This window comes from Streptococcus sp. HMSC034B03, from assembly GCF_001838575.1.
GTDB classification, from domain to species: Bacteria; Bacillota; Bacilli; order Lactobacillales; family Streptococcaceae; genus Streptococcus; species Streptococcus anginosus.
On sequence record NZ_KV837619.1, the window covers coordinates 57672 to 173014 of the forward strand.

Sequence of the window (115343 nt, forward strand, 5' to 3'; positions counted from 1 at the left end):
TCTGTTCCTGATGCAACAATTGCAGCAACTAATGCTCGCTTATTATTTTTGTCTAAAGACATGCACATTCTCCTTAATCGTAGCTCACAGACTACATTTATTAATTGAATACAGCCTTAAAAATCAAAAAGCTCAGGAAATCCTGAGCCAAAAGTTTACAGCAAAATAGTAGATTAGCGCACTAATCCATTTTAACGATTACTTTTATGCCTCACAGGACATGATTAAAGTTGTATTTAATTGTATTAAGTATAAGATAGATAAATAGATTTGTCAAGAGCTTTTAAAAAAAGAACTTAATATCATGACAAAAAGAATACCGCTCTAAATTGCTTCTGTCATAAAGCTACGACTTTCTAAAACCTTTAGCATGGCATCAGCTGTATCAAGTGCTGTAAATAGCGGCACTCCATGCTCAATGGCTGATTGACGGATAGCCTGACCGTGTTCATCTGCTGTTCGTTTCGTTCCGACTGTATTGATAATCGCCTGAACCTTACCTTTGCGAACAAAGGCAGGAATGTCATTACGATCATCTGTACCGATTTTTTCAACCAATTGCGCTTGAATATCATTTTCTTTAAAGAATTTAGCAGTACCTTCCGTGGCTAAAATACTGTAACCAATATTTGAGAAGCGACGTGCTAACGCCAATGCTTCTTCTTTAGTATCATCAGCAATGGTAAAAATGACATTACCAAAAGCAGGAAGGTGGAAATAAGATGCTTCAAAAGCTTTATAAAGCGCTTTTTCAAGAGTTGAATCAGTCCCCATGACTTCGCCTGTAGATTTCATCTCAGGTCCTAAAAGACTGTCAACCTTAGCTAACTTGGTGAAGGAAAAGACTGGAGCTTTAACATGAACATTTTGACTTTCTGGATAAAGACCGTCTTCATACCCTAGCTCCGCCAAAGTTTGACCTAAAATCAGTTGAGTTGCCACCTGTGCCATAGGAATATTTGTCACTTTCGACAAGAATGGCACCGTCCGGCTAGCACGAGGATTGACCTCAATGACATAAACCTTCTCATCTTTGATGACAAACTGAATGTTCATCATACCGATACAGTGAAGTCCGATAGCCAATTTCTTAGTATAATCGGCGATAGTCTGCTGCACTTGAACAGATAAGGTTTGCGGAGGATAAACAGCCATAGAATCACCTGAGTGAACTCCAGCCCGTTCAATATGCTCCATAATCCCTGGAATCAAGACCTGACGACCGTCTGAAATAGCATCTACCTCACATTCCTTACCGACAATGTAAGAGTCCACCAACACCGGATGATCAGGGCTAGCCTTGACAGCAGTTCGCATATAAGAACGAAGATCTACTTCATTCTCGACAATTTCCATAGCCCGACCGCCCAGAACGTAGGACGGACGAACCAAAACAGGAAAACCAATCTTACGAGCAGCTGCTACCGCTTCTTCTTCATTCGTCGCTGTCTGACCTGGTGGCTGCGGAATATTCAAATCCTTAAGAGCCTGTTCAAACAAATCACGATCTTCTGCACGGTCAAGGTCAGCTACTTGAGTACCTAAAATTTTCACACCAGCTTTTGACAATGGCTCAGCTAGATTAATAGCGGTTTGTCCACCGAACTGAACGATAACTCCCTTAGGTTTTTCCAGTTCAATGACATTCATGACATCTTCAAAAGTCAAGGGTTCAAAGTAAAGCTTATCAGAAACCGAAAAATCTGTTGAGACCGTTTCAGGATTACTATTCATAATAATAGCTTCATAGCCAGTTGCTTGAATAGCCTTGACCGAGTGCACGGTCGCATAGTCAAATTCTACTCCTTGACCAATCCGAATAGGTCCAGATCCCAACACTAGAACAGACTCTTTTTCTGACTTGATTGATTCATTTTCAAAAGCATAAGTAGAATAAAAATATGGTGTGCTTGATTCAAACTCAGCTGCACAGGTATCAACCATTTTATAAACTGGAAGAACCTGCTCTTCTTTACGAAATTGACATACTTCTTCTGCTGTCGTTTTCCAAAGCTGAGCTAACTTAGTATCTGCAAAGCCGTTTTGCTTAGCCTGCCTAAGCAGATTTGCATCTCCAATATGAGTCATTAACTCCTGCTCTAATTCATGGATGTGAAGTAACTTATCCAGAAAGAACAAATCAATCTTGGTTAGTTTTGCAATTTCTTCGATATCATAGCCACGGCGGATTGCTTCAGATATATAGAAAAGACGATCATCCTGAGCTTTGACGACCTTTTCCAGTAAATCATCATCTGCCACTAGATTTAGTTCTGGCATTTCATTATGATCAACACCAATTTCCAGAGAACGACAGGCTTTGAGCAAACTTTCTTCGATATTACGTCCAATAGCCATGACTTCTCCTGTTGCTTTCATTTGCGTTCCCAGATGACGTTCTCCATGTTCAAATTTATCAAAAGGAAAACGTGGAATTTTAGCCACCACATAATCCAGAGCCGGTTCAAACATGGCATAAGTTGTGCCTGTGACCGGATTGATAACTTCATCTAGCGTCAAGCCAATGGCGATTTTTGCAGCCAATTTAGCAATAGGGTAGCCTGTAGCTTTAGAAGCTAAGGCAGACGAACGAGACACGCGCGGATTGACTTCAATGACATAGTAATTAAAGCTATGTGGATCCAATGCCAATTGAACATTACAGCCGCCTTCGATTTTTAGAGCGCGAATAATTTTCAAGCTAGCATCCCGCAACATTTGATTTTCATAATCCGAAATAGTTTGCGTTGGTGCAAAGACAATGGAATCGCCTGTGTGTACACCTACTGGATCAAAATTTTCCATATTGCAGACCACCAAAGCATTGTCAGCTGCATCGCGCATAACTTCGTACTCAATTTCTTTGAAACCAGCAATAGAGCGCTCAATCAAACACTGAGTCACCGGAGATAATTTCAGCCCATTCTCTGCAATCTCTCGCAATTCCTCCTCATTGGCACACATTCCGCCTCCAGTTCCCCCTAAGGTAAAGGCTGGGCGAACAATGACTGGGTAGCCTATTTTCGCTGCAAAGTCCACTGCTTCTTCAACTGTATTTACAATTTCAGATTCCGGAATAGGCTGTTTCAGCTCTTCCATAAGCTGCTTGAACAAATCACGATCCTCAGCTTGGTCAATAGCCGACAGCTTGGTTCCCAAAAGTTCGACACCCAGTTCATCCAAGATACCTTCTTTAGATAATTCCATTGCCATATTGAGACCTGTTTGCCCACCCAAAGTCGGTAGAAGTGCATCTGGTCGCTCTTTCCGTAAAATTCTTGTGACAAATTCCAGCGTGATTGGCTCAATATAAACCTTATCAGCAATTTCCTTATCTGTCATAATGGTTGCAGGATTGGAATTAACTAAAACGACCGTGTAGCCCTCTTCTTTCAAAGACAAGCAAGCCTGTGTTCCTGCATAATCAAACTCAGCAGCCTGTCCAATGACAATGGGACCAGAGCCAATCACCATAATTTTCTGAATATCTGTACGTTTTGGCATGTCTTTCTCCTATTTCTAATCCATTGCTCAAAATGAACTATGCTGTTGTTTAAAAGCATCAATCATTTCCATAAACTCATCAAAGAGATAACTGGCATCATGCGGTCCTGGTGCAGCATCAGGATGAAATTGCACTGAAAAAGCAGGGAAAAACCGATGCCGCACACCTTCAATAGATTTGTCGTTGATTTCCTCATATGTAATCAGCAACTCGCTCGGAAAATTTTCCCGACTAACAGCATAACCATGATTTTGGCTGGTAAAATCAATTCGCCCTGTCGCAATCTCTCTGACAGCATGATTAAAACCACGGTGACCAAATTTCATTTTATAAGTCTGCGCTCCATTAGCCTTACAAAAAAGTTGATGTCCCATGCAGATACCAAAAAGAGGAATTTTACCTTGAATCCCTCGAATCATGTCTAGCACTTGCGGTACATCATCTGGATTACCTGGACCGTTGGATAACATGACACCGTCAGGATGAAGATTGAGAATGTCTGCTGCACTTGTGTCATAGGGAACAACTGTCACATTACAATTGCGTGCCGCTAATTCGCGAAGAATTGAATGTTTCAATCCAAAATCAACTAACACAATGCTAGGACCTGAACCCGGTGCTGGATACGATGTTTTCGTTGAAACTTGTTTGATATTATCAGTCGGCAAAACAGTTGCTTTCAACTGATCTTGTAGATGCACCATTTGGTCGCCCACATTGGCTAGTGTTGCTTTCATCGTTCCATGCTGCCGAATGATTTTCGTCAATGCCCGCGTATCAATACCAGCAATTCCTGGAATTTTTTTGACTTTTAAAAACTCGTCTAGGGTCATCTGATTGCGCCAATTGCTCGCTCGGCGTGCCCACTCATAAACGACCACTCCCTTGCAAGTGGGAGTGATCGATTCATAGTCGTCGCGGTTGATTCCATAATTTCCGATTAACGGATAAGTGAAAGTCAAGATTTGCCCATTGTAAGACTGATCCGTAATAGATTCTTGGTAGCCAGTCATACCTGTATTAAAGACGATTTCTCCAGTCACATCTATATCAGCCCCGAATGCCTCTCCTTCAAATACTGTATCATCTTCCAGAATTAACAAGCGTTTTTCCATTTTCCCCTCCGTTTGTTCTTACAGCAATACCTTAGTGTCTATTGCTCTTTTCGTCCATTTAAAACAGACTCAATAATTGCCATACGGACAAATACACCATTTGTCATTTGCTCTACAATCCGCGATTTTGGAGCTTCTACCAGATGATCTGCAATTTCAACATCGCGATTGACTGGAGCTGGATGCATGATGATGGCTGTATCCTTCAATCTGTCATATCGTTCCTGTGTTAGACCATGCATTTTATGGTAATTTTCTTTTGAAAAGAGTGAATCATCATCATGGCGCTCGTGCTGCACGCGCAGAAGCATTAAGACGTCTACTTGGTCAACGACTTCATCAAGTGTGACAAATTGCCCATAATCTGCAAATTCTTCACTTCTCCATACTTCTGGACCTGCAAAATAAAGTTCTGCACCCAGACGCTTCAAGATTTGCATATTTGACTTCGCCACACGCGAATGATCTAAGTCGCCTGCAATCGCAATCTTCAAGCCATCAAAATGTCCAAACTCTTGATAAATGGTCATCAAATCTAGCAAACTTTGACTCGGATGTTGTCCAGAGCCATCACCACCATTCACAATTGAAGTTGTAATCGTTGGACTTTCAACTAATTCCTTGTAATAGTCCACTTCTGGATGACGAATGACACAGACATCCACTCCGAGCGCTGACATGGTTAAAATCGTATCATATAAGGTCTCTCCTTTGTTGATAGAGCTGGTCTTTGAATCAAAATCCAACAGGTCACAACCTAGCTTTAATTCCGCTACTTCAAAGGCTTTATGTGTTCGCGTAGAGGGCTCAAAGAAGAGATTAGCGATAATATGTTGTTCATCATAATGAGCTTTCGCTCCATTTTTAAATTCAATGCCACGTTTGATTAAACTTAAGACTTCCTCATTGGTAAGAGTTTCCATAGAGACAACATTTTTAAGAGCGATTTGATTAGATAACATGGTGTATTTCTCCTTTTATTAGATACGGCGTTTCTTTCAATAAAGTTAAGAATTCAAACTAATTTTTAGGTTCTGGCAAGATAAGATAGAGCACAATTCCAAGAACCGTTGACAAGGCGACCCCTGAAATTTGCAGACCTGAAAGTTGAAGCGTTAATCCTCCAATCCCAGCGACTAAGATCACACTAGCAATCAACAGATTTTTCTTATTGTCAAAGTCCGTTTGCTTTTCAATTAAAATTTTCAAACCACTAGAAGCGATGACTCCAAAGAGCGCAATAGAAATACCGCCTAGAACTGGAGTTGGAATGGATTGTAAGAGTGCCGATACTTTTCCGACAAAACTCATCACAATCGCAAGTACTGCTGCACCTGCAATAACATAAACGCTATAGATTTTATTGAGAGCCATCACACCGATATTTTCACCGTAACTCGTTACTGGTGGCGCACCGAAAATCCCAGCGATAACTTGTGCAAGACCATCTCCGGCAAGAGTTTTATCCAATCCTGGGTCTTTAAAGAAATCTTTTCCGGTCAAGCTATTCAATACCATAACATGACCAAAGTGCTCTGTCATAGTTACAAAGGCAATTGGAGCCATTGTTAAAATCGCACTTGGATAAAATTTTACATTATAGTCTAAGAAAGGAAGGTGCATAGGTGGGACATGGAACCATGAAGCTTGAGAGACTTTTGCAAAGGAAATAATTTCTTCTCCTGTTACCGCTCCAAGAATGAGCGCGAAGACATATCCGACAATCAAGCCTAACAGCACTGGAATAATTCCAACAATCTTTTTACCATAGATATTAAAGAGGATGACTGCAAAGAGAGTGACAATTCCAATGATGAAATAAGTTAAATTGTATTTACCATCTTTTAACATGACATCATTTACAGCTGTGCTTGCTAGGCTTAGTCCGATAACCATAATGATTGGTCCTACCACAACTGGCGGCAAAATCTTATCAATCCAAGCATTCCCAGCGAACTTCACAATAAGAGCTACAATGAAGTAAACCAAACCACCTGTAATGGCACCTTGAGCGACTGCTGCGATACCGTCTGTTTTCATCAACATTTGCATAGCTGCGATATAAGCGAAACTAGACCCCATATAAGCTGGCACTTTGTACTTGGTAACTGTTAAATGCGCTAAGGTTCCTAGACCGCTTGAAAACAAGGCAACTGCTGGGTCAATTCCAACCAGAATTGGAACAAGAACCGTTGCCCCAAACATGGCAAACAAATGCTGAAAGGATAATCCTACAAGCAAACCAGGTTTTGGCATATCGTGTACATCATATTTCACATCTTGACTCATTTTCTTATAACTCCTCCGCAATCAAGACACGGTCTTGACCATCCTGTTCTACCATTTCCACAATAATCTCTTCTGTTCGGCTTGTCGGAATATTTTTTCCAACATAATCTGCTCGAATCGGCAACTCACGATGCCCACGATCTACTAAAACAGCCAAGCTCACGCGTGATGGACGTCCCAAGCTAACTAGGTTATCAATAGCAGCACGAATGGTGCGTCCTGTATAGAGCACATCATCCACCAAGATAACTTCACGGTCTGTAATATCAACTGGAACATGTGTCGTATCTTCTTCCACTTTAAAGTCATCGCGGAATGGCTTGGTATCCAACTCACCGATAGGCACATCAATCTTTTCGATCTGTGCCAATCGTTCTTGAATCCGCTGTGCAATGTATACACCCCGTGTTTTGATACCAATTAAGACAATCTTGTCTAGTTCTTTGTTGCGCTCAATGATTTCATAAGTGATCCGTGTAATGGCACGTTTCATTGTCAAACCATCGACAACTTCTTTTGTTTTCATGGAAAACCTCCCGCATAAAAAAGATAAAAGAAAAAGTCTCCTTCACAAGGAGACTTCAGAAAATCTAGGTAAGCACAGAGAAACTACTAACAGCCTCACTGTGCTACACCATCTTATACTTTGACTCCTTGTCTGCCTCACAGGACAGATTTAAAGGATTATTTAATTTTTATAACTATATCACATTTTTTGAAAATATTCAAGAGAAAACTGTAAAGTTTTCACGGAAATTCTCAAATTGATTCCACCTATAATATATAAGTCACATTTCTTTGCATTTTCTACAACTCATTTGCGATTTTATTGATTTTCCTCAAGCGATGATTGACACCACTTTTCGTCAAAGGCTTACTAAGACTTTCTGCCAACTGCTGGATAGAATAATCCGGATGATTGACACGCAGATAAGCTACCTCTTGCAAATCAACTGGCAAACTTTCTAAACCAACTGTATCAATAATCTTGCCAATATTGTGAATGGTCCTCATACTAGCCGTCACCGTTCGAGCAATATTCGCCGTTTCCGCATTATTCGTCCGATTCAGATCATTTCTAGCCTCTCGCAAGACCTTGACCGACTCAAACTCAGTCATCGCTTCCATAGCCCCAATCACAATCAAAAAGTCCATAATGTCCTCAGCTCGCTGCAGATAGGTCACTGAGCCTTTTTTGCGCTCAATTGTCTTGGCATCCAATAAAAATTTTCGCATCAAGGCTGCTAAATCCTCCGCATGGTCAGAATAGACCGACAAGATTTCCAGCTGATATTTCCCAGAATCTGGATCACGCATACTGCCAGTTGACAAAAAAGCTCCCCGCAAATAAGCTCGGCTCGCTTCATCATCTGATAAAATAGCTTGGTCAATGCCTGCTTCAATCCCAAAAAAGGAGTCTGCCAAATGTAAATCGGCTAAAATTTGTTCCACACCTTCGTCTAAAAAAACAGTATAAACACGGTTTTTACGAAGATTCGCTTTTTGATGATGACGAATATCCGATTTGACTTGATAAAAAGCTGCCAACAATTCATAAATGTGACGAGCGATTTTTGCATTTCCTGTCGTAATAGACAATGTTAAGCCTTGACTAGAAATTCCTAAACTGCCTGACATCTTAATGATAGCAGATAATTCTGTTTTATCTTTTTTGCCTAGACCAAGCAGTTCTTCTTTCACTTTAATGGTAAAACTCATTTGCGCACCCGTATAATCTGCATGAGTTCATCTACGACTGATTCACCATCATGAAAGGCTCCGCCATTTTCCAAGCGAAGAAAATTAGACGAAATGACACGAGGAACTTGTTTTTTCAAACCTTTAAAATCATGCTCAACCTGCACCAAATACTCATCAAATTTATTAGAATTCATATACTTTTGAGGAACTTCCTCAATATTCACCAAAACAGTATCAATAAATCGTTTTCCTAAATGTCGATGCAAAACAGCCACGTGGTCACTATCTGTGAAATGCTCAGTTTCACCACGCTGGGTCATAATATTGCAGACATAGGCAATCTCCGCCTTGGTTTCTAAAAGAGCTTGTCCAATTTCTTCAATCATCATATTGGGTAAGATAGAGGTAAACAATGACCCTGGTCCCAAAACAACCATATCACTTTCTAAAATCGTCTCTACCACTTTGCGACTAGCAGTTGGTTTTTGGTCATTATAGGTATTGGTCACATAAACCCGCTCAATCATACCTTGGTGTTCTGCAAGATGACTTTCTCCAGCGACCTCACTTCCGTCTGCAAAAACAGCATGAAGCGTTAAAGGTGTATCACAAGACGGATAAATTTTGCCAGTCGTGTGGAAAAACTTAGTCAGTAGCTGCATAGCATTGTAAGTCGACCCCTGCATTTCTGAAATACCTGCAATAATCAAGTTCCCAAGTGGATGTCCAGCTAAAGCACCATCTTCTTCCGCAAAGCGATATTGAAAAACTTTTTCATAAAAGCGCGGCATGTCCGATAAAGCTACCAAAACATTTCGCAAATCACCAGGTGGTGTTAATTGTTGAATGTTTTTTCGCAATTCCCCCGAACTTCCTCCGTCATCAGCGACCGTCACAATAGCAGCAATGTCTACATCTTTCTTACGTAAACTGTCCAAAATGACCGAAATTCCGGTTCCACCACCAATAACAGCAATCTTCGGTCTCCTCATGAACGATTCACCGTTTCCTTTCTGCGGTCTTTGTCTCGATGTGATGAATGAACGGTCCATTCGCTTGCCAAATCATCTGCTAGACGTTGTGCAAAAGCCACACTTCTGTGTTGACCGCCTGTACAACCAACCGCAATTGTTAAAACAGATTTCCCCTCTTTTTTATAGCCGGGTAAAATCGGTTTGATAAGAGCCACTAAGTGCTGATAAAATTCTTCTGACTCCGTATGATTCATCACATAATCATAAACTGGTTTATCAAGTCCTGTTTGATTGCGAAGTTCTGGTTGGTAATATGGATTTGGTAAAAAACGTACATCAAAAACAAGGTCGGCATCTAGCGGAATACCATATTTAAAGCCAAAACTCACCACTTCAATGCGAAACGATTGAAGCTTTGTCTGATCTGAAAAATGTTCAGAAATGGTTTTACGCAGTGCACGCGGTGTTAATTCGGTCGTATCTACTACATTTTGACTCATGTTTTTCAACGGTGCCAGTAACTCACGTTCTAGCTTAATCCCGTCTAAAATACGACCGTCTGCTGCTAAGGGGTGGCTGCGACGCGTTTCTTTATAACGAGCAACCAATTCCGTATCTGCCGCATCTAAAAACAAAATCTTAAAATCAAGTCCAGCGTTACTTTCAATCTCATCTAGAACTTTCTGAATCTCAGAAAAGAAGGAACGACTGCGCATATCTACAACCATAGCAATCTTGTCATTGTCTTGCGTTGTTTCGATCAACTGCAAAAATTTAGGAACAAGTGTAGGAGGCATATTGTCAATCGTAAAATAGCCTAAATCTTCAAAAGACTGGATGGCCACGGTCTTTCCCGCTCCACTCATTCCCGTCACGATAACCAAATGAATTTGTTTGTCTGACATATTTCCTCCTTGATAAAACAATCAATTTCCAGTATATTAAAACATTTCCAATTCCTTTTTATTATAACACACCCAGTACAATTCGGATAGTAAAAAAGAGAGAACAAAAGCAATCACTATCTGTACTCTCTCGAATTTATACTACTATGTTTTAATGATTACCAAACCAAAGCGCAATTTCCCGTTTGGCAGACTCTTTAGAATCTGAACCGTGAACAACATTTCGAATCGTTTCACCAGCTTCAGCTGCTTGTGCAAAATCTCCGCGAATAGTTCCCGGTAGAGCTTCTTCCGGACGAGTAGCGCCCATCATGTGACGCCAACCTGAAATCACTTGGCTTCCCGATAAAACACCGATAATCACAGATCCGCTTGTCATATAATCACGGATTGAAGGATAAAAATCTTTCGCTAACAGGGCTTCATAATGCTGATCAATTAACTCATTTGAAACATTGGTTCTCATTTCCAAACGTTCGATTTTGTAACCACGTTGTTCTACGCGCTTCAGTACTTCTCCAACCAAGCCACGTTTTACGCCGTCTGGTTTTATAATAAAAAATGTTTGTTCCATGATTGACACGCTCCTCTTTTGTTACCCTTATTTTATCATAAATGAAAGAAAGTTGAAAGTCCTTTCAAAAATCTTCTTTCACAAATGACTTATCAAGGTCAAAGATGTTAAAAACATGAAGATTGTAAAAATCCAGAACCAAACAGAACGAAAAGCTTGCCTATAGGCCCCTGGAAATGAACGATTTTCTTGTACATACATTTTTATGTCTGCTTTGTTTTTAATCAGGAAAATTACTGCGACACTTGCACCGACTAGCAGGATAAATAAGTGTAAGAGACCACCTATATCGTCCGGCAAAAACGAATACAAATAAGTTAAACCATCTCCAATGACCAAATTATTAAAAACGTGGAAAACCATTGCCCAGAGAATTGAATACTCCAAGGTCACATAAGAGAAGATAATTCCAACAAAAGCCGCAAAAAAGAACTGCGGGATATTTCCATGAAATAAACCAAATATGAGGGAAGACATCAAAATCGCAAAGACTTTTCCATATTTTTCAAATGTTCGTAAGCCTGCCCCGCGAAAAATCAATTCTTCTGAAACAGGACCGAAAAAACCTGCATACAAAAACATCGTTACACTATCTGAGCCTGCGGAAGCTGATTCAATGGCTTTAAATAAGCTAAATCCAAAGATATTCAACACTGCTTCGAATATTTGATTAAAGAGTACAAAACCTAATTGACCCAGAAGTAAGAATGATAAAACTATCCCAAACGTTTTTGGCATCATGACCCTTTTCTGCGTTCGTAAATCAGACTTAAATAATTTTCCATCCCGATACAACCAAAAGATAAATACTCCTGCACAAACAGCAATTAGATAATAGCTGCCATCGCGTGACATAAAACTTTCCGTTGCTTTTTGGATTCTCTCAAGATTTCCGGGATAACGAATCGCTTGAAACAAAGTTACAATCGTTTGGTAGATTAAGCTAATCATTGTCATGACGAAAACATAAATCAGACACAAAGCAGAAAATAAACTAACATCTTTTCGCACTTGCTGATTGGCTGACATCATTTTTCCTCCTTCTTCAAATAGATTTTTCGACTCCACAAGTATAACCCCACAGCAAAGCCTTCATAAAGAACAAAAAACAAAAGAAAGGCGTGGAGGAAAAATTCTTCTGGTAATATCCAAATGACAGGATCTTTAGCAGGGTCAAATAACCAAGTATTATCCCCAACAAATAAAATATGATGAAAGAGAGTAAAAAACGCATCAAAGCCAATCCCCAGCGCCACACCAGCAATTACAATAGGCAACCAAATAATAGCTAAAATCGCTTTGGAAAAGACAGATAGGTATCTTTTTTTTATAATGTTTTTTGCAAACAAACAAACCGCTGGTAAGGTTGCTAGAAAAGCGACTTGCGCCAGATGAAAAAGATATTTCACGACTTGAAAATGGTGCAGACCTGCTGCTGATGAGCGAAAATCAGGCATGGAGAGCTTTTGCTGAAATGGATTGGTTAGGTAATTCATCAAAATATTGAAATTGTGCTGAATGGTTGCAGATTTGAGGTAAACTTGATTTTCTAAATGCAACCAAGAAATTTCCAAAGGATAAAACAGCCAAGTCAGATAAATGGTCAACAAAATAGCTACTGCTAAAAAGCAGAGCATACTCAGCCAAAAGGTCAGTTTAATGCGCATCGAAATCCCACTCCGCTAGGCTAGAAAGTACATAATCTGGTTGGATTGGCAAGCCTGGCACTTCTTCTGGTTTCGTAAAGCCAGTTGTCACCAGAAGCGTAGGGATACCATTGTCAATCCCAGCCCGAATGTCCGTCAGGTAATTATCCCCAACCATTATCACTTCTTGCCGCGGTAGTCCTAGATGCTCAACCGCCTTTTCCATGATAATTGCATTTGGCTTCCCGATATAAACAGGTTTCACACGAGTTGCTACTTCAATGAGAGTAATAATCGATCCTGCTCCAGGCATGAGACCGCGCTCCGTTGGAATATTAAGATCTGGATTGGTTCCTACGAAATGAGCTCCCTTTTGAATAGCTAACGTAGCAATTGACAATTTTTCATAGTCCACTTCCCAATCCAATCCCACGACTACATAATCTGGATTATCCGTATCTTCAACATAACCAGCTTCTGCAATGGCTTGCTTAAGTCCTACATCACCGATAACGTAGACTTTCTTGCCTAAATTTTTATCATTTAAGTAGTCAACGGTTGCTAAAGTCGCTGTATAAATCGTTTCAATCGGCGTTTCAACATTGAATTGTTCCGCTAGCATCGTTTGAACAGTCTCAGGAGTACGTGTTGTATTGTTCGTCACAAATAAATATGGAATGTTGCGCCGTTGTAGTTCGTGAACAAAATCTTCACCCGCAGGAATACGGTCTTTTCCTCTATAAATCGTTCCGTCTAAATCAATTAAATATCCTTTGTAGGTCATACTTCTCTTTCTATTGTTTCTCTTATGAAATTTCTTGCCAAGTTACCATAGCTTGTGCATTGGTATCACCATCGCTGGAAATCTGATGATTGCTCTCTAATCCATTCAAATCATAACTAGAGGTAATCTGCCCGCCAGGTCGTACTTCCTTGACATACTTGAGGTGAACTTTTTTGGGAACGTGTTTCATGAGAAAATCAGCTCCCATAACTTCAAAAATCCAGTCCAAATACTTGCTGTTGTTGACATGACCATTCATGTCTAAATCATAAAACCGAACATGATAATCTTTACTGGTCGAATCTTTCAGTTCTGGATATTTTGGACCACGAATCAACTTTTTAGAAAATTCTGCTTCATAAGGTGCGACAATCTTTGGCTCTACAGCATGCACTTTTCGACTGTCTCTGTCCATAAGGACAAAGGTAGCCATCATTTCAATCACGGCAACATCATTTTCATCAAAAACGGTAAAACGACGATAACAAAAGAGACGATTATAGGAAAGCGCTTCTGTTTCAATCGTCATTTCTTCACCAAATTTAGGTAGCCGTACCACATCGATATCATAGTCAGTAATAATCCAGACCAGATTGTATTTCTCCAGCATATCCTGGTCGCTAATCCCCAAGTCAATAGACTGCAAACCTGATACCTGTAAGGACAGCAAAATGACATCAGGCAACTTGATATGACCATTCATATCCGCCATGTCAAACGGAATTTTCATTTTCGTTTGATAAGTTAAACCCATAATTTACTCCAATATAAATTTCTCTGCGACCGTATCACCCAAAAATAGACCCTTTTTAGTCATACGAACGATTTCTTTGTCAGGTACTAAGAGTCCTTGCTCAATAAGTTCTGTTACTACATGACCGTACTGCCGATCAAAAGAAACACCAAATTTTTCTTCAAAACGCTTTTTAGAAACACCTGACTTTTTGCGCAAGCCCAGAAACATTTCTTCTTCCATCATCTCTTGCTTACTCAGATGTTCCTCATTCACACGCGCATTGCCTTTTTCAACCGCCTCTAAATAATGACGAATCGGACCATGATTCTTGTAGCGAACCCCATTGACATAACCAGAAGCCCCTGCCCCAATACCAAAATATTCCGCATTATCCCAGTACATGAGATTGTGTTGGCTCTCAAAACCTGGCTTAGAAAAGTTAGAAATCTCATAGTGTTCAAACCCAGCTTTTTCCAACTCCTCAATGATATACTCAAACATCTCTGCTTCCAAGTCCTCTTTCGGTAAAGGAAGCTTTCCACGCCGCATCCGGTTCATAAAAACCGTGTGATTTTCTAGAATTAAGCTATAAAGACTCATGTGAGGGATGTCTAGTGCAATGGCCTTGGCCACATTTTCCCGCACGTTGTCCATGGTCTGCTTGGGCAGTGCATAGATCAAATCAATCGAGATATTGTCAAATCCAGCCAGCTTCAGATTGGCGATGTTCTCATAGATATCTTTTTCTAAATGACTTCGGCCAATTTGCTTGAGCATGCGATCGTCAAAAGTCTGAACACCCAAAGACACTCGGTTAACAGCCGAATCTTTTAAAACAGCAATCTTGTCCGGATCCAAATCTCCTGGATTAGCCTCAATCGTTAGCTCTTCTAAAGATGATAAATCCAAACTTTTCGTCAGCTCTGCTAGCAAAAATTCTAATTGAGTGGGGGACAGAGACGTTGGCGTCCCACCACCAATATAGAGCGTTCGCAACTTTTTTATATCATAAGCTCTATACTCCTGAATCAAATGCTCTAAGTAAGCATCAACAGGCTGATTTTTGATAAAAACTTTGGAAAAGTCACAATAATAACAAATTTGAGTACAAAATGGAATGTGTACATAAGCAGAAGTTGGTTTGGTGTACATAGTATTTATTATAGCATAAATTTAGTATATAGATGTTTCAAAGCGCACATAAAAATTTATAGGCTCTTATCAATATATTCTTGCTAAGCAATAAAAACATAGTAAGTATTCAAAAACTTTCAGCTTAATTTTCTACTTCAGCTTGAACTTTTTTCAAATAATGATTTGTCAGTAAAAATGCCATCATTGCAAGAGCAATCAGAAAAGTACTTGCTAACAAATAGCCCACTAAATCTGGTGATACCAAAATGAAATAAGCGCTCACTGCAATAATGATTATGTAAATAATCATAGCAACAATGCCCAAAATCATCTTTAGTGAATTATTCTCACGATTAAATAATTCCGTCACATTCGACCAATTGGTCACTAGCAAACGTTTATCACGATGATATCCCCAAGCACTCCATGCTAAACAAGTCAATGTCCAAGCGATTAGCATCAATAGAATAGCAATAAGTTGTACACCAACCACAAATGAAAAGATTGCTAACAAAATGAATGGTAAAATGGATTGAATGACAAATAAATTCCAAAACTTAAATTTAAGATAACGTGCCATATCAAAGGGTAATACTTTCAAATAATCATAATTTTCACGTTCAAGTGAAATGCCAATTCCTGTTAAATTTGCTCCACCTGTATTTAAACTTGCTACAAATGTTGCTATCAACATCAGTGGAAAAGCAAATCTTGTTGTCAAATAAGGAGAAATCATTTCACTATTCTGCATAAAACTAGCCATCAACGGAATTAGAATAAAATAAGGTAACACACTAGGCATCAAAAGAGTTTGTAATAAGACGGAGCCATCACTGATTAGGTTTAATTGATAGCGCAACACAAACTGCGGAAAGTTCCTAAGTCCATTCATCTTGAAAATTTTCGTTCGTTTTTGTCTATTGACCGTTGCTGTTGTAGTCATTGCAGCTTCATAAAATTCTGGTAAAACCTTTCGCTTAACAATTATAAATAATATAACAGCTACGACTACCCAAGCTCCCATTCCCAGCAAGGAATTCAAAGCAAAAGGTTGCATACTGAAAGCATGAAAAATCGTCATTGGCGGAAAATAAGCAAGTTGATCTTGCAATATTGCGTTTTTAACGTTAGAGTTATTTTGCAAATTCACCAATAAAATCGCACCAAAAGCCATTATTGTAGCAAGAGCCAGTAAAATATTAGAGGCAAGCTTTTTATATTTCCTAAAAATAGTTGTTTTCGTAATAAAATGAACACCAACCAAAAGAAGGAAAATAAGTGTCGAAAACAGTACTCCTAACGAAATAAGCAGAATAGGGATTGCAAGCCAGATTGGTTGACCTGATTGCATTTGCAAACCAATAAAGTAAATAACAATGGGAAACACTCCCATTAAAGTAGTTAAAAGAACAGAAAATCCTTTCCCAACCATAATTTCGCTCTCACTAAAGGCATAAGGTCGGTAAGCTTGCAAGTCTTTACTTTCATAAAAAACATTGTAAAAGGAAAGAAATCCCTGTGCAAAGATGAATAGATAAAAGACGCTGACAAAATTCGAAAATAGCCCTGGATTCTGAGCAAGTGGTAAAAAAGCACCCTGTACACCAAATATACAAGCATACAAAATTCCAGCATAGAGATAGTTCATCACTAGATTTCTAGCAACATTTCCTTTTTTCTTTGGATTTTTTTGCTGTTTTTTACGATAACTAGAAAGCCTAGTTGATTGCGTCGTATAAATGATATTTGCATGAATGAGGGAGCGAATCGCTTTAAGACGCATCAGGACTCACCTCTTCTCTACGACCTGCCAAACTGAGGTAAATACTTTCTAATGATTTTTCAGGATGTTGACCTTTCAATTCCTCAATCGTACCGTAAAACAACAATTCTCCCTTTTTGAGAATGGCAATACGGTCACACAATTGCTCTGCCACTTCTAAAACATGGGTTGAGAACAAAACAGTATTCCCTTTATCTGCATGCTCTCGCATCATTTGCTTAAGGTCAAAAGCCGCCTGCGGATCCAAACCAGTTAAAGGCTCATCCAACACCCAGATATCTGGATCAGATAAAAGAGCACCAATGACAAATACTTTTTGTCGCATTCCATGTGAAAACGATTCAATAACTTCATAGCGATGAGCTGTAAAATCAAATAATTCCAGTAGATCCGTTAAACGTTTCTCATAATCTGAAGGACTCATATCATAAGAAGTTCCAACCAATTCCCAGAATTCATTTGCTGTCAGACGTAAAAACAAATCTGGCGAATCAGCTACATAACCAATTTTCTTCTTGATTTCCAACCGATTAGCTGCTAATTCCTTGCCATCCACAAAAATCTGACCATGCGTTGGATTAATCACACTAACCAATGATTTAATCGTTGTTGATTTTCCAGCACCATTGTGTCCAATTAATCCTACAATTTCTCCACTCTGAAGCATTAAATTCAGATGATTCAACGCTATCTTGTCATCGTACACTTTTGTAACATCCTTAAATTCAATCATAAATTCTCCTATCTATTGAATGTTTTCAGCATGATGAAAATAAAAGTAAAAACTCTTTTTCTTTATTCAAACATATATATTCATTAACAATTTATTATTAGTTTTCCAAAAAAACAAAATAATGCCTCTTTAACTAGTATCTGCCAACTCCAAAATCTTCTGAAAGGTTTTCGCATTTCGAATAGTCAAAGACTTGTAAAAGCTGGATATGAGTAGTTTCTTGTGGTAGTTGGATTTGAGGTAGTCAGCCTGGTCGCTATTTCTGTAAAAGAAGGCTGTCTGACCAAAATGCAGTAGCTCCTTATCACTTGCCCAGCTCCTCGCCTCTGCCTCTATCAACTCGCGATTAGCTCCCGGCAGGTAAAAGAGGACATCGCGCCGATAGGCTGCCTCACCCTGCCACCAAATAGGCAGTTTTGCCATTTCTTCTTGGAGAATAGCAGAGCTAATCAGGACAAAAGGGATGGGAAAGTCATAGGACCGGCTGAAATAAGCCGTCAAAATCTCCCGAATCCTCTCCTCCTGCTCCTCACTGTCAAAAAAGAGAGCGCCACTGTTGATGTAGGAAACCGGATTATCAAAGCTCAGCTCCGCCAAATCGACCTTCAGGTCAGACACAATGACCTTGTTTTTTCCACCGACATTGATGCCACGGAGTAAGAGAATGTAACGCATTCTTCTTCCCTTTTTGCTTTGTTTATCTTTCTAATCCACCGCCTTAATCTCCAAAATCATATCGCGAATTTGAGCGGCAAGTTCGAAATCCAAAAGACCAGCCGCTTCTTGCATTTGTCCCTCTAGTTTCTTAATCATATCTTTACGTTCCTGCTTGTTAAGACTTTCAATATCTACCACTTCTTCCTTGTCTGGTAGAGCAGATTTTGTCACACTGATTAGGTCACGGATTTCTTTCTGGATTGTTTGCGGTACAATACCATGTTCTTCATTATAAGCCATTTGAATCTGACGACGACGGGCGGTTTCATCCATAGCTTTTTGCATGGAATCTGTGATCGTGTCAGCATACATGATGACGTGGCCTTCACTATTACGGGCAGCTCGACCAATGGTTTGGATTAAACCACGCTCATTGCGTAAGAAGCCTTCCTTATCTGCATCAAGAATGGCAACCAGACTAACCTCTGGCACATCAATCCCCTCACGCAACAGGTTAATCCCGACTAAAACATCAAAGACACCTAACCGCAGGTCGCGGATAATTTCTGTCCGCTCTAGAGTCTTGATATCTGAGTGCATATACTTGACCTTGACACCCATTTCCTTGAAGTAGTCGGTCAAATCCTCCGCCATTTTCTTGGTTAAAGTCGTAATAAAAGTCCGCTCATTCTTTTCAGCACGTGCGTTAATTTCGCCTAAAAGATCATCTATTTGTCCCATAGTCGGACGCACTTCGACTTCTGGATCCAGCAGACCAGTTGGTCGAATAATTTGCTCAATCACCGTATCCGTTTGCTCCCGCTCATAGTCGCCCGGTGTCGCAGATACATAGACAATCTGATGAACATGACTTTCAAACTCTTCCCGACGTAGCGGGCGATTGTCCAAAGCTGATGGCAGACGGAAGCCGTAATTAACCAACATTTCCTTTCGTGAACGGTCACCATTATACATCCCCTTAATCTGGCCCATAGTCATGTGACTTTCGTCAATCATAATCAAAAAATCATCTGGAAAGAAATCCAAGAGTGTATAAGGTGGCTCACCTTCACTCCGTCCGTCCATGTGACGAGAATAATTCTCTACACCATTCGTGTAGCCCATTTCGCGTAGCATTTCAATATCATAATCCGTTCTTTGCTTCAACCGCTGAGCTTCTAAAAGTTTCCCTTCTCTTTCAAAAAAGGCTAGTTGTTCTTCTAATTCCGCTTGAATCTTGCCAATAGCAATCTCCATATTTTCGTCATTGGTCATAAAGTGAGTGGCAGGAAAAATAGCTAAATGGTCTACTTCGCCCAACACTTGACCTGTCAATGCTTCCACTTCTCGAATGCGGTCAATTTCATCACCGAAAAATTCCACCCGAAAGGCATGTTCATCGCGAGAAGCTGGGAAGATTTCCACAACATCGCCACGCACACGAAATTTTCCCCGCTGAAAGTCAATATCATTGCGCTCAAATTGAATATCAACCAAATCATTGAGAAGTTGATCCCGTGAAATCTCTAAACCAGGTCGCAGACTGACCACGCTATCGGAGTATTCCTTAGGCGAGCCCAAACCATAAATGCAGCTGACTGATGCCACAACAATCACATCGTTGCGCTCCAAGAGAGCCGAGGTTGCTGAGTGACGAAGTTTGTCAATCTCATCATTGACCGAGCTGTCCTTCTCAATATAGGTATCACTGGAAGGCACATAGGCTTCTGGTTGGTAATAGTCATAGTAAGACACAAAATACTCTACCGCATTGTCAGGAAAAAACTCCTTAAATTCACCATAGAGCTGACCAGCCAGAGTTTTATTATGAGCGATAACTAGGGTCGGTTTATTGACCTTTTGGATGACCTGACTCATAGTGTAGGTCTTCCCAGTTCCTGTCGCTCCCATGAGAATCTGAGCTTTCTCACCACCCTCTATATTATCCACTAATTGCTCAATCGCCTGTGGTTGATCTCCTGAAGGCTCATACTTGGAAACTAATTTAAATTTATTGTCCGTAATTCTATTTATCATTATTCTTTTCCTCTATACAATCTTCTCTTATTTTATCACAATTCTTAAAATATCACTGATTTAGGATAATAAGAAGCCCACCTAGTCAAACTAGGTGAGATGTGACTTTCTAAATTGCAATGCTGCTGGTAATTTATCTTCTTTTTTAAGAGACCAATACAGATAGAAAATGCTGAGAATTAACACCAGACTGGTGAAAATAGAACCTTCTGCACCAAAAGCCCCACCCGAAAGCCAGTCTACGTTGGATTTCGTATTGTAAGCAAAGACAGAAGCTTCTGCTCCCTGACCACTGACCTGAATACCATAAATGTTACCTTGAACAAAATTCCAAGCCCCGTGGATACCAGCCAGACCCCACATATTGTCTGTTTTTAGCATATAAAAACAAGTAAAAACACCATCAAGAATAATGTTGACAATTGAAAGAGGCGTCACACCAGGATTTAATAAATGGAGAGCACCAAATAGACTAGCAGAAATTAAAATACCGACCAAAATATTTGACTTAGCAGTAACCGTAGGAAATAGCCAACCACGCGTCACCAATTCTTCTGTTCCGCCTTGTAAAATCCAAAACGGAATCAGGGCGATAATAAAGAGAAAGGGCTCCAAACTAAGATGGTTGAGTTCTAACCTACCTAGACCTGTCAGCAAAAGCAAGACAACTATGAGGGAAAACTGTGCCGCTCCAATCAAAAAACCCTTTCCTAATTCTTTAAACCAATTTTCCTTAAAAAAACCAAGACTTGAAAAAGGTCTTTTTTCAACGCATTTCACCCAAAGAAAGAGAGCTAAAGAAATAAAGGAAAAGAGGAAGAGTTGGATGAAAATCATATAATGTGATATCAGTTCTTGTATCATTACAAAGCCCGCCCCAGAATGAACAAGGCCAAGCACAAGACCCAGCAGTATCGAAATTGGAACCAATACAAGCCCACCGACAATTTCACCTCCATAAACAAAAACAATCGAGAGGATAACGGCCAACCAAATAGGCGGAATGTAACGGGACTGTTTCACATTATCAAGCATACGAGATTTAAACATAAAATTTCCTTTCTATTTTTTATTATTATATCATATTTATTTTACGCAAATCAAAAAAGAAATTTTCGTCCATGTTATAAAATATAACATAAAAATGTGAAATATTTGCCTTTCGAAGATATTTCTGGTATAATTTAAAAATATTCTTTAAAGGAGAGACTCATGAAGAAAAAAATTATAACTTTTTTGTTAGCTTTACTACCACTCTTTGCAGTAACAGCCATTCATGCCGATACAATCAAAGTGGTATCTGATACAGCTTACGCACCTTTTGAATTTAAAGATTCCGATCAAACTTATAAAGGTATTGATGTAGATATCATCAATAAAGTTGCTGAACTAAAAGGTTGGGACATCAATATGACTTTCCCTGGCTTCGATGCAGCCGTTAACGCCGTTCAGTCTGGTCAAGCAGATGCTATTATGGCTGGCATGACAAAGACCAAAGACCGTGAAAAAGTCTTCACCATGTCTGATACTTATTATGATACAAAAGTTGTCATCGCAACGACTAAAGCCAATACAATCAGTAGTTATTCACAATTAAAAGGAAAAACTGTTGGGGTTAAAAACGGAACTGCCTCTCAACGCTTTCTAGAAAAAATCAAAAACAAATACAAATTTACTATTAAAACATTTGACACAACTGATTTGACTTACAACAGCTTGAATTCTGGTTCAATTGACGCCATGATGGACGACCAACCAGTCATTGAGTATGCTATTAAACAAGGTCAAAATTTAAAAATCTCTATAAAAGGAGAAGCTGTTGGTAGTTTTGCTTTTGGTGTCAAAAAGGGAAGCAAGTATGAATATCTGGTAACAGAATTTAACGAAGCGCTTGCTCAAATGAAAAAAGATGCTTCTCTTGAGAAAATTATCACAAAATGGACAAGTTCTACAGCCACGAAAACAACTAGTTCTACTCCAGAAACCACTACTCCTGCTGGTCAAAAAGCTACTCCCGTAAAATCAACATATACCATTGCGAGTGACTCTTCCTTTGCACCATTCGTTTTTCAGGATAGTAATAACAAATATACTGGGATTGACATGGATTTGATAAAAGCTATCGCCAAAGACCAAGGTTTCACGATTGAAATTACAAATCCCGGATTTGATGCCGCTTTAAATGCTGTACAATCTGGACAAGCCGATGGAATGATTGCAGGGATGTCTGTGACAGACGCTCGTAAAGAAACCTTTGATTTCTCAGAGCCTTATTACACAGCAAACGCAATCCTTGCTGTCAAAGAATCCAGCACAATTACTTCTTATAAGGACTTGAAAGGCAAAACAGTCGGCGTTAAAAATGGTACTGCTTCGCAAACCTTCTTAACAGAAAATCAAAACAAGTATGGTTATAAAATCAAGACATTCGCTGATGCTTCTTCTATGTATGATAGTTTAAACTCTGGCTCTGTGAATGCTGTTATGGACGACGAACCTGTTGTAAAATACTCCATTAGCCAAGGTCAAAAACTAAAAACTCCAATCAAGGGAACTCCTATCGGAGACACTGCTTTTGCAGTAAAAAAAGGCAGCAATCCTGAATTAATCCAAATGTTTAACAATGGTTTGGCAAATATTAAGAAAAACGGTCAATATCAAAAAATTCTTGATAAATATTTGAAAAAGACCAGCTCTGCTTCTAGCTCTTCAGATAGTACAGTTGATGAAACAACCATTTGGGGGCTTCTCCAAAACAACTATAAACAATTGTTAAGCGGACTTGGTATCACCATTGCTCTTGCGCTTCTGTCATTTGCTATTGCTATGGTAATTGGAATTATCTTTGGTATGTTTAGCGTGAGTCCCGTCAAAACACTCCGCGTCATCTCAGAAATCTTCGTGGATGTCATTCGTGGAATCCCGCTTATGATTCTCGCAGCCTTTATCTTCTGGGGTATTCCAAATCTCATTGAATCAATGACAGGGCATCAAAGTCCGATTAACGATTTTGTGGCTGGTACAATTGCTCTTTCTCTCAATGCTGGCGCTTATATTGCAGAAATCGTCCGTGGTGGGATTCAAGCTGTTCCAGTTGGACAAATGGAAGCCAGCCGAAGTCTTGGTATTTCTTACTCAAAAACCATGAGAAAGATTATTTTGCCACAAGCGACAAAAATCATGTTACCAAACTTCGTCAATCAGTTTGTTATCGCTTTGAAAGATACTACAATCGTCTCTGCTATCGGTCTCGTCGAACTTTTCCAAACGGGTAAAATCATCATTGCTCGTAACTATCAAAGCTTCAAAATGTATGCTATCCTAGCAGTCTTTTACTTGATTATCATCACTCTTTTAACGAGACTTGCAAAACGCTTAGAAAAGAGGATTAAATAATGGCTAAATTAAAAATTGATGTCAATGATTTACATAAATACTACGGAGAAAATGAAGTTCTAAAAGGAATCACAACCAAATTCTATGAAGGGGATGTCGTTTGTATCATCGGACCTTCAGGTTCGGGAAAATCAACCTTTCTTCGCAGTCTCAACCTGCTGGAAGAAGTTACAAGTGGATCTATTACCGTGGACGGTTTCGACTTAACCGATAAAAAAACAGATGTCGACTTAGTTCGTGAAAATATTGGTATGGTTTTCCAACACTTCAATCTCTTCCCTCACATGACAGTTTTGGAAAATATCACCTTTGCTCCTGTCGAGCACAAGCGAATGACACAAGCTGAAGCAGATAAACTTGGTATGGAATTATTAGAAAAAGTCGGTCTCTCTGATAAAGCTGATGCCATGCCAGATAGCCTCTCAGGTGGACAAAAACAACGTGTTGCAATTGCACGGGGACTTGCTATGAATCCTGATATTATGCTCTTTGACGAACCTACTTCTGCTCTTGATCCCGAAATGGTTGGAGATGTTCTCAATGTTATGAAAGAATTGGCCAAGCAAGGCATGACTATGATTATTGTAACTCATGAAATGGGATTTGCTCGCCAAGTGGCAAACCGTGTTATCTTTACGGCTGACGGAGAGTTTTTAGAAGACGGTAAACCCGACCAAATCTTTGATAATCCGCAGCACCCACGCCTCAAAGACTTCCTAGATAAAGTCTTGAACGTATAATATGACTTCGAGTCTGGAACAAAAATGTTCCAGACTCGTTTACTTTCTAGAAGAAAACTCAATAACACAACAGTTGCACTTTCATTCTATTTATTCTTAGTGACAAACTTTTTTCTCGGTACTCTTTTGACATTTTATATCTTTTTTGCTACACTAAAATCAGTAAAATTCGGAGGTAAGGAGTTTATGTACAAGAAATCTATTGCTTAAAGGAAACTTTATCTAGTAGATTTTTTGTCATGCTCTTGCCTATTTTTCATAAAAGAAATTTTTTTCAAACTTCTCAATGATAATCTATTCGTTGCAAACTACTCCGTTTTGCAATGTTTGTTGGCAATCCAAAAACAAGAACAGCTCTACTAGATAAATAGGGCTGTTTTTCTTAGCTCTAAAATGACAATGAACATCATAAGGAGACATATATGCTACAAATTCGACATTTAACCATTACCCATTTAAAAGACTTCAAAAACATGGTCAATGATTTATCACTTACAGTCAATGCAGGCGATAAAGTCGGTATTATCGGAGAAGAAGGGAATGGAAAATCTACTCTTCTCAAACTACTCATGAATGACGCACTTGTTTCAGACTATATTAGTTATAGTGGAGGGATTCAGAAAAGCTATAGTCATTATGCTTATTTGCCGCAAACTTTGCCTGAAAATGAAAGAAAACTCTCCCTCAACGACTACTTCTTTGGCGATTTGGACATAGACTTAGATTACAGCAAACTTTACCGCTTTGCCCAAGAATTACATTTTGATAGCGAACGTTTTACTAGTCAGCAGACAATAGCCACTTTATCCGGTGGCGAACTATTAAAAATTCAACTTTTAAAAATCCTCTCTACTGATTGGGACCTTCTCTTTTTAGATGAGCCTTCTAATGATTTAGATCTAGATACTCTGATATGGCTAGAAAATTTTCTCCAAAATACACCTCGAACAGTTATCTTCGTTTCCCATGATGAAAGTCTTTTGAGCCATGTAGCGACAAAAATCATTCATTTGGAATTGATTAAGAAAAAACAGGAAGCTCGGACAACTGTTAGGAATCTTGATTATGAAAATTACAGCCAGCAAAGACAGACCTCATTTGAAAAGCAAACTAAAGACGCAAAAAAAGAACGAGAAGAATATCAAAAAGCAATGGCAAAACACCAGCGAGTCAAACAAAGTGTGGAGCATGTCTTGCGTCATACTTATGACAGCACAGCTGGTAGATTACTAGCCAAAAAAATGAAAAATATTCTCTCACAAGAAAGACGTTTTAATCGAGAAGCCACTAAAATGACAGAGTTACCAACACAGGCAGATGCTATCAATCTACAATTTTCTACTATTACTCCTCTGCCATCTACAAAAAGAGTAGTCACTCTCAAACAGATGTATTTGAAGGTAGGGGAACGCACCTTAGCCAAAAATATAAATTTTGAACTCTTAGGGCAGGAAAAGATTGGGATTATTGGTGAAAATGGTGTCGGTAAATCTACTTTTCTCAAAGAACTACGAAATCTATTGCAAAATAAAAGAGGCATTACACTAGGGTATATGCCTCAAAATTATCAGGATATGTTGAACGAAACCGATTCTCCAATAGATTTTCTAACATCCACAGGAGAAGCTATTGAGCGAGAAAAAATCCTCACCCACCTGGCCAGTCTGCAATTCACGCGTAACGAAGTACATCATCCCATTTCTCAACTGTCTGGTGGACAAAAGGCCAAATTGCTGCTGCTAAAAATGGTATTAGATCAGGCAAATGTCTTGTTATTAGATGAACCAACACGTAACTTTTCTCCTACTTCGCAGCCACAAATTCGAAAACTTTTTACAGACTATAGCGGCGCTATCATTACCGTTTCACACGACCGCACCTTTCTCAAAGAAGTTTGTCAGAAAGTCTACCGCTTGAATGAGACAGGAATAGAGCTAGTCCGCAAAGAACAGCTATAAGTTTGTTCTCCTAGTCAATCTTAAACCGCCAAACTTCCTTGAGCCGTCTGCATTTGGTAATAAACGCCTTTTGCTTGCATCAGCTCTTGATGACTGCCATATTCCACAATATCTCCGTCAACCAGCACTAAAATGATATCTGCATTCTGAATGGTAGACAAGCGATGAGCAATGATAAAACTGGTTCGCCCTACCATGAGCTTATTAAAAGCCTCTTGAATGAGTACTTCAGTCCGCGTATCAATAGAGGAGGTTGCTTCATCCAAAATCAGGATTTTAGGAACCGCTAGAAAAACACGCGCAATGGTCAATAGCTGGCGTTGTCCTTGTGACAAAGAATCTCCTGCATCTGCTAGATAAGTATCATAGCCATGCGGCAATTGCTGGATAAAGAAATGAGCATTAGCAGCTTTAGCTGCTGCAATTACTTCTTCTCGGCTAGCCTCTGGTCGCCCAAAAGCAATATTTTCATGAATCGTCGCTGTCTTCAGCCATGTTTCTTGTAAAACCATACCAAACTGCTGGCGAAATGAGACTCTGGTATAATCTGTAATATCTCTGTCGTCTAACTTAATCTTACCCGCATCTACATTATAAAAACGCATGAGGAGATTGATTAAAGTGGATTTTCCAGCACCAGTTGGTCCAACAATAGCAACTTTGCTTCCTGCTGGAACGGTCATGTTTAAATCGTGAATCAAAGGTTTATCTTTTTCATAACCAAAACGGACGTGCTCAAAACAAATCGCACCCCGTACTGCTTCACTCGTGAGTTCTTCTTTTCCAATTTCTACAAGTTCCTTTTCATCTAAAATCATGTACAAGCGCTCTGCACAAGCAAGGGCGCTTTGTAATTCGGCCATGACAGACGAAATGTCGTTGAATGGCTTGGTGTATTGGTTGACATAATTTAAGAATGTCACTAATTGTCCAACTGTGAAACTAGAGCCGTTAATGATACGAACCGCACCAAATCCAACAACAATAGCATAAATAAGAGCATTCACGAAGCGAGTCGCTGGATTGACAGTAGAGGAATAAAAGATAGCATCCTGAGAATAGTCTGCATAGCTCTCATTGCCTTTTGTAAAATCCGTAATGAATTGCTCTTGAGCATTAAAACTTTGAATCAAACTTTCTTGAGAGAGACTTTCTTCAATGAGCTGTGTCTGAAGCCCTCGTGCCGTCGTTTGTTTTTGAAACAGCTTGTAGCTTTTACGGGCTATAAAACGTGCAATCAGCATAGATAAGGGAGTTAAAAGCAAGACTAACATCATCATGAAAAAGTCAATCCTTGCCATTGTCACAATCGTTACAAGAATAGTCAACACGCCTACAAAAAACTGATTGAAGACCATAAGCAAACCATTATTTAGCTGCTCCACATCCGTCGTCAAGCGACTCACTAAATCACCGCTCCCTTGACGATCAAGATAAGCCAAGGGAAGTCGATGAATTTTTTGAATAACTGCGTCCCGAAGTTTCTGACTATAACTATAAATCAACTGATTATAGACTAAAGGATTGAGCCATTGAATCGCTGTATTGGCAACAATCACCATACCCATTTTCGAGAGAATTGGCAGCAAATGCTGACTTGCATCGGGAAGTAGAACACTATCAACTGCATTCCCAATCAAAATCGGCAAATAAATGGTCAAAGCAACCTGAACAATCGTTCCAATTGTAGCTAGTAGGAAAAGCCAGCGCTGCTGCAATAAATCACTTGCAAGGCGTTTCAGACCACTTTTAGAATACCTTATTTTCATGCTTTTCCTCCTTGCTATGTTGTGAGAGATGAATTTCTCGATAAATAGCGCTCGTTTGAAGCAAATCTTCATGTGCGCCAAGAGCTACCTGATGGCCTTTATCCAAGACAAGTATCTGATCAGCTGCACGCAAGCTATTGGTTCGCTGTGAAATTAAAATCAAACTCGTGTTCTTTAACTGCTCTTTGATAGCTTGCAATAGTTTAGCCTCTGTTAAATAATCAAGTGCCGAAGTGGAATCATCCAGCACCAGAAAAGGTGCTTTTTGTAAAATAGCGCGCGCAATCGTCAACCGTTGGCGTTGACCACCGGAAAAATTCCGACCAAAAGCTTCTACTACTGCATCTAGCTGACCTTCTTTTTCCTGTACAAAGTCACTAGCCTGCGCAATATCAAGAGCCCACCAAAGTTGTTCATCCGTCACCTCGTCTTCCAGTCCCAGCGACAAATTTGAGCGAATCGTTCCACAGAACAATTCTGCTTTTTGTGGCACCAAACTCATCCAAGTGCGCCACTCTTCAAGGTTTCTAGGACTTCGACCATTTTTGAAAATAACCAACTGACCAGCATCAATCGTATACAAATGCGCCAAGAGTTGCACCAAAGTTGATTTTCCTGAGCCTGTTCCGCCAATCACTCCCAAAGTCTGACCAGATAGTACGTCAAACGAAATATTTTCCAAGGCTGGACTAGCAGCTTGTGGATAGGTAAAGGTAACATTTTCAGCAGAAATAGATTGAGCGCAAACAGAATGCCGTATTGGCAGTTCTGCTAACACATCTTCCTCTTCCTGTTCAAAGACTTCTTGGATTCGTCCAGCGCTGATGTAACTTTGATTCAAAGAAGTGACGAGCATAGCTAATTTCAATAATTCTATCAAAATTTGCAAAAGGTAGTTGACTAAAGCAACTAATTTCCCTTGCGTCAGCAGATCCTGTCCAATAGCTAGATTCCCATGCCAAATAACCATGACCAAAGTGCTATTTACCACTAAAAAAGTCAACGGGCTAATCAAGCTAGACCAAACTCCTGTTTTTATCTGCCAGGTCTTATAGATTTCGTTGGTATCTCTAAACTCATGGATTTCTTTATTTGTTTGCCCAAAGGCACGGATAACACGCATACCTTGCAGTTGTTGGCGTGTCATATTGACAATTTTATCTGTAATCTGGCGAATTTTAGCGTACAGCGGATTTACCAAGCGTGACATGATATAGATAATACCCGTTAGGATGACAACCATGAGTAAGAACCACAGTGTAATACTTGGACTAATCAAAAATGCCATGATAATCGAGCCAAAAACAATAATCGGCGCGCGCAAAAAAAGACGAAGAAATTGATTGATACCGGTCTGAATTTGATAAGTATCACTTGTCAAACGAGTGACCAGACTAGATGTTGTCAAGCTATCTTGACTAGCTTTTGGCAAACGCATGATTTTTTGATATAAATCTTTAGTTAATTGACGTGTAAATCCTACTGCTGCTTTTGAGGAATAATATTGAGCAATAATCGCCACAACAACACCAAACGATGCTAGGACAACCAGTAAAAAGACCATGGTATAAAGATGCGCACTATCTTTTTTAGGGATTGTTTGGTCTACAATTGTTGCAACCAAAATTGGCACCAATAGTTCAAAACTAGCTTCTAATAATTTAAAAAGTGGCCCCAACAAGGATTCTTTGATATAACCCTTAAAATATTTCAATAAATCTTTCATGAAATCTCTTTTCTTATACAAAACTAGTTCTAGTTTATCATAATCTAGCCTTCTCTGTGATTTGTTAGCGGATACAATTATTTTTATAGGAGAATTTTTGTTAAATGAATTCCAGATAAAAAGGAGAAGAACGATTTCGTTCTCTCCTACTAAATTTCTTTCAAATAAAATATTATTGATGACGATTTGCCCAAGCAACATCCAAATCTAACACTTCTTGCGTTGTGTATTGTTGGCGATAAGGATTGTAGACTTTGTTAGTTGTTGCAACATTGGTTGCTTGCACATTTGGTACATCGTATTGTGTCAAATTATATTGTTGAATCAAATTATTCAACTTAACATTATAGCTTGTATCCGTTGCATAGACACCTGTTAAAGCAGCAGTCGCATTCATATAGCTGGTCGTATTACTCTTCCAAGCATAAGTGTAGCGACTATGTTTTAAAATCGCCACATAGTCTTGTAAAGATTCAACATAACTTGGATAGGATCTAAATTCTGCATTGACATTATAAGTATTTCCTTGCCCATCATCTTCTAGTGTAGCCATTGTTGCTGATTGCCCAGCATACTGTCCTTTGATGCCAAATAAATTATGATGAGGAGCGGCTGATAAAGCAGAACGTCCAGAATGGCTTTCCAGAATGGCTTGTGCAATCATAACTGAAGCATACAAATCATTCTCTTGTCCTAATTGACGAGCCGTTTCACCAATTTGTGAAATGAACACCTCTGTTTGAGTTAACGGACGTTGATAAGCCTCATCATTGGCACTAGCTGGGTGAACTTGCTTGGACAAAACTGCACTAACCAATAAAGCGGCGACTGCCAAAGCTAGAACTGTTAAAATTCTTTTTTTCAATTTTTTCTTTCTCATAGCTTATTCTCCAGTATAATATATTTTGATTATAACATAAAATTCCCAGCCCTTAGTTACAATTTGGTGACAGATTCATTATAAAAAACCGAGAAAATGATTCTCAGTTTTTCTTCAACTCTAAATTTTTTCCAAAATCGCATCCCAAGCTGCATCTAAACCATCTTTATTGACAGATGAAAAAACAATAAAATCATCATTTTTATCAAAATCCAACTTTTTCTTAATGACTGATTCGTTCTTGTTCCATTTGCCGCGTGGAATTTTATCAGCTTTCGTGGCTACGACAATGACTGGTATTTCATAATATTTGAGAAATTCGTACATTTGTACATCGTCTGCACTTGGCTCATGCCGAAAATCCACTAGACTGACAACTGCTCTGAGATTTTCCCTGCTCGTAAGATATTCCTCGATCATCTTGCCCCACTTCGCTCGTTCTGTCTTAGAAACTTTAGCATAGCCATATCCTGGGACATCCACAAAACGAAGTTTGTCATCAATATTGAAGAAATTCAGCAATTGCGTTTTTCCTGGCTTGCCAGAAGTTCGAGCTAGATTTTTTCGATTTAACAATGTATTGATAAAGGAAGATTTACCAACATTTGATCGTCCAGCAAGGGCAATTTCAGGAATCTCATCTTGCGGATAATGGGATTTATTTGCTGCACTTAGCAAAATTTCTGCATTGTGTGTGTTAATTTCCATTGCACACCTCTTTATGCTGTTTCTAAAATCGGCTTATCCGTTCCGTCAACTGCTTCCTTGGTGATCCGTACCAGCTTCACATTTTCTTGACTTGGAACTTCAAACATGACATCCATCATAGTTTCCTCGATGATTGAACGTAATCCACGCGCACCTGTCTTGCGTTCAATGGCCTTGTTAGCAATTTCCTGAAGAGCATCATCATCAAACTCTAGTTTAACATCGTCATAAGAAAGGAGAGTCTGATATTGCTTCACTAAAGCATTCTTTGGTTCGCGCAGGATTCGCACCAAATCATCAACTGTCAAAGGCTCAAGCGCTGCAAACACAGGCAAACGACCAATCAATTCCGGAATCAAGCCAAATTTTTGAATATCTTCAGAGATGATTTCTTGCATATAAGAACCAGTTTCATCAATGGCTTTATTATTTTGACCAAAACCGATAATTTTTTCGCCTAGACGTTGTTTAACAATTTCTTCGATACCGTCGAAAGCTCCTCCAACGATAAAGAGGATATTTTTCGTATCTACTTGAATCATTTCTTGTTGAGGGTGCTTGCGGCCGCCTTGCGGAGGTACGCTGGCAACAGTTCCTTCAATGATTTTTAGAAGCGCTTGCTGAACGCCTTCACCAGACACATCGCGAGTAATAGAGACATTTTCGCTTTTCTTCGCAATTTTGTCAATCTCATCTACATAGATGATACCACGTTCAGCACGCTCAATATTGAAATCTGCTGCTTGCAAGAGTTTCAAGAGAATATTTTCAACATCTTCTCCGACATACCCAGCTTCTGTCAAAGCTGTCGCGTCTGCAATTGCAAAAGGAACATTCAGACTTTTCGCCAAGGTTTGAGCGAGAAAGGTCTTGCCAGAACCAGTTGGCCCAATCATGAGAATATTGGATTTCTGCAATTCGACATCTTCCTCATCTTCATGATTATCATGAAAATTGATGCGTTTATAGTGATTGTAAACAGCCACAGCCAAAGCACGCTTAGCACGGTCTTGCCCAATCACATAATGATTCAAAATATTGAGTAGTTCTTGTGGTTTTGGAACTTCTGACAAGTCCGCTAGTACTTCTTCTGCTAGTTCCTCTCTGATGATTTCTTGCGCTAATTCCACGCATTCATTACAAATAAAGGCATTATTTCCTGCGATAATTTTTTGGACTTCTTCTTGGCTTTTACCACAAAAAGAGCAATAAACCATCATTTCATTCGTACGATTTGTAGGCATTTTTCACTCCAATTCTATTCGTTGTTTATTCTATTTTCTCATTTAAATAAGGTCATATAAAAAGCATGAATACTATTCACTAAATTTGTAAAAGCATTCAGCCAAAAGAGCACTGACAATCCATACCGTTTTTTACGAAAAGCTTGCGTTGCCGCCATAACACAAACGACACATAAAAGAGCCGTAAAAAATCCGAAAATACTACGTTCCATTACGACTCCTTTCTCTGAAAGGTTGTGACAGTAAAGTCATACTCATTCTTTTCATCTTTGGCATGAAACTGATGAGACAGCTCCTGAAATTTCGTCATATTAAAATCTTTCGGGAAATAGGTATCTCCTTGTAAACGAGCATGAATACGGGTAATAACTAATTCATCTATTAAGGGTTCGAATGCAGAAAAGATCTGACCGCCACCGATAATATAAAGAGTTCTTTCTTGATTCTTATACCATTTCATGACAGAATCAACATCATAAAACACCAGAACTTGCTCATTCTCTACTTGATATGATTTGTCTCTCGTCAAAATAATTGTCGTGCGATTGGGCAATACTCTGCGGTTCATCCCATCAAATGTCACTCGCCCCATTAAAATAGCCTGCCCAGTTGTCATTTCTTTAAAATGCTTGAGGTCAGCTGGTAAATGCCAAGGCAATGTGTTGTCTCGCCCAATCAAGCCATTCTCATCTTGCGCCCAAATAGCTACAATTTTCTTTGTCATTTCCTCATCCTTTGAATTGATATTTCTATTTTATCAAATTTCACAAAAAAAGGCTGATTTTAACTATCAAATCAGCACTAATTTATATTGCACAAGAAATCCGTTCTTTTATGATGTCTTGTGAAAATAGTTAGATACAGCCCTTTATTTTTTAGATTTTGAAAATCTGAAAATCACTTCATTCTCAAATGGCTAAATCAAATTTCAACTGTGGCTTAACAGGGATATAATCAACTAATTCAAAATCTTCTGCTTTAATGTCAAAAAAGTTGGTTCCGTCTGGGACATTCAATACTAATCGTGGCAGGCAATCCGTCGGTTCACGTCGAAGTAATTCTTCAGCTTGTTCAAATTGATTATCATAAATATGCAAGTTGTTGACAAAATAAAAGAATTTACCAACTTTCCAGCCAAAATGCTTGGCAATCATCATTTGCAATGCTACATACTGCATGGCATTGATGTGATGAGCTACCAACATATCATTTGAGCGTTGTGTCAGAGTTGCATCCAGATAAATGTCACCGTCTACACGGCGTACATCAAACATGGTCTGAAAAGCACACGGTAGTAGACCTTCTGTTTCTTCAAATGCTTCATAATCCCAAAGTGAGATAATATTTCGTCGATTCCAAGGATTGATTTCTAGCTGTTTCAAGATTTTATTGATAATATCATGTTTCTTAACAACAGCGCCATAGCGCAAGCCAATCGTGCGAGTATCTCCTACTTCCCAATCATTCCAATAATGAACATTGTACTTTTCTTCTAAAATATCTAAGCTATTGGATTGGTCTTGGTAAATCCAGAGCACCTCTTTGATAGCTGACTTGATAGCAATCGGCCGAAGCGTTGTAATAGGAAATTCTCCCTTGCTCAAGTCGTATTCAGCAAAAGAACCTGTAATATACTTAGAGTTAGCCACTTTCCCGTTTTTATAACGAGGGCGTGCATTTTCAGAAAAAACACCTTCAGTCAAGATTTTTCGAATATTTTCTTTAAAAATAGTATCTGCTTTTGTCATGATTTCCCTTTTCTAATATTGCTTTTTCTAGTATAACACAAAATAAAAATCTCCTACAAGTCAAAACCTCGCAGGAGAACATGCTTTAATATCGAATTTTTTGAGCTCCATAAATCGAATGCTGACGATGTAGAGAAAACGCCACCGCACACACTATGAAAAAATAGGGGAAATTAGTAAAGCCAAATACTTCACAGCCAATTAAAATCGGACCTAAGAAAGTAGAGGTCGCACTTCCAAAAACAGCAGCATAACCTAGTGCAGCAACCAAACCAACTGGAAGTCCAAATAAACTTGCTAGCAACACACCTAAGCTTGTACCAATTGCAAAAAGCGGTGTCACTTCTCCACCTTGAAAACCTGCTGATAAAGTTAAAACTGTTAGAAGTAACTTGAAGAGCCAATCATATACATAGACGGGCTGACCAGCAAAACTAGCTGCAATCAAATTTGTTCCAAGCCCTGAGTAGCGACCTTTATCTAACAGCAGAAAGACGATACTTAAAAATATTCCCATAACGACAATCCGTTTGTAGGGATTTGGAAAAATAATTGCTGCTTTCTTTTTGCTCCATGAGAGAGCATAAGCAAATAAATTGCCGCAAAGTCCAAATAAAACTCCAAGGAGCACTAATTTAATAACAAGTATTGGAGATAATCCCAAATGAGCAGAAATTGGTTGCATAAATTTTTCAAGACCTAACGCATGTGATGTCCAAGCAGCAACGAGAGAGGCTATCATGGCAGGATACAAAGCAGTCAGCTGCAAGTTTCCTACAACCAAGACTTCCATCGCAAACAAAACTGCAGCCAGTGGCGTTTGAAATAGTCCAGCAAAACCAGCAGCCATTCCTGTAACTAAAAATACTTTTGAAGTATTAGGAATAGAAAACTTCTTGCAAAACCAGTGAGAGACTGTGGCACCTAATTGTACTGCTACTCCTTCTCGACCGGCCGATCCACCAAAAAGATGCGTCAACCAAGTCGTCACTATAACAAGAGGGATTAAGCGCTTGGGAATGTGATTTTCTACACCATGCCCAACTTCAAAAATCAAGGTCATTCCTTTGCTACTTTTCCCACCATATTTCTGATAGAGAAATACAATCACTAATCCTGCAAAAGCTAAAAAAGGAATCAAATAAAGGGAATGCAAAGTGCGGACTTCACTTAAAAATATAAGCGTTCGCCCAAATATCGTATCAATAGTTCCAATTACTAGCCCCATAAGAATGGACAATACCGTAATAGCTATCACTTGATTTCCGATATTGACCCACTTTAACCTATGAATTTTTTTCATTTTATCATTCCTATATTAGATATGCCGCTCTTGATAAGCACGTGAATGTTTTAAAAGATCTGAAAAAGTCTGCACAAGGGTGTCTTCATACTGTTTTTCCTGCACACTATTTGCAACTTTCTCTAAAATAATTTGCTCACGCTGAGTATCCAATACTGCTTTCCCGGTCTGACGCTTGTAAAGAGCTACTTGGCTCACTAACGCCATTCTTTTCTCTAACAAGGTAATCAAGTCTACATCTATTTGATCAATTTCTTTTCTAATTTCTGCTAAATCCATAGCTGCCTCCTAATTACTTTCTATCTTATCAAAATCTTTTACAATATGCTAGTGGTCGTCCTATCTCTACCATCTAGCTCAAGCACTTTTTCATATACCTTATCATTCCATTTTACCAGTCCATCGTTTTGATAATCTAAATAATGAATCCTGTTTTTTAAATAATTTGGAATAATACCTTCAAATTCCTTTTTATTTTGACTTGCAATAATGCAGACACAAAGACTGAGATCTAACAATACCTCATCTTTCACTTTTGCTGCATGATAACCATCAAATACATAGCCCTTTTGATTCACAATAGTTTCATACCAGAAATGAAAACTAACACCAGGTATGAAAGCTTCTTCCAGATCGACTTCCGTGGGATTTCTTTCTAGCAATCGTTCCATTGCTAACCTATAACCAGATGTCGTATTAGACCACCCAAACATGACATAGTCAAAATAATCCGCTGGATCACCTGCTGCATTTCGTTTATCTTGTACTAATTGCTCACCAGTCAATCCAAAAACTTTTGTAGCAGACAGTAATTTCCCAGTTTTTAATATCTTTTTAGCAGTTTCTACAGTACAAGTATGGCTGAGATGGTTGGAAGTTACACATTTACCGTCTACATTAAAAGTGCCTGCTTCTCGTTTATCCTTCGGAATAAATGGAAACTTTTCCTTGCTATTCGCTATATAAGAGTACACTTGGTGTTGCAAAGCAATATTTTCACACTCGATTTTGGTCGTTCTACCATACATTTTTTCATATGCCACGAACTTGGCAATTTTTTCCAATTCCCATTTGTTAATTTCAGGATAATCTACTAAGGCTAAATGGTAAATCCCCTGCCATTGAAGGCTAAAATCATTTTTACAAATTTTTACTTTCATACATATAATACCTTTTTCATCATTTTTCACATTTATGCTTATTCTATTAATTATACACCTATCAGTCATAAATGGTTCTATAATTATAGATAATGATAGAAGTTTTGACTAGCTTCAAACAATTTTATTTTTCAACAAAAAAACCTGAAGAAAATAACTAAAAAGTGTTTCTTCAGACACAATCTGCTTTTTGTGTATTAGGATAATGATTTTCTACGTGAGAAAACAGACATGAATCCAAAAAGCAAAAAGCTCGCCAATAGATAGCCGATAAAGATTTTAAGTGACCACTGTAAAACATAAGGCCAGCCATATTTTGGGATATTTAAAAAAAAGTAAGCAAAAGGACTGTCCTTAGCACCTGGAATAGGCCACTTGATAACCAAGCCATTAAACAGAGCAAAAACCATGTAAAGCAAGGGAACACTCGTCCAAGCAACAGGGTCATACCATCGATATTGTAAACGTTTATCAAAAAGCAAGGTATCTGCTAAAAACCACAATGGGACAATGTAATGGCATAGAAAATTTTCCAAGCGATAAAAATCAGTTGCTAAAGGAGCAAGCATAAAATGATAAATAACACAAGTAATCATGATACACATGGTCACACCACCCTTTATCCGAAAGAGTGATTTCGTTTGCCAATGATTTTCAGAACGCGCCATTAAGTATAATAAATATGCTGTGAAAGCTGTTACGATAATGTTAGACAAAACAGTATAATACATGAGCATGCCAAAACCACCATGCTTTGTAATTTCAAGATAAACTCCCACAAACCCTAAGAGAAAGAGCACCATACGGCTATAAAAAATTACATTTCGCTTCATTTTGACCTCAGATTTTCTTAACAAATTCTGACTTAAGTTTCATCGCACCAAAACCATCAATCTTGCAATCAATATTATGGTCGCCTTCTACAATCCGAATATTTTTCACACGCGTCCCTTGTTTCAAATCCTTTGGAGCACCCTTGACTTTTAAATCCTTGATGAGAGTAACAGTATCTCCGTCCACAAGTTGATTGCCATTTGCATCAATCGCTTTGATGTCAGCATCTTCTTCATCGACTTCAGCCGGATTCCACTCATAAGCACACTCAGGGCAAACGAATAGTAACCCATCTTCGTAAACATATTCTGACTGGCATTTTGGACAATTTGGTAATTGATTCATCTTCTCTCCTTGCTAATACTTAGAATTTATGATGCCTTCCCATTTTACTATAAAATAAAAAATTTGACAAATGAGAGAAATTGACTAATTTTTAAAAGAAATGTGATGGTTTAAATAATCTATCATTACTTTTTCTTTTGTAAATTTTACCTTTTGATACTTCATTAAGGCACTATTCTTTTGATTTTCTACCAAGTAAAATAAATGAATCTCTAAAAAACGTTGCAAAGCAAAACGATAACAAAGCTCTGGATTAATATCCCTAGTATAATTTGAAAAAAATAAGTTAGCCAATTCAGGAAATGACGAAACATCAGTTTTCAAAGATAATCCCCATAAAAATGTTCCAATATCTTCCTCTGGAAGGGAATAACGTGCATCACCAAAGTCTAGAATAGTTAATTTACCCTTGTGAAAAAGAATATTGTCAGCGTGCAAATCGTTATGAATAAAAAGGGCAGGCTGTGCTTGTTTCGCTTTCTCCAAAATACTTGTGTTTATTTGAAACAATTCCCAATAATTTTTATAATTTGAAATATCCTTTTCTAATTCCTTTTCGTAAGAGAATAACCTGATATGCAAACTAGAAACCAAATCATCATAGACTGGAATTCTCTGATATTCTATACAACTTTCCTTTGAGAAATCATGAAAATGGACGATCTTTTGGGCTATCTGAGGAATTATATTCTTCTCAAAGGAAATGGTTTTTCCTTTTAAATAGACAGATTGCATCACATATAGAATACCTTTATTAACATTTAATGAGAAGATCCACTCTCCGTCCTGAAAAGGAAGGTAAGCAAAATCATTTAGTTCTTCCTCATACAACGCATTTACAAATTGAATTTCTCTTTTCAAATAAGATTTTGCCTCATAAAAAAGTGGGGAAGTCTGGGGAAGATAAAGAATACGCACGACAACTCGTTCATTCATTACATAATTTAAATTTTCAGTCCCGCCTGATAATGGACGCAATGATATATCTTCACCATATAACTCTCGAAGTAAGTTTTTGATTAATATTTCATTTTGAAATGGTTGAAAAAACATTTCCCACTCCTCCAAACTTTCACACTAAAGTATACCACAAAGTTCTATGGTTCAGTTTCCTCGAGTTCCTGAGTACGCTTATAAAACACAGCAACGGCTTTGATAATTTTTCCTCTGAAAACATCTGCTTCAAGGCTAGCCGCCTCTACCATCTCAAGCGAATCTGATATAACCTTTTCTATTAAATTCATGCCCTTTGCATCTGGATAATGAATAGGATTTGCCGTATAAAACTATCAACATCAATCAATAGAACCAACAACTCTACCTGCACCATGAATGCAATCTGTGTGCTCAATGTATCATCATTATTACTAACTTTTAACTCAACAACAAAAACCATATCATTTTTATTGATGAGGGGAACATCTCTCCGATTAAACAAGATAAAGATTAATTACTTGGGTATGCATTTTTATAGCGTCACTTACCCATAAAATCATTTTTATTCTCTACCAAGCCTGATATACTGCGTTATTACACCAAAATTTTAAGCAAAATAAAAAGAAATGAAATACGATTCCTTTATGTTTCACTTCTTTCCTTTTCGCAATTGTTCTAGCGTTTCTTGGAAAACGATTGGCACTTCTGCTGTAAATTCCATGATTTTTCCTGTCTTAGGATGAGTAAATCCAAGCGTTCTGGCATGCAAAAATTGCCCATTCCCCTTCAAGGTTTTTCGTGGTCCATACACGCCATCCCCTGCTACCGGATGACCAATATAAGCCATGTGCACACGGATTTGGTGGGTACGACCTGTTTCTAATTGCAATTCTACTAAAGTATAATTCCCAAAGCGCTCTAAAACGTGAAAACGAGTGATTGCTGGTTTACCTTTAGCTGTAACAGCTTGCTTCTTGCGATCTTTTTCACTTCGCCCAATTGGTGCTTCAATAACACCTCTATCATTTGGCAAATTGCCATGCACAATAGCCCAATACTTCCGTAGAGATTTTTTAGCTTTTAATTCATCAGCCAGCTTGATATGCGCATCATCGTTCTTGGCAATCATCAACAATCCGGATGTATCCTTATCAATCCGATGAACAATTCCAGGGCGCAAAACACCATTGATACCGGACAAATCCTTGATGTGGTACATCAGCGCATTGACCAGCGTTCCGCTCGTATGCCCTGCACTGGAATGCACCACCATACCTTGAGCCTTGTTCACCACTGCAACATCTTCATCCTGATAAACAATATCTAGTGGCAGATTTTCTGCAACATATTCTAGTGCTTCTGGTTCGGGCAATTCATAAGTAATCACGTCGCCTGCCTTGACAGCATGCTTGGCTTTCTTCACTTGTCCGTTGACTAAGATTTGTCCATTTTTGATTTGTTCATTGGCAAGGCTGCGGGATAATGGTGTCAAATCAGCAACCGCCTTGTCCAACCGTACACCGCCAATCTCTACTTTAACTTGCATTGTCCTCTTCCTTTAACATCATCACTATCAGCACAAGCACGCCAATCGTCAGATAACTATCCGCAACATTAAAAATTGCAAAATTGATAAAATCGAGCTGAAACATATCCACGACAAAACCTTGGCGCATGCGGTCAATAAAATTTCCAATTCCCCCTGCAATAATCAAGCACAAAGCAGACAGCAGCCAGACAGAACCTTTGATGTGCTTGCTCAAATACCAAATAGCAGCTCCAATCACCACTAAAGTAATTACCGCAAACAACCATTGCTGGTTCTCCAGAATTGAAAATGCCGCTCCTGTATTTCGCAAATAAGTCAAACTCACAATCTTTGGAATGAAGGGCTTTACTTCACCTAATTGAATGTTTTTAACAATTTCAAACTTGACCCATTGATCCAGCGCAATCAAAGCCACAATCACAATCGGCACGGTCACTTTTCGTTTCATTTTTTACCTCTTTTTGCAAAATATTCTTCCATCACAGCAACAAAAGCAGCGCCGACTGGAGACAATTCTACATCTTCGCGTTTGACATATACCATGCGGTTTTCCAAATTGTCTTTTAACCGAATCACCGTAATGCCGTTTACACTATTGCTATCCAAAAATCCAGAGCCTGTCGCATAAGCATCTGTCCGCTCCAAAATACCATTTAAAGTAGCACGGTCCGTCACATTAAACATCTGCGAACTGGCGCTGGTGTCCACGAAATTCTCTGAATAATAGAGATATTCGTCCTTTTCCTGTGTAAAACGAACCGTCGGCAAATCTGCCAAATCGTCCATAACCAGCTCCTCTTTCCCAGCTAAGGGGTGATCCGCCCGCAGATAAATGTGTGTCTGAAAAGGAATCAAATCTACCACTTCCAGCCCCAATTTATCCATCCGCTGCATCATTCCCTTGGTATTTTGGTTATTCAGATAGATAATGCCAATCTCGCTGTGTCCTTGTGCGACTTCATTTAAAATCTGCACCGTTGTAGATTCAAAAATTCGGAAATTCTTATCTTTTGGATAGCGTTTGGCAAATTCTGTTATCAGAGGCGGCAAGAAATCATAGTGCTGGCTGGCAATGGAAAATTCTGCTTTTTCTTCCTCTGGATTGGCATACTGATTTTGAAAGATATCAAATCCTTTAACCAATTCTTGAGCTTTTTCGTAAAATTCCATCCCTCGACGTGTCAGAAATGTACCGCTACTCGTTCTGCGAAATACTTTAAAACCCAGTTCTTTTTCTAATTCTCGAACCGCAATGGATAAGCTCGGCTGGCTGACATACATTTTCTCAGCGGCTTCACGAAAGGTGCCACTATTGGCAATGGCTACAACATAGCGCAGTTGTTGAATATTCATCCTTTTATCCTCTTTCAAGTGTTTTATCATTATACCATAAATCAAGGCATAACTAAACCGTCATACACCCATGAAATCCAGTCGTCGCTTCTTTCATATCTTCCTAATAAAGCAGATAAAACAAGTTGTTTTTGGCTGCTGCAAGTGACATTCAACTTCTTTCACTCATGTAGCGGCTTATCTCATCAGCTGTCAATTTTCGCACTTCTGTATTTGGATACTCTTTGTATTCATGAACGGTAAAAACAGGTGCCAGCAATGGGCATGTTTTATCCTTATTCTTTTTTAAAAATACTTGTAAATCTTCTTTTGCCGCAAAAATTTTATAAGACAGCCTTCCCTTGCTATTTTCTATTTCATAAATACCGCATGGCTTTTTCATCGTATAATCAGCGGTTCGCAAGTATAGCTTTGCGATTTCTAATGATTTAAACGGAAAATGCCACCTTTGCAATCCTCTCTTTGGGTCTTTTTCAATGCAGATACACCGCCCACATGTTCCGCAAATATACTGCCTATGGTGTTGCAAACAATCCAAAGGATTCAGTAAAGGCGTTCTTCTACTTTTCCTAGAATAACATTCTTGACACATGTTTACCTCCTGTTACTGACCGACATAGATGGATTCTATCATGGTGAACATCCAAGTTTGACACAAACCGTTCACATCATCCCCCCTCATTATATCATAAAGAAAGAGCGAGAACTTTGACAAAGAGGTCTATTCAAGATATAATGTAAAAAAATAAACTGAGGACAAGGACATGGCAAATTCAAAGCTTATTACGCGGCTGAAACGCTCCGAAGGACAACTGCGCGGCATTCAAAAAATGATAGAGGAAGAGCGCGACTGTGCGGACATTATCACCCAATTAACCGCTGTTCGCTCTAGTGTCGAGCGGGTCATTGAGTTGATGATTACTGAAAATCTCACTGAATGTCTCAATCACCCTTTGGACGACCCCGAAGCACAAAAAGAGCGACTAGAGAAAGCCGTCCAATACCTTATCAAGCGAAAATAACCTCAGCAGGCGACGAAAACTGCTGAGGTTTGTTTATTTACGGTACACAATATAAGGGATGATTCCAACTATCACTTTTTTAGAAAAATAGAACTGCACAATGGGCAAAAGTAGTTCTTAAAGGAGTGTGTCTGCCCGGCGGACGAAGTGAACCTGTTTCTAGGCAAGTCGTCAGCCCGGCGGACAGAGCAAACTTGTTTCGAGGCAAGCTGTCAGCCCGGCGGACGGAGTGAACTTATTTCTAGGCAAGTCGTCAGCCCAGCGGACAGAGCAAACTTGTTTCTAGGCAAGCTGTCCGCTCGGCGGATGAAGTGAACTTGTTTCTGGGCAAGCCGTCAGTCCGGCGGACGAAGTGAACTTGTTTCTAGGCAAGCCGTCAGTCCAGCGGACAGAGCAAACCTGTTTCTAGGCTAGCTGTCAGCCCGACGGATGAAGTGAACTACTTTTAGGGCAGGCTTATCTACCCGATCGACGGAATGGACTGCTTTTGGGGGCAGGTTGCCAACCATTGAAAGAAAAGTCCTCCTCAATATGGTATAATAAGAGTAATAAAACAAATCAAAGGAGGCAAGTAAAATGGACTTATACGCAAAAGTAGAAGAAACCTTGAACAAGTTAAACATTCCATTTGAAATCGTGGAACACGAACCGGCACTTACGACCGAGCAGGCAGACAGCTTTATCGAAGGCATTGAAGGCGTCCGCACCAAAACGATGTTTCTCACTAACAAGAAGAAAACCGCCTACTACTTGCTCATCATGGATGACAAAAAGCGCTTGGACATGGACTTATTTAAAGAACTGGTAAAAGCTAATAGAATCCGCATGGCATCCGCTGACAGTCTATTTGAAAAAATGATGTTGCCAGCAGGTGTTGTTTCTCCATTTGGATTGTTAAACAATGCCGATAAAGACATTCAAGTTTATTTTGACAAAGAAATCATGTCGGAAAAACGAATGAGTTTTCACCCCAATACCAATGAAAAAACACTCTTTTTAGACACAACGGACTTACTCAAATTCCTAGAAGCTATTGGTTATGAGCCACATATTATTGAGTTATAGGTTGGACAAAAACTCAATTTCTAGTCAAAATGAAGCAATGAACAAGAAAAAGCTTAAAATCAACGTTTTTGATAACTTGATTTTAAGCTTTTTACTATTTTTGAAAGGTTTTTATTCAGTTTCTTTTCTCTTTCCTTATTCCACCTCGCCATGCCAGAAATTCATGCCCCCAGCTACATTGGTTACATCAAATCCTTGCGCACTTAAAAACTGACACGCAGCCGCAGAACGTGCGCCAGATTGACAGATGACATAGTATTTCTCCTGCTGGTTCAGTTGTTTGTAGCCCGTCTCAAAAGTGCTTAATGGCAGATTTTTTGCCGTCGGCACGTGTCCCATTTGAAACTCATAATCTTCTCGCACATCAAGAATGGATAAGATTTCTGTCTGATATTTTTTATAAAATTCAGGCATGCTGATGCTAGTTTCCATATTCTACTCCCTCTGGTTTTACCATTTTGTACAAGGCAAAGGCGCCGTCTAGATTTTGAACAGAAAATCCTGCTTGTTTGAGAATGCGCTCGGCAATATAGCTACGAAGTCCACTATGACAGCTCACGATATAATCCTGCGACTTGTCTAACTCTCCTAAACGCTCACGCAATTCATTTAAAGGAATGTGAACCGTATCCACTTTCAAACGACCTTGTTGAAGCTCACTAGCCGTCCGCACATCTAGGAACTTCTTACCAGCAGCTAGTTCATCTTCCAATTCATACCACTGGATATTGTCGCTCAAACCTTCTACCAAGTTTAAGGCTGCATATCCCAGCATATTGACCGGATCTTTAGCAGAGCCAAACGGTGGCGCATAGGTAAATTCCAACTCTGGCAAATCAAAAATGGTTAGATTGCCTTTGATAGCCGTTGCCAAAATATCAATCCGTTTATCAACGCCTTTTTTCCCAACACCTTGTGCACCGTAAATTTTGCCACTTGTTGGCTCAAAGAGGAGTTTCAAGGTCACATCAGTCGCACCCGGATAGTAGCCAGCATGATCCTTACCACTGACATGAATAACTTGATAAGGCAGGCCATTCATACGAAGAATGCGCTCGCTCAGCCCTGTTGAAGCTGCCGTCATGTCAAATGCCCGAACAATAGCTGTACCAATGCTGCCTTTATTCTTGCGAGCTACCCCAGCAATCACGTCCGCCACTTGGCGACCTTGACGATTGGCAGGCGAAGCCAATGAAATCAGCGCATCTTCTCCTGTAATCTCTTGCTTAACCACAATCGCATCGCCGACTGCATAAATATCAGGTTGACTGGTTTCGTAACGCTCATTGACTAAGATACCGCCACGCAGTCCCAGTTCAATACCTGCCGCCTGTGCCAAAGCATTCTCCGGTTGCACCCCGACAGACAGAATGGTCACATCAGAAGCAATCTTTTGCCCATTTTCCAGCACAATGACCTTTCCCTTGTCCTCAAACCGCGTAGCAGACTGAGAAGTAATTACTTGAATACCGTTTTTCAACAATTCAGCCTGAACAAAAGCAGCCATTTCTTCATCAAGCGGTGGCAAAACATGCGGTGCTTTCTCAACAATTGTCACATTCAAACCACGCTTACGAAGATTTTCTGCCATTTCAAGCCCAATGAATCCAGCACCAATCACCACAGCTTCTTTTGGTTCTTTCTCCAAAGCCAACATAATCTCATCTAGGTCAGGAACATTACGTAAAGTATAGGTATTTTCAGCTGTTTCCAAACCTTCAATTGGAGGCACAAAAGGCTTTGCCCCCGGAGATAAAATCAACTTATCATAACTCTCTGTAAATTCCTTTCCGTCATGCCGAACCGTCACTATATGTTGATCTGGTGAGATAGCCGTCACTTCATGGAAAGGTCGCACATCTAAACGAAAGCGTGCCTTTAAACTCTCAGGCGTTTGCACTAACAAGTCTTCCCGCTCAGCAATTTCTCCAGAAACATAGTAAGGCAGACCACAGTTCGCAAAGGAAACGAATGGTCCCTTTTCAAAAATAATAATCTCAGCGTCTTCTTTTAGCCGTCTTAAACGCGTCGCTGCAGACATTCCACCTGCAACTCCACCAACAATGATAATTTTCATTCAACTTCCTCCTTTATCACTTTTAAACAACTTTTCCGGTCCAAGCACTCATACCGCCTTGAACATTGACAACATCATAGCCTTTTTTCTTTAGCTTTTTGGCTGCCATTTTGCTCCGCACACCGGAATGGCAAATGACATACAGTGTTTCATTTGTTGCTGGCGTGTATCTTGCGATTTCATTGAGTGGGACATTCTTTGCGCCTTTGATATGACCACGCCGATATTCAGACGGTGTTCGTACATCTAGCAGTTGAATCTTCTCTTTTAATTTTTGTTCCAATTCACTTGTAGAAATACTATCTATTTTCGTAAATAAGTGAAACATAAGCACCTCCATTTATACCCTTATGGGGTATATTAAACCATGAAGACTTTCTTTTGTCAAGCATATTGTTTCAATCTTTTAACAAAAAAAGGAAGCTTCACAAATCAACTATGCCAAGTTGCTTGTAAAGCTTATCCTTTCTATCGAATGATTCAACCTTTAGTTTACTTTTATATGTTTACAAAAGGTTCATCAATCTTCTTTTTTTCGATGACCAACTAAACCTAAAGCTGATAAAAGTAAACCGATACCTGTCAGCATTGTAAGAGTTGAACCATCTTGTACATCACCTGTGCTTGGTAAGATTTCTGTTTTCGTTGGAGTTGCTTTTGTAGGAGTCGTTGGTACAACTGTCGGAGTAGTTGGCTTGTCCGGCGTTGACGGAACTACTGGAGGAGTTGGTTTATCTGGAGTTACTGGGATCGCAGTATAATAAACATCCTTAACCATATCCTCTTGAGTGACTGTTTCTGCCGAAACAGTTGCCACATCTACTGTGTAGCCTGGAATGACTGGAGATGGAACAGCGTCATAGGTTGCCTTGTCAGCTACCCAATCCGTAGTCTTCACAACATCTCCCGTTACCTTATCTTTCGTCACCGTCCGTGTCCAAGTTGCTGTTTGCACATTATCGGCTGGTGTCTGGCTACCTGCTCCATGATAACGAACCGTCAAGCTCACTTTCTTGCTTTCTTGACTTTCTGCTGTGCCATGTTTCAAGTGAACCGTCACGTTTTGATCATGACTGCTATCAAGGTCGAACTTAGCTGGTAATTCGTCTTTAGAAACCAATTCATAGCCTTTATCTGTGTACCCTTTGACAACTTGATCATACTTCGTTTTAGCAGCTGCTGGAAGAGCTGAATCTGACTCTCCCGTCGTCAACTCTACTTGGTTTTCCAGAGTGGTGCCTGTCGTATCATCAATAACTGTATAAGTTACTTTTTGATTTCCCAACACTTCCTTATAAACGTACGTCACTTGGGTCGTCCCTTCAATGACCTTCCCTTTTTCGTTGCTTGGAAGTTGGGAATCCACTAATCGATAGGTCTTCCCGTCAGAAGTGACTATCGTCGTTTTGCGATGTTCTTCCGTATCATAAGGCGTATTGGTGGAGGCTCCGGAAAGGGCTGTGACATCGTCTTGCAGCTGGTGACCGGACTCATCTTGGTAATGAACCGTCACATTTCCCAACACTTCCTTATAAACGTACGTCACTTGGGTCGTCCCTTCAATGACCTTCCCTTTTTCGTTGCTTGGAAGTTGGGAATCCACTAATCGATAGGTCTTCCCGTCAGAAGTGACTATCGTCGTTTTGCGATGTTCTTCCGTATTGTAATCGGTATTAATAGAAGCATTAGAAGTATCTTCAACACTCTCTTTAATCGTTTCGCCAGCTTGATTTCTATAATTTACGATAACATTTCCAGTCACTTCAACGTAAGAATTATATACATTGGTTATTCCTAATTTAACTGTACCTGTTATATTATCAGATGACGATACATATTTATAAACTTTACCATTGAATGTTATTCGGTCTTCATGCGTTCCTGTATAACTTTCACCTATAAGTGTGCCTTTAGGTTTGACAGTTTGTGTTTCTGTCAACTTAGTAGTTGTACCTTGAATATAATTGTCAAGTAATACAGTTCCTGCTTTATTATAGCTAAAGAATTTATAACTTAAATTAGGCTTAGTTAAAACGAAAGGTGAAGGCAATTTACTTGTAATTGCTAACCAGTACCCGCTATCAAACTCTGAATCCCTACGCATGGTAAACGAGATAACATCGCCATTATCTATTACACCAGCGATACTAGTCTTATAAAAATCCGGATGGTTATATCTATCTGGGATATTTTGTGTCGGACTACTTGCAGCTAAACGATTATCAGATTGTTTTTCAACATACGAACCAGTTATTTTTACTGGTTTGAAGTTATAGTCTGCTATCCCCTCTTCATGCTTCTTTCCATCAGCACGTATCGTTTTTGACAAACTTGTCAGTGCCAATATAGCTGGAGTTGCTTGCTTAAATTGGATGATATTATCATTCTCGTCATAAAAACGAATTTTTACACCATATTTAGAAGGAGCAGTTAAGTTATAAAAAGTATAAATCCCCTTAGTTGGATCTTTCTCAGCAAAACCGATTATTCCTATCCCATTATTTAAATTTGTTACTTCATAAACAACTTTAGCAATTTTTGTACCATTATAGCTAGAATTTTGTAGATTTGTGTAAGTAGCTGTTATAGTTTGACCTTTGTTAATTTTGGGAATCACAAAATTCCCTGATGCAGAAGTTTTGTATGCAGCTATTGGATTATTAGCAAATGTCCTACCACTACCTATATATTCTTCATATGAGTACGCTCTAGGCGCATCTTGCTGACCAAATTCAGTTGTACCTGTAATTGATAGGTGAGCATTTGGTTCGTTTTCAAATTTCAGTCCTTGAGTTACAACTTCACTAAGATAACCTGGTTTTTGAGTATTACTCTGTGCAGTTGCATAGTCGTTTTTATATTTATCAACTGCCTCCTTTATTTTTTGGGCCTGCTCTTTCTCACGAGTGACAGCCTCAGCTTCTAAAGTTGCAACCTCTTCTTTAATATTCGCAGTTCCAATATTTTCTGTCGTCTCTTGCTTTGCTTCAATCCCATTATTCTTGGCTTCTGTTACAGCGTCTTTTAATTCTTGATTTTCAACTGTTACATTTGGATTTTGATTTTCTGTCTGTGCAGTAGATAGCATTGCTTGAGAAGCGGCTGCAGTAGGTGCTGTTGCAGCTGCTCTACTAGTTGAATTCATAGTAGTAGCTGAATCAGCCTTTGTAGTTGTCAGAGTAGTATTATCTTCTTGTCTAGCCATTTGTGATTGTACAACAAGACTTGTATCTGACGCTTCAGCTATAGGTATAGGTGCTGTTGTTTTAGGACTTTCAATATCATCAGCCGCCACACTCTTGTGTAAACTAAACATTGCGATTATTCCAAATATAATAACACCAACAGTCCCGTAAATTTTATTTTTACGAATTGAGCCATGACCTTGAAGTTCATTATTTTTTCTAAACATGCTAGTATCCTTTTTATAAATTATTTATCTTATCTATTCCTGAAGGTATAACTATATATGGAAATAGAAGAATTTCATTACTAATTACAACTATATTATTACTTGTAATCACGTTAAAGATGTCATTATACATTATACTTTGATAATTGGAATAATTCAACTAATATGATACTAAAATACATGAAAAACACATGTAAAATGTACTTAAAATAAAGATAGCTGCAAAATTGTTCACAGCTATCTTATAATGAGATGAAGATTGTTCGTTTTATCTACATTTCTTTTGTTGTTTTCAAATTATCATTTCCAAAAGAAAGACCCGTACCATGAGGTAGGGACTTTCAATTCTTATTTCGCAATTGGGTAAACAGAAACTTGTTTTTTATCGCGACCTTTGCGTTCAAAGCGTACAACGCCTTCAACTTTTGCAAACAAAGTGTCATCTCCACCACGTCCAACGTTGATACCTGGATAAATGTGAGTACCGCGTTGACGATAAAGAATTGATCCACCAGTTACAGTTTGTCCGTCAGCCGCTTTAGCTCCAAGACGTTTTGCTTGTGAATCGCGTCCGTTAGATGTAGAACCTCCACCTTTTTTATGGGCGAAAAGTTGCAGATTAGCAAGATTCATTTTCAACATAATGTTTTTCCTCCGTGTTAGTTTTCTGTGATAACTCTTGTTTGGACGAACTCAGATGAGTCCTCCGATAAGTTTGCCATACCTAAGAAGAATGATTCAAAGAAAAGTTGAGTCATTTCTCTTTGGTGAGGTGGAATATCCGTAGGAATCTCTACTCGTAAAAATCCACCTTCTTCTTCGTTTAATTCTAAGATTGGTTCATAGCCTGCGAATTTTTCAATCGAATTGATGAAATTTATGGCAAGCGTAGAAACCGACGCACACACGACATCAAAGCCGTATTCGCCACTTTCGGCGTGTCCAGTAATTTCTGCACTCCTCAGCTCACCATCCTCGGCTCGTTCAAAGACTGCTTGTATCATGTGCTCTCCTTAAAAATTAAGCGTTGATTGCATTGATGACAACCTTAGTATATGGTTGACGGTGACCTTGTTTACGATGGCTACCTTTTTTAGGTTTGTACTTGTAAGTAACGACTTTCTTTTGTTTTCCCTGTTTTTCAACAGTTCCAACAACAGTAGCTCCAGAAACAAGTGGGGTTCCGACAACAGTGTTCTCACCACCAACAAGAACAACTTCGTCAAATGTTACATCTTGACCAGCTTCAACGTCCAATTTTTCAACGTAAACTGCTTGACCAACTTCAACTTTAACTTGTTTGCCGCCAGTTTTAATGATTGCGTATGTGCTCATTATGCACCTCCTATGAATTTTACGGGTTTCCCCTAATTTTGTGAAGACTCGCCTAGCATCGTGGGACGAACCACTTATGACGATGTTCGAGCGGTTGCACAGGCTGTGCATAGTCAACTCTATAAGTATAGCATTTCTGATAGCCTTTGGCAAGTATTTTTTATCAAAAGACTAACTCAGTAGCTTTTAGTAATTTTTAATAATTTCCCAGAATAACTTTCAATCTCAAAATCCGTTCTTATTACAACAATCCCTCAATCATTTCATCCACCTCGTCTGTTTCTGCTTCTGGTGTAATTTCAGTAATGATGATACCAGCAACAGCACGTTCCACTAAAGCATCCACATCCATACGTGCTTCGTATTGCTCTGCATTTTTTATCTTTGGATTGGTTTTCGGACGATCTGGGGCAAAAATGGTACAGCAATCTTCAAAGGGCTGAATTGAGATATTAAAGGTATCAATCTTTTCAGCAATGTCAATGATTTCCAGCTTATCCATGGTCACAACTGGGCGAATAATTGGAGTGTTAGTGACAGCATTGATTGCTTGCATGCTTTCTAGCGTTTGGCTGGCAACTTGACCAAGGCTTTCTCCGTTGATGATAACGAGCCCACTACGTTCTTCACGAATGCGATCTGTAATGCGCATCATAAAGCGTCGAGTTAGGGTCATCAGATAAGCTTCTGGTGCTTTCGCTTTAATTTCTTCTTGAATTTCTGTAAATGGCACTTCAATAAATTGAATATTGCCACCAAATTTGGTTAATTTGCGCGTCAAATCTTGCGCCTTTTTGAGAGCACCGGGACTTGTATAAGGGGGGCTAGCAAAATGCACCGCTTCAATATCCACCCCGCGTTTTAGAGCTAGATAGCCTGCAACGGGTGAATCAATCCCACCTGACAACATCAGCATGCTTTTTCCAGATGTTCCGACAGGAAGACCGCCTGCTCCACGAATCGTTTCATAGGACAGATAGGCTGCTTCTTCGCGGATTTCTACTTGCAGTGTAATATCTGGCGTTTTCATCTTGACTTGAATATGTGGAATCGCATCAAAGACTGCATTTCCCAAGGTCTGGTTCAATTCACGACTATCCAATTCAAAATTGTGGTCACTGCGTTTGCTGGCAATCTTGAAAGTCATCCCCTCTTTATAAATTTCTTTCATAATTGTCTGCACCGCTTCAACCAAAGCAGGAACTGATTTTTCAATCTTATAAGACGGAGAGAAATTTTGAATCCCAAAAATTTGTTTAAGCGATTCTGCAACAGGTTGATAGTCCGTTCCGTGAAGATAGACATGTGCACGATCTCGGTCTGCTTTCACATGCACATCTGGGTAAACAGAGAGGACTGCTTGCATATTGCGTTTCAATTTGTTAATAAAACGCATGCGATTTTTTCCTTTGGTTGAAAGCTCGCCGTAACGAACCATAATTTCTGAATATTGCATTGTTTACCTTACTTTTCTAGTTTTTTCATAAATGAGTTTAAACGTTGTCAGGAATTGCTCAATCTGACTCATGTCATTATCGGCATCCAGACTAATTCGCACAGCCGTTTGAGCTAGGGATTTTTCAACACCCATAGCTATTAATGTTCCAGCTGGTTTGCCAGCTTTAGAGGAACAAGCACTCGTAGTAGATATATAAATGTCATACTCTTCAAAAGCATGAACCACTACTTCACCTCGTACGCCTTTAATTCCAAAAGTCAGGATATGGGGCGCAAACTCATCTATTCCTGAAAAAATCGTCACATTAGGGTATTTCGCTAGCTCTTCTAGGATAATCTCTTTCATTTTTGCGGTTCGTGTGGTGAAAGTTTCCAAATTTTCCATAGATATGCGCAAGGCTTTTGCGGTTGCTGCAATACCCGCCAAATTTTCAGTCGTAGAACGCTTGTCTGATTCTTGACCGCCACCATTCAACAGCGGACTGATTTTCTTACCAGACTTGATATAGACAAAACCAACACCCCGTAAGCCATGAAATTTATGACTGGAAAATGTTGCAAAGTCTACGCGATCAGTTAAATAATTTTCCGTTGGAATCTTGGCCATGGCTTGAACCGCATCCACATGAAAAGAAATAGTTGGCTTGTCCGCTAAAAGTTCTGAAATAGCTGCAATTGGTTGAACAGAGCCGATTTCATTGTTGACCGCCATAACTGAAATTAAAGTCGTATCCGATCGGATAAGGGTAGCTAATTTTTCAACATCTACAAAACCTTTTTTATCAACAGACGCAAAATCCACTTCAAAACCTTGCTGCGTCAGCCAGAGAGCGGATTCTTTCACTGCTGGATGCTCAATAGCAGACACAATGATATGCTTGCCATAACGCGCTTTTTCAAAAGCCACACCCTTGATAACCCAATTATCGCCTTCCGTCCCTCCAGACGTAAAGAAAATCTCTTGAGAGGATTTACCGAGAAGCTCCGCAATTTGCCTGCGAGATGCATCTAACAAGCGGGTCGCCTGATTGCCCAAACTGTGGAGACTAGAAGGATTTCCCCAAATTTTAGAAGCAACTTCTGTATAGGTAGCCAAAGCCTCTGGGTAAGGCTTGGTTGTTGCTGAATTGTCTAAATAAATCATCTTAAACCTCTCCATTTCAATACTCCTATTGTAACACGAAAAAGAAATGGGGACAACAGCAAAACTTGAAATGAAAAGGCCCTCCAAGTTTTGGCTTGGAGAGCCGTAAAGGTTAATCATAAAATTCATGCAAGAGAGCAGATAGTTCCTGTTGTTGTTCGATGAGACTTTGCCCGATTGTCGTTGATTTTATCAAAGTTCGCTCACGGACATGCTCAATCACTTTCTTCAAGGATGAGAGATCCACAGCCTTCTCAATCATTTTTTGCACATTTTGAAAAGGTTGGTGTGTGACAATTTGAAAACCATATGAATTATTGAGCAAGGAATAACCAGCAATACCCGTTTTCTTTTGGTAGGCTTCACACAACCCACCGTCAATGACAAATAGCATGCCTTCTCCTCGGATTGGAGATTCGCCTTTCAATGTTTTTACAGGTGTATGCCCATTTACAATCCTAGAATCTTCAAAAAAGAGCCCGAATTCTTCCAAAATCAACTTGCAAATCTTAGCAGAATTCCGATAGGAGAAATAGGGATTTTCCTTTTCAACGTGCGTTTCCTTATCCTCAATAAAATAACGTTCTAGGGTGGTCATCTTGTCCTTGCCAAACAAGGGAGATAGTTTTCCATTCCAACAGTACCAGATAAGATCCGTTGAGAAATCGTTCTGAATCTCTGGATTTTTAGAACTTTCTCGAATGTGGTATTCAAAAAAGTCGAGCAATTCTTTACCAGCATAGCGAATTTCATTGATCTGCAAAGGTTGAAAATCTCCAGACTCTTCCAAAGGAATGCAACCATGAAAAAGGAGATGACTGTTATAAATTTTATACATGGAGCCCTTGTTCATCAAAAAAGAAATGTGGTTCTTGAGCTGAATAGAATGCTGGAATGAATCCAGCAAAGTAGCAACCACTTCTTCTTCCTCATCTGTCAGCTGATCTGGCTGTTGAGGATTGATTGTTTGAAAGCAAGTATTAGCTAAAAAATGCTTCTTTTCTTCAACTAGAATACTCTCTTCCCAGTAATCAATCTTATCAAGAGTAAGATGTTGAGCCATATCAAACTCCGGTCGCCTTTTAATCAGTTGATTTTCCAATTTAAACTGAATGATTGCTAGTGCTTGGTGAACCTTTTCCAGCTGGAGGATTTCTTTAGGAGAATAGCTATCGCTTCTTTTTCCTAATTTTGGTTTGAACTTTGCATTTTCAGAATAAGTCTTTTCGGCAAAAAGAACGAGCGGTCTTAGATTGAGACCATAAGCTCTCTCAATATCGTAAAGATAGCCATATCTAGCAGCTATTCGCAAGAGAATAAGCAAGCATTCTTTTGATCCGAAGAAAGCCCCCATCCAGATAATATCGTGATTGCCCCACTGAATATCAACAGAATGATAAGCCATGATTTCATTCATTACTTTATCTGCGGCTGCCCCTCGGTCAAAAATATCGCCGACTATATGAAGATGATCAATGATTAACTGCCGAATTACTTTTGCTAATGCCGAAATAAACTGACTTGCCTCACCTAGATCAATCAAATAGTTCTGAATCGTTTCAAAATAAATATTACTATCCGGCAGATTGCGATCTGTATAGAGCAATTCTTCAATCACATAAGCATATTGTGGCGGCAAGGCTTTCCTTACTTTAGAGCGTGTGTATTTGGCTGCTACAAAAGCTAGCAAAGTCAACAAGTTTTGAATAATTTCTCCATACCATCTTTTATCTTTCAAAGGATAAAGAAAACCATCGCTCAAAACTTCCTGAGGGTAAGCAATCAGCAAGGTCAGCTTGTCTTTTTCCTCTTTTGATAATTTCTCTCCAAAGCAGTCATTGATTTTTTCGTTCAGGTTTCCTGCACAGGTTCTCAAGATATAGTCAAAAGCCTCAAACTCACCATGAATATCGCTAAGATACAATTCTGTTCCTTTTGGCAAATTTAAAATAGCTTCCAGATTGATTAACTCTGTGATGACCTTTTGCTTAGAATCAAACTCTTTTAATAGAATTCGTTTGTATTGCTCCATTCGTTCACCTCATTTCAATACAATACTATATTTAATACTTATTTGAAGACAGAGATTTCAAATGTTCTTCAATAATGCAAGCCGTTTCTTCAATAGATTTATCTGTCATATTGATAACATGTGCTTGATATTTTTGAAATACTTTTTTAGAATAGTCCAATTCTTCATAAATTTTTTCAATATCTGTATAGCTTGTAGTTTGTGTCAAACCAAGCGCATCCAAGCGATTACTTCTCACTTTTGCTAATTTATCTGGGTCACACACCAAGCCAATCATTCTTCTTCTATCTACTTTATCCAAGATTTGCGGTAGCGGAACTTCAGGAATCAGGGGAAGATTGGATACTTTGTAGCCTTTATTGGCTAAATAGATGCTAAGCGGAGTCTTGGAAGTCCGAGAAACCCCTAAGATCACAAGGTCTGACTCCAAAAATCCTTGCGGATTCTTGCCGTCGTCATATTTAACAGCAAATTCAATAGCAGAGATTTTATTGAAATATTCCGTGTCTAAACGGTGCAAGACTCCCGGAACTTCAATCGGTTGAGTACCTGTTTTTTCCTTGATAATCTCAAAAAACGGATTCATCAAATCCAAATAAGATAAATGATTGACCCTGCTAAATTCTCTAGCTGTTGCAGCTAAATGGCTATCTACCAACGTGCTGATAACAACTGCGTCATCTTTGATAGCATCCTGCAAAATATCCAACAATTCAGATTCTTTATTGATAAAAGGAAACCGATAGCTATTATTAAAAATCAAATCTGGGTATTGAGCCATAACGGCTGACAGTAATTTTTGGGATGTTCCTCCCAAAGAATCAGAAATAGCGTAAATGGTAATCTCTTGTTTCATGAAAACTCCTTTTTTATCTATTCACTTCTGCATTTCTAGCTTCTTGGATAATAAAGTCCAACAAAGCTGACTTCGTAATTGTTCCGATAATATGACCTTCATTTTGCTCCTCCACAACAGGCAATGAATCAATGGCGAAGTCCTGCAAAAGTGCAGCTGCTTCAAGAATATTCAAATCCTTATGGCAAGTCTTAATATGTGGCATTCTGGTCATGCAAACGGCTACCGGGGTCACATCAATATTGGCATTGAGGGCAGCCCTTAACAAATCCTTTCGTGATAAAATGCCTAGCAGCTGCTTCTTTTCATCTATCACATAGAGAACATCTGAATCATACATAAATAAAGTAATAATGGCATCTTGAATAAACGAATCGTGCGTCACCAATACTGGTGAGGTCATGACATCTTCAACTTTCTTCTGAAAAGTATCAAAGAAAAAGAGCGTTTCCAAATCCGAACCAGCATAAGTGTAGCCAACTTTCGGACTTGCTTTTAAAATCCCCACTAAGGTTAGAAAGGATAAATCTGAGCGCAAAGTTGCCCTAGACACATCTAGCAGTTCTGAGATTTTTTCACCGCTAACCGGTTGATCTTTCTTTACAATTTCAACGATCTCTTTTTGTCGTTTTGTTAATTTCAACTTTTACTCCTTTTCCAATATCAATTTCAAATCATTATTATGTGTCATATTATAACAAATAAAACTCGTTTGTCAACGATTTATGATTGGTTTTTTCAGTTGACAAACATATATGACGTATATTACAATGTATTTGTCTTTTATTATGACACACATTTAATAAATTGGAGGCAAAAATGGATAAATGGATTTATTCTTTTGAAGAAGGACGCGCTGAAGACAAGGCGCTACTAGGTGGTAAGGGTGCCAATTTGGCAGAAATGACCCATTTGGGACTACCTGTACCTGAGGGATTTACGATTACAACTCAAAGTTGTCTGCGTTATTTAGAAACTCCTTCCTTTTTTGAATCTATTTTAAAAGAGGAAATTTTGAAAGCGATTACTAAACTAGAAACCAAAACGAATAAATTTTTCATGGGGAACGAACCCTCACTACTACTGGTTTCTGTCCGTAGCGGAGCTAAAATTTCCATGCCTGGTATGATGGACACGATTCTCAATCTTGGGCTAAATGACTTGCGTGTTCAGACTTTAGCAGATGCGACAAATGCCAATTTCGCTTACAATTGTTATCGGCGTTTATTGCAGATGTTTGCAGATGTCGTCTACGGCATTCCCAAAGAAGAATTTGACCAATGCTTAGAAAAGACCGAAAAACAATTGAATAAAACAATCAATGACTTTTCAAGAGAAGAGCACCAATCACTTATTCAACAATATAAAGAAGTCTATCAGGAACACTATCAAAATTTCCCACAAAGCCCTAAAGAGCAACTTTACGCTGCTATCAAAGCGGTATTCAAATCATGGAACAACCCACGCGCTAAAGTTTACCGCGAATTGAACCACATTCCACATGATTTAGGTACGGCCGTCAATGTTCAGAGTATGGTGTTTGGCAATAGCGATCAAAAAAGTGGCACAGGCGTTGTTTTCACCAGAAATCCTGCTACTGGTGAACCTCATCTGTTTGGGGAATTTCTCCTCAATGCCCAAGGAGAAGATGTCGTAGCTGGTATTCGGACTCCAGAACCGATTGACTCTCTTAAACGAATCTTACCACAGGCCTATGAAGATTTTTGCAACTACGCCAAGATTCTTGAAAAACACTACAAAGATATGCAGGATATTGAATTTACCATTGAAAAAGAAAAGCTTTATATTCTGCAAACGCGAAACGGAAAACGGACGGCTAAGGCAAGCTTAAAAATTGCTTTGGATTTAGTAGATGAAAAAATGATTTCAAAGCAAGAAGCTCTCCTACGAGTCAGTCCTTCTACCATTGACCAACTGATTCACCCTGTTTTTGAAGAAAAAGCTTTAACATCAGCTCATCACTTAACTCAGGGACTTCCTGCTAGTCCAGGTGCCGCAACAGGAGAAATTGTCTTTACTGCCGAGCGCGCCAAAGAATTTCATGCACTTGGAAAGAAAGTGATTTTGGTTCGCCAAGAAACTTCTCCCGAAGACATTGAAGGAATGGTAGTTAGTCAAGCAATCGTGACCAGTCACGGTGGCATGACTTCTCATGCAGCTGTTGTAGCTCGTGGCATGGGCACTTGTTGTGTCGCAGGATGCGGAGAATTATCTATCAATGAAGACGGAAAAACACTTGTATGCGGTAAGGTAACCTTAAAAGAGGGAGACATCCTTTCTGTAGACGGCACTTCCGGCAAACTCTACATTGGAAGCATTCCAACCACTATGATTGATAATAATGACGAATTACAGATGTTCCTTTCTTGGGCAGATGAAATTGCACAGCTAACCGTTCGAGCGAATGCTGAAACCATTCAAGATTTGAAAACAGCTATTCAATTTGGTGCCAAGGGAATTGGTCTGGCTCGTACAGAGCACATGTTCTTTGGTGAGGAACGGATTTTAGAAATGCGCAGATTGATTTTATCAACGAATGAAATCGAAACTAAGTCTGCTTTAATGACACTTTTGGCTTTCCAAGAAGAAGATTTCTATCAGATGTATCAAACCATTCAAGATAAACCGATGATTGTCCGTTTACTAGATCCGCCTATGCACGAATTTTTGCCAAAAACACAACAGGAAATTGAGCAATTAGCCGGGAAATTGCAAGTACCTCTTGATACACTAACGCGGAAAATCACTTCTCTACAAGAAACGAACCCAATGCTAGGACATCGTGGTTGCCGCTTGGGAATTACACAGCCTGAAATTTATAAAATGCAGGTAGAAGCCATTTTTAATAGCGCTATAAGACTAGCAAAAGAAGGTATGGTCATTAAACCAGAAATCATGATTCCTTTAATCGCAGAAAAGGCGGAGTTGGTTTCAATCAAAACATCTCTTTGTCAGCATATTGATAACATTTTCAAAAAACATCACATGCAGCCATTCCCTTATGAAATCGGTACAATGATTGAACTGCCACGCGCTTGTTTTATCGCAGATCAATTAGCCGAGGAAGCAGACTTCTTTAGTTTTGGTACCAATGATTTGACGCAAATGACCTATGGTTTTTCTCGTGATGATATTGGAAAATTTATCCAGCATTACAAAGAGGGAGAAATCATGTCATTTGATCCATTCCAAACCATTGACCGAGCTGGAGTGGGCGAGCTCATGAAAATAGCTATTTCTAAAGCTCGTCAAGTGAAGCCAGAACTTCCAATTGGCATTTGCGGTGAAGTCGGAGGAGATCCAGCTTCTATTCCTTTCTTCCAAGAGATTGGCATTACTTATGTTTCTTGCTCACCTTATCGCGTTCCTGCTGCACGATTAGCTGTTGCGCAAGCACATCTTTCCTAGTTCCTTCCTTATAAGTGAATCAGCTCTTTCTATCTGCTAACAGGACAGACAAGGATGGAGCTGATTTTTTGTAAAAGGTAATTTTTCAATCAATTTTCAATCGCTTTATATGAAATTTTCAACATTTTGAATTTTTTTAAGACAATTTTAAATAAAGAGGGTATAATGAAGATAAGAAAGGAGATTAGCAACTCACAATGGAAAATTATTCTCGGAAAAACAAAACGGCAAATGCAAAAGAAGAAAAAACGCCTACTCGTCATCATATCAAAAAAGGACTTTCTGCTTTTCAGAAGACCCTTGCTACGATTGGGAGTATTCTTGGGATTATCACTGCAACAATTACAATCTTGACTTTCATGAACAATAATAAATCTGATACCAAGACAAAAAGTAGCCAGACGACACAAACAACTATTATCAAAGAAATTCAGAAAGAAACAACAACAGACGGGGCTAAATCTAGCGACACAACAGCTGCAAGTCAAGGCGAGACAGAAACGAGTAGCGCTAGTTCTGACACCACGCAGTCTAGTAATACATCAAGCGATACTAGCTCTAGTCAGACAAGCAGCACAACGACTGACAACGACACAAATACAACTACTTCAAGCTCTAGCAATTAAAAAAGCGGAAGCGAGACAACCAATCAGACCAAGGTCTAGGAGTTGCTCAACTTCCGTTTTTTTATATTTAATTGCATACTCAATGAAAATCAACAAAGCTGAATGAGCTTCAATGCGTGAATGAACCTAGCCCCCGACTTCAACTAGCTTCCAAAATGTTTTCGATAGAGACCTCAGTTTCTTTATCCGCAGACTTTAACAGTCCGGTGGCTAACAAGGCTCGAAACAATTTTCACGGAGCATTATTTCCGATACATTTTCACTTGAAGATACAAGTCATTATAAATTCCTAGCCACTTAGCACCGAGTTGTTGATAAACTTCTAAGTGCTTCAGAGTTTCCTCATCTGGGTAAAAGGCTTTGTCCTCTTGGATTTCTTTTGGCAGCATCGCCTTAGCAGGCATGTTAGGCGTTGAGTAGCCAACATACAAAGCATTTTTATAGGCATTTTCAGGTCTTAACATAAAGTTAATAAATTGATAAGCAGCTTTTTTATTTTTGACGGTTTTTGGAATAACGATATTGTCAAACCAAAGATTGCTGGCTTCTGTTGGGACAACATAGCGAAGCTTGTCATTCTTTTCCAACATTTGCCGTGCTTCACCTGAAAAACTAACGCCAATCGCCGCATTGTTTTGAATCATATAGCCTTTCATTTCGTCTGCTACAATTGCTTTGATATTCGGTGTCAACGTATAAAGCTTATCAACTGCTTCTTGTAATTGCTTAGTATTTTTAGAATTGAGGCTATAACCTAAAGCATTTAACCCAACACCCATTACCTCGCGCGCTCCATCAATCATCATGATAGAGTTTTTATATTCAGGTCGCCACAAATCACTCCAATGCTTAGGAGCTGTTTTGACTAATTCTGTGTTGTAGACAATCCCAAGCGTTCCCCAAAAGTAAGGAATAGAGTATTGATTTTTAGGATCAAATGATTGATTTAAAAAACGTTTTCCGATATTTTCCAACCCTTTAATTTTTGAATGGTCCAATTTTTCAAGCAAGCGTTCCGACATCATTTTAGAAATCATGTATTCACTAGGAATAGCAATATCGTAAGTTGTCCCGCCTTGCTTAATCTTGGTGTACATGGATTCATTAGAATCAAAGGTTTCATATTGGACTTGGATACCGGTTTCTTTGGTGAACTTCGTCAGTAACTCTGGATCAATATAGTCTCCCCAATTGTAGATGACCAGTTTGTCACCAGAGCCACTTTTTGTCCGACTTTCAATGTGATAACTCACTCCCCAGAGGACAAGGATAATGGCAACAATGCCCATTAAAAATGAATAGAGCTTTTTCATACCACATCCTCCTTCTCACGAGAAATAAAGTAATAGCCAATTACCAAAAGAATACTGAACAGAAATACCAAAGCAGAGAGAGCATTGATTTCTAGCGAAATTCCTTGCCGAGCCCGCGAGTAAATTTCAACAGACAAGGTTGAGAAGCCATTTCCTGTCACAAAGAAAGTCACTGCAAAATCGTCCAAGGAATAGGTAAAAGCCATAAAATACCCTGCAATAATGGCTGGTGTCAAATAGGGCAACATGATTTCTTTTAGCATCTGAATTTGGCTTGCTCCTAAATCATAGGCTGCCTTAACCATGTCATCATTCATCTCTTTTAGCCGTGGTAATATCATCAAGACAACAATAGGGATTGAAAAGGCAATATGACTCGCCAGAACAGATAGAAAACCTAATTGAAATTTGATAGTTGTAAAAAGAATTAAGAAACTAGCCCCAATCATGACATCTGGCGCTACCATAAGGATATTATTAACCGATAAAAAGGCTTCTTGATATTTTTTTCTTGCCTGATAAATATAAATGGCACCAAATGTTCCGATTACTGTTGCAATCAAAGAAGATAGAAATGCTAAGAAAAAGGTCTGCGCTAAAATGAGCATCAAGCGAGTATCACTGAACATATTTTGAAAATGCATCAGACTAAAGCCTGTAAACTTGTTCATATCATCGCCAGCATTAAAGGCATAGCCAATCAAATAAAAAATCGGCAAATAAAGAATTAAGAAGATGACTGTTAAATAAATACTAGCAGTTTTTTTCATCGCTCTCCCCCTTCTTTCGTTGCCCACATGATAACGAGCATGGCTACAATCAAGACAACACCAATGGTTGAGCCCATTCCCCAATTTTGTGTAGTCAGAAAATGCTGCTCAATGGCTGTACCTAGCGTAATAACGCGATTGCCACCGATCAAACGCGTCAGCATAAAAAGACTGAGGCTGGGAATAAAGACAGACTGCACACCGCTTCTCACGCCATTCATAGATAAAGGAAAAACGACACGACGGAAGGTTTCCCAACGATTGGCACCAAGGTCATAGCTGGCATTGATCAGATTTTGATCCATATCCTCTAAAACATTAAAAATCGGCAATATCATAAAGGGCAGCTCAATATAGCTGGCTACAAAAATAAAAGAGAAATCTGTAAACAGGATTTGTTGAGCACCTATCCCAATAAAACTTAAAAATTGATTGACAGATCCATTTTGTCCGAAAATCCCAATAAAAGCATAAGCTTTGAGAAGCAGATTGACCCAGGTCGGCAAGATGATGAGCATCAACCAAAGCTGTCTGTGCTTTAGTTGCGTCAATAAAAATGCAGTTGGGTAACTGATTACTAAAGTGACAACTGTGATAATCCCCGCATATAAAACAGAGTTCAAACTCATTTTGAGATAAGTCAGATTTTGCGAAGCGAAGTAAGTCTTGTAGTTTTCAAGGGTGAAATGACCTTCGATATTGAAAAACGACTGCCAAACAATCATGGCAACAGGCGCCAATACAAATAATAAAATCCAAAGAATATAAGGAGCAACAAAAAGATTAGAGGTTGTTTTCTTCATCGCGCTCCTCCTCAATGGCATTGATTAAGCCAGCTTCTTGCTCTTCCATTTCCACATATTCTTCAATTCGAGCATCGAACTCTTCCTCTGTTTCATTAAGCCGCATGATATGAATGTCTTCTGGTTCAAAGTCCAGCCCAATCTCTTCTCCGACAATGGCCTTGCGAGTCGAATGAATCATCCACTCATTGCCCAATTCATCATAAGCGATAATCTCATAATGCACGCCACGGAAAAGCTGCGTATCAACCTTAACTTGCAGTTTTCCTTCTTCCGGAAGTGTAATCCGCAAATCTTCTGGACGAATGACGACTTCCACCTGCTCATTAGGACGCATTCCTCCGTCAACGGCTTCAAATCGTTTGCCATTAAATTCAACCAGATAGTCTTCAATCATCTTTCCTGGAAGAATATTGGATTCGCCGATAAAGGTCGCTACAAAGTGATTGATAGGTTCATCATATATATCAACAGGTGTCCCTGACTGCACAATCTCCCCGTCATTCATCACAAAAATCCAGTCGCTCATGGCCAGTGCTTCTTCTTGGTCATGGGTGACAAAGACAAAAGTAATCCCTAGGCGCTGCTGCAATTCACGTAATTCATACTGCATGTCTGTTCGCAACTTCAAATCCAGTGCAGATAAAGGCTCATCCAGCAAAACAACCCGCGGTTCATTGACAATAGCACGCGCAATAGCCACTCGTTGGCGTTGTCCACCGGACAATTTACGAATAGAGCGTTTCTCAAAACCATCCAAACGCACCATTTTCAGGACTTCTGCAACCCGTCGCTCTATTTCTTGTTTTTCAACTTTACGCAAACGCAACGGAAATGCCACATTTTCAAAAACAGTCATGTGCGGAAAAAGGGCATAGGACTGAAACACCGTATGCACATCACGTTTGTTGGTCGGAATATCGTTGATTCGGACGCCGTCAAGAAAAACATCACCGCTGGACGCATCCAACAAGCCAGCGATGATATTTAGAATGGTTGATTTTCCTGATCCAGAAGCACCTAAAAGAGTGTAAAACTTCCCTTCTTCTAATTCAAAATTGATGTCTTTTAAGACGACTGTATTATTATCCTCAAAAACTTTTGATACGTTTTTAAATTCAATGATTGGTTTGTTCAATTGCCATAAATTCCTTCTTTTTCATAGATTGACAAATTAAAGTCTTGTCCTGACTGATTTTCTTGGAGAATGTTATCAAATTGTACTAAACTATACTTTTATTTCTCACCGATTATTCGGACTTCTCTTTCCAAAGTCACACCTGAATGAGCTTTGACAGTCTCAATCACATGTGCAATCAAATTTTCATAATCAGCTGCTGTTCCATTATCAACATTGACCATAAAACCTGCATGCTTTGTAGAAACTTCTACCCCACCAATGCGATGCCCTTTTAAATTCGCTTCACTAATCAATTGCCCTGCGAAATGCCCTACCGGACGTTTAAAAACAGAGCCACAAGAAGGATACTCTAAAGGCTGCTTCAATTGACGAAGGTGTGTCAAACGTTCCATTTCTTGACGAATCACACGGTGCATTCCTGGTGCTAAGGCAAACTTGGCAGAGATCACCACATCACCTGTCTGTTGAACATAGGAACGACGATAGCCAAATTTCATGTCTTGAGCACTAATATTTTTTATTTCTCCATCCCGTGTCAACACTTTACAAGAAAGTAAAATATGCGAAATTTCACCACCATAAGCACCAGCATTCATAAAGACAGCTCCGCCAATACTCCCTGGAATCCCGCAAGCAAATTCAAAACCTGTCAGGCTATGATGAAGTGCAATATGAGTCGTTTCAATGAGATTAGCACCTGCCTCTGCTTCAATGGTGTAGCCATCTACTGCCACTCCGTTTAATTTGTCAAACATAATCACAAAACCGCGAATACCACCGTCGCGAACGATGATATTGCTAGCATTTCCTAGTACCATCCAAGGAATCTGCTCCCGATTAGCAAATTTTACCACTCGTGCCAATTCATAACGATTTCGCGGAAAAACCAAATAATCTGCAGCTCCACCTACTTTGGTATAAGTGTATTGTTTCAAAGGTTCATCAAAACGGATATCAATTCCGTTTAATTCTGATTTTAACATTTCTAAAGTTGACATTTTCTCTCTCTCTTAAACAAAACTCAATCTATTATACCAAATTTAGCAAATATTTACGATAAATTGAAGAAAAATATTCTTTCAAAAAAGCCCCAAATAATGACAGAACACTTTCTTATAGCTTTCCAGACTATTTAAAAAGTGGATTGAAATCGCGATGCTTGTAAAATCACAATTTGAACTCCACTTTCCTTTTAAATTTTTGTTTTTTCTTTACTCAAACTCCATGTCTTTTCAATATAAGGAGGAAGCTTTATTAGGGTTTCTCGATTGCCTTCAAGTGCAATAAGATAAACTTTCTCGTCCTTTTTGAAAATCCAACTAATCAAGTATTGACCTGATTTCATTATAACATTGACTTGATAGGCTTCGTTACCTGCAACCGCTCCTTTTGAGCCCCAAACTCTATTTACATTTTTATTGTTTTGCCAATTATAATAAATACGATTGGCAATTGTCTGAGCTGTAAACTCTTCTCTTTCTTGAATCTTAGCTTTTTCTTTCGTGTAAGCATTCATAGTTACAATATTGTAGCCAGAACCATCCGTATATTGAATACTGTCGCCACCATCAACATCCCTAAATTTCAACCAATTTTTTGGAATGTCAATATAGCCATAATCATCTGAGCCTACACGTTGCATTTCTTCCGTCTTCACATCTTTTTTCGTAACATTTGATGAACTTGAGCTACTGCTTTCTTTTGCAGATACTTTACTTGACGAAGATGACTGTTGTGATGATTTTGGTTTATTCCCTCCGCTTGAACTACATGCCTCTAGTGTAAAGATAAGGAGTACTGCTAAAAATAAAATCAGCCAGCTCTTTTTCTTCTTCATAACCAATTCCTCCTATCTTTTTATTTTAGCATATTTATTTAGAGTTCACAATTATTTCACGACACAAGAAAAGAGAGCATTCCACTCTCTTTATAACTTTTGTACATATCACTCATCATCCATGCTGAGGACGCTGAGGAACGCTTCTTGTGGCACTTCAACAGATCCGATGGCTTTCATCCGCTTCTTACCAGCCTTTTGTTTTTCCAAGAGCTTACGTTTACGGGAAACATCTCCACCATAACATTTTGCCAAGACATTCTTGCGCAAAGCTTTGATATCTGTCCGTGCCACAATTTTCTGACCAATTGCTGCCTGAATTGGCACTTCAAATTGCTGACGCGGAATAATTTTCTTTAATTTTTCAACAATCAATTTTCCGCGTTCATAGGCAAATTCCTTGTGAACAATGAAGCTAAGAGCATCTACTTTGTCACCATTAAGGAGAATATCCATTTTAACGAGACTCGACTTTCGGTATTCTGAGATTTCATAGTCAAAGCTAGCATAACCACGAGTTGAGGATTTTAGTTTGTCAAAGAAATCAAAGACAATTTCTGCCAACGGGATTTGGTAGATGACATTGACTCGATTTTCATCGATATAGTCCATAGTCACAAAGTCACCGCGTTTACGCTGAGCCAATTCCATGACTGCTCCGACAAATTCCTGCGGCACCATAATCTGTGCTTTGACATAAGGCTCTTCAATGGAATCAATCTTGGTCGGTTCTGGAAATTCGCTCGGATTGGAAACATCAAGGGATTCGCCGTCTGTCATATTAACCTTGTAGATAACCGACGGTGCCGTCATAATCAAGTCAATATTAAACTCTCTCTCCAAACGTTCCTGAATCACATCCATGTGGAGCAAACCGAGGAAACCACAACGGAAGCCAAAACCTAAAGCTTGAGAAGTTTCGGGCTCAAATTGAAGACTAGCATCATTAAGCTGAAGTTTTTCCAAAGCTTCCCGCAAATCATTATATTTATTGGACTCAATCGGATAAAGTCCAGCAAAAACCATCGGGTTCATCTGCTTGTAGCCATGAAGTGGTTCATCTGCTGGATTGTCCGCTAAGGTCACCGTATCTCCAACCCGAGTATCCTGCACCGTCTTGATAGAGGCTGCGATATAGCCAACATCCCCTGTTGCAAGAAAATCTCGTCCAACAGCTTTTGGAGTAAAAATACCCACTTCAGTTACATCAAAAGTCTTGCCATTACTCATGAGCTGAATGGTATCACCTGGCTTCACAACTCCGTCCATCACGCGCACTTGCAAGATAACCCCACGATAAGCATCATAAACTGAGTCAAAAATAAGAGCCTTGAGTGGTGCAGTCACATCTCCTGTCGGCGCAGGAACTTTCTCCACGATTTGCTCTAGGATCTCTTCAATCCCGATACCAGCTTTAGCCGAAGCCAACACAGCTTCACTTGCGTCCAAACCAATGACATCTTCAATCTCAGTCCGAACTCGCTCTGGGTCAGCAGCAGGCAGATCAATTTTATTGATAACAGGTAGGATTTCTAGATCATTATCCAAAGCCAGATAGACATTGGCTAAAGTTTGTGCCTCAATACCTTGAGCAGCATCAACCACCAAAACAGCCCCTTCACAGGCTGCCAATGATCGCGATACTTCATAAGTAAAGTCCACATGCCCTGGTGTATCAATCAAATGAAAAATATAAGTTTCACCGTTCTTAGCTCTATAATTGAGTTCAATCGCATTGAGCTTAATAGTAATACCCCGCTCCCTTTCCAAATCCATACTATCTAAAAGTTGAGCTTGCATTTCTCGGCTGGATACAGTATCCGTTGCTTCCAAAATTCTATCTGCCAAAGTTGATTTACCGTGATCAATATGCGCGATAATGGAGAAATTTCGAATCTTCTCCTGCCGCTTTTTTAATTCATCTAAGTTCATTTTTCTCATCCTTTTCGGGTATTCTATTTATTATAACATAAGGCAGGTGACTTTTACCAGTCTTGAAAAAGCATTCCATATCTCGTTTCATTTGTGCTATAATAAAAGTAAATACATTTACAGAAATGAGGGGGCTATGATTAAATTAATCGCATTAGATATGGATGGTACGCTTTTAAATAGTCAAAAAGAAATTCCCCAAACACATATTCAGGCTATTCATCAAGCTATCGAAAACGGAGTGAAGCTCGTTCTTTGTACAGGTCGTCCCTTGGTCGGAGTGAAACCTTACTATGAACAATTAGGACTGAGCGGAGAAAACGAATATGTCATCATTAACAACGGTTGCTCTACTCATCAAACAAAGGATTGGAAGCTTGTTGATTGGAAAGAGCTAAGTGCGGAGGATATGCTTTATCTGGATAGAATCGCCAAGCAGACTCCTGCCCAACTAACTCTTTTTGACGAAGAACGCTATTTAGTAGTTGACGAAAAACCAAGCGACCTAGTCACCTATGACGCTAGCCTTGTCTTTACAACCCCAACAGAAATCAGTCTCGAAGAAGCTATCAGCGGCAAGAATATCATGTTCCAAGCTATGTTTCTAGCACAGCCTGATGAATTAGACACCTTTGAAAAGCAATTTGCAAGCCAGATTTGCCAGCATTTCAGCGGTGTTCGTTCCCAACCAGTCATTTACGAAGCTATGCCCAAAGGCACTACTAAAGCGACTGCTCTTAAGGAATTAGCTCAACGATTAGATATCAACCCCCAAGAAATTATGGCAATCGGTGATGCCAATAATGACATCGAAATGCTAGAGTTTGCAGGTCTCGGTGTGGCTATGGGGAATTCTAGTGACTATGTTAAAAAACTCGCTGATTACGTTACAGATAGCAATGATGAGAACGGTGTCGCTACAGCTATTGAAAAACTCATTTTAAATAACTAATAGGATGAATCATGAGCTTCTTTTCAAGTTCATGATTTTTATTGAGAATATTGTCATTCTTTCACTATTTGTAAATAGCCTTCCCTCTCAAAATATGATACACTAATTACATCTATGCAAAAAGGAGAACTTATGAACTACCCTACTCTTTTAGAACGTTTTTTGACTTATGTAAAAGTAAATACGCGTTCAGATGAACATTCTACGACAACACCAAGCACACAAAGCCAAGTAGATTTCGCCAATAACATCCTCATTCCTGAGATGAAACGCGTTGGTTTGGAAAATGTATATTATTTACCAAATGGCTACGCTATCGGTACTCTTCCTGCAAATGACCCAAGTTTCACACACAAGATTGGTCTCATTTCCCACATGGACACCGCAGACTTCAATGCAGAAAGTGTCAATCCGCAAATCATTGAAAATTATGACGGTGGCGTGATTCCACTGGGGCAATCTGGTTTTAATCTTGACCCTGTTGATTTTGCTAGTTTAAAAAAATACAAGGGACAAACCTTGATTACAACTGATGGAACAACCCTTCTCGGCTCTGATGATAAATCAGGTATTGCTGAAATCATGACAGCGATTGAGTATCTAACAGCTCATCCTGACATCAAGCACTGCGAAATTCGAGTTGGCTTTGGTCCAGATGAAGAAATAGGTGTCGGAGCTGACAAGTTTGATGCGATAGATTTCGATGTAGATTTTGCTTATACGGTTGACGGTGGGCCTCTCGGAGAACTTCAATTTGAAACTTTCTCTGCAGCTAGTGCAGAAATCACTTTCCAAGGACGCAATGTCCATCCAGGGACAGCAAAAGGACAAATGATCAATGCTCTGCAATTAGCTATTGACTTTCATAATCAATTACCAAATGGTGACCGCCCTGAGCTGACAGACGGCTACGAGGGCTTCTACCACCTTATAAATGTAGAAGGAACTGTCGAAGAAGCAAAAGCAAGTTATATCATTCGTGACTTCGACACAGCAACTTTTGAGCAACGCAAAGAACTGATGCGCTCTATTGCCGATAAGATGAATGCAACGCTTGGAGGTGAACGTGTTCAGTTAGAGCTTAAAGATCAATACTACAATATGCGTCAAGTCATTGAAAAAGACATGACACCTATCAATATTGCAAAGGCTGTTATGGAAAAATTGGACATCAAACCGATTATCGAACCTATTCGTGGCGGAACAGACGGCTCAAAGATTTCCTTTATGGGCATTCCGACACCAAATATCTTTGCCGGCGGTGAAAATATGCATGGACGCTTTGAATATGTCAGTCTGCAAACGATGGAACGCGCCGTTGATACTATTATTGGTATCGTTTCTTACAAAGACTAACATTCCATAACTCTATCAAAAAACTGCAACTCTCATCAAAGCTGAGTTGCAGTTTTAATTTATCTTCTGCGAATGTATTGCACCATTCTAAAAGTTAAAAATACTAGTAAAATAATAGCTACGAGCCAGATTGTTTTCAACAAATAAAATTGTATCAAATAAGTGGAAACAATCGCTCCTGTCACAAAACTTCCTAATAAAGCAACGAAGAAAATGCCTTCTGCTAAGCAAGTTTTTTCTTTTGTCCGCACATAAGTACCAAAAGCGACCATTGTTTTTTTGATATTGCCTGTCATAAAAGAATTATTGTAGACAATGCCGTTCACTTCACCAAAAGCTGTTGCCACCAACCCCATACAAAAACCAATCGGTGGAACAATGAAAAGATTGGACACGGTTGCTGGTAGAAATCCTGTAAACCCACAAACCAAAATCAGTGGAAGAATGCTGGATAAGCGCCATAAAGAATTTTCAAAGTTATTTTTGAAAATGGTTAACACAAAAATGCCCAGCATAAAAGCCAGCATCGTTGCCAACTTCACTTCTATTTCTCCTGTCTCATGGTGAATCAATTCAACCGACAAGAAAACAACGTTTCCTGTTTGCCCCGCAACCAATGTCCCGCCTCTTTCAATAAATGTATAAGCATCAATGAATCCCGCACAAAAAGTTAGCAAACAGGCAAAAAATTTCGAACGTGAATGAAATTCTCTTTTTCTTTTTATATTATTTATCATCACCTAAAAAGTCTAGCACTCCCTCACTAGACTTCCTTTCTATTGCTCTCTTGCTTCCTGCAAGATTTTTTCAATTTTTGTTGTAATTAAATCAATCGCTACTGTATTAGAAGCTCCTTCTGGAATAATCACATCCGCATAGCGCTTGGTAGGCTCGATAAATTGATGATACATAGGCTTTACCACACCTAAATATTGCTCAATGACACTATCTAAACTACGACCGCGTTCATCCATATCTCGCTTAATCCTGCGAATGATCCGAACATCATCATCTGTATCAACAAAAATCTTAATGTCCATTAAATCACGTAAGCGTTTGTCCTCTAAAACCAGAATTCCTTCTACAATAAAGACATCCTGTGGGTCTTGACGATAGGTTTTATCACTGCGTGTATGAGCTGTATAGTCATACGTCGGAATATCTACCGAACGTCCTGCCAATAATTCCTTGATTTGCGCAATCATCAAATCTGTATCAAAAGCAAAAGGATGGTCATAATTGGTCTTGATTCGCTCTTCAAACGTCAAATGTGACTGATCCTTATAATAAGAATCATGCTCAATCATAGAAATCTTTTCATTTGGAAAATTTGACAGAATGGCTCTTGAAACACTCGTCTTACCACCACCAGAACCACCTGTTACGCCAATAATAATCGGTCTATTTTGCATTATTCACTCCATTTTTTATCATCTTATCTATTTTACACCAAATCATGATATAATGAAAGAGGTAAATTAAAATAAATGACAAGACAAAAAATAAGGAGAAAACGATGTTAAAACTCGGAACGATTGGAACAGGAGACATTGTTCACCAATTTGTCAAGGCTGCTCATTCGACAAAGGACTATCAACTGACTGCGGTATATTCACGGACGATACATGCTGCTCAAACATTTGCCAGTCATTATGAAAATGTAGATTGCTACACAGATATGGCTGATTTTTTAACTAGTGATATAGACATTATTTATATTGCAAGCCCCAACTCTCTGCATTTCCCACAAGCAAAAGCTGCTATTTTAGCAAGCAAACATGTAATTGTAGAAAAACCTGCTGTCTCACGCCCAGAAGAATGGGCTGAATTGGTAACATTAGCTCAAGAACAGCATGTATACATTTTTGAAGCAGCTCGTAACTACCATGAGCAATCATTTGATGTCATTTCAGATTTTCTCAAAAACAAAACGATTCTTGGGGCACATTTCACCTATGCGAAGTATTCTTCCAAAATGCCAGCTCTGTTAGCTGGACAAAAGCCAAACGTCTTTTCGGCGAAATTTTCAGGCGGTGCTCTAATGGACTTAGGCATTTATCCTGTCTATGCAGCCATACGACTTTTTGGAGCACCAGAAAATGCCTATTATACCGCTCAGCAGTTACCAAATACTGTTGATCTAAATGGAGTAGGAAGTTTAATCTATCCAGAATTTCAAGTGACTATCCAAACCGGAAAAAATATCAATAGCTTTTTCCCTGCTGAAATTTACACAACAGACGGTACACTAACCTTGAATTCAATCGAATTCATCACTTCTGCTGTTTTCCAAAATCTAAACAAGGAGAAAACAACTCTTGAAATTGCGTGCTCTTCTCACACCATGGCTGAAGAAGCCAAACAATTCGCTAAAGCATTAAGTGGTGAAATAAAACAAGAAACCTACCAAAACTGGCTAGACGCTGCTGCTGCCGTGCATAAAACTCTGTTTAGCATGCGACAAGATGCTGGTATTAGATTTGAGGCTGATGATGATAACAACTAAATTTCCCAAAAGTTGGCAAGACCAACTCACTAAACTTGGCTTTGAGCATTTAACTCCCATTCAAGAACAACTCTTTTCTCCCATTACGGAAGGAGAGAATCTCCTTGGGATAAGCCCTACCGGAACTGGAAAAACACTTGCCTATCTTTTCCCAACTCTTCTAAAACTAAAACCTAAGAAATCCCAGCAATTACTTATCTTGGCTCCCAATACTGAGCTAGCTGGACAGATTTTTGACGTCACCAAAACATGGGCTGAACTACTTGGCTTAACAGCTCAGCTCTTTCTATCTGGCTCCAGCCAAAAACGACAAATTGAACGGTTAAAAAAAGGCCCTGAAATTCTCATCGGGACGCCAGGACGCATTTTTGAATTGATTAAACTAAAAAAAATCAAAATGATGACTGTCGATACGATCATTCTGGATGAATTTGATCAACTGCTTAGCGATTCGCAATATCATTTTGTGCAGCAGATCCTTCACTATGTACCACGTGAACATCAATTGATTTACATGAGTGCGACTGCTAAGTTTGACCAAGACAAGCTTGCTGAAAATACTCTCCAAATCAAACTGGAAGATCAACATCTTGACAATATTCGACATTTTTATATGCAAGTTAAACAGCGCGACAAAGTTGAATATTTGCGAAAGCTCGCTCATGTCTCAGAATTTCGCGCCCTTGTCTTTTTCAATGCCCTCTCAGACTTAGGAAATGCTGAGGAAAAACTACAATATCGTCACATTCAAGCTGTGTCTCTGGCAAGTGATGTCAATGTCAAATTCCGCAAAGTCATCTTGGAGCAATTTAAAAACGACGAACTCACACTCTTACTTGCTACTGACTTGGTAGCTAGAGGAATTGACATTGATTCTCTCGAATGTGTCATCAACTATGACCTGCCTCGCGATTTTGAAACCTATACCCACCGCGCCGGACGGACTGGTCGTATGGGCAAAGAGGGCTATGTCATTACATTCATCAGCCACCCAGAAGAATTAAAAACACTAAAAAAATATGCCCACGTTCAAGAAATTATCTTAAAAAATCGTGAACTCTATGTGAAATAAAAAGAGTATAGAAAAAGGATAGGAAGCAATCATTTCTATCCTTTTTTTCTATCTAATTTGCACCGTAATACAGCCGATGTCCTTCCAATTGATGATTCAGAAGTTCACTAACTGTAACCAAAGTGTACCCATTCTTTTGCAAATATTCAATTACACTCGGCAAAGCATTAATGGTGGTTTGATGAATATCATGCATTAAAATGATTGATCCTGGATAAGTCTGCTTTTTCACTTGCTCCATGATAGACCCAGTATTGCGATTTTTCCAATCCAAGCTATCCACATTCCACATAATGAAAGACATATCAACAGCATTTCGGAGTGTATTGTTGATAGCTCCATAGGGCGGACGCATCATTTTTGGACTCTCTCCGATAACAGCCCGAAGTGCTGCTTGTGTATCCTCAATCTGTTTTTTTGCTTGCTCAAGAGCAAGAGTTGGTAATTGTGGATGACTCCAACTATGATTGCCAATCTCATGCCCCTCATCATGAACACGTTTGACAAGTTGCTCATTTCCAGCTATATTTTTCCCCAACATGAAAAAAGTTCCTTTGACATGGTATTTGGCTAAAATATCCAAAGCCTGCGGTGTCGTTGCTGCATTGGGACCATCGTCAAACGTCAAAGCTACTAATTTTTGCTGTTTTTTAGCTTGATAGGACTGATATGCGGCCAAATCCTCTCCCTTTAAATAATGCTCATCAATTACCTCATATAAGGCTGGTAAGGCGATTTCCACCTTTGAAACTCGCTCATTGTTTTTATAAAATAGATTGAGTTTTCCTTTTTCATAACTGAATGTCCATTGGGAGATATCTCTTGTTTGAAATGCTTGTAGAATCTTCTGTCCTTCTGTTTTATGAAGAGCGGTGATTTTCTGCTGCATTTCTTCTAGCAATAACTTTTTGGCTTGCTCAACATTTTTAAAAAGTCGATTTAAGCTAAACAATTTATTGTCAGACGACATGTAAAGCGAGTCCAAAACCTCTTCTCTAGCCTTTCCAACTTTCGTAGTTAACACTGGATAAGAGATTCGCTTGATGTCAACTTGCTTTACTCCAGAAAAATTTGTCTCTGTAAAATGACTCACATAAAAAATAAGGTTATCGTATTGCGATACTTGACTTTGTTTATCTGAAAATTTCTGAATATCGGCATTGATTTTCTCTTTAATAACACCAATATCTTGCTTGCTCTCTGTTAATGGATAGTAAGACGTAATGAGCTGACTTCCTACACGTCCTGTCTGCTTTCGTACTGAACCATAATGATATTTTGTATCTGTCCTTTTCAGAACTTGTGAAATTTGTCGATTTAATTTTCTTTCTTGTAGCAATTTTCTAATCCGAAAACTCCCAAAAATAATAATCATTAAAAAAGCGACATTTAGGACAATGAGAAGTATTTTTTTCACTACACTACCTTTCTACCTCGTCTCTTTCGTTTAAAAAAGACTTTACCTACTAAAAAAGGCTAAAATAATTTCAAGCCTTTCATTTTCAATTATTTACAAACTTATAAAGTTTTTTCTTGAATCACTTCAACTTTATAACCATCCGGATCCTTAATAAAGTAATAATTCGGCTTTGTTCCAGGAAGTCCATTTGGCTGTGTAACCTCATATCCTTTAGCAGTGTGTTCAGCGTGAAGCTGTAGCAAATCAGCCGTACTCAAAGCCACATGAGCAAAACCATCGCCAATCACATAAGGTCCGTGTCCATAATTATAAGTTAATTCCAACTCATAATCATCACCTTCAAGTCCCAAATAAACAATTGTAAATTGATGTTCTGGGAAGTCCTTGCGCCGTAATTCTTTAAATTCAAATGCATCTGCATAAAATGCAATAGATTTTTCTAGATCTTCCACTCGCAAGCACGTATGCAACATTTTAGAAGCCATAGCATCCTCCTTTGCTTTTTTCCATTATATCCTAAATCACGAATTTTCTCCAGTTTTAGCTAAAAAAATAAGGAGTGAGATAGCATTTAGTTCCATCCCACTCCTGTAAAGTTGCTGAGTTTGAAAAACGAACAGTCTTGAGACTTGTTTCGCAAATTCTATCTTGCAACTTCAAAGCTATACTTTGAACAATCAACCACTGCATCGTTATTTTATGACACTGTATGATTTAAGGCTGAAAACATTCTCCCAGCCTATTTTCATTATTTACCTAATTTTGCTTTAGCTGCATCTGCAAGAGCTGTGAAAGCTGCTGCATCGTTGACAGCCAAGTCAGCCAGCATTTTACGGTTTACTTCAATTTCAGCCAATTTCAAACCGTGCATCAATTGTGAGTATGACAAACCATTCATACGAGCTGCCGCATTGATACGTGTAATCCACAATTTGCGGAAATCACGTTTCTTTTGACGACGGTCACGGTATGCATAGTAGTAAGAATTCATTACTTGTTCTTTTGCAGTACGGAACAAGATATGTTTTGCACCATAGTAACCTTTAGCTAATTTTAAAATACGTTTACGACGTTTGCGTGATACAACGCCACCTTTAACACGTGCCATTTATATTTCCTCCAATATTTCCTAGAATAATCTGCTACAAAATCTCTTATTTAAGACCTGTCAGCATTGCTTTGATACGTTTGAAATCTCCTGAATGCACCATTGCTGCTTTACGAAGATGACGACGTTGTTTTTTAGTTTTTCCGTGGAAACGGTGAGAAGTGTAAGCACGGAAACGTTTCAAGCCACCAGAACCTGTACGTTTGAAACGTTTAGCTGATGCGCGGTGTGTTTTTTGTTTTGGCATGATATTTTTCTCCTTTTTCTAACTTCTGACAGATTATTTTTTGTCAGGGATTGGTGCTAACTGCATGAACATTTGACGTCCATCCATTTTAGCTCTTTGTTCAATAATCGCAATGTCTTGCGTTGCTTGAGCAAAGTCGGCTAATACTTTAGCTCCGATTTCTTTGTGAGTAATCATCCGCCCTTTAAAGCGAATAGAAACCTTCACTTTATTTCCTTTTTCAAGGAACTTGCGTGCGTTGCGAAGTTTTGTATCAAAGTCACCTTTGTCAATCGTTGGACTGAGACGAACTTCTTTCACGGTAACAACACTTTGCTTTTTGCGTTGTTCTTTTTGTTTTTTCTGATACTCAAATTTGAACTTTCCATAGTCCATAATTTTCGCAACAGGGGGTTTAGCTTGTGGTTGAATCAGAACAAGGTCCACATTTGCATCGTCAGCAATTGCTTGTGCTTCGCTAAGTGGTTTAATGCCTAATTGCTCACCATCAAGACCGATCAAACGAACTTCACGCACACGAATTTCATCATTGATGAATAAGTCTTGTTTTGCTATGGTTTTCACCTCTTTTTTATTTTTAGAGAAAAACAAGAGCGGACTTGCTAACGCAAGCCCGCACTACATGATAGTATTTCATCTCTGAAACTTAATCCGTAGAGCCAGACAACGTTAGTCGCAAGGCGAGAAGCTCTCACTTCTGCTTTTCTCAACTTTTATATAATATCAAGTTTCAGATTATTTGTCAAGAATTTTTTTAGCTTTTTTTTCGATAAAAGCAACAACTTCAGCAATTCCGATACCCGTCGTATCAAAATGAATAGCATCATCTGCTGGTTTTAAAGGAGAAACTGAACGGTGACTGTCCTTATAATCACGATCTGAAATTTCTTTTTTGAGGGTTTTCAAATCAGTTGGAATACCTTTTTCAAGATTTTCTTTATAGCGGCGTTGAGCTCTTTCCTCAACTGAGGCTACAAGAAAAATTTTTAACTCTGCATGAGGCAAAACAACTGTTCCAATGTCACGCCCATCCATAACAATACCGCCTTGAGTGGCAATTTCTCGTTGTAAATCAACCAACTTTTCTCGTACTTCTGGAATTGCAGACACCCAAGAGACATTGTTGGTCACTTCGTTTTCACGAATCGGATGCGTCACATCTACATCTCCGACAAAAACAAGCTGCTCCCCATTTTTATCACGCCCAAAACTAACTGGATAAGTGTCTAATAATGCGACAATTTCAGACCACTTTTCTGCAGATAAATCATTTTGTAAAGCTAAGTACGTCGCCGCACGATACATAGCGCCTGTATCCAAGTAAGTGTAGTCGAAATCTTTCGCAATAATCTTAGCAACCGTTGACTTTCCGCTTGAAGCCGGACCATCAATGGCAATTTGAATTTGTTTCATTCTACACTCCTATCGAATTTTCACCACATCACCTGGATTGGCATACCAAGCGCCTGTTGTCATATGAGAAGGATTCAAACGCTCCAATTCAGCAATCGAAATCCCTGCACGCGCAGCAATGGCCGCCTCACCTTCTCCAGCTTGAACAGTAAGCGTTCCTTCAGATGATTGCGTTTGACTGCTATCACTTGTTGCCTTAGAAGACTCTGGAACGCTAGAACTTTCACTTGGTTTGCTGGTAGCCTTAGTATTATAAAAGCCCTGTGTTGCTGCTTTTTTGCTGCTTCCGCCAGTTGATAAATAAATCATCATACCTACAATTGTAATCACCATGATGAAAAAAATAACCGCTAAAATTGTCAACACACGATTGGCCGCTACATCGCTCGTTTTTTTACTTCTCGTCAATTCTTTTTCTCCCTTGTCGTAAATATCTTCTTCCCATGGTTCCTTTGCCATGACTTCCTCCTTGTATTTTTTCAAAATTCCGATTACAATATGAGTATGAAAGTGACACTCATTCCTGAACGATGCATTGCCTGCGGGCTTTGCCAAACCTATTCTGAACTATTTGATTATCATGACAATGGCATTGTTAAATTTCATCAAGACGATGAACTTCTGGAAAAAGAAATTCCTGAAACACCTGATGTTATTGAAGCTATCAAAAACTGTCCTACAAAAGCTCTTAAGAAAGAGTAGTTTTTTTAGGATGAGCATAATAGGTTTCAAAATAGTCTACGTGGGTGAAGTTGTCCATTAGTTCAACTTCACCTTTAAAATGATCATTCAAAGCCAAAGCATTTACAAAATACTTCTTAGGCCACTTACGCATACAAAACGTACGGCCTTTTTCTTTGCCATCAAATAAAAGAGTAATAGAAGTTTTTGTCACTTCTACTTTACGAATTGTTGAAATTTCAATCTTCGAAGGTGTAAATGGATTTGCCGTAGTAATTCTTAAAATCCCGTTGTCGTATATCGTAAAATATCTATGTACACCAATCCCCAATAATACCATGAACAAAAAGAAAGAGAAAAGAACTAAAAACGGAACTTCTGAACTCTCAAATAAAAATGCAAAACCTATAAAAATCGGAATGACCGATAAAGACCAATAAATGATTAGAAGAGAAAGATCTGGTTGCCAATGATAGCGCAACTGACCAAATATCTTTATCATGTCTACACCCCCTCTTATATAGTTTATCATAAAAAAAAGAAAAATGGGAGTGAGATTGGACAACAAAAGAAAAAATTAAGGAAGTGAAAGAATACTAGCTCTAATCCCTTATTAAATTAGTCGAAAATGGCAGATGTGATAGAGATAATCGCCTCAACGAAAATGCAAATAGGTCAAATTCCACTTTCTCAAGATTCAGCCGATAGAGTTAAATCTTATATTTTCATTTTTAATAGATTTCCAATATTTTGAGCTGTTCGGATGAGATTTTCTTCTGCCTTGGCTAGAATAATAGCTAGAGGTTCGACTTGAGAAATGATTGGGAAAGCAGCTTGAATGTTTTCTACTGGAAAAGCAGGTAAGTCATCACTTAGGCTCCCACAAATAGCGATAACGGGGACATTCCTTGGTGTTCTCCTTGCTACTCCAATAGGGGCTTTACCTGACAGACTTTGCTGATCCATTCGACCTTCACCCACAATCACTAAATCAGCCTTTTTGACACGATTATCAAAATCGAGCAAGTTGAGACAAGTATCAATTCCTGATACAATTTTTCCATGTGCAAATGTCACCAGCCCTGCGGCCATACCTCCTCCAGCACCGGCACCAGCCAGTGAAAAGATTGTTGGATTCGCCTGTTTATAAAACGTTGCCATGGCTTGATCTACTTGAGAAAATAGCAAATCAGGCAAGCCTTTTTGACCCCCAAAAACGTATGTAGCTCCGTTTTCACCACAGAGAGGATTCATAACATCTGTCAGAATCTGAATATCCAAATTTCCTAAAATTGCAGGAACTTTATCTGCTGAAATGCGAGCCACACGGTCTAAAGACGAACCCTTTGCTTGGAGCAAGTGATTATCCTTATCAAAAAATTCATAGCCCAATCCAGCTGCCATTCCAATTCCACCATCATTGGTAGCCGAACCACCTACGCCAATATAAATTTGCCCCACACCTTCTTTGGCGAGATACAAAATTAACTCTCCTAACCCTCTGGTATCAAGAGTCAAAGGGTTTCTTTTTTCTAACGGGATATTCGCCAACCCAACCAAATCAGCCATTTCAAAGAGAGCTATATCGCCTTTGCGAGCATATTTCACCGAAACAGGTTCTCCGAAAGGCCCAGTTACGATGTGAGTATAAGTGTCTAACTGCAAGGCTGCGATCAAAGCTGTCATCGTTCCTTCACCACCATCTCCAATGGGTAGCAAGTCAAATGTTGCTTCAGGGAGTGCCTTGGAAAAGCCTGCTTTTATAGCCTCTGCAACACTTTGAGCTGATAAACTTTCCTTAAAAGAATCCGGTGCAATTAAAACATGCATGGCTTAGTCCTCGCTTTCTATTTCTTCCAAAAGTTTTATGACCTGATACAAGTCCATTTGATTGATTTGATACGGTGCTTGCTCTCTCACAAGAGGCTTGGCGTTAAAAGCAATCCCGATCCCTGCCGTTAGTATCATCGGAAGATCATTGGCACCGTCTCCTACAGCAATGGTTTGAGCAAGAGTCAAATTGTTTTCCTCCACCCATTGTCTTAGCATTGCTTTTTTGACTTCTTTTGTGACAATTGTTCCTAAAACTCTACCTGTTAGCTTACCGTCTTTCACTTCCAAACGATTAGCTTTTACGTAATCTACATTCAATTTCGCGGCTAATTCGTCTACCATTTCATGAAATCCTCCTGATACAACACCAACCTTGTATCCACGCCGGTGCATGTCTTCTATCAACTGTTGAGCTCCTTTGGTAAAATGAATTTGCTTAAAAACTCGTTTAAAAATTGTTTCAGGAAGTCCTTTGAGCAAGGCCACACGTTCTATCAGAGCCGCTTCAAAATCAGAGTCCCCTTGCATAGCCTTTTCTGTAATGGATGCGACTTGCTCACCAACTCCTGCTGCAGCACCTAGCAAATCAATTCCTTCTTCTCTAATCAAGGTACTGTCCACATCCACTACCAATAGCCCTCTTGTTTTCACATCATCACCTCATATATTGCTTGTATTATATAAAAAATTGATTGACAAAACAAACTACAATATAAAGTAAAAAATCTCTGCCTATATAATAAACAGAGATTTTTTACTTTATTCAATACCAATTTCAGCGCGTACAATATCTGCAATTGTATTAACGTAATAATCGACTTCCTCATGACTTGGTGCTTCTGCCATGACTCGTAAAAGAGGCTCTGTTCCACTTGGACGAACAAGAATGCGACCATTGCCAGCCATTTCTTCTTCCATTTTTTCAATCACAGCTTTAATAGCAGGAACTTCCATGGCCTTGTTCTTCATAGTATTTTCAACACGGATATTAACCAATTTTTGCGGATAAATAGTCACTTCTGAAGCTAATTCAGATAAAGTTTTACCTGTTTCTCTCATTACTTTTGTCAATTGAACGGCTGTCAGCTGACCGTCACCCGTCGTATTATAATCCATGATAATCACGTGACCGGATTGCTCACCGCCCAGATTGTAACCAGATTTGCGCATTTCTTCTACAACATAGCGGTCACCAACAGCTGTAATCACCTTGTTAATGCCTTCACGATCCAAAGCTTTATGGAAACCAAGATTTGACATAACAGTTGTTACAATTGTATTTTGAGCAAGCAAACCTTTTTCAGAGAGGTATTTCCCAATGATATACATGATTTTATCGCCATCGACAATCTCACCGTTCTCATCAACTGCAATCAAGCGATCGCTATCGCCGTCAAATGCCAGACCAAGTGCCGAACCTGATTCACGGACTGTTTCTTGCAATTTTTCAGGATGTGTAGAGCCAACATTCAAGTTGATATTTAGCCCATCTGGATTTTCCCCGATGACCGTCAATCTAGCTCCCAAATCCGCAAATACCTGACGAGCACTCGTTGAAGCAGCACCATTTGCTGTATCAAGGGCAACTTTCATTCCCTCTAAATCAAGACCAGTAGATACGAGATATTGTTGATATTTGCGCAATCCTTCTGGATAATCCATAAGAGTTCCTAAACCTTCCGCACTTGGACGCGGTAAATCGTCTTCTTTGGCATCAAGAAGAGCTTCAATTTCCAATTCACGCTCATCGTCCAATTTATAGCCATCGCCACCAAAGAATTTAATACCGTTGTCAAGTGCAGGATTGTGGCTAGCTGAAATCATGACACCAGCACTTGCTCTCTCAGATTTCACCAGATAAGCAACGCCTGGCGTGGCAATAACTCCGAGCTTATAAACACGAATCCCAACAGACAAAAGTCCAGCTACTAAAGCACTTTCCAGCATTTCTCCTGAAATACGTGTGTCACGTCCTACAAAGACACGGGGTACATCTTTCTCATGCTGGCTCAATACATAACCACCAAAACGCCCTAATTTAAAAGCTAACTCTGGTGTTAACTCCACATTTGCTTCTCCACGAACTCCGTCCGTTCCGAAATATTTTCCCATTTTTATAAAATCCTTTCAATACTTTTATTTGGATGAGCTCGTCGAACTCGAAGACGAACTTGATGATTTAACAGTAATTTTTATGGTTGTCTCATAAGGAGTAATCACACTTGGCAAAACTGTGCCATTTGCATCAACTGCCTGTAGTGGGGCATTTCCTGAATAGTTAGCGGATATTTTTTCACTAGTTGGCACTACCGCTTCTACATGATCGACCTTAGCCAGCGTATCTTCGTCACTTGTAACAGTTACCTTATTGTCACCAACCGTCACGCGATCAACCATCAACCCATCTGCTAACTGGGCTGAACTGATAGTTGTTTTCACTTCAACTGTCTTGCTTGCTTTCTTGCCAACTTTCACTGTAATCTTAGCTGGTGTGACAGTCGCAGTTAAACCACTAGGTAAATTTTTAATCGCCAAAGGTACTTCTCTCGTTCCTTCTGTAGCTTTTGTCAAATCTGCCACAACCTTGAATTTTCGTGTGCTTTCTTGCATTTCACTAGCAAGAGTCACACGATTAGATCCTGTCAACACTACTGACACTTCAGATGCAAACCCACTGATAAAATATTTTTCACTATTGTATTTAATATCAATTGGTACACTAGGCAAGGTGTTGGTATAGTTTTCAGAAGTTGTTTGTCTAGCATTTGAATTATTTTGGTAATTTGTCGTGGTGGCGTAAATAAATAAAACACCCGCAAAAAAGATGGAAGAAATGATGTACCAAATCTGTTTACGATTTTTCATGTTTCCAACCTCCTAGCACACGATTTCTAAATGGTGATTTTGGTTGTTCATCTGAGATCAGCACTTTCCGCAATTCTGCTTCAAATTCCTCTAATGTCAAATTATGCTTGAAAACTCCATTATGTGTAATTGAAATCCCTCCCGTTTCCTCCGACACTACAAAAGTAAGAGCGTCTGACACTTCTGAAAGACCGATTGCTGCACGATGGCGCGTTCCAAATTCCTTAGAAATACCTGTGTTTTCTGTGAGCGGAAGATAAGCGCAAGAAACGGCTATTTTATTGTCTCTTACAATGACAGCTCCGTCATGCAGCGGTGTATTAGGAATAAAGATATTGATTAACAACTCACCTGATACATCGGCATCTAAAGGAATCCCTGTTGCAATATATTCTTGCAAGGTTCGGCTACCTTGGATAGCAACGAGAGCCCCAATTTTCCGCGGACTCATATAATCCACTGCTTTGACAAATGCCTGCACCATTCTTTCTTCTGAGCTAATGGGTGCTGTCGAAAACAAATTGGTAGCACGCCCCAGCCTCTCCAGACCTGTACGAATCTCAGGTGTAAAAATCACAACAGCCGCAATAACTCCATAGGTAATGACTTGATTGATTAACCAAGAAACCGTTGTTAAACCAATTGCATTGGCAAGAATCTGAGCCAGTACAAAAATTAAAACCCCTCGAACGAGAATCATAATCTTAGTGCCAGCGATTGCTTTTGTAAAATAAAATAAAATCCAAGCAACTAGTGCAATATCGATAATATTGATGACAATACTCCAAGGACTAGAAAATAAACTAGACCAATATTGGAGATTGGACAATTGCTGAAAATTCATTTTCAGTGTCCTCTCTTTCTCAACCTAAAAACGTTCTTGACTATTATATCACTTTTCAAGATATTTTTCTGTAACCTTCTTTACTTTTTTATGATAAAATATTTCTTATGAAGATAAATACTATGTTGGGCACTCTTGCAGGGAAATCCTCCCATTTTGTTTTAAGCAAACTGGGACGTGGTTCAACTCTGCCTGGAAAACTTGCCCTGAAATTTGACAATGATATTTTAAATACACTAGCACGTGATTACGAAGTAGTGGTGATTACAGGGACAAACGGGAAAACCTTGACTACTGCTCTGACAGTTGGAATCCTCAAAGAGGCTTTTGGCGAGGTTGTGACCAATCCCAGCGGAGCCAATATGATTAGCGGGATTACAACCACTTTCCTAACCGCAAAAAAAGGAAAATCTGGCAAGAATATTGCTGTACTGGAAATTGATGAAGCTAGCCTCTCACGCATTTGCGATTACATTAAACCGAGCCTTTTTGTCTTTACCAATATTTTCCGAGACCAAATGGATCGTTACGGGGAGATTTACACGACCTATCAAATGATTTTGGATGCTGCTCAAAAAGTTCCTACGGCAACTGTCTTGCTAAATGGAGACAGTCCGCTGTTTAACTCTGTTACTCTCAAAAATCCGGTTCAATATTATGGTTTTGATACCGAAAAAGGAGAGCCAAAACTAGCTCACTACAATACGGAGGGTATTCTCTGTCCTAAATGTCAGCACATTCTAAAATACAAGCTCAACACTTATGCCAATCTAGGAGATTATATTTGTGAGTACTGTGACTTTAAACGTCCTGAATTAGACTACAAACTGACCCAATTGACCAGTCTTCATCACAACAGTTCAGAATTTGTCATTGATGGTCAAAGCTATCACATCAATATCGGTGGCCTCTACAATATCTACAACGCTTTAGCTGCCGTTTCCGTTGCTCAATTCTTTGGAGTTGAGCCAACTACTATCAAGACTGGTTTTGACAAGAGCAGAGCTGTTTTCGGACGTCAGGAAACTTTCAAGATCGGAGACAAAGAGTGTACGCTAGTTCTCATTAAAAATCCTGTTGGAGCCACGCAAGCTCTAGAAATGATTAAGCTAGCTCCTTATCCATTTAGCTTGTCCGTTTTGCTCAACGCTAACTATGCGGACGGTATTGACACAAGCTGGATCTGGGACGCGGATTTTGAGCAAGTTTTGAACATGGATATCCCGCATATGATTGCTGGCGGGGTTCGTCATTCTGAGATTGCCCGACGCTTGCGGGTGACTGGCTATAATGCTGAACAAATCAGTGAAGTAGCTGATTTAAGCCAGGTCTTTGAAAAAATTAAAAACCAAGAAACCAAGCATGCCTATATCCTAGCTACTTACACCGCCATGCTAGAGTTTCGCGAATTGCTGGCTTCTCATCAAGTCGTCAGAAAGGAGATGAACTAATGGTTTATACATCACTAACTTCTCCTGAAAATCGGGATTATACTTATGATTTGAAGATTGCCCATCTCTATGGCAATCTCATGAACACTTACGGCGACAATGGCAATATTCTCATGCTCAAATATGTAGCTGAAAAGTTAGGCGCTCGCGTTCAAATTGATATTGTCTCACTTGAAGATGAGTTTGATAAAGATTACTATGATTTGGCGTTTTTCGGCGGAGGGCAAGACTACGAGCAGACCATTGTGGCACGAGATCTGCCTGCAAAAAAAGATAGTTTGGAAGAATTTATCAATCATGACGGCGTGGTACTAGCTATTTGTGGTGGCTTTCAGCTTCTAGGTCAATATTACATTGAAGCTTCTGGTCGGCGGATTGAGGGACTTGGAATTATGGGACATTACACTCTCAATCAAAAAAATAACCGCTACATCGGCGACATTAAGATTCATAACGATGAATTTGACGAAACCTACTATGGTTTTGAAAATCACCAAGGACGGACATTCCTATCTGAAGACGAAAAACCGCTCGGCAGAATTATTTATGGGAATGGAAACAACAAGGAAGACCAAAGCGAAGGCGTGCACTACAAGAATGTCTTTGGCTCTTACTTCCACGGCCCTATCCTATCCCGCAATGCCAATCTAGCCTACCGCCTAGTAACAACTGCCCTAAAGAATAAATATGGCCAAGATATTCCCCTCGCCAACTATGAGGACATTCTAGCGCAAGAAGTCCCCGAAGAATACGGCGACGTCAAGAGCAAGGCAGAGTTTGAATAGGGATAAAAAATACAAAAGGAGACCAATGATGAAAGAAAGAATGCACTACCTTTTACTGTTGCTCGCAATCCTCCTAATCGCTGGACTATCTTTGGCTAATATGCAAAGCGTCACCGTTAGCTTTATTCTCTTTCGTTTTAAAATTCCACTGATTCTCTTAATTTTACTCTCTGTCTTACTTGGAGCTATCACTACTATCCTCATCAGTATGCCGAAGAATTTTTCTCTCAGAAATGAATTAGCCAAAGCCAAAAAAGAACTCAAAAATAGAAACTAGGTTGGAAATCCAACCTAGTTTTTTGAAGACATTCTTAAAAAGTTCGGATTTTACTTTCGGACATGTCTTTTTTTGTCAAAACTCTCTTGTCCGAAAATCGGACGACATTATTTTTTCAAAAAAGCTTTGTCCGAAACAAGAATGTTCGGAATTTGTTCCAAAAACTTCCTTCCGAAAACTGGACAAAGCTATTTTCCTCTAAAACTTCTCGTCCACATGTGGAAAATGGCAAATTACTTAAAAATTGCCTCATCCTTCATGAAGGACGAGGTTTTTTGCTCAAAAAACTCTCATCCCCGTTTGAAACATTCGGGATTTAGTCTCGGGGAAGAATTTCTTCGCTTCGGATGAACTTTCTTGACTTAAAAATAGCTCGCTCACACCTGTTCTGCCACTTCTTCCCACTCCGTCATGGCTGCTTCCTGCCGTTCAGTCAGCTGGTCTAGCTTTTGCTGAAGCTCCATGAGTTCGCTTGCGTCATTGGTTTCCTGCATAGCTGTAGTCAACTCGGTCGTTTGCATCTCCAGCTCTTCGATTTCAGCTTCCAGCTGCTCCAAACGGCGAGCTAATTTCCTAGCTTCTTTCTGTGTTTCTTTCTGGAGTTGGTAGTTGGTTACTGACTGAGGCTGAGTAGGCTCTGCTGCAGTAGCTTTCTCCTCTCTCAAAGCTTCCAGCTCTGCTTTTTTCTCCAGATAATAGTCATAATCGCCCAGATAAAGAGTGGAGCCAGTATCAGAAAGCTCGATAATCTGCGTGGCAACTCGGTTGATAAAGTAGCGGTCATGACTGACAAAGAGCAGAGTGCCGTCAAAGTCAATCAAGGCATTCTCCAGCACCTCTTTACTATCAATATCTAGGTGGTTGGTTGGCTCATCCAGCACCAGAAAATTCTTGTTTTCCATAGACAGCTTAGCCAGTAAAAGCCGTGATCGTTCCCCACCTGACAGCATGCTAACAGACTTTTTGACATCATCGCCTGAAAAGAGAAAGGCACCCAGACGATTGCGGATTTCCACTTCTGGTGTTAGTTTAAAATCATTCCAAAGCTCGTCCAAGACTGAATTGCTTGGTGTCAATTGGCTTTGGGTCTGGTCATAGTAGCCCAGCTCCACATTTGCTCCCAGATGCTCCTGACCACGGATAAAAGGAATTTGTCCCACAATGGACTTGATAAGAGTTGTTTTGCCAATACCATTTGGTCCGACAATAGCTACTGCGTTAAATTTACGAATATCCAGATTGATAGGCTCGGCCAACACTTGATGATCATAACCGATAGCCGCATCTTCCAGCGTTAGGACGACATTTCCAGAAGGTTTAGCTGAGCGAAAGGTCATATTAGCAGAACGACTGCCTCTGTCTGGCTTGTCAAGACGCTCCATTTTTTCCAGCTGTTTGCGTCTGGATTGAGCGCGTTTGGTTGTAGATGCCCGAACCAGATTGCGATTGACAAAATCCTCCAAAGCAGCAATTTCCTTCTGCTGCTTTTCATAATTCTTGGCCTCTGTCAAGAGCTTCTGCTCCTTTTGCTGAACAAAACTAGAGTAATTTCCCACATAGCGATCCAACGAATGCTGGGTCAAGTCCAGCGTCACAGTGGCTACCTTGTCTAGGAAATAACGGTCGTGACTGACGATGATGAGAGCTCCACTGTAGTTGCTCAAGTAGTTCTCTAGCCAAGCAATCGTCTCTATATCCAAGTGGTTAGTAGGCTCATCCAGTACCAATAAATCTGGCTTTTCCAACAACATTTTCGCTAGAGCCAGCCGAGTATTCTGCCCGCCCGAAAGCTCTTCTATCTTCATCTGCCACATGGACTCATCAAACTTGAAACCATTGAGAATGGCACGAATATCTGCTTCATAGGTAAATCCGCCTGCCTGACGGAAATTCTCTGACAAGCGGTCATAGTCTGTCATCAGCTTTTCCAGATCCGTCCCAGTCAAATCCCCCATAGACAGCTCCATCTGTCTCAATCGTTGCTCCTGCTGACGTAAATCATCAAAAACATACAGCATTTCATCGTAAATGGTATTGGCAGACTCAAAGCGACTATCCTGCGCCAAATAAGACAGGGACATATCCCGCTTTTTATTGACTTCCCCAGCACTTGGTGCTTCTTCACCAACTAAAATCTTCAAAAGAGTGGACTTCCCAGCTCCATTTTTACCGACTAGGGCAATCCGGTCAGCCTCATCCACCTGCAGGTTAATATTGTTAAAAAGAAGCTCCCCTGCAAAAGAGCGTTCAATCTTATTTGCTTGTAAAATAATCATAACCCTATTATAGCAGATTCCTATCCCAACGGCTATCTTAGAAAACAAAAATACGGTTCATTTTGACCGCATTTTCATTTAAAACTATTTAAAATTTCTTGATTTTGCATCACAAGGTAAACACCTAATAGAATAATCAAAGCAAAAAGCCCTAATTTGATGATTCCTTTTACAAAACGAATGACCCAAAGAATCATCATAGAACCAATCAACCACATCACAGCTGAATGATTGAAAAATCCTTGAATAGCTTGACTGCTTTGACCAAAGAAATTCTGAATGGGTGCCGGAACATGTTCTTGCCATGCAGCTGTCACACCGATACGATCGGCAATATCAGAACCACTTTGCCAAAGCCAGGCAAAAATGCTGGAATTAAAGACAAACAAGAAAACTTGCTCTGGGAAACATCTGATGATTTTAAAGATATTTCTTATCATTTTATGCTTGATACAACTCCTTTACTGCTTGAACATCTACTGCTTGAATACCATAAAACGAGCCAGCGGACTGCATGACGGATTTTTCTTCATTGTGTTCCAATCCAATCGCATGTCCCAGTTCATGCTCTGCTGTGTTTACGATTCGCTCATAAGAGTAGCCATATTGACTATTCAATAGATAATAACGATTTAGTCGAACCGTTACATTTGTGAAACGTTTCGTCAATAAATTAGTTTGTGATTCTGCCTCACCTGTCGCACTCACCGTACCATCATTCATCTCTGTCGCAACAATATTGGCTTGATTTTTATCATTTACAATCTGAAAAATGAAAGCCCCTGTCTGATTCCAAGTACGAATGGCTTCCTGATAAGCTGAGCGAAATGTCTCATCTTGTGCATCAATATAAACCGTAGCACTCGCTTTATCCCAGCGTGCACCAGAAGTTTGGTAAACATGATTGTCCGATAGCTGTTTGGTCAGGTCTTTTACATTTTGTCCAACGCCTAGTTGACTGTCTTGACCACTTACATATCGATAAATTTGACTGACATCTTGCTGAAGTGTTGTCGAAAAATTGCTTTTAGAAGGACTCATGATATACAAGATTCCCACTAAAAAGAGTGCTGTTAATGCAATGCTATAAACTAAACGCCATATCAAGCGCAACAGCGCTGAAAATATTCGAAATATAAACCTCATACTTCCCTCCTAATCCCAAATGTAAAGAGTAAATATCATGAGATTCACTTAAAAATTTCTTAAAATAGAGAACTGTAAAAGAAAGAATAAAATATTGACAAAAAAATGTAAATTTCTGTCAAAAAGGGCATCTCTCAAGCAACTTTAGGATAAGCGCTCTTCTACTTCAAAATCAATCGGCAGCCATTTCAGAAATTCCTCTAATTGTTTTTCCCAGTAATACCACTCGTGTTTTCCCGGATTATGATGATAGGTGATATCTAAGCCACATTTGCGCAATTGTTTAACAGCTACTTCATTTGCTTGATAAAGAAAATCTTGCTCCCCACACCAAGCGTAAAATTTAGTCTTTTTATCTGACTTCTTTGCCATTGTCGTCAAAAAATGCCGCTTGACATCAACTGCTTTCAAATCACCAAACACACCTTGCCAATAGTTGAGCGTACCGCCAGGAAGTTCTTCTATGTCCACATCATCTAGACCGAGCCCAATAGCGCCTGAAAATGACCCTGCATAAGAGAATCGATCTGTCGTCAAGGCTATTTTATAAGCCCCATAACCTCCCATCGACAGGCCTGCAATAAAGGTTTTCTCTCGTTTCCGACTCATATTAGGAAAGAAGCGCTGCATAACCTCAGGCAATTCTTTTGCTATGGCATCATAATAATTCAATCCATAAGCAGTATTGGTGTACCAAGCAAGATCTGTTGACGGCATAATGACAATTAAATTTGTATGGCGCAGTAAACGCTCAATATTCGTCCGTTTTCGCCACGAATTTTCATTGCCGCCCATACCGTGCAAAAGGTAAAGAACGGGAATATCCGTATCTGCTACCTGACTGGGATCTACTGCATCCGCATCCGGATAGATGACATTGACACGACGCTCCATTTCCAACACTGCTGAATGATACTCTATTTCGAAAAATGCCATTTTTTCTCCTTTTCATATAAATGTAAGAAAGGGGTTGGACCAAACGTCCTGACCCCACTATTTTTGTTACTATAGGTTAAATGTACTTATTTATTTGCTTAACGTACTTCCATTACAACGGGTAAAATTGCTGGACGACGTTTAGTTTGCTCAAAGAGGTATTTCGCAAGATTGTCACGCACCGAGCCTTTCAACTCACCCCAGTCAAAGTTATCTTTTTCAAGATAATCTTCCACTGTTTTATTGATTAAGTCAGCACTTTCACGCAAAATATCACGGCTTTTCTTGACATAAACAAATCCACGTGTATGAACCTTGGCTTTGGAAATAATCTTCTTGTCACGACGGTTTACTGTAATGGCGACGATAAAGATACCGTCTTCAGACAGAACTTTGCGGTCACGAAGAACGATATTTCCGACATCACCAATCGCATTTCCATCAATCATGACATCACCAGAAGATACCGCACCAGAAGGTACAAAATCACCCTTTTCATATTCCATAATGCTACCACGTTTTGGAATAAAAATGTTCTCTGGCAACATACCAATTGCCATTGCAGCTTTAGCATGTGCTGCCAATTCACGATATTCTCCTTGAATTGGGAACAAGAATTTCGGCTGCAAGAGGTTTAACATCAATTGCAAATCGCGCTCATTTCCATGACCAGACACCCGCAAATCTTGCGTAATCAATTTAACAACACCACCTGCTTGGTAAATCATGTTTTCTACACGTGCCACCAAGGCTTCTTTTGCGATAGACGGTGTTGTAACAATATAAACCAAATCGCCTTCTTTGATTTCTACATAACGGTGACGTCCGATAGACATCTTGCGCAAGCCATTGATTGGCTCACCCATACGCCCAGTTTCCAAAATAATCAGTTCATGATCTTCAAACTTGGACATTTCTTTAGGTTTAATCAACAAACGTTCGTCCACGAGTGATAATTTCTTCAAGCGAATAGCAGTACGAACGATATTTTCAATGTCAAATCCAGTCAATACAACACGACGACCTGTCCTAGCAGCAGCTTCAAAGACTTGTTGAATCCGAGAAAGATTGCTTGCAACCGCCGCAACAATCACGCGTCCTTCCCAGTCTCCAATTGTATCGCTAATTTCCTTTGCAACTTCGCTCTCACTTGCCACTTGAATCGTACTATCTGCATTTGCAGAATCACTAAGAAGAGCTAGAACGCCTTCACGACCAATTTCCGCCAAGCGAGCAAAATCTGTTGCATAAGACTGACTAGCCGTCTGATCAAACTTGAAATCACCTGTGTAAACAATATTGCCTTCAGACGTTTTCAAAACAATCCCTAAACTCTCTGGAATAGAGTGCGTTGTTTTAAAGAAAGATACAACCGTACCACCAAAATCAATCTCTGTGTCTTCATCAATCACATGAAAATCATTGAACTTTTTGACCGTATCATTTCCTTTGACAAATAACTTAGCCAACTCAATCGTCAATTCTGAGCCAAATACAGGGACTTTCGTTTCAACCAATAAATAAGGCAAGGCACCAATTGCATCCGCATGCCCGTGTGTCAAAAAGACCCCTGCAATACGGTCCTTATTTTCAAACAAATAGTCCATATTGGGAATGACAAAATCCACACCAAGCTGTTCATTTTCCGGATACTTTAATCCGACATCCAGGACAAAAATAGATTCATCCACTTCAGCGATGTAAAGATTTTTCCCATTCTCACGTACGCCACCTAAAGCAATCAATTTAATATTGCTCATTGATTCTCCTTTTCAAATTTTTTTACTAACGGTCCTTGGAATCCCAAGTCGAATTACAGTTTTGCAAGTATTTTGCATATTTTATTTATTATACTACTTTTCATGATTTTTTTCAAAGAACAGAGCATACAAAAAACTCCTAGTTACTGTATACCTACAGAAAGCTAGGAGCCGTCTCTATTTGCTAATAAGTGATAGATAGACTTTCAGAAAGTAATTATCTGAAAAGAGATTCTTATGATGATTCCATCGTTATTTTATTAAAGAATGATTTTCTTGTCCACAATATATCAAAAACAAGTTTTTTCATCTAAAACAATAGCGGTTTTATACCAAAGCGTGAAAATCATTAAAAAGCTTCTACCGATTGCATCAAATAACATTCTTATTTATTCTTACTTTGCGTTCTTTATACGCGATGCAATTCTACAAACCACTACATGACATCTTCAGAAATATTTATCAAATACCTCCAATTAAGAAAAACAATTAGCAAATAGAAACTAATACATCATAAACGATTTAAAATATGAACGTTCCGACACCCATTGGAATCAGCCCTTTCTTATCTTTCTTTAATTATATTGTACACCTTCTTTTTTTAAAAGGCAAGCGTTTACATTCATTTTTTTTAAAATATTCTTTACAAATAAAAAGAGGCAGAATTAACCATTCAAACCTCTTCTCAATATAGATTTTTATGCCCGTACTGTGACACTTGTGCCGTCTTCTTTATAAAGATTTATCAAACCTTCTTTACGACTACGTACCATATCACCTGGATAAACTGGATGTGGTAAGGAAATCGTCAACAATTCCATCGGATTAGGAGCCCGATCAATTTTATTTCCATCTGAATCGTGTAAATCTGTAATGACTGCATCAAAATGACGGAAACCAGGACCATAAAATTCAACTGGGTCGCCCTCATTGATGACATTTCGTTGCCGAATAGTCGCTGTTTGCGTATCAGGGTCATAAGCCACCACTTCTGCCACAAATTTATATTGCGGAATTTTGCGGCGTGCTCCAAAAAGCTGTTCATTTTCAGTTGGCGTATGATAATAAAATCCTGTCGCCAATTCACGCTGCGCCACTTTCCACATCTCATCGACCAAGTCTTGCTTGATTGCTTCAAACTTTTCTGGACTTTCAAGATAAGCATCAACTGCAGCTTTATAACAATTTGAAACAGTGGATACATAGTGAATAGACTTCATACGCCCTTCAATTTTCAGACTATCCACACCATTTTTAATCATATCAGGAATATGATCAATCATGGACATATCGACAGCCGACATGGAAAATTCTTCTGGAATTTCACCTTTTAAACTCTTGCGCTCTTGTCCAAAGGGCATATCGTAGAGATCATATTTCCAGCGGCAAGATTGAGAGCAGCCCCCACGATTGGCATCCCGCATGCTCATATGATTGGATAAAGTACAACGTCCTGAGTAGGAAATACACATAGCACCGTGAACAAAAGCTTCAATCTCAACATCGGTATGTTTGCGGATTTCTGCCAATTCTTCCATGGAAACTTCGCGCGCCAAAACGACACGTGTCAACCCCAAATCTTTCCAAAATTCCAAGGTTTCATAGTTTGTTGCGCTAGCTTGTGTTGACAAGTGTACTTCCAAACCTGGCGCTTCTGTACAAGCAATGGCAATCAAAGCTGGGTCAGATACGATAACGGCAGAAATGCCAATATCCCGCAAAGTGCGGAACCATTCCCCAGCTCCTTCTTCATTGCCTTCGTGGGTTACCATGTTCGCAGCCACATAGACTTTTGCGCCATGTTCACGAGCAAATTGAACGCCCTCTTCCATTTCTTCAAACGTAAAATTTCCAGCACGACTGCGCAAACCATAAGCTTGTCCGCCAATGTAAACAGCATCCGCTCCATAACGAATGGCGACTTTTAATTTTTCCAACGTTCCAGCAGGCGCCAGAACTTCTGGTCTTTTCAAAGTTTTTGTCATATTCTCGCTCTTTTCTAAATTCTAATACTTAGCCTTTTTATTTTATAGCAAAAAGGGCTTGAAATCAAGCTAAAGGAAACAGATTGTGAAAGTTAAACAAGCAGTCGCAACTCGCGACTACCTGCGTCCCTTATTTCACCTGATCTGGATCATATTCATAAAATCCAGTATCCAAGAAACGATTCTTTGGATGCAATTGATGAACCTGATCATCCAAAAGGAAAGCCTGATCATGTGTAAATTGATTGGTCTCAATCAACTCACGCGCTTGCACAAAGAGTTTGGCAATTTCAACAAAATTGTGTCCTGGCGTATAAATCCCTTCAAGCTTCCAATGTGTGAAGCCATATTCTACCAATTCTCCAAGTTTCGTCATCATATCCAAGTCATTGTTCGCAAAAATATGCGTCCCATGATTGTCCTCAAAAATAGAATAATGGCTATCTGGGTCACTCGGCTCTGCAAGGAATAAATTACGCTCACGACTCTTTTCGTCATCAATATGAGTGAAATTATAATAATTCTGCAAAAGCGGTCGCTTAGAATGATGAATGACGCTAGCACCATAGACTAGTATCTCAACAGGAATTTCTAACACTTCCTGCATTTTAAACAATTCTGCCGATGGAATTTCCCGTGCTAAAACCGCCTCAGAAGCGCCAGCTTTTTGCCCCCAGAAGTTCACCTGACGACTGCTGGCAACCATAGTCGAGGCATCATAAATCGTCTTAAACGGATAACCGTCACGTTTTAACACATAAAACACACCAGCATCTCCCACAGTAATATAATCTGCCTGAATATCCACTAAAAAATCAAGAAATGGCTTGATTTTATTCATCATTTCCTGATGCATCAAAGCATTGACAGCAACTGTCAACTTTCTGCCTGCCTCATGTACAAGGGCTGCAATCTGCCGCAATTCGTCATAAGAAAAGGTATGGGGTAACCGAAGACCATACTCTTTTTCACCTACATAAATGCGATCCACACCTGCTTCTAAAAGCTCTTTTACTTGTTCAACGCTCTCAGCTGTCGCTGTAATGATAATCTTTTCCATAGCAAAATTATAACATATTTTTGAGTTCTCTTCTATTTTTTAATTTGAAAAGCATTTTTAGCCTTTTTGTAACCGTTATGTAATATTTATCTAATTAAAATCATGATAAAATAAGAGAGTACTGTAAGGAGAGAGAACATGACCGCAAGAAAATATCAGTCCTATCAAGAGGACTACACCTATCCAGAATTAGAACAAGAACAATATCCTCTTTATCAAGATTACATTCCTGAAGCAAAAACGAATCCAAACCTGAAAGAATTACTATTTTTCGTGAATATTGCTACATTTTGTATCTTGACAGCTTTGTTTAGTTTTTTGTTTTTGTCAATTAAAATAAATACATTTTTAGCCTTTGCTTTGGCAATCGCTGTTAGTTTAGCGTGTATCAAAGTGCAGCAAACATTTATTCGTCGAAAAAGAAATAAATAGTTTTGGGATTGAAGTGCCTATTTGCAAGGCACTGTTTTTGTTGTGATTCGTTGTGATGTAAAATCGATGTTAAAAAGTTAAAAAAATTGAGGTGCTAGTCCTCAATTTTTTTGTCTTCATTTTCCAATTCTTGGTTTTCTGTCAAATCAATGACAATATCCTCCGATGTGGTTTCTTTATCAATTGGTTCTTGCTCAGTTTTTTTGAAATCTTCTGGAGAGATACCTTCTGGTGTCATTTTTTCTTTCCATTCTTGCATTTTCTCTTGTGAAAAGTCAACTACTTGTTTCGTTACTTCTTTCACAGAGTCAAGAATTGTTTCACCTGTAATTTCTCCGCTCTCAACCTTTTCTTTGGCTTGGTTGACTGCTTCTGCAGCTTGATTAGAGAAATGATTGGCTTTTTGTACTACTTGTTCTTTAAAATCATCTGGATTTTCTTTGACGCCATTCATAAAATCAGAAACCTTCGCAGTCACTTCTTTTCCTTTTTTGCTAGTAAGAAATACAGCTGCAGCTGCTCCAGAGAGTGTTCCTAAAAGGATAGATGAAAATTTACCCATAATAAGCCTTCTTTCTTATTTTTTAAATAGTTTTGTAATCATGCGCAAAGCTGATAAAGTTGCACCAGCTTTGACACTATTTTTTCCTGCTGCAGCAGCTTTTTTGCTCAAATGACGAGCAGAATCATTCAAATCCGAAACGGACTCAGATAAATCTGCAACTGCAGTGAAAAGCGGGTCAATGGTTGTCATTTTTCCATTAATATCATCTGCTAAAACATTCACTTTCGTTAACAATTCATTGGTTTGATAAAGTGTCACATTGACATCTGTCGTCAACACCTGAATTGTTTTTTCTGTTTCATCAACGACATTTGAGATTTTCCTAACCAAAAAAATCGTATAAACAATCAAAGCAATCAAAGCGAGGGCAACTAGACTATAAGCAATTTCAAGCATTTTTCTTCTCCTAACTTTTTAATAATAAGGGGTATCTTTTTTTCTGCGTTGGTAAATGACGAGAATGATTCCTGCAACCACTAGAACAGCAGACAACCATTGTGACACACGCAAGCCCGCAAACATGAGACTATCTGTTCGCATACCTTCAATCACCATGCGACCTATTCCATACCAAATAAGATAAAATCCAGTCATTTCCCCACGTTTGAGGAAATTTTTCTTTCTTCTCGCAACCATCACTAAAGCAAATCCTAACAAATTCCAAACCGACTCATAAAGAAAAGTTGGTTGTCGGTAATGACCATCAATGTACATTTGGTTGCGCATAAAACTTGGTAAGTAATTTAGACTTTTAACAACCGCTCCGTAAGCCTCTTGATTGAAGAAATTTCCCCAGCGTCCAAGACTTTGGGCAATCATCACTCCTGGAACCGCAATATCTAAAAAGTCTAGCGTATTGATAAGTTTTCTCTGTGAGAAAAAATACAAGACAATCGCTCCGGTGATTAAACCGCCATAAATAGCAATTCCTCCATGCCAAATGGCAAAAATCTCAGCAGGATTTTTAGCATAATAGCCCCAATCAAAAATGACATAATAAATGCGAGCTCCAACTATTGCCAAAGGAAACGCAATGAGGATAAAGTCAAGAATGTCATCTGGAATGATTTTCTTTCGCGGTGCTTCACGCATAGCCAGATAAACAGCTAAAACTAAACCAGTTACAATACAAATCGCATACCAGCGAATACTTAGAGGTCCTATTTTAAATGCAATTGGATTAATCATGAGACACCTCATTCTCACTAATGAGATTGGCCAAGCGTTCCTCAAAAGTCTTCGTGGCATCAAAGCCCATCTCTTTAGCACGGTAATTCATCGCTGCTGCTTCAATCACCACCGAAATATTCCGACCTGTTTTTACGGGAATGCGAATCCTTGGAATAGCCACACCTGATACTGCAAACTCCTCACCATTGTTTCCCAAGCGGTCAAATGTTTTATTGACATCATAATTTTCCAGATAAACAGCCAACTGAACCTGTGATGAATCTTTTACAGCACTTGCCCCATAAAGGCTCATAACATCAATAATCCCGACGCCACGAATCTCAAGTAAATGGCGCAAAATTTCAGCTGGCTCACCCCAGAGAGTCATTTCATCTTTCGCGTAGATATCCACACGGTCATCTGCGACTAAACGATGCCCGCGTTTAACTAGCTCCAGTCCAGTTTCGCTTTTTCCAATTCCGCTATCACCTTGTATCAAAACGCCCATGCCATAAATATCCATTAGAACGCCATGAATACTGGTTCGTTCAGCCAAACGTGAATCTAGATAGCTAGAAATTTCACCTGATAAACGACTCGTCGGTGTGCGGCTGCTGAGAACAACAATTTTATTTTCCTTTGCAGCCTTCAACATCTCATCAGGTACTTTCAGATCACGCGCCACAATCATAACAGTGTCTCGTTCAAACATTTTTCGTAAAACCTGATAGCGATTATGGGACGTCATCTTCATCAAGTAAGACCATTCTTTCATGCCCATTAGCTGAATACGCTCTGGGGTGTAATAGTCAAAATAACCTGTCATTTCAAGTCCTGGGCGGGAAATATCAGAGGTCGTAATTTCTCTTTCCAACATTTTCTCGTCGCCATAAACCACATTTAACCTGACTTTTTTTAATAGATCTTTGATCTTTACAGTCATATTCTTCCCCTTTGATAGTTTCTTTTTCTATTATAGCAAATTTTGAGATTAAAGGAGAGTTTCATCCTTGATTTTGCAAAGAAAATGGATGCAACCATATATAATATATAGCATTTACTACTTCTCTGACTGGAGCATTTTTTCTACAATTTGTTTTTGATTTTGAAATAAAGGATAACGATTCATAAAATAACGGAGTTCACTAGGTTTCAGCCAGATGTGGCTATCCGTTTCACCTTCTTGATATTTCACGTCTTTCTCTGTGACGATTGCCTCATAAAAATCAAAATGGCAGTGATCTTTAGGTGAAGTCGTCTGCTCAATCAGTTGTATTTTTCTAGGAATCAGCCCAGTTTCTTCCTGCAATTCACGATAGGCTGCGGTCATGCTATCTTCACCAGCCAACACACTCCCTCCTGCACCAAACTCATAATAATTAGGATGAATTTCTTTTTTTGGACTGCGGTGCATCAGGAGAAATTCCCCATCTATATGACGAACGAAGACATTGACACAGAGGTGATACTGCCCTTCCGCAATTGGTTGACCTCTCTTTAGAAACTTTCCTTGTCGCTCTCTTTGCTCATTATAAGCATCCCAATATTCCATTTCTCCTCCTCCCAAAATAAAGGAGTCCATTGTCCGAACTCCTTTCTAGCATATATAACCAAACGCTTGCTCCAACACACTCACCAAAACCAGCCGTCATCTTCTTTGATTGCTTCTGCTTCTTTGCGCTTACGAGGTCCTGTTCCATACATTTCTTCTTCTACGTCTTCCTTGTAAGGCATCACAGCTGCTAAGATGATATAGATGATAATCCCTAAGCCAAAGTTAAAGATAGTAAATAAAACGAATAAAAAGCGAACGAGACCAACATCCAAACCAAATTTGTCAGACAAACCAGCCAAGACTCCTGATACAGCGCTATTTCGGCGTAATTTATAAAATTTTGTTTTCATCATCATTTAGCCTCTTTCATTGATACTAAATCTAGTGTAGCACATTTTAGTCATCACGCCATCCGTCCCTAGGCGGATTTCTGATTGTTTCGTCAAAATAATCATTAAGACTGCAATTGTCTGACAAAAATGAGCTTCCCTTGGCAACGTCCGCAGCAATACCGCTCAGTATTGATTCGTCTTTTTCTATGATATTGTGCACGACAATGCAAGCATTGATAAACAAGCGTTTTTGAAGTTGATTGGCTTGATAAAGTAGGGGTATAGCGCAAACCATCCACGGCTTTCAATAATTGCTTGAAATCTCGATCCTTATGCCGATAGCCCTTCTTTTCAAAGTAAAGATGATAGTGACACAACTCATGCCGCACAATTTTTCGGAAGGTTTCTAAACCAAACTGTTCATAGATTCTAGGATTAAAATCAAGATGACCATCCTTTGGAAAAAAGCGTCCACCTGTTGAGCGAAGACGCTTATTCCAAGAAGCCGTATGTCGAAATTCTTTGTCAAAATCTTCCAAAGAGACTTGTCTGACATAGTTAGTTAGATTCACGCGGTGCCACCAAGGAAAGATTGACCTTTTCTCTTTCTATATCCAGCTTATCCACCCACACGGTTACCAAATCACCAACAGAAACTACTTGGCTTGGATGTTTGACATAGCTGTTGCTGAGCTTAGAAATGTGAATCAAGCCATCTTCGTGAATGCCAATATCGACAAAAGCACCAAAATCAACAACATTGCGGACAACGCCTTCTAACTTTTGCCCAATTTGTAAGTCCTTTATATCAAGGACATCTTGACGCAGAACTGGTGCATCAAATGAATCACGCATATCACGTCCTGGCTTGAGCAAGTCTGCAATGATATCCTTGAGGGTAACTTCTCCCAAGTTCAAATCTGCAGCAACTTTTTTGACATCTAAAGACTGCAATTTTTCTTGAGCGGCTTGATCTAAGTCCGTAATTGCAAGCGTTTGGAACAATTTCTCAACAGCTGGATAACTCTCTGGGTGAACACCTGTATTATCCAAAACATTATCACTTTCGGGAATCCGTAAGAACCCTGCCGCCTGTTCAAATGCTTTAGCACCTAGACGAGGAACTTTTTTAATCTCCTCACGCGAGCGAATCACACCTTCTTCTTCACGATATTTGACAATATTTTCAGAAATCGTTTTGTTTAACCCTGCCACATGCGATAGAAGAGATGGGCTTGCGGTATTGATATTAACGCCGACTTGGTTAACAACGGTATCTACGACAAAATCCAAGCTTTCAGATAATTTCTTCTGGCTCACATCATGTTGGTATTGACCGACACCGATTGATTTTGGGTCAATTTTAACTAGCTCTGCAAGAGGGTCTTGCAGTCGACGTGCGATAGAGATAGCCGAACGTTTCTCAACGGTCAAATCAGGGAACTCATGCCGCGCCAATTCGCTAGCAGAATAAACAGACGCACCGCTTTCATTGACAATAACATAACTGACGTTTGGATGAGTTTTCAATACTTCAGCAACAAACGCTTCACTTTCTCGACTGGCTGTTCCATTTCCAATAGCAATGATTTCAACACCAAATTGGTCAATCAAGTCTGACAAATCTTGCTTAGAAGCTTCAATTTGCGCTGCTTTTGCCGGTGGAACAGGATAGATAACCTGAGTTGTCAGCATTTTTCCAGTTGCATCTACGACTGCTAATTTTGCTCCTGTCCGAAAAGCTGGGTCAAATCCTAGTACCACGCGTCCTTTGAGTGGCGCAATCAAGAGCAGATTTCGCAGATTATCTGAAAAAAGCTGAATCGCTCCGTCTTCTGCAGTTTCGGTCAATTCTGCCCTAATCCGACGTTCCATAGCTGGAATGATTTTCTTTTTCACAGCTTGCTGGATTGCTTCATGAATGTAGCCATTTTTGACCTTAAAGCGCACTTCAAAGAAGCGGATAATCTTATCTACATTGTTCTCAAAATTAACTTTGAGAACACCTAGCTTTTCACCACGATTCAGTGCTAAGGTGCGATACCCCTGCATATCCGCGATTTTTTCGGAAAAGTCATAATAGATTTGAAACACTTGCTTTTCGTCCAAATCTTGATCTTTTAAAGTTGAAACAATGCTTGAATTTGTCAGCATTTCATGATAAGTCCAAGCACGCAGTTGTACATCTTCTGAAATGGCTTCCACTAAAATATCTACAGCTCCAGCTAGAGCTGCTTCTGCTGTCGGAAATGTTTCGTTAGTTAAGGCAGTTGCTTCCTCTTGAAGAGTGGCAGCATTTTGTAATATGAGTCGTGCCAAAGGAAAAAGTCCTGCTTCACGTGCAATCGTAGCTTTTGTCCGACGCTTTTCTTTGTAAGGAAGATAAAGTTCTTCCACATCAGCCAACTTTTCAGCTGCTTCAATGGCCGCACGCAATTTGTCCGTCAGCTTTCCTTGTTCTTCAATCTTTGCCAGCACCGTTGCCTTACGCTCTCTGAGGTTCGTCAGACTTTTATCCAAATCAAGAATAGCCTTAATCTCTACCTCATCCAAATTACCTGTCATTTCTTTCCGATAACGAGCGATAAACGGAATCGTGTTGCCCTCTGCTGTCAGTTCCAATACTTTTTCAATTTGCTTCTGACTAATCTTTAAACTTTGCGATAGTTCGATAATATTTGTTTCCATAAAGAACATTATACCACATTCCTCTCCTTCTTTCACAAGCTAATCTTTATTCTGCTGACTTTATTTCACCATAATTTTCAAAATGATAGTATAATAGTTAAAAAGGAAAAGGAGGCTGTTATGGCTATTAAATTTACGCGTTCAGATGATTTAGATAAAATGTTTGAAGAATTTGCAACGTTACCTAAAATCGAAAAAATAGAATTTCCTGATGAAAAAGAAAAAAAGATTAAAAAAGAACAAAAGGCTAAAAAGTTATGAGTTTTTTTAATCAACTACCACCTAGCGTTTTGCAAGCTGGTGCGATTTTCCTCTCCATTATTATTGAAGCACTACCTTTTGTGCTGATTGGGAGTATTATTTCAGGTTTTATAGAGGTTTATATCACACCAGACAAAGTTTATCGCTATCTGCCTAAAAATAAATGGTGCCGAATTTTCTTTGGTACTTTTATTGGCTTCATTTTCCCTTCTTGCGAATGTGGAATTGTGCCTATTATCAATCGCTTTTTGGAAAAGAAAGTACCGAGTTACACAGCTGTACCTTTTATGGTGACAGCGCCGGTTATCAATCCCATTGTTCTTTTTGCGACTTACTCTGCTTTCGGGAATTCCTTTAAAATGGCTTTGCTCAGAGCTCTTGGCTCTATTGTTGTAGCAATTGTTCTAGGAATTTTCTTTGGCTTTCTCAACACGGCAACTATTCAAAAAGAGAATCGAATTATTCAGCATGAACACGACTTCTCCCATTTAAGTCAGCCAAAGAAAGTATTTCAAGTGTTTGTGCAGTCTATTGACGAATTTTTTGATACAGGTCGTTACTTAGTCTTTGGTTGTCTCTTTGCCAGTCTAGTGCAAGTCTACGTGCCTACACGCATTCTGACTTCCATTAGTGCAACACCGCTTATGGCTATTTTGCTATTGATGCTGCTTGCATTTCTTCTCTCACTTTGCAGTGAAGCAGATGCCTTTATCGGCAGTTCGCTCATTTCTAGCTTTGGTTTAGCGCCAGTTCTGGCTTTTCTCGTCATTGGACCAATGCTAGATGTGAAAAATATCCTCATGATGAAAAATTACCTCAAAGTACGATTCATCTGGCAATTCATTGGAATTGTTAGTTTAGTTGTTGTCATTTACTCTTGGCTTGTGGGGGTGGTGCTATGATTCGTTTTCTAATTTTAGCTGGTTACTTTGAAATCACCATGTATTTGCAACTTTCTGGCAAGCTCAATCAATACATCAACATGCATTTTTCTTATTTGGCATATATTTCCATGATACTTTCTTTCGTGCTAGCTATTGTGCAGCTCATCGTCTGGATGAAAAAAATGAAAGTACACAGCCATTTGACGAGCCGCTCAGCAAAATTTGCTAGCATTGCTTTTCTTGTTGTACCACTTATCGTTGCTCTCTTCTTTCCAACGGTCAATTTGGACTCTACAACCGTTTCTGCTAAGGGCTACCATTTTCCTCTAGCTGATGGTAGTTCAAAGAGCATTCAGGCTGATGAAGGTACTACCAATCAATACCTGAAGCCTGATACCAGTACCTATTTTACTAAAAGTGCTTACGAGAAGGAAATGCGGGCAGCTGCAAAAAAATATCTAAAAAAAGATGTCATCTCCGTTACGACGGAAAATTATATGGAAGTCATGGAAGTCCTCTATGATTATCCAGATGAATTTGCAGGGAAACGGTTAGAATTTACTGGCTTTGTCTACAACGACCCAAGTGATAAAAACAGCCAGTTTCTTTTCCGTTTCGGTATTATCCACTGTATCGCAGATTCAGGGGTTTATGGACTTCTGACAACTGGTAATACAGAGCATTTTGAAAATAATACTTGGATAAGAGCGAGTGGAAAAATCACTATTCGCTACCATAAGCAACTAGGACAAAGCTTGCCAACGCTTGAAGTGGATAGTTTCAAGAAAGTTGAAAAACCTAGCAATCCTTATGTTTACCGCGTATTTTAAACAACATTAAATAAGCAAAAGAAGACCTGAGAAGTATTTCTCTAGGTCTCCTATTATGCTCTTTTATAAGTAATTATGATAAAATAAGAGAAATTTATATTTTTAGGAGGTATTATGTCACATCAAAACCAACCCGTTTCAAGGAAAACCTTGCTCTCTATTCTCGCTACAGCACTCATTGCTTTTGCTGGAATTCTGTCTGAAACCAGTATGAATGTCACCTTTCCGCACCTTATGAAAGTTTTTCATACAGACCTTGGCACATTGCAATGGATTACGACAGGTTATCTGCTAGCTGTCGCCATCACGATTACACTTGGAGCCACTCTAGCACACAATTGGTCTGAACGTAGAATTCTCTTTACCAGCCTAGCTATTTTTACAGTAGGAAACGGTGTAGCGATGCTTGCGCCAAATTTCGCCCTACTCATGCTAGGCCGCATTTTGCAAGGTTCTGCAACTGGAATTGCCACGCCACTTATGTTTAATCTTATCGTAGAACGTATTCCGCGCAATCAAATCGGATTTTACATGGGACTGTCTGGACTCGTTATAAGCCTAGCTCCTGCGATTGGTCCCACTTATGGCGGCTTTATGATTAGTTTGTTTGATTGGCATATGATTTACACATTCATCATGCCGATTCCGATCATCTCTTTCATTTTAGGATTTTTCTTTTTAGAAAATACTCCCAATAGAAAGAAACGCCCTTTTGAATGGATTTCTTTCTTACTCCTTGCCCTCTCGCTTACTTTTTCTATTATGACCATTTCTAGCTTAGAAGAAGGTAGCTTTAATTGGACTTTTGTCATCATCTTTTTATTATCACTTGTCCTTTTCGTTTGGCGAAGTTTAACGGTAGAGCATCCTTTTTTAGATATTCGTATTTTGAAAAATCCAGTTATTTTACTAGGAATTATTCCTTTCTTTCTCTACCAATTTTCAAATTTATCAGCCAATTTTCTGATTCCTAATTTCTTAGTTTTAGTAAAACACGAGGCTACTTCTGCTGCTGGTTTTGCACTGCTACCTGGAACAATGTTAGGAGCTTTTTCGGCACCTTTCTTGGGAAAATTGTATGATACCAAGGGACCCAAACTTTCCCTATATGGTGGGAATCTTCTCTTTTTCTTAGCCGTCTCCGTTTTTGCATTCTTTACGAAGTCCCTAACATTACCACTGATTATTCTCTTTTATATTTTCTTTACGATTGGGCGCAATATGGCGTTCAATAACACGATGGCTTTGTCTGTTTCACAAATTGGTCGTGAGAAGTCACCAGATGCTACAGCACTCTTTCAAACGGCTCAAACATTTGCCGGTGCTTTGGGAACAGCTATCGCTGCTATAATCGTTAATCAATCTCCTAATACAACGACCGGTGTGCATCTTGTCTTTCTACTCCTTTTCTTCCTTGTTATCCTTATTTTTTATCTCTTTTACTCTTTATTTCGAGCTATCAAAACTCGGAAATTTTAATCAATTTATGATAAAATAAATAAAATATTAGAAAACAGGTGTTCAAAATGTCTTCAAAAGTGATTATTACAATTTTTGGTGCCAGTGGAGATTTGGCAAAAAGAAAACTCTATCCTTCTCTTTTTAGATTGTATAAATCTGGCAATCTGTCTAAGCATTTTGCCGTTATCGGTACAGCTCGCCGACCTTGGAGCAAGGAATATTTTGAATCTGTCGTGGTCGAGTCTATCACAGAACTTGCAGACAGCCCTGAACAAGCGCAAGAATTTGCTAGTCATTTCTATTATCAAAGTCACGATGTCCAAGATACTGAGCATTATATTGAATTAAGGAAGCTACAAAACAGCCTTGACGAGCAATATCAAGCAGAACATAACAAACTTTTCTTCCTGTCTATGGCTCCTCAGTTTTTTGGTACGATTGCCAAACATCTCAAATCCGAGCAAATTGTAGACGGGAAAGGGTTCGAACGCTTAATTGTAGAAAAACCTTTTGGCACAGACCTAGCTTCTGCTAGCAAACTGAACAACGATTTGTTGGCAACATTTGACGAAGAGCAGATTTTCCGGATTGACCATTATCTCGGCAAAGAAATGATTCAAAGTATTTTTGCCATTCGCTTTGCCAATCTTCTTTTTGAAAATGTCTGGAATCGTGATTATATTGACAATGTACAGATTACCTTTGCTGAAAAGTTAGGTGTGGAAGAACGTGGTGGTTATTACGACCATTCAGGTGCACTGCGCGATATGGTGCAAAATCACACACTTCAACTCCTGTCTTTGCTTGCTATGGACAAACCCAAAACTTTTACCAAAGATGATATTCGTGCTGAAAAAATTAAGGCTTTCAAGCACTTACACAAGCCGTCCGATAATGATTTGAAAAAGCTCTTCATTCGTGGTCAATACACTTCTGGCAAAGTGGACGGGAAAAAGTACATTTCCTATCGTAGTGAACCAAATGTTGCCCCAGAATCTACCACAGAAACCTTTGCTTCTGGTGCATTCTTTGTAGATAGTGACCGATTTCGCGGGGTGCCATTTTTCTTCCGTACTGGAAAACGTCTCACTACCAAGGGAACCCATGTCAACATTGTCTTCAAGCAAATGGAATCCATTTTCGGCTCCTCGCTTCAACCAAATGTGCTGACGATTTACATTCAACCAACTGAAGGATTTTCTCTTAGCATGAATGGCAAAGAAGTGGGCGAGCAATTTAACTTAGCTCCATTGACACTTGATTATCGTACAGATGCAACAGCTTCTGGTGCGTCACCAGAACCTTATGAGAAGCTCATCTACGATGTGCTAAACAATGACTCAACCAATTTTAGCCACTGGGACGAAGTTCGCTCTAGTTGGGAATTGATTGACCGTATTGAAGCCTTATGGGCAAATAACGAAGTTCCACTTCATCATTACAAATCAGGCACTATGGGACCCGAAGCCAGCTTTGAGCTCCTTAACCAATTTGAAGCTGATTGGAACTGGCGTCCAGATGAAGCCTATCGCAAAGAAGGACGATTGGGGTAAAGTAAATATATACAAAAGACTTGCAATTCATTCATTTGCAAGTCTTTTTTCTTATACCAAGCCCTCTAAGAGCCCTTTCATAAAGTTTTCAGAGTTAAATACTCCAATATCGTCAATTTTTTCTCCGAATCCAATCAGTTTAACTGGAATATCCAGCTCTTGACGGATTGCAAGAACAACACCACCACGCGCTGTTCCATCAATTTTCGTCAAGACAATTCCTGTTACTGGCGTAATTTTTGAAAATTCCTTAGCTTGAACAAGGGCGTTTTGACCAGTTGATGCATCCAGTGCCAAGAACGTTTCATGTGGCGCAGCCGGATCTACCCGTTTGATAATCCGTCCAATTTTTTCTAATTCTGCCATTAGATTATCTTTGTTTTGCAAGCGTCCGGCTGTATCAATCATGAGAATATCCACATTTTCAGCCTTTGCACGCTCCATACCGTCATAAACAACGCTAGCTGGGTCACTCTTTTCTGGACCTATCACAACAGGAACATCTACTCGATGTCCCCATTCCACCAATTGAGCAACAGCTCCTGCACGGAAAGTATCTGCTGCAACTAATATGACTTTCTTGCCAGCCTGCTTATATTTATAAGCCAATTTCCCAATCGAAGTGGTTTTCCCAACTCCGTTTACACCCACAAAAAGCATGACTGTCAAACCGTCTTGTAAATTGATTTTTTCATTAAACTGGCCATCTTTCTCATAGATGTCTACTAACTTTTCAATGATGACCCGACGAAGAGCCTCTGGCTTTTTGGCATTTTCAAGGCGAGCTTCTTGGCGTAAGGCTTCTGTCAGATTAGAAGCGACTTGCACTCCCACGTCACTCGTAATCAAGAGTTCTTCTAACTCTTCAAAAAATTCCTCATCTACCGAACGAAAATTAGCAAAGAAAGCATTAAGCCGCGCTCCAAAACCTGTCCGTGTCTTTTTAAGACTACGGTCATACTTTTCCTGAACCGTTTCTTTTTGAATAGATGAACTTGCTTCAATTGGTTCGCTAATAGTCTTCTCTACCGTAGTTGACTCTGCTGAGCTTGACCATGCGTTCGCTTCGTTCAGCTGCCTCATATTTTCTTGTTCTGCCTGCTGTCTTCTAGCTTCTGCTAGACGTTCCTGTAAATCTGTAGCAGCACCTGCTTGGTGAGTTGGATTTGGTGAAAGAACTTTTTCATCAGCTTGCGGAACAGCTACAGCCTCATTTGGTAATACATGATTTTCTGGAGCTTGCGAATCATTTTCAGCTGACTCTGCATCTGCTACTATATCAGCCAACTTTGGCTCCATTTCTTCTACTTTTTCTTGAATGGTTTCAAGACGTGCTTCATCCTCAGCAAGGCGTTCTTTCAGCTCTGTTTGGAATGTTTGTTCATCTAGATTCTCAGATTGTATATTCTCTACAGGAGCTGTTTCTACTTTTTCTAGATTCTTTCCTTGGTCATCCTCTGATGCTGTTTCTACAGCTCCTTCAGGAATATTTTCAACTGGTTTTTCTTCTTTTTGGCGACCAAAAAGGCGATCAAATAACCCCATTAAATCCCTCCTTTATTTCAGTGCATATTTTTCTATAGCCCAAGCAACAGCATCTTCGTCATTCGTCATCGGCGTCACTACATTGGCGACTTCTTTGACTGCTGCTACTGCATTTTGCATAGCTACACCAAGTCCTGCCCATTTTATCATAGACAGGTCATTTGCTTCATCTCCGCAAGTCATGACTTGACTTTGTTCAATTCCTAAATGAGCAATCAATTTTTCTAAGCCATTTGCTTTATGGACATTCTTCGGAGACCATTCTAACAGCATATCGCGCGACTTAAAAATTTCATATTTGTCAAATAAATCGGATGAAAGCTGAGCAATGCCACGATCAAGCGGATCTGGTGCATAAGCTGTTACACATTTATTATAAGTCTGTTGGCTAGATAAGTCTGCAAATGAAACCGACTCAAATGTTAAAGCAGGATTGCAAGTTTGGTAAAGCGATTCATGGTCTGACTGGATTTGGTAGACAGTTCCTTCGCAAATCGCATCTAGTGGCAAGCCTAACTTTTCTGTTTCCTCAAAAATACGAGCCACATCGTCATAGGCAAAAACTGTTTTATCAAGAATTTCCCCTGTATTGCGTTGCACCAAACCACCATTAAAAGTAATGGTGTATTCGTCCTCTTGATTAGCTACACCCAATTCGTTTAAGAAAAGCTCCATTGCTTTGAGAGGGCGACCGGTCGTCAAAACAATCTTGATTCCCTGCTCTTGAGCCATCTTAAGAGCTGCCAAATTTCGCTCTGAAATGTTTTTCTCAGAAGTCAGTAAAGTTCCGTCTAAATCCAAGGCAATCAATTTTATATCTGCCATTATAATCCCTCCATATACGTCATCACTGAATGTGCTGCATGGTGGCCAATAACTTCTTTGGCTACTTCCAAAATCTCTGGACGAGCATTTTCAGGAGCAATGGGATAACCTGCTACTTGCATCATGTGTAGATCATTCAAATTGTCACCAAATGTCATGACCTGATCCATCTCAAGATTTAATTTTTTTGCCAATTCGACAATAGCAACTCCTTTATCCACATAGTCTAGGACAATATCAATTGACTTATAACCTGTCGTCATGGCTTTGACACCAGGAACGTGTTCATTGACCCAAGCCTCACCAGCAGCTACTGTTTCTTCAGAAAAATTGGTTGTAAATTTGAAAATTTCATCTGTAATATCCTCCAAGCGAGCTACTTTTTGGATGTTTTCATTATAGTGCGCACTAAAAGCTAAATAAGCTGGATCAACCGTTTCCAAGACATAACAGCCTTTTTTACCTGTTAGAAGCAATTCACTGGTATTGATGAAAGGAGATGTCTTCAATTTCTCAAAAGCTGACAGATAAAAATCTTTGGACATAGTTGCTTCATAAAGATCTTCTCCGTGAAATTCTACCAGACTGCCATTTTCAGCAATAAAAATTATCTCATCTCGCACATCCTCAAATAGCTTTTCTAATGACAGCAAACCGCGTCCACTGGCTACTGCAAAATAGATGCCTTTTTCTTTAAAACGGAGCAACAACTGCTTCAGTCGAACCATATCAAACTGCCCTTTGTCATCTAAAAAGGTGCCGTCCATATCTGTCGCAACTAATTTTATATTCATTTTACATACTTTCTAAATCTTTTAATTTTACGGAGACAATCTTTGACACACCAGATTCTTGCATGGTCACTCCATAGATAGAATCCGCTGCAGACATTGTTCCCTTACGATGGGTCACCACAATAAACTGGCTGTCCTTATCAAAACGATTGAGATAGTCTCCGAAACGTTTGACATTGGCTTCGTCAAGTGCAGCTTCCACCTCATCCAAAATGACAAATGGAATCGTTTTGACACGGATAATGGAGAAGAGTAATGCCAAAGCTGACAGAGCTTTTTCTCCTCCGCTCATCAGATTGAGCGACTGAATTTTCTTACCAGGTGGTTGTACTGAGATTTCTACCCCAGCGGTCAGAAGATCACCTTCGGTCAAAATCAAATCAGCTGAACCACCGCCAAACATCTGTCTGAAAGTCACCTTGAAACTCTCACGAATTGCTTCAAAAGTTGTTTTGAAGCGTTCTTTTACTTCATCATTCATTTCTTCGATGGTATCCAAAAGCAGATTTTTCGCAGAGAGTACGTCATCTCTTTGAGTATTGAGGAAATGCAGGCGTTGACTGACTTCTTCAAATTGCTCTACCGCATCAAGATTGACTGGTCCTAAAGCCCGAATAGCCTTTTCTAAGTCCTTGACCTTAGTTTCAGAAACCATAAGATTTTCTAGTGGACGAGCCTGTTTGCTGGCTTCATCAAAAGACATTTGATAGTCATCTGTCAAATTCGTCAAAAGGCGTCGAAGGACATCTGCAATCTTATCTTTTTCAGCTTCTGCCTTGGCTTGACTACGAATCAGATCCTCATTTTGCTGGCGGGCTTGTTCCAGATGACTGGTAAGATCTTCTGCTTGCCCTTCCAAATCGTCCAGTTCAAACTGACACCGAATATTGGCTTGGTTCAAAGCTGTCTTTTCCTGCTCTGCCTGTGTTAATTGCTCTTCTAAAACAGCAATATCCACTTTTGAAGCGGTCTCTTCCTTTTGCTCCATTAGAAATTGCAAAGTTGAAATCTCTTTGTCCAATTCAGATTTTTCATTGGACAAACGTGTGAGATCCGTCTGAACGTAACGCTGATGCCCCGTCAGCTCGGTACGAGCCAAACGAAGCTCAGATAAGCGGGCTGTTAGCTTGTCTAAACGTGCTTGAACAGCATCTTTATCCGACTTAATCTGCTCAATCTCGGCTTCTGTTTCGGATTTCTCTTGCTCAATTTCTACAAGGCGATTGACTAACTTTTCTTTTTGCTCCGCCATATCAGGAAGAACTTCACGAGATAGCTCTCTTTCTTGCAGCGCTAAGAGCTCGGATAAGTCTTCAACCTGTTTATGTGTTTGCTCATAAGCCATTTGAGCCTTTTGCTCTGCTAATCGTGCTTCCTCACCACTTACTTTTATTTCTTCTAACAGACTGTTGGCTTGGCTTAGCTGCGTGTGCAAATCTTCCACTTGCCTTTCTTGTTCGGCTAATGTAACATTCTTCTCAGAAAGTTCCTTTTGTAAAGCGTCCAGCTCCGGCTTGATGAAAATCGTATTGTTATTTCGATTAGCGCCACCTGCATAAGAACCGCCTGTCCGCAATTCTGTTCCATCCAGCGTGACAATTCGTACTTGATACCGAACTTTGCGAGCAGCTGCTCGCGCATTTTCTACCGTATCAAAAATGGCTGTCGTACCTAGCAAATTTTGGAAAATATGCTCTAAACTCTTATCATAGTGCACCAAAGACGAAGCCAAACCAAGAAAACCTGTGCTTTTTTCAATGCTTGCTTGATGATGATCTGGTAAATGCCGCGCTTTAATCGTTGTCAGTGGCAGAAAAGTTGCCCGTCCTGTTCGATTGCGTTTCAGAAATTCAATTGCTCGTGTCGCAGCTTGTTCGTCCTCTACGATAATATGCTGGCTACTTGCTCCAAGTGCAATTTCAAGTGCTGTCTGGTAATGCGAATCAAAGCTCAATTTTTCACTAACAGCACCGATAATACCGCCCAGGCGCTCTGCTTCTTGAAGAACGCTTTTCACCCCAGCATAGAAATGACTGTGATTTTTTAAAATAGCTTCTAAACTACCAATGCGTGCCCTTTTATTCTTTACATCATCCATCATATCAAACATTGCTGCTTGATTTTGCTGATAATTCGTTTTTACAGTTTGAACTTGCTTTAGCTGTGCCTGATAATCTGCCAGTAACTGCTGAACCGACTGCCGAGCTGTTTCTAAATCTTCCAGTTGACTTTGCTCGTTGATTTGAAGATTCTTTAAATTTTCTTTCAACTTAGCAAATTCTGCTTGCTTGCTTTCAGATAATTGTAATTCGTTGGCTAAGCGACTTTCTAAAGCAGTTAAGTCATTGGACAAGTCCGCTTCTTCTTGCATCAATTGGACAAATTCAGCACGTAATTTTTCAATCATCTGGTCAGGATCATCCGAAAATGCCTCAATTTCAGCTTCTAATTTATGAATCGCTTGTTGATTTTGTTCCAATTTTACAGCAAAATCAGTCAACTGCTCGTCTTTTCCCTGCCATTCTGTTTGAACCGCCTCTAATTTTTCTGTCAATCCTTTCAGGCGTTCCTCATTTTCCTTCCGACTGTTGGCAGCTTGACTAGATTCTAATTTGGAAACTTCGATTTGGCGTTCTAAGTCACTGATGAGGCGTGTTAGTTCAAGCAAACTCGCTTGGTCATCTGCCATTTGTTTTTGCAAATCATGGCGTTTTTCTTTCAGAAGAGTATTTTCTTGCTCTAGCTGGTCACGTTTGCTGTAATAAGCAGACAAAGATTGCTGAATCCCCACAAGCCGTTCTTCAGTATCATTCAGCTGTGTTTTATTTCCCTTTATTTGAGCAATCAATACATCCAAATAAAGAGCACGGCGTTCCTCATCCAATTTCAAAAACTGCTTAGCTGTCGTAGCTTGCTTTTCAAGAGGCTTCACTTGACTATCGAGCTCATAAATAATGTCTTCCAGCCGATCTAGATTATCTTGTGTTTGGCTGAGCTTACTTTCAGTCTCCTTGCGCCGCGTCTTGTATTTCAGTACGCCAGCCGCTTCTTCAAAAATGACACGGCGCTCCTCTGGCTTGCTATTGAAAATTTCTTCCACCTTTCCTTGGGAAATAATGGAAAAACTATCTCGCCCAAGCCCTGTATCCATAAACAAATCATGAATATCTCGCAAACGTACCTTCTTGCCGTCTATTTTATACTCGCTATCTCCACTACGATAAATATGACGCTCCACACGAATCTCATCTGCAGCTTGCTGGATGAAACGGTCTTTATTGTCCAAAACGACAACAACAGAAGCATAATTCAGTGGTTTGCGAGTTTCAGTCCCCGCAAAAATGACATCTGGCATTTTCCCGCCACGAAGACTTTTAATACTGGACTCCCCCAGTGCCCAACGCAGGCTTTCAGTAATGTTACTCTTTCCTGAGCCATTTGGTCCAACGACTGCTGTCACTCCCTGATCAAATACTACCTTGGTCTTATCTGCAAAAGATTTGAAACCTTGAATTTCAATTTCTTTTAAATACATGAATGACTTTCCTTTTCAAATGCATTTTTAGCAGCTTCCTGTTCTGCTAATTTTTTAGAGCGTCCTTGCCCTTGTCCAACCGTTCTGCCATCAACAGAAACCGATACAGCAAATTCTTTGGCATGAGCTGGGCCGGACTCAGAGATGACTTGATAGACAATCTCGACATCACCATTGACTTGGAGCAGTTCTTGTAGCTTGGTCTTGTAATCAACCACCTGCTCAAAGTCTCCAACTTCTACCTTTGGAATCATGACTTGATACAGGAAGTTTTTGACCGCTTCCACTCCCTTATCTAGCAACAAAGCTCCTAAAAAGGCTTCAAATAAATCCCCAAGAATGGTATCCCGATTACGCCCACCTGACTTTTCTTCGCCACGACCTAATTTGATAAATTGATCAAACTGGCAATCTCGACTAAAACCAGCCAAACTCTCTTCACGTACAATGGTTGAGCGAAGTTTTG

Annotated in this window: 114 protein-coding genes and 2 other annotated features (2 of these 116 cut by a window edge); of the genes, 21 read left to right on the top strand and 93 right to left on the bottom strand. The window is 39.4% G+C overall.

The features are described 5' to 3' along the window. The 20 genes from HMPREF2634_RS00325 to HMPREF2634_RS00420 form a co-directional block, all read right to left on the bottom strand. Positions 1-62: the 5' portion of an MFS transporter gene (locus tag HMPREF2634_RS00325; RefSeq protein WP_057489633.1), read on the bottom strand. Its footprint begins 1177 nt before the window's first position; the window shows 62 of its 1239 coding nt (coding positions 1-62); the start codon lies at positions 60-62; its stop codon lies beyond the left edge, outside the window. A gap of 262 nt (positions 63-324) precedes the next feature. Further along, positions 325-3504, bottom strand: coding sequence for a carbamoyl-phosphate synthase large subunit (gene carB / locus HMPREF2634_RS00330; RefSeq protein WP_003024837.1), 3180 nt, complete (start codon positions 3502-3504; stop codon positions 325-327). A 27-nt stretch (positions 3505-3531) separates the two neighbouring features. Beyond that, positions 3532-4620, bottom strand: coding sequence for a carbamoyl phosphate synthase small subunit (locus HMPREF2634_RS00335; RefSeq protein WP_003024839.1), 1089 nt, complete (start codon positions 4618-4620; stop codon positions 3532-3534). 38 nt (positions 4621-4658) lie between these two features. After that, on the bottom strand, positions 4659-5582 hold the full coding sequence (locus HMPREF2634_RS00340; RefSeq protein ID WP_003024841.1) for an aspartate carbamoyltransferase catalytic subunit: 924 nt from the start codon (positions 5580-5582) through the stop codon (positions 4659-4661). Between the two features lie 58 nt (positions 5583-5640). After that, positions 5641-6909, bottom strand: a complete 1269-nt coding sequence (locus HMPREF2634_RS00345) for a uracil-xanthine permease family protein (protein WP_003024843.1) — start codon at positions 6907-6909, stop codon at positions 5641-5643. Positions 6910-6913: 4 nt separating this feature from the next. Then, positions 6914-7435, bottom strand: coding sequence for a bifunctional pyr operon transcriptional regulator/uracil phosphoribosyltransferase PyrR (gene pyrR / locus HMPREF2634_RS00350; RefSeq protein ID WP_021001608.1), 522 nt, complete (start codon positions 7433-7435; stop codon positions 6914-6916). 281 nt (positions 7436-7716) lie between these two features. Further along, a complete protein-coding gene (gene whiA / locus HMPREF2634_RS00355; protein ID WP_021001607.1) occupies positions 7717-8628 on the bottom strand; it encodes a DNA-binding protein WhiA in 912 nt (303 codons plus the stop codon). Beyond that, positions 8625-9602 carry a YvcK family protein gene (locus tag HMPREF2634_RS00360; RefSeq protein WP_021001606.1) on the bottom strand — a complete coding sequence of 326 codons (978 nt, stop codon included), beginning with the start codon at positions 9600-9602 and terminating at the stop codon, positions 8625-8627. Before HMPREF2634_RS00360 ends, whiA begins: the two co-directional genes overlap by 4 nt. Further along, the gene (rapZ, locus tag HMPREF2634_RS00365; protein ID WP_021001605.1) at positions 9599-10489 is read right to left on the bottom strand and encodes an RNase adapter RapZ; all 891 of its coding nucleotides are present in this window, start codon (positions 10487-10489) and stop codon (positions 9599-9601) included. Before rapZ ends, HMPREF2634_RS00360 begins: the two co-directional genes overlap by 4 nt. Positions 10490-10640: 151 nt before the next feature. Beyond that, positions 10641-11063 carry a nucleoside-diphosphate kinase gene (gene ndk / locus HMPREF2634_RS00370; RefSeq protein WP_070836094.1) on the bottom strand — a complete coding sequence of 141 codons (423 nt, stop codon included), beginning with the start codon at positions 11061-11063 and terminating at the stop codon, positions 10641-10643. Between the two features lie 78 nt (positions 11064-11141). Beyond that, the gene (locus tag HMPREF2634_RS00375; RefSeq protein ID WP_051148116.1) at positions 11142-12092 is read right to left on the bottom strand and encodes a CPBP family intramembrane glutamic endopeptidase; all 951 of its coding nucleotides are present in this window, start codon (positions 12090-12092) and stop codon (positions 11142-11144) included. Beyond that, positions 12092-12730, bottom strand: coding sequence for a TIGR01906 family membrane protein (locus HMPREF2634_RS00380; protein WP_021001602.1), 639 nt, complete (start codon positions 12728-12730; stop codon positions 12092-12094). Before HMPREF2634_RS00380 ends, HMPREF2634_RS00375 begins: the two co-directional genes overlap by 1 nt. Then, a complete protein-coding gene (locus HMPREF2634_RS00385; RefSeq protein WP_021001601.1) occupies positions 12720-13493 on the bottom strand; it encodes a TIGR01457 family HAD-type hydrolase in 774 nt (257 codons plus the stop codon). The genes HMPREF2634_RS00380 and HMPREF2634_RS00385 overlap by 11 nt, the downstream gene beginning before the upstream one ends. 22 nt (positions 13494-13515) lie before the next feature. Next, complete coding sequence (locus HMPREF2634_RS00390) at positions 13516-14247, bottom strand: acyl-[acyl-carrier-protein] thioesterase (protein WP_003024864.1); 732 nt, start codon at positions 14245-14247, stop codon at positions 13516-13518. A gap of 3 nt (positions 14248-14250) precedes the next feature. Then, positions 14251-15381, bottom strand: a complete 1131-nt coding sequence (gene hemW, locus HMPREF2634_RS00395) for a radical SAM family heme chaperone HemW (RefSeq protein WP_003024867.1) — start codon at positions 15379-15381, stop codon at positions 14251-14253. 124 nt (positions 15382-15505) lie between these two features. Continuing rightward, on the bottom strand, positions 15506-17146 hold the full coding sequence (locus HMPREF2634_RS00400; protein WP_070836096.1) for a hypothetical protein: 1641 nt from the start codon (positions 17144-17146) through the stop codon (positions 15506-15508). After that, on the bottom strand, positions 17136-17879 hold the full coding sequence (locus HMPREF2634_RS00405; RefSeq protein ID WP_070836098.1) for an ABC transporter ATP-binding protein: 744 nt from the start codon (positions 17877-17879) through the stop codon (positions 17136-17138). The genes HMPREF2634_RS00400 and HMPREF2634_RS00405 overlap by 11 nt, the downstream gene beginning before the upstream one ends. 129 nt (positions 17880-18008) lie before the next feature. Continuing rightward, the gene (locus tag HMPREF2634_RS00410; RefSeq protein WP_021001598.1) at positions 18009-18554 is read right to left on the bottom strand and encodes a DUF1697 domain-containing protein; all 546 of its coding nucleotides are present in this window, start codon (positions 18552-18554) and stop codon (positions 18009-18011) included. 30 nt (positions 18555-18584) lie between these two features. After that, positions 18585-20573, bottom strand: coding sequence for an excinuclease ABC subunit UvrB (uvrB, locus tag HMPREF2634_RS00415; protein WP_021001597.1), 1989 nt, complete (start codon positions 20571-20573; stop codon positions 18585-18587). Positions 20574-20663: 90 nt separating this feature from the next. Next, positions 20664-21623, bottom strand: a complete 960-nt coding sequence (locus HMPREF2634_RS00420; RefSeq protein ID WP_003024878.1) for a CPBP family intramembrane glutamic endopeptidase — start codon at positions 21621-21623, stop codon at positions 20664-20666. A 162-nt stretch (positions 21624-21785) separates the two neighbouring features. Here HMPREF2634_RS00420 and HMPREF2634_RS00425 point away from each other — a divergent pair, with 162 nt between their 5' ends. The 3 genes from HMPREF2634_RS00425 to HMPREF2634_RS00435 all read left to right on the top strand — a co-directional run bounded on the left by HMPREF2634_RS00425 (position 21786) and on the right by HMPREF2634_RS00435 (position 26667). Further along, positions 21786-23969, top strand: a complete 2184-nt coding sequence (locus HMPREF2634_RS00425; RefSeq protein WP_021001596.1) for an ABC transporter substrate-binding protein/permease — start codon at positions 21786-21788, stop codon at positions 23967-23969. Then, complete coding sequence (locus tag HMPREF2634_RS00430) at positions 23969-24709, top strand: amino acid ABC transporter ATP-binding protein (protein WP_003024883.1); 741 nt, start codon at positions 23969-23971, stop codon at positions 24707-24709. The genes HMPREF2634_RS00425 and HMPREF2634_RS00430 overlap by 1 nt, the downstream gene beginning before the upstream one ends. Before the next feature lie 422 nt (positions 24710-25131). Beyond that, complete coding sequence (locus HMPREF2634_RS00435; protein WP_070836100.1) at positions 25132-26667, top strand: ATP-binding cassette domain-containing protein; 1536 nt, start codon at positions 25132-25134, stop codon at positions 26665-26667. Between the two features lie 20 nt (positions 26668-26687). On the opposite strand, the gene HMPREF2634_RS00440 is transcribed toward HMPREF2634_RS00435, so the two are convergent. The 19 genes from HMPREF2634_RS00440 to HMPREF2634_RS00525 all read right to left on the bottom strand — a co-directional run bounded on the left by HMPREF2634_RS00440 (position 26688) and on the right by HMPREF2634_RS00525 (position 42814). After that, the gene (locus tag HMPREF2634_RS00440) at positions 26688-28436 is read right to left on the bottom strand and encodes an ABC transporter ATP-binding protein (protein ID WP_021001594.1); all 1749 of its coding nucleotides are present in this window, start codon (positions 28434-28436) and stop codon (positions 26688-26690) included. Beyond that, positions 28417-30162: an ABC transporter ATP-binding protein gene (locus HMPREF2634_RS00445; RefSeq protein WP_021001593.1), complete on the bottom strand. Its 1746-nt coding sequence runs from the start codon at positions 30160-30162 to the stop codon at positions 28417-28419. The genes HMPREF2634_RS00440 and HMPREF2634_RS00445 overlap by 20 nt, the downstream gene beginning before the upstream one ends. Positions 30163-30334: 172 nt before the next feature. Beyond that, a complete protein-coding gene (locus HMPREF2634_RS00450) occupies positions 30335-31042 on the bottom strand; it encodes a glucosaminidase domain-containing protein (RefSeq protein WP_021001592.1) in 708 nt (235 codons plus the stop codon). Between the two features lie 120 nt (positions 31043-31162). Beyond that, positions 31163-31750: a ribosome biogenesis GTP-binding protein YihA/YsxC gene (gene yihA / locus HMPREF2634_RS00455; protein ID WP_021001591.1), complete on the bottom strand. Its 588-nt coding sequence runs from the start codon at positions 31748-31750 to the stop codon at positions 31163-31165. A gap of 11 nt (positions 31751-31761) precedes the next feature. Beyond that, complete coding sequence (gene clpX / locus HMPREF2634_RS00460) at positions 31762-32994, bottom strand: ATP-dependent Clp protease ATP-binding subunit ClpX (protein WP_021001590.1); 1233 nt, start codon at positions 32992-32994, stop codon at positions 31762-31764. Between the two features lie 38 nt (positions 32995-33032). Continuing rightward, positions 33033-33206: a hypothetical protein gene (locus tag HMPREF2634_RS09830; protein WP_003024903.1), complete on the bottom strand. Its 174-nt coding sequence runs from the start codon at positions 33204-33206 to the stop codon at positions 33033-33035. Then, entirely contained in the window at positions 33206-33718 is a 513-nt protein-coding gene (locus tag HMPREF2634_RS00465; RefSeq protein WP_021001589.1) for a dihydrofolate reductase, read from the bottom strand. Before HMPREF2634_RS00465 ends, HMPREF2634_RS09830 begins: the two co-directional genes overlap by 1 nt. Positions 33719-33902: 184 nt before the next feature. Next, complete coding sequence (locus HMPREF2634_RS00470) at positions 33903-34742, bottom strand: thymidylate synthase (protein WP_021001588.1); 840 nt, start codon at positions 34740-34742, stop codon at positions 33903-33905. A gap of 85 nt (positions 34743-34827) precedes the next feature. Continuing rightward, complete coding sequence (locus HMPREF2634_RS00475; RefSeq protein ID WP_003024910.1) at positions 34828-36045, bottom strand: voltage-gated chloride channel family protein; 1218 nt, start codon at positions 36043-36045, stop codon at positions 34828-34830. A 15-nt stretch (positions 36046-36060) separates the two neighbouring features. Next, on the bottom strand, positions 36061-36324 hold the full coding sequence (locus HMPREF2634_RS00480; protein ID WP_003024913.1) for a chorismate mutase: 264 nt from the start codon (positions 36322-36324) through the stop codon (positions 36061-36063). 38 nt (positions 36325-36362) lie between these two features. Next, positions 36363-37205 (bottom strand): hypothetical protein, encoded by an 843-nt coding sequence (locus tag HMPREF2634_RS00485; protein WP_021001587.1) that lies wholly within the window; start codon positions 37203-37205, stop codon positions 36363-36365. Between the two features lie 197 nt (positions 37206-37402). Then, positions 37403-38038: a Pr6Pr family membrane protein gene (locus tag HMPREF2634_RS00490; RefSeq protein WP_021001586.1), complete on the bottom strand. Its 636-nt coding sequence runs from the start codon at positions 38036-38038 to the stop codon at positions 37403-37405. Between the two features lie 7 nt (positions 38039-38045). Continuing rightward, entirely contained in the window at positions 38046-38384 is a 339-nt protein-coding gene (locus HMPREF2634_RS00495; RefSeq protein WP_021001585.1) for a zinc ribbon domain-containing protein YjdM, read from the bottom strand. A gap of 84 nt (positions 38385-38468) precedes the next feature. After that, positions 38469-39437, bottom strand: a complete 969-nt coding sequence (locus HMPREF2634_RS00500; protein WP_021001584.1) for a phosphotransferase — start codon at positions 39435-39437, stop codon at positions 38469-38471. A 187-nt stretch (positions 39438-39624) separates the two neighbouring features. Further along, entirely contained in the window at positions 39625-39780 is a 156-nt protein-coding gene (locus HMPREF2634_RS10115; RefSeq protein WP_235499518.1) for a hypothetical protein, read from the bottom strand. 189 nt (positions 39781-39969) lie between these two features. Further along, positions 39970-40866 carry an RluA family pseudouridine synthase gene (locus HMPREF2634_RS00510; RefSeq protein ID WP_070836102.1) on the bottom strand — a complete coding sequence of 299 codons (897 nt, stop codon included), beginning with the start codon at positions 40864-40866 and terminating at the stop codon, positions 39970-39972. Continuing rightward, positions 40856-41317: a signal peptidase II gene (gene lspA, locus HMPREF2634_RS00515; protein ID WP_021001582.1), complete on the bottom strand. Its 462-nt coding sequence runs from the start codon at positions 41315-41317 to the stop codon at positions 40856-40858. The genes HMPREF2634_RS00510 and lspA overlap by 11 nt, the downstream gene beginning before the upstream one ends. After that, positions 41314-42222 (bottom strand): LysR family transcriptional regulator, encoded by a 909-nt coding sequence (locus HMPREF2634_RS00520; RefSeq protein ID WP_057489626.1) that lies wholly within the window; start codon positions 42220-42222, stop codon positions 41314-41316. Before HMPREF2634_RS00520 ends, lspA begins: the two co-directional genes overlap by 4 nt. A 151-nt stretch (positions 42223-42373) precedes the next feature. Further along, a complete protein-coding gene (locus tag HMPREF2634_RS00525; protein ID WP_021001580.1) occupies positions 42374-42814 on the bottom strand; it encodes a hypothetical protein in 441 nt (146 codons plus the stop codon). A gap of 172 nt (positions 42815-42986) precedes the next feature. Here HMPREF2634_RS00525 and HMPREF2634_RS00530 point away from each other — a divergent pair, with 172 nt between their 5' ends. Both HMPREF2634_RS00530 and HMPREF2634_RS00535 read left to right on the top strand, forming a co-directional pair. Continuing rightward, positions 42987-43244 carry a metal-sensitive transcriptional regulator gene (locus tag HMPREF2634_RS00530; protein WP_003024959.1) on the top strand — a complete coding sequence of 86 codons (258 nt, stop codon included), beginning with the start codon at positions 42987-42989 and terminating at the stop codon, positions 43242-43244. Positions 43245-43820: 576 nt separating this feature from the next. After that, entirely contained in the window at positions 43821-44309 is a 489-nt protein-coding gene (locus HMPREF2634_RS00535; protein WP_021001579.1) for a prolyl-tRNA synthetase associated domain-containing protein, read from the top strand. Between the two features lie 135 nt (positions 44310-44444). On the opposite strand, the gene HMPREF2634_RS00540 is transcribed toward HMPREF2634_RS00535, so the two are convergent. The 12 genes from HMPREF2634_RS00540 to HMPREF2634_RS00595 all read right to left on the bottom strand — a co-directional run bounded on the left by HMPREF2634_RS00540 (position 44445) and on the right by HMPREF2634_RS00595 (position 57266). Continuing rightward, a complete protein-coding gene (locus HMPREF2634_RS00540) occupies positions 44445-44741 on the bottom strand; it encodes a rhodanese-like domain-containing protein (protein WP_021001578.1) in 297 nt (98 codons plus the stop codon). Further along, entirely contained in the window at positions 44731-46386 is a 1656-nt protein-coding gene (locus tag HMPREF2634_RS00545) for an FAD-dependent oxidoreductase (protein ID WP_049517654.1), read from the bottom strand. The genes HMPREF2634_RS00540 and HMPREF2634_RS00545 overlap by 11 nt, the downstream gene beginning before the upstream one ends. Positions 46387-46408: 22 nt before the next feature. After that, positions 46409-46714 (bottom strand): rhodanese-like domain-containing protein, encoded by a 306-nt coding sequence (locus HMPREF2634_RS00550; protein ID WP_003024970.1) that lies wholly within the window; start codon positions 46712-46714, stop codon positions 46409-46411. A gap of 192 nt (positions 46715-46906) precedes the next feature. Beyond that, on the bottom strand, positions 46907-49798 hold the full coding sequence (locus tag HMPREF2634_RS09600) for a GbpC/Spa domain-containing protein (protein WP_083324111.1): 2892 nt from the start codon (positions 49796-49798) through the stop codon (positions 46907-46909). A 348-nt stretch (positions 49799-50146) separates the two neighbouring features. After that, positions 50147-50440, bottom strand: coding sequence for a 50S ribosomal protein L27 (rpmA, locus tag HMPREF2634_RS00560; protein WP_003024983.1), 294 nt, complete (start codon positions 50438-50440; stop codon positions 50147-50149). A 17-nt stretch (positions 50441-50457) separates the two neighbouring features. Continuing rightward, the gene (locus HMPREF2634_RS00565; RefSeq protein ID WP_003027497.1) at positions 50458-50802 is read right to left on the bottom strand and encodes a ribosomal-processing cysteine protease Prp; all 345 of its coding nucleotides are present in this window, start codon (positions 50800-50802) and stop codon (positions 50458-50460) included. A 16-nt stretch (positions 50803-50818) separates the two neighbouring features. Further along, on the bottom strand, positions 50819-51133 hold the full coding sequence (rplU, locus tag HMPREF2634_RS00570; RefSeq protein WP_003024987.1) for a 50S ribosomal protein L21: 315 nt from the start codon (positions 51131-51133) through the stop codon (positions 50819-50821). Positions 51134-51167: 34 nt separating this feature from the next. Beyond that, positions 51168-51239: a sequence feature (ribosomal protein L21 leader region), on the bottom strand. 135 nt (positions 51240-51374) lie between these two features. Then, entirely contained in the window at positions 51375-52589 is a 1215-nt protein-coding gene (thiI, locus tag HMPREF2634_RS00575; protein WP_070836104.1) for a tRNA uracil 4-sulfurtransferase ThiI, read from the bottom strand. A gap of 3 nt (positions 52590-52592) precedes the next feature. Next, positions 52593-53735: a cysteine desulfurase family protein gene (locus HMPREF2634_RS00580; RefSeq protein ID WP_021001574.1), complete on the bottom strand. Its 1143-nt coding sequence runs from the start codon at positions 53733-53735 to the stop codon at positions 52593-52595. A 112-nt stretch (positions 53736-53847) separates the two neighbouring features. Beyond that, the gene (locus HMPREF2634_RS00585) at positions 53848-55767 is read right to left on the bottom strand and encodes a fructose-bisphosphatase class III (protein WP_070836105.1); all 1920 of its coding nucleotides are present in this window, start codon (positions 55765-55767) and stop codon (positions 53848-53850) included. Between the two features lie 31 nt (positions 55768-55798). After that, complete coding sequence (locus HMPREF2634_RS00590) at positions 55799-56623, bottom strand: pyruvate, water dikinase regulatory protein (RefSeq protein ID WP_021001573.1); 825 nt, start codon at positions 56621-56623, stop codon at positions 55799-55801. 13 nt (positions 56624-56636) lie between these two features. Continuing rightward, positions 56637-57266: a CBS domain-containing protein gene (locus tag HMPREF2634_RS00595; protein ID WP_003024999.1), complete on the bottom strand. Its 630-nt coding sequence runs from the start codon at positions 57264-57266 to the stop codon at positions 56637-56639. 176 nt (positions 57267-57442) lie between these two features. Between HMPREF2634_RS00595 and ppdK the strand changes: the two genes are divergently transcribed. Then, positions 57443-60052, top strand: a complete 2610-nt coding sequence (gene ppdK / locus HMPREF2634_RS00600) for a pyruvate, phosphate dikinase (protein WP_021001572.1) — start codon at positions 57443-57445, stop codon at positions 60050-60052. Between the two features lie 197 nt (positions 60053-60249). After that, entirely contained in the window at positions 60250-60678 is a 429-nt protein-coding gene (locus HMPREF2634_RS00605; protein ID WP_003032874.1) for a DUF6556 family protein, read from the top strand. 242 nt (positions 60679-60920) lie between these two features. Here HMPREF2634_RS00605 and HMPREF2634_RS00610 read toward each other — a convergent pair whose 3' ends face one another. From HMPREF2634_RS00610 to lepA, 7 genes are all read right to left on the bottom strand, one after another. Beyond that, entirely contained in the window at positions 60921-61991 is a 1071-nt protein-coding gene (locus HMPREF2634_RS00610; protein ID WP_021001571.1) for an ABC transporter substrate-binding protein, read from the bottom strand. Further along, the gene (locus tag HMPREF2634_RS00615; protein WP_021001570.1) at positions 61988-62761 is read right to left on the bottom strand and encodes an ABC transporter permease; all 774 of its coding nucleotides are present in this window, start codon (positions 62759-62761) and stop codon (positions 61988-61990) included. The genes HMPREF2634_RS00610 and HMPREF2634_RS00615 overlap by 4 nt, the downstream gene beginning before the upstream one ends. Then, complete coding sequence (locus HMPREF2634_RS00620) at positions 62758-63564, bottom strand: ABC transporter permease (RefSeq protein WP_021001569.1); 807 nt, start codon at positions 63562-63564, stop codon at positions 62758-62760. The genes HMPREF2634_RS00615 and HMPREF2634_RS00620 overlap by 4 nt, the downstream gene beginning before the upstream one ends. Further along, positions 63545-64702 (bottom strand): ABC transporter ATP-binding protein, encoded by a 1158-nt coding sequence (locus HMPREF2634_RS00625; RefSeq protein ID WP_021001568.1) that lies wholly within the window; start codon positions 64700-64702, stop codon positions 63545-63547. Before HMPREF2634_RS00625 ends, HMPREF2634_RS00620 begins: the two co-directional genes overlap by 20 nt. 98 nt (positions 64703-64800) lie before the next feature. Then, positions 64801-65703: a UDP-N-acetylmuramate dehydrogenase gene (gene murB / locus HMPREF2634_RS00630; RefSeq protein WP_003025014.1), complete on the bottom strand. Its 903-nt coding sequence runs from the start codon at positions 65701-65703 to the stop codon at positions 64801-64803. A gap of 194 nt (positions 65704-65897) precedes the next feature. Then, positions 65898-66542 carry a hypothetical protein gene (locus tag HMPREF2634_RS00635; RefSeq protein WP_057489623.1) on the bottom strand — a complete coding sequence of 215 codons (645 nt, stop codon included), beginning with the start codon at positions 66540-66542 and terminating at the stop codon, positions 65898-65900. 108 nt (positions 66543-66650) lie between these two features. Continuing rightward, the gene (gene lepA / locus HMPREF2634_RS00640; RefSeq protein ID WP_021001565.1) at positions 66651-68474 is read right to left on the bottom strand and encodes a translation elongation factor 4; all 1824 of its coding nucleotides are present in this window, start codon (positions 68472-68474) and stop codon (positions 66651-66653) included. A 136-nt stretch (positions 68475-68610) separates the two neighbouring features. Here lepA and HMPREF2634_RS00645 point away from each other — a divergent pair, with 136 nt between their 5' ends. Then, positions 68611-69426 (top strand): Cof-type HAD-IIB family hydrolase, encoded by an 816-nt coding sequence (locus HMPREF2634_RS00645; protein WP_003032864.1) that lies wholly within the window; start codon positions 68611-68613, stop codon positions 69424-69426. Between the two features lie 132 nt (positions 69427-69558). Beyond that, positions 69559-70782: a peptidase T gene (gene pepT, locus HMPREF2634_RS00650; protein WP_070836108.1), complete on the top strand. Its 1224-nt coding sequence runs from the start codon at positions 69559-69561 to the stop codon at positions 70780-70782. Between the two features lie 59 nt (positions 70783-70841). On the opposite strand, the gene HMPREF2634_RS00655 is transcribed toward pepT, so the two are convergent. Both HMPREF2634_RS00655 and udk read right to left on the bottom strand, forming a co-directional pair. Beyond that, positions 70842-71519: a YoaK family protein gene (locus HMPREF2634_RS00655; protein WP_021001563.1), complete on the bottom strand. Its 678-nt coding sequence runs from the start codon at positions 71517-71519 to the stop codon at positions 70842-70844. A gap of 39 nt (positions 71520-71558) precedes the next feature. Next, positions 71559-72194, bottom strand: coding sequence for a uridine kinase (udk, locus tag HMPREF2634_RS00660; RefSeq protein WP_021001562.1), 636 nt, complete (start codon positions 72192-72194; stop codon positions 71559-71561). 104 nt (positions 72195-72298) lie between these two features. Here udk and HMPREF2634_RS00665 point away from each other — a divergent pair, with 104 nt between their 5' ends. After that, positions 72299-73288: a Gfo/Idh/MocA family protein gene (locus HMPREF2634_RS00665; RefSeq protein WP_021001561.1), complete on the top strand. Its 990-nt coding sequence runs from the start codon at positions 72299-72301 to the stop codon at positions 73286-73288. Beyond that, entirely contained in the window at positions 73272-74360 is a 1089-nt protein-coding gene (locus HMPREF2634_RS00670) for a DEAD/DEAH box helicase (protein ID WP_003027540.1), read from the top strand. Before HMPREF2634_RS00665 ends, HMPREF2634_RS00670 begins: the two co-directional genes overlap by 17 nt. 52 nt (positions 74361-74412) lie before the next feature. On the opposite strand, the gene HMPREF2634_RS00675 is transcribed toward HMPREF2634_RS00670, so the two are convergent. The 7 genes from HMPREF2634_RS00675 to HMPREF2634_RS00705 form a co-directional block, all read right to left on the bottom strand. Continuing rightward, positions 74413-75777, bottom strand: coding sequence for a polysaccharide deacetylase family protein (locus HMPREF2634_RS00675; protein ID WP_021001559.1), 1365 nt, complete (start codon positions 75775-75777; stop codon positions 74413-74415). A 101-nt stretch (positions 75778-75878) separates the two neighbouring features. Further along, entirely contained in the window at positions 75879-76265 is a 387-nt protein-coding gene (locus tag HMPREF2634_RS00680) for a lactoylglutathione lyase (RefSeq protein WP_021001558.1), read from the bottom strand. 263 nt (positions 76266-76528) lie between these two features. Next, positions 76529-76888 carry a 50S ribosomal protein L20 gene (gene rplT, locus HMPREF2634_RS00685; RefSeq protein WP_000124834.1) on the bottom strand — a complete coding sequence of 120 codons (360 nt, stop codon included), beginning with the start codon at positions 76886-76888 and terminating at the stop codon, positions 76529-76531. 46 nt (positions 76889-76934) lie between these two features. Next, entirely contained in the window at positions 76935-77135 is a 201-nt protein-coding gene (rpmI, locus tag HMPREF2634_RS00690; RefSeq protein WP_003025048.1) for a 50S ribosomal protein L35, read from the bottom strand. A gap of 33 nt (positions 77136-77168) precedes the next feature. Continuing rightward, positions 77169-77699 carry a translation initiation factor IF-3 gene (gene infC, locus HMPREF2634_RS00695; RefSeq protein ID WP_003025051.1) on the bottom strand — a complete coding sequence of 177 codons (531 nt, stop codon included), beginning with the start codon at positions 77697-77699 and terminating at the stop codon, positions 77169-77171. Between the two features lie 15 nt (positions 77700-77714). Continuing rightward, positions 77715-77844, bottom strand: a sequence feature (ribosomal protein L20 leader region). Positions 77845-77870: 26 nt separating this feature from the next. Next, complete coding sequence (gene cmk, locus HMPREF2634_RS00700; RefSeq protein WP_070836110.1) at positions 77871-78548, bottom strand: (d)CMP kinase; 678 nt, start codon at positions 78546-78548, stop codon at positions 77871-77873. 9 nt (positions 78549-78557) lie between these two features. Beyond that, positions 78558-79007 (bottom strand): SAG1386/EF1546 family surface-associated protein, encoded by a 450-nt coding sequence (locus HMPREF2634_RS00705; RefSeq protein ID WP_021001556.1) that lies wholly within the window; start codon positions 79005-79007, stop codon positions 78558-78560. A 45-nt stretch (positions 79008-79052) separates the two neighbouring features. Between HMPREF2634_RS00705 and HMPREF2634_RS00710 the strand changes: the two genes are divergently transcribed. Then, entirely contained in the window at positions 79053-79250 is a 198-nt protein-coding gene (locus tag HMPREF2634_RS00710) for a ferredoxin (RefSeq protein WP_106079221.1), read from the top strand. Here HMPREF2634_RS00710 and HMPREF2634_RS00715 read toward each other — a convergent pair. The 6 genes from HMPREF2634_RS00715 to cdaA form a co-directional block, all read right to left on the bottom strand. After that, positions 79237-79731 (bottom strand): EbsA family protein, encoded by a 495-nt coding sequence (locus HMPREF2634_RS00715; protein WP_057489621.1) that lies wholly within the window; start codon positions 79729-79731, stop codon positions 79237-79239. The two genes, HMPREF2634_RS00710 and HMPREF2634_RS00715, sit on opposite strands and share 14 nt — an antisense overlap. A 215-nt stretch (positions 79732-79946) precedes the next feature. Further along, the gene (locus HMPREF2634_RS00720; protein WP_021001553.1) at positions 79947-81059 is read right to left on the bottom strand and encodes a glycerate kinase family protein; all 1113 of its coding nucleotides are present in this window, start codon (positions 81057-81059) and stop codon (positions 79947-79949) included. Positions 81060-81062: 3 nt separating this feature from the next. Continuing rightward, positions 81063-81713, bottom strand: coding sequence for a phosphoserine phosphatase SerB (gene serB / locus HMPREF2634_RS00725; protein WP_021001552.1), 651 nt, complete (start codon positions 81711-81713; stop codon positions 81063-81065). 108 nt (positions 81714-81821) lie between these two features. Beyond that, on the bottom strand, positions 81822-83174 hold the full coding sequence (glmM, locus tag HMPREF2634_RS00730; RefSeq protein WP_021001551.1) for a phosphoglucosamine mutase: 1353 nt from the start codon (positions 83172-83174) through the stop codon (positions 81822-81824). A gap of 24 nt (positions 83175-83198) precedes the next feature. After that, a complete protein-coding gene (locus tag HMPREF2634_RS00735) occupies positions 83199-83927 on the bottom strand; it encodes a CdaR family protein (RefSeq protein WP_021001550.1) in 729 nt (242 codons plus the stop codon). Continuing rightward, a complete protein-coding gene (cdaA, locus tag HMPREF2634_RS00740) occupies positions 83914-84771 on the bottom strand; it encodes a diadenylate cyclase CdaA (RefSeq protein WP_003025075.1) in 858 nt (285 codons plus the stop codon). The genes HMPREF2634_RS00735 and cdaA overlap by 14 nt, the downstream gene beginning before the upstream one ends. 107 nt (positions 84772-84878) lie before the next feature. Here cdaA and murT point away from each other — a divergent pair, with 107 nt between their 5' ends. The 3 genes from murT to HMPREF2634_RS00755 are packed head-to-tail and all read left to right on the top strand — an operon-like array spanning position 84879 to position 87284. Further along, positions 84879-86222 carry a lipid II isoglutaminyl synthase subunit MurT gene (gene murT / locus HMPREF2634_RS00745; RefSeq protein ID WP_021001549.1) on the top strand — a complete coding sequence of 448 codons (1344 nt, stop codon included), beginning with the start codon at positions 84879-84881 and terminating at the stop codon, positions 86220-86222. Continuing rightward, positions 86222-87007: a lipid II isoglutaminyl synthase subunit GatD gene (gene gatD / locus HMPREF2634_RS00750; RefSeq protein WP_057489620.1), complete on the top strand. Its 786-nt coding sequence runs from the start codon at positions 86222-86224 to the stop codon at positions 87005-87007. Before murT ends, gatD begins: the two co-directional genes overlap by 1 nt. 28 nt (positions 87008-87035) lie before the next feature. Continuing rightward, positions 87036-87284, top strand: coding sequence for a LapA family protein (locus tag HMPREF2634_RS00755; RefSeq protein WP_037590225.1), 249 nt, complete (start codon positions 87036-87038; stop codon positions 87282-87284). Positions 87285-87661: 377 nt separating this feature from the next. Here the strand turns inward: HMPREF2634_RS00755 and HMPREF2634_RS00765 are convergent, their stop codons facing one another. The 7 genes from HMPREF2634_RS00765 to HMPREF2634_RS00795 form a co-directional block, all read right to left on the bottom strand. Next, positions 87662-89560, bottom strand: a complete 1899-nt coding sequence (locus tag HMPREF2634_RS00765) for an ABC-F family ATP-binding cassette domain-containing protein (protein ID WP_070836112.1) — start codon at positions 89558-89560, stop codon at positions 87662-87664. Between the two features lie 74 nt (positions 89561-89634). Continuing rightward, positions 89635-90000 (bottom strand): hypothetical protein, encoded by a 366-nt coding sequence (locus HMPREF2634_RS00770; protein ID WP_003025092.1) that lies wholly within the window; start codon positions 89998-90000, stop codon positions 89635-89637. A 1-nt stretch (position 90001) separates the two neighbouring features. Beyond that, positions 90002-90706, bottom strand: a complete 705-nt coding sequence (locus HMPREF2634_RS00775; protein ID WP_003025095.1) for a matrixin family metalloprotease — start codon at positions 90704-90706, stop codon at positions 90002-90004. Positions 90707-90850: 144 nt separating this feature from the next. Next, positions 90851-91642: an alpha/beta hydrolase gene (locus tag HMPREF2634_RS00780; protein WP_021001546.1), complete on the bottom strand. Its 792-nt coding sequence runs from the start codon at positions 91640-91642 to the stop codon at positions 90851-90853. A gap of 98 nt (positions 91643-91740) precedes the next feature. Next, positions 91741-93402, bottom strand: a complete 1662-nt coding sequence (locus tag HMPREF2634_RS00785; RefSeq protein WP_003025100.1) for a ribonuclease J — start codon at positions 93400-93402, stop codon at positions 91741-91743. A 698-nt stretch (positions 93403-94100) separates the two neighbouring features. Further along, positions 94101-95387 carry a peptidase U32 family protein gene (locus HMPREF2634_RS00790; protein WP_003025103.1) on the bottom strand — a complete coding sequence of 429 codons (1287 nt, stop codon included), beginning with the start codon at positions 95385-95387 and terminating at the stop codon, positions 94101-94103. Positions 95388-95517: 130 nt separating this feature from the next. Continuing rightward, positions 95518-96447: a peptidase U32 family protein gene (locus HMPREF2634_RS00795; RefSeq protein WP_003025106.1), complete on the bottom strand. Its 930-nt coding sequence runs from the start codon at positions 96445-96447 to the stop codon at positions 95518-95520. Between the two features lie 138 nt (positions 96448-96585). Here HMPREF2634_RS00795 and HMPREF2634_RS00800 point away from each other — a divergent pair, with 138 nt between their 5' ends. Then, the gene (locus HMPREF2634_RS00800) at positions 96586-96879 is read left to right on the top strand and encodes a DUF3270 domain-containing protein (protein ID WP_003025109.1); all 294 of its coding nucleotides are present in this window, start codon (positions 96586-96588) and stop codon (positions 96877-96879) included. Positions 96880-96973: 94 nt separating this feature from the next. Here HMPREF2634_RS00800 and HMPREF2634_RS00805 read toward each other — a convergent pair whose 3' ends face one another. The 8 genes from HMPREF2634_RS00805 to HMPREF2634_RS00840 form a co-directional block, all read right to left on the bottom strand. Beyond that, on the bottom strand, positions 96974-97441 hold the full coding sequence (locus HMPREF2634_RS00805) for a YtxH domain-containing protein (RefSeq protein WP_003025111.1): 468 nt from the start codon (positions 97439-97441) through the stop codon (positions 96974-96976). Between the two features lie 15 nt (positions 97442-97456). Beyond that, the gene (locus HMPREF2634_RS00810; RefSeq protein ID WP_003025113.1) at positions 97457-97840 is read right to left on the bottom strand and encodes a DUF948 domain-containing protein; all 384 of its coding nucleotides are present in this window, start codon (positions 97838-97840) and stop codon (positions 97457-97459) included. 18 nt (positions 97841-97858) lie between these two features. Beyond that, positions 97859-98632 carry a prolipoprotein diacylglyceryl transferase gene (gene lgt, locus HMPREF2634_RS00815; RefSeq protein WP_003025115.1) on the bottom strand — a complete coding sequence of 258 codons (774 nt, stop codon included), beginning with the start codon at positions 98630-98632 and terminating at the stop codon, positions 97859-97861. Further along, complete coding sequence (gene hprK, locus HMPREF2634_RS00820) at positions 98625-99557, bottom strand: HPr(Ser) kinase/phosphatase (protein WP_021001545.1); 933 nt, start codon at positions 99555-99557, stop codon at positions 98625-98627. The genes lgt and hprK overlap by 8 nt, the downstream gene beginning before the upstream one ends. 117 nt (positions 99558-99674) lie before the next feature. Beyond that, positions 99675-100196: an NUDIX hydrolase gene (locus HMPREF2634_RS00825; protein WP_003025120.1), complete on the bottom strand. Its 522-nt coding sequence runs from the start codon at positions 100194-100196 to the stop codon at positions 99675-99677. A gap of 50 nt (positions 100197-100246) precedes the next feature. Continuing rightward, on the bottom strand, positions 100247-100519 hold the full coding sequence (locus HMPREF2634_RS00830; RefSeq protein WP_041784103.1) for a PspC domain-containing protein: 273 nt from the start codon (positions 100517-100519) through the stop codon (positions 100247-100249). A gap of 104 nt (positions 100520-100623) precedes the next feature. Further along, positions 100624-101073, bottom strand: a complete 450-nt coding sequence (locus HMPREF2634_RS00835) for a SprT family protein (protein WP_021001543.1) — start codon at positions 101071-101073, stop codon at positions 100624-100626. Further along, positions 101060-103189 carry a Tex family protein gene (locus tag HMPREF2634_RS00840; RefSeq protein ID WP_057489853.1) on the bottom strand — a complete coding sequence of 710 codons (2130 nt, stop codon included), beginning with the start codon at positions 103187-103189 and terminating at the stop codon, positions 101060-101062. Before HMPREF2634_RS00840 ends, HMPREF2634_RS00835 begins: the two co-directional genes overlap by 14 nt. A 120-nt stretch (positions 103190-103309) precedes the next feature. Between HMPREF2634_RS00840 and HMPREF2634_RS09960 the strand changes: the two genes are divergently transcribed. The 5 genes from HMPREF2634_RS09960 (at position 103310) to zwf (ending at position 108178) form a co-directional block, all read left to right on the top strand. Next, positions 103310-103450: an SPJ_0845 family protein gene (locus tag HMPREF2634_RS09960; RefSeq protein WP_006270662.1), complete on the top strand. Its 141-nt coding sequence runs from the start codon at positions 103310-103312 to the stop codon at positions 103448-103450. Beyond that, positions 103447-104352, top strand: coding sequence for a permease (locus HMPREF2634_RS00845; RefSeq protein WP_021001541.1), 906 nt, complete (start codon positions 103447-103449; stop codon positions 104350-104352). Before HMPREF2634_RS09960 ends, HMPREF2634_RS00845 begins: the two co-directional genes overlap by 4 nt. Beyond that, positions 104349-105164 (top strand): TIGR03943 family putative permease subunit, encoded by an 816-nt coding sequence (locus tag HMPREF2634_RS00850; RefSeq protein ID WP_021001540.1) that lies wholly within the window; start codon positions 104349-104351, stop codon positions 105162-105164. Before HMPREF2634_RS00845 ends, HMPREF2634_RS00850 begins: the two co-directional genes overlap by 4 nt. A 114-nt stretch (positions 105165-105278) precedes the next feature. After that, positions 105279-106643, top strand: coding sequence for an MFS transporter (locus HMPREF2634_RS00855; RefSeq protein WP_021001539.1), 1365 nt, complete (start codon positions 105279-105281; stop codon positions 106641-106643). Between the two features lie 47 nt (positions 106644-106690). Next, on the top strand, positions 106691-108178 hold the full coding sequence (zwf, locus tag HMPREF2634_RS00860; protein WP_021001538.1) for a glucose-6-phosphate dehydrogenase: 1488 nt from the start codon (positions 106691-106693) through the stop codon (positions 108176-108178). Between the two features lie 51 nt (positions 108179-108229). Here the strand turns inward: zwf and ftsY are convergent, their stop codons facing one another. The 5 genes in view from ftsY to rnc are tightly spaced (at most 12 nt apart) and all read right to left on the bottom strand, a layout consistent with a single transcriptional unit that may run on beyond the window. Then, a complete protein-coding gene (gene ftsY, locus HMPREF2634_RS00865) occupies positions 108230-109723 on the bottom strand; it encodes a signal recognition particle-docking protein FtsY (RefSeq protein WP_021001537.1) in 1494 nt (497 codons plus the stop codon). A gap of 12 nt (positions 109724-109735) precedes the next feature. Beyond that, positions 109736-110548 carry a Cof-type HAD-IIB family hydrolase gene (locus HMPREF2634_RS00870; protein WP_021001536.1) on the bottom strand — a complete coding sequence of 271 codons (813 nt, stop codon included), beginning with the start codon at positions 110546-110548 and terminating at the stop codon, positions 109736-109738. Continuing rightward, positions 110548-111342, bottom strand: a complete 795-nt coding sequence (locus HMPREF2634_RS00875; protein ID WP_003035015.1) for a Cof-type HAD-IIB family hydrolase — start codon at positions 111340-111342, stop codon at positions 110548-110550. The genes HMPREF2634_RS00870 and HMPREF2634_RS00875 overlap by 1 nt, the downstream gene beginning before the upstream one ends. A gap of 1 nt (position 111343) precedes the next feature. Continuing rightward, the gene (smc, locus tag HMPREF2634_RS00880) at positions 111344-114877 is read right to left on the bottom strand and encodes a chromosome segregation protein SMC (protein WP_021001535.1); all 3534 of its coding nucleotides are present in this window, start codon (positions 114875-114877) and stop codon (positions 111344-111346) included. Next, on the bottom strand, positions 114868-115343 hold the 3' portion of the coding sequence (gene rnc, locus HMPREF2634_RS00885) for a ribonuclease III (protein WP_021001534.1). It continues 223 nt past the right edge of the window; only the last 476 of its 699 coding nucleotides appear in the window; its start codon lies off the right edge, out of view; it ends in the stop codon at positions 114868-114870. The genes smc and rnc overlap by 10 nt, the downstream gene beginning before the upstream one ends.

Coding starts and splice junctions, on each gene's coding strand:
- HMPREF2634_RS00875 (WP_003035015.1), bottom strand. CDS start 111,342: ATGAATATAAAATTAGTTGCGACAGATATGGACGGCACCTTTTTAGAT.
- HMPREF2634_RS00665 (WP_021001561.1), top strand. CDS start 72,299: ATGTTAAAACTCGGAACGATTGGAACAGGAGACATTGTTCACCAATTT.
- HMPREF2634_RS00490 (WP_021001586.1), bottom strand. CDS start 38,038: ATGAAGCGAAATGTAATTTTTTATAGCCGTATGGTGCTCTTTCTCTTA.
- HMPREF2634_RS00635 (WP_057489623.1), bottom strand. CDS start 66,542: ATGAAGAAGAAAAAGAGCTGGCTGATTTTATTTTTAGCAGTACTCCTT.
- gatD (WP_057489620.1), top strand. CDS start 86,222: ATGGTTTATACATCACTAACTTCTCCTGAAAATCGGGATTATACTTAT.
- HMPREF2634_RS00720 (WP_021001553.1), bottom strand. CDS start 81,059: ATGCATGTTTTAATTGCACCGGATTCTTTTAAGGAAAGTTTATCAGCT.
- HMPREF2634_RS00670 (WP_003027540.1), top strand. CDS start 73,272: ATGATGATAACAACTAAATTTCCCAAAAGTTGGCAAGACCAACTCACT.
- HMPREF2634_RS00680 (WP_021001558.1), bottom strand. CDS start 76,265: ATGGCTTCTAAAATGTTGCATACGTGCTTGCGAGTGGAAGATCTAGAA.
- zwf (WP_021001538.1), top strand. CDS start 106,691: ATGTCTTCAAAAGTGATTATTACAATTTTTGGTGCCAGTGGAGATTTG.
- HMPREF2634_RS00520 (WP_057489626.1), bottom strand. CDS start 42,222: ATGAATATTCAACAACTGCGCTATGTTGTAGCCATTGCCAATAGTGGC.
- HMPREF2634_RS00475 (WP_003024910.1), bottom strand. CDS start 36,045: ATGAAAAAAATTCATAGGTTAAAGTGGGTCAATATCGGAAATCAAGTG.
- pyrR (WP_021001608.1), bottom strand. CDS start 7,435: ATGAAAACAAAAGAAGTTGTCGATGGTTTGACAATGAAACGTGCCATT.
- HMPREF2634_RS00540 (WP_021001578.1), bottom strand. CDS start 44,741: ATGGAAACTAGCATCAGCATGCCTGAATTTTATAAAAAATATCAGACA.
- glmM (WP_021001551.1), bottom strand. CDS start 83,174: ATGGGAAAATATTTCGGAACGGACGGAGTTCGTGGAGAAGCAAATGTG.
- HMPREF2634_RS00790 (WP_003025103.1), bottom strand. CDS start 95,387: ATGACAAAAACTTTGAAAAGACCAGAAGTTCTGGCGCCTGCTGGAACG.
- HMPREF2634_RS00390 (WP_003024864.1), bottom strand. CDS start 14,247: ATGGGTTTAACTTATCAAACGAAAATGAAAATTCCGTTTGACATGGCG.
- HMPREF2634_RS00655 (WP_021001563.1), bottom strand. CDS start 71,519: ATGATAAATAATATAAAAAGAAAAAGAGAATTTCATTCACGTTCGAAA.
- HMPREF2634_RS00810 (WP_003025113.1), bottom strand. CDS start 97,840: ATGCTTGAAATTGCTTATAGTCTAGTTGCCCTCGCTTTGATTGCTTTG.
- HMPREF2634_RS00850 (WP_021001540.1), top strand. CDS start 104,349: ATGATTCGTTTTCTAATTTTAGCTGGTTACTTTGAAATCACCATGTAT.
- HMPREF2634_RS00400 (WP_070836096.1), bottom strand. CDS start 17,146: ATGCGTCTTAAAGCGATTCGCTCCCTCATTCATGCAAATATCATTTAT.
- rpmA (WP_003024983.1), bottom strand. CDS start 50,440: ATGTTGAAAATGAATCTTGCTAATCTGCAACTTTTCGCCCATAAAAAA.
- HMPREF2634_RS00645 (WP_003032864.1), top strand. CDS start 68,611: ATGATTAAATTAATCGCATTAGATATGGATGGTACGCTTTTAAATAGT.
- HMPREF2634_RS00870 (WP_021001536.1), bottom strand. CDS start 110,548: ATGGCAGATATAAAATTGATTGCCTTGGATTTAGACGGAACTTTACTG.
- HMPREF2634_RS00550 (WP_003024970.1), bottom strand. CDS start 46,714: ATGTTTCACTTATTTACGAAAATAGATAGTATTTCTACAAGTGAATTG.
- thiI (WP_070836104.1), bottom strand. CDS start 52,589: ATGCAATATTCAGAAATTATGGTTCGTTACGGCGAGCTTTCAACCAAA.
- HMPREF2634_RS00565 (WP_003027497.1), bottom strand. CDS start 50,802: ATGATACAAGCAGTCTTTGAACGAGCCGAGGATGGTGAGCTGAGGAGT.
- cmk (WP_070836110.1), bottom strand. CDS start 78,548: ATGAAACAAATTCAAATTGCCATTGATGGTCCGGCTTCAAGCGGAAAG.
- HMPREF2634_RS00605 (WP_003032874.1), top strand. CDS start 60,250: ATGGAAAATTATTCTCGGAAAAACAAAACGGCAAATGCAAAAGAAGAA.
- HMPREF2634_RS00855 (WP_021001539.1), top strand. CDS start 105,279: ATGTCACATCAAAACCAACCCGTTTCAAGGAAAACCTTGCTCTCTATT.
- rapZ (WP_021001605.1), bottom strand. CDS start 10,489: ATGTCAGACAAACAAATTCATTTGGTTATCGTGACGGGAATGAGTGGA.
- HMPREF2634_RS00845 (WP_021001541.1), top strand. CDS start 103,447: ATGAGTTTTTTTAATCAACTACCACCTAGCGTTTTGCAAGCTGGTGCG.
- HMPREF2634_RS00615 (WP_021001570.1), bottom strand. CDS start 62,761: ATGAAAAAAACTGCTAGTATTTATTTAACAGTCATCTTCTTAATTCTT.
- hprK (WP_021001545.1), bottom strand. CDS start 99,557: ATGACTGTAAAGATCAAAGATCTATTAAAAAAAGTCAGGTTAAATGTG.
- HMPREF2634_RS00440 (WP_021001594.1), bottom strand. CDS start 28,436: ATGAAAATAAGGTATTCTAAAAGTGGTCTGAAACGCCTTGCAAGTGAT.
- HMPREF2634_RS00770 (WP_003025092.1), bottom strand. CDS start 90,000: ATGATAAGAAATATCTTTAAAATCATCAGATGTTTCCCAGAGCAAGTT.
- lspA (WP_021001582.1), bottom strand. CDS start 41,317: ATGAAACGAAAAGTGACCGTGCCGATTGTGATTGTGGCTTTGATTGCG.
- udk (WP_021001562.1), bottom strand. CDS start 72,194: ATGCAAAATAGACCGATTATTATTGGCGTAACAGGTGGTTCTGGTGGT.
- HMPREF2634_RS00590 (WP_021001573.1), bottom strand. CDS start 56,623: ATGAAACAAGAGATTACCATTTACGCTATTTCTGATTCTTTGGGAGGA.
- HMPREF2634_RS00410 (WP_021001598.1), bottom strand. CDS start 18,554: ATGCGTTACATTCTCTTACTCCGTGGCATCAATGTCGGTGGAAAAAAC.
- HMPREF2634_RS00830 (WP_041784103.1), bottom strand. CDS start 100,519: ATGAAAACAAAATTTTATAAATTACGCCGAAATAGCGCTGTATCAGGA.
- HMPREF2634_RS00430 (WP_003024883.1), top strand. CDS start 23,969: ATGGCTAAATTAAAAATTGATGTCAATGATTTACATAAATACTACGGA.
- HMPREF2634_RS00840 (WP_057489853.1), bottom strand. CDS start 103,189: ATGGAAACAAATATTATCGAACTATCGCAAAGTTTAAAGATTAGTCAG.
- HMPREF2634_RS00485 (WP_021001587.1), bottom strand. CDS start 37,205: ATGAAAGTAAAAATTTGTAAAAATGATTTTAGCCTTCAATGGCAGGGG.
- HMPREF2634_RS00510 (WP_070836102.1), bottom strand. CDS start 40,866: ATGCAAGTTAAAGTAGAGATTGGCGGTGTACGGTTGGACAAGGCGGTT.
- HMPREF2634_RS00580 (WP_021001574.1), bottom strand. CDS start 53,735: ATGATTTATTTAGACAATTCAGCAACAACCAAGCCTTACCCAGAGGCT.
- HMPREF2634_RS00705 (WP_021001556.1), bottom strand. CDS start 79,007: ATGGCAAAGGAACCATGGGAAGAAGATATTTACGACAAGGGAGAAAAA.
- rpmI (WP_003025048.1), bottom strand. CDS start 77,135: ATGCCAAAACAAAAAACACACCGCGCATCAGCTAAACGTTTCAAACGT.
- HMPREF2634_RS00500 (WP_021001584.1), bottom strand. CDS start 39,437: ATGTTTTTTCAACCATTTCAAAATGAAATATTAATCAAAAACTTACTT.
- HMPREF2634_RS00480 (WP_003024913.1), bottom strand. CDS start 36,324: ATGGATTTAGCAGAAATTAGAAAAGAAATTGATCAAATAGATGTAGAC.
- HMPREF2634_RS00335 (WP_003024839.1), bottom strand. CDS start 4,620: ATGGAAAAACGCTTGTTAATTCTGGAAGATGATACAGTATTTGAAGGA.
- HMPREF2634_RS00525 (WP_021001580.1), bottom strand. CDS start 42,814: ATGTGTCAAGAATGTTATTCTAGGAAAAGTAGAAGAACGCCTTTACTG.
- clpX (WP_021001590.1), bottom strand. CDS start 32,994: ATGCCTACAAATCGTACGAATGAAATGATGGTTTATTGCTCTTTTTGT.
- pepT (WP_070836108.1), top strand. CDS start 69,559: ATGAACTACCCTACTCTTTTAGAACGTTTTTTGACTTATGTAAAAGTA.
- HMPREF2634_RS00620 (WP_021001569.1), bottom strand. CDS start 63,564: ATGAAGAAAACAACCTCTAATCTTTTTGTTGCTCCTTATATTCTTTGG.
- yihA (WP_021001591.1), bottom strand. CDS start 31,750: ATGGAAATTAACACACACAATGCAGAAATTTTGCTAAGTGCAGCAAAT.
- rplT (WP_000124834.1), bottom strand. CDS start 76,888: ATGGCACGTGTTAAAGGTGGCGTTGTATCACGCAAACGTCGTAAACGT.
- HMPREF2634_RS00405 (WP_070836098.1), bottom strand. CDS start 17,879: ATGATTGAATTTAAGGATGTTACAAAAGTGTACGATGACAAGATAGCG.
- HMPREF2634_RS00825 (WP_003025120.1), bottom strand. CDS start 100,196: ATGGACTCCTTTATTTTGGGAGGAGGAGAAATGGAATATTGGGATGCT.
- HMPREF2634_RS00735 (WP_021001550.1), bottom strand. CDS start 83,927: ATGAAAAATCGTAAACAGATTTGGTACATCATTTCTTCCATCTTTTTT.
- HMPREF2634_RS00345 (WP_003024843.1), bottom strand. CDS start 6,909: ATGAGTCAAGATGTGAAATATGATGTACACGATATGCCAAAACCTGGT.
- HMPREF2634_RS00445 (WP_021001593.1), bottom strand. CDS start 30,162: ATGAAAGATTTATTGAAATATTTTAAGGGTTATATCAAAGAATCCTTG.
- HMPREF2634_RS00450 (WP_021001592.1), bottom strand. CDS start 31,042: ATGAGAAAGAAAAAATTGAAAAAAAGAATTTTAACAGTTCTAGCTTTG.
- HMPREF2634_RS00805 (WP_003025111.1), bottom strand. CDS start 97,441: ATGGGTAAATTTTCATCTATCCTTTTAGGAACACTCTCTGGAGCAGCT.
- hemW (WP_003024867.1), bottom strand. CDS start 15,381: ATGTACACCAAACCAACTTCTGCTTATGTACACATTCCATTTTGTACT.
- murT (WP_021001549.1), top strand. CDS start 84,879: ATGAAGATAAATACTATGTTGGGCACTCTTGCAGGGAAATCCTCCCAT.
- HMPREF2634_RS09960 (WP_006270662.1), top strand. CDS start 103,310: ATGGCTATTAAATTTACGCGTTCAGATGATTTAGATAAAATGTTTGAA.
- HMPREF2634_RS00495 (WP_021001585.1), bottom strand. CDS start 38,384: ATGAATCAATTACCAAATTGTCCAAAATGCCAGTCAGAATATGTTTAC.
- HMPREF2634_RS00755 (WP_037590225.1), top strand. CDS start 87,036: ATGAAAGAAAGAATGCACTACCTTTTACTGTTGCTCGCAATCCTCCTA.
- HMPREF2634_RS00360 (WP_021001606.1), bottom strand. CDS start 9,602: ATGAGGAGACCGAAGATTGCTGTTATTGGTGGTGGAACCGGAATTTCG.
- HMPREF2634_RS00710 (WP_106079221.1), top strand. CDS start 79,053: ATGAAAGTGACACTCATTCCTGAACGATGCATTGCCTGCGGGCTTTGC.
- HMPREF2634_RS00465 (WP_021001589.1), bottom strand. CDS start 33,718: ATGACAAAGAAAATTGTAGCTATTTGGGCGCAAGATGAGAATGGCTTG.
- HMPREF2634_RS10115 (WP_235499518.1), bottom strand. CDS start 39,780: ATGGTTTTTGTTGTTGAGTTAAAAGTTAGTAATAATGATGATACATTG.
- HMPREF2634_RS00385 (WP_021001601.1), bottom strand. CDS start 13,493: ATGACCTACAAAGGATATTTAATTGATTTAGACGGAACGATTTATAGA.
- HMPREF2634_RS00785 (WP_003025100.1), bottom strand. CDS start 93,402: ATGAGCAATATTAAATTGATTGCTTTAGGTGGCGTACGTGAGAATGGG.
- HMPREF2634_RS00775 (WP_003025095.1), bottom strand. CDS start 90,706: ATGAGGTTTATATTTCGAATATTTTCAGCGCTGTTGCGCTTGATATGG.
- lepA (WP_021001565.1), bottom strand. CDS start 68,474: ATGAACTTAGATGAATTAAAAAAGCGGCAGGAGAAGATTCGAAATTTC.
- HMPREF2634_RS00765 (WP_070836112.1), bottom strand. CDS start 89,560: ATGATTATTTTACAAGCAAATAAGATTGAACGCTCTTTTGCAGGGGAG.
- HMPREF2634_RS00545 (WP_049517654.1), bottom strand. CDS start 46,386: ATGAAAATTATCATTGTTGGTGGAGTTGCAGGTGGAATGTCTGCAGCG.
- whiA (WP_021001607.1), bottom strand. CDS start 8,628: ATGAGTTTTACCATTAAAGTGAAAGAAGAACTGCTTGGTCTAGGCAAA.
- HMPREF2634_RS09830 (WP_003024903.1), bottom strand. CDS start 33,206: ATGGAACGTAGTATTTTCGGATTTTTTACGGCTCTTTTATGTGTCGTT.
- uvrB (WP_021001597.1), bottom strand. CDS start 20,573: ATGATAAATAGAATTACGGACAATAAATTTAAATTAGTTTCCAAGTAT.
- smc (WP_021001535.1), bottom strand. CDS start 114,877: ATGTATTTAAAAGAAATTGAAATTCAAGGTTTCAAATCTTTTGCAGAT.
- HMPREF2634_RS00380 (WP_021001602.1), bottom strand. CDS start 12,730: ATGCGCATTAAACTGACCTTTTGGCTGAGTATGCTCTGCTTTTTAGCA.
- ppdK (WP_021001572.1), top strand. CDS start 57,443: ATGGATAAATGGATTTATTCTTTTGAAGAAGGACGCGCTGAAGACAAG.
- carB (WP_003024837.1), bottom strand. CDS start 3,504: ATGCCAAAACGTACAGATATTCAGAAAATTATGGTGATTGGCTCTGGT.
- lgt (WP_003025115.1), bottom strand. CDS start 98,632: ATGATTAATCCAATTGCATTTAAAATAGGACCTCTAAGTATTCGCTGG.
- HMPREF2634_RS00800 (WP_003025109.1), top strand. CDS start 96,586: ATGACCGCAAGAAAATATCAGTCCTATCAAGAGGACTACACCTATCCA.
- HMPREF2634_RS00795 (WP_003025106.1), bottom strand. CDS start 96,447: ATGGAAAAGATTATCATTACAGCGACAGCTGAGAGCGTTGAACAAGTA.
- murB (WP_003025014.1), bottom strand. CDS start 65,703: ATGTCAACTTTAGAAATGTTAAAATCAGAATTAAACGGAATTGATATC.
- HMPREF2634_RS00435 (WP_070836100.1), top strand. CDS start 25,132: ATGCTACAAATTCGACATTTAACCATTACCCATTTAAAAGACTTCAAA.
- HMPREF2634_RS00585 (WP_070836105.1), bottom strand. CDS start 55,767: ATGGAGCAATACAAACGAATTCTATTAAAAGAGTTTGATTCTAAGCAA.
- HMPREF2634_RS00420 (WP_003024878.1), bottom strand. CDS start 21,623: ATGTTTAAATCTCGTATGCTTGATAATGTGAAACAGTCCCGTTACATT.
- ftsY (WP_021001537.1), bottom strand. CDS start 109,723: ATGGGGTTATTTGATCGCCTTTTTGGTCGCCAAAAAGAAGAAAAACCA.
- HMPREF2634_RS09600 (WP_083324111.1), bottom strand. CDS start 49,798: ATGTTTAGAAAAAATAATGAACTTCAAGGTCATGGCTCAATTCGTAAA.
- ndk (WP_070836094.1), bottom strand. CDS start 11,063: ATGGAACAAACATTTTTTATTATAAAACCAGACGGCGTAAAACGTGGC.
- HMPREF2634_RS00530 (WP_003024959.1), top strand. CDS start 42,987: ATGGCAAATTCAAAGCTTATTACGCGGCTGAAACGCTCCGAAGGACAA.
- cdaA (WP_003025075.1), bottom strand. CDS start 84,771: ATGAATTTTCAGCAATTGTCCAATCTCCAATATTGGTCTAGTTTATTT.
- HMPREF2634_RS00470 (WP_021001588.1), bottom strand. CDS start 34,742: ATGACAAAAGCAGATACTATTTTTAAAGAAAATATTCGAAAAATCTTG.
- HMPREF2634_RS00425 (WP_021001596.1), top strand. CDS start 21,786: ATGAAGAAAAAAATTATAACTTTTTTGTTAGCTTTACTACCACTCTTT.
- HMPREF2634_RS00340 (WP_003024841.1), bottom strand. CDS start 5,582: ATGTTATCTAATCAAATCGCTCTTAAAAATGTTGTCTCTATGGAAACT.
- HMPREF2634_RS00375 (WP_051148116.1), bottom strand. CDS start 12,092: ATGTCAGCCAATCAGCAAGTGCGAAAAGATGTTAGTTTATTTTCTGCT.
- rplU (WP_003024987.1), bottom strand. CDS start 51,133: ATGAGCACATACGCAATCATTAAAACTGGCGGCAAACAAGTTAAAGTT.
- HMPREF2634_RS00535 (WP_021001579.1), top strand. CDS start 43,821: ATGGACTTATACGCAAAAGTAGAAGAAACCTTGAACAAGTTAAACATT.
- HMPREF2634_RS00715 (WP_057489621.1), bottom strand. CDS start 79,731: ATGATAAAGATATTTGGTCAGTTGCGCTATCATTGGCAACCAGATCTT.
- HMPREF2634_RS00780 (WP_021001546.1), bottom strand. CDS start 91,642: ATGGCATTTTTCGAAATAGAGTATCATTCAGCAGTGTTGGAAATGGAG.
- HMPREF2634_RS00610 (WP_021001571.1), bottom strand. CDS start 61,991: ATGAAAAAGCTCTATTCATTTTTAATGGGCATTGTTGCCATTATCCTT.